The organism is Sphingopyxis panaciterrae (assembly GCF_011762125.1).
Taxonomy (GTDB): Bacteria; Pseudomonadota; Alphaproteobacteria; order Sphingomonadales; family Sphingomonadaceae; genus Sphingopyxis; species Sphingopyxis panaciterrae.
Window position 1 is genome coordinate 223406 of the sequence record NZ_JAASQN010000003.1, and the last position, 114382, is coordinate 337787.

The 114382-nt window shown below is 65.7% G+C and carries 103 protein-coding genes and 1 tRNA gene (2 of these 104 cut by a window edge); 67 read left to right on the plus strand and 37 right to left on the minus strand.

What is annotated here, in order from left to right; translation table 11 throughout:
- Positions 1-1113 carry the 3' portion of an efflux transporter outer membrane subunit gene (locus FHR22_RS13040; RefSeq protein ID WP_166943376.1) on the plus strand. Its footprint begins 297 nt before the window's first position, so the window shows 1113 of its 1410 coding nt (coding positions 298-1410); its start codon lies off the left edge, out of view; the stop codon is at positions 1111-1113.
- A gap of 4 nt (positions 1114-1117) precedes the next feature.
- On the opposite strand, the gene FHR22_RS13045 is transcribed toward FHR22_RS13040, so the two are convergent.
- Complete coding sequence (locus FHR22_RS13045) at positions 1118-2503, minus strand: aminotransferase-like domain-containing protein (protein WP_166943379.1); 1386 nt, start codon at positions 2501-2503, stop codon at positions 1118-1120.
- Positions 2493-2924 carry a DUF983 domain-containing protein gene (locus FHR22_RS13050; RefSeq protein WP_166943382.1) on the minus strand — a complete coding sequence of 144 codons (432 nt, stop codon included), beginning with the start codon at positions 2922-2924 and terminating at the stop codon, positions 2493-2495. Before FHR22_RS13050 ends, FHR22_RS13045 begins: the two co-directional genes overlap by 11 nt.
- Positions 2925-3229: 305 nt before the next feature.
- Here FHR22_RS13050 and FHR22_RS13055 point away from each other — a divergent pair, with 305 nt between their 5' ends.
- The 3 genes from FHR22_RS13055 to FHR22_RS13065 all read left to right on the plus strand — a co-directional run bounded on the left by FHR22_RS13055 (position 3230) and on the right by FHR22_RS13065 (position 10484).
- The gene (locus FHR22_RS13055) at positions 3230-4561 is read left to right on the plus strand and encodes a PAS domain-containing protein (RefSeq protein WP_166943930.1); all 1332 of its coding nucleotides are present in this window, start codon (positions 3230-3232) and stop codon (positions 4559-4561) included.
- Positions 4562-4721: 160 nt separating this feature from the next.
- The gene (locus FHR22_RS13060) at positions 4722-9434 is read left to right on the plus strand and encodes an NAD-glutamate dehydrogenase (protein ID WP_166943385.1); all 4713 of its coding nucleotides are present in this window, start codon (positions 4722-4724) and stop codon (positions 9432-9434) included.
- A gap of 192 nt (positions 9435-9626) precedes the next feature.
- Positions 9627-10484: an ATP-grasp domain-containing protein gene (locus FHR22_RS13065; RefSeq protein WP_166943388.1), complete on the plus strand. Its 858-nt coding sequence runs from the start codon at positions 9627-9629 to the stop codon at positions 10482-10484.
- Between the two features lie 9 nt (positions 10485-10493).
- On the opposite strand, the gene FHR22_RS13070 is transcribed toward FHR22_RS13065, so the two are convergent.
- The 3 genes from FHR22_RS13070 to FHR22_RS13080 form a co-directional block, all read right to left on the minus strand.
- The gene (locus FHR22_RS13070; RefSeq protein WP_166943391.1) at positions 10494-10730 is read right to left on the minus strand and encodes a ribbon-helix-helix domain-containing protein; all 237 of its coding nucleotides are present in this window, start codon (positions 10728-10730) and stop codon (positions 10494-10496) included.
- 257 nt (positions 10731-10987) lie between these two features.
- The gene (locus FHR22_RS13075) at positions 10988-11452 is read right to left on the minus strand and encodes a Fur family transcriptional regulator (protein ID WP_166943394.1); all 465 of its coding nucleotides are present in this window, start codon (positions 11450-11452) and stop codon (positions 10988-10990) included.
- Positions 11453-11564: 112 nt separating this feature from the next.
- Positions 11565-12014, minus strand: a complete 450-nt coding sequence (locus FHR22_RS13080) for a MerC domain-containing protein (protein WP_341786619.1) — start codon at positions 12012-12014, stop codon at positions 11565-11567.
- A 356-nt stretch (positions 12015-12370) separates the two neighbouring features.
- Between FHR22_RS13080 and FHR22_RS13085 the strand changes: the two genes are divergently transcribed.
- From FHR22_RS13085 to FHR22_RS13095, 3 genes are all read left to right on the plus strand, one after another.
- Complete coding sequence (locus FHR22_RS13085; protein ID WP_166943401.1) at positions 12371-15349, plus strand: TonB-dependent receptor; 2979 nt, start codon at positions 12371-12373, stop codon at positions 15347-15349.
- A 202-nt stretch (positions 15350-15551) separates the two neighbouring features.
- A complete protein-coding gene (locus tag FHR22_RS13090; RefSeq protein ID WP_166943404.1) occupies positions 15552-16058 on the plus strand; it encodes a hypothetical protein in 507 nt (168 codons plus the stop codon).
- Between the two features lie 382 nt (positions 16059-16440).
- Positions 16441-18843 (plus strand): porin family protein, encoded by a 2403-nt coding sequence (locus FHR22_RS13095; protein ID WP_166943407.1) that lies wholly within the window; start codon positions 16441-16443, stop codon positions 18841-18843.
- 11 nt (positions 18844-18854) lie between these two features.
- Here FHR22_RS13095 and FHR22_RS13100 read toward each other — a convergent pair whose 3' ends face one another.
- A complete protein-coding gene (locus tag FHR22_RS13100; RefSeq protein ID WP_166943410.1) occupies positions 18855-19481 on the minus strand; it encodes a TetR/AcrR family transcriptional regulator in 627 nt (208 codons plus the stop codon).
- 207 nt (positions 19482-19688) lie between these two features.
- On the opposite strand from FHR22_RS13100, the gene FHR22_RS13105 reads away from it, so the two are divergent.
- The gene (locus FHR22_RS13105) at positions 19689-20546 is read left to right on the plus strand and encodes a metal-dependent hydrolase (RefSeq protein ID WP_166943413.1); all 858 of its coding nucleotides are present in this window, start codon (positions 19689-19691) and stop codon (positions 20544-20546) included.
- A complete protein-coding gene (locus FHR22_RS13110) occupies positions 20543-20965 on the plus strand; it encodes a DUF2147 domain-containing protein (RefSeq protein WP_166943416.1) in 423 nt (140 codons plus the stop codon). The genes FHR22_RS13105 and FHR22_RS13110 overlap by 4 nt, the downstream gene beginning before the upstream one ends.
- Positions 20966-21177: 212 nt before the next feature.
- Here FHR22_RS13110 and FHR22_RS13115 read toward each other — a convergent pair whose 3' ends face one another.
- Complete coding sequence (locus tag FHR22_RS13115) at positions 21178-22848, minus strand: AMP-binding protein (RefSeq protein WP_166943419.1); 1671 nt, start codon at positions 22846-22848, stop codon at positions 21178-21180.
- A gap of 139 nt (positions 22849-22987) precedes the next feature.
- Between FHR22_RS13115 and FHR22_RS13120 the strand changes: the two genes are divergently transcribed.
- From FHR22_RS13120 to FHR22_RS13190, 15 genes are all read left to right on the plus strand, one after another.
- The gene (locus FHR22_RS13120) at positions 22988-23521 is read left to right on the plus strand and encodes a hypothetical protein (protein ID WP_166943422.1); all 534 of its coding nucleotides are present in this window, start codon (positions 22988-22990) and stop codon (positions 23519-23521) included.
- A 43-nt stretch (positions 23522-23564) separates the two neighbouring features.
- A complete protein-coding gene (gene pabB, locus FHR22_RS13125; RefSeq protein ID WP_208417687.1) occupies positions 23565-25400 on the plus strand; it encodes an aminodeoxychorismate synthase component I in 1836 nt (611 codons plus the stop codon).
- Positions 25401-25527: 127 nt separating this feature from the next.
- Positions 25528-26742 (plus strand): pyridoxal phosphate-dependent aminotransferase, encoded by a 1215-nt coding sequence (locus FHR22_RS13130; RefSeq protein WP_166943425.1) that lies wholly within the window; start codon positions 25528-25530, stop codon positions 26740-26742.
- Positions 26743-27343: 601 nt separating this feature from the next.
- Positions 27344-27973 (plus strand): peptide-methionine (S)-S-oxide reductase MsrA, encoded by a 630-nt coding sequence (gene msrA / locus FHR22_RS13135; protein ID WP_166943428.1) that lies wholly within the window; start codon positions 27344-27346, stop codon positions 27971-27973.
- Between the two features lie 143 nt (positions 27974-28116).
- Positions 28117-29283: a serine hydrolase gene (locus tag FHR22_RS13140; protein WP_166943431.1), complete on the plus strand. Its 1167-nt coding sequence runs from the start codon at positions 28117-28119 to the stop codon at positions 29281-29283.
- Between the two features lie 8 nt (positions 29284-29291).
- On the plus strand, positions 29292-29603 hold the full coding sequence (locus tag FHR22_RS13145; protein WP_166943434.1) for a hypothetical protein: 312 nt from the start codon (positions 29292-29294) through the stop codon (positions 29601-29603).
- Positions 29604-29728: 125 nt separating this feature from the next.
- Complete coding sequence (gene sucC / locus FHR22_RS13150) at positions 29729-30937, plus strand: ADP-forming succinate--CoA ligase subunit beta (protein WP_166943437.1); 1209 nt, start codon at positions 29729-29731, stop codon at positions 30935-30937.
- Between the two features lie 231 nt (positions 30938-31168).
- On the plus strand, positions 31169-31918 hold the full coding sequence (locus tag FHR22_RS13155) for an electron transfer flavoprotein subunit beta/FixA family protein (RefSeq protein WP_166943440.1): 750 nt from the start codon (positions 31169-31171) through the stop codon (positions 31916-31918).
- A complete protein-coding gene (locus tag FHR22_RS13160) occupies positions 31915-32844 on the plus strand; it encodes an electron transfer flavoprotein subunit alpha/FixB family protein (protein WP_166943443.1) in 930 nt (309 codons plus the stop codon). The genes FHR22_RS13155 and FHR22_RS13160 overlap by 4 nt, the downstream gene beginning before the upstream one ends.
- A gap of 9 nt (positions 32845-32853) precedes the next feature.
- Positions 32854-34179, plus strand: a complete 1326-nt coding sequence (locus FHR22_RS13165) for a DUF389 domain-containing protein (RefSeq protein ID WP_166943446.1) — start codon at positions 32854-32856, stop codon at positions 34177-34179.
- Positions 34180-34282: 103 nt separating this feature from the next.
- Positions 34283-35563: a serine hydrolase domain-containing protein gene (locus tag FHR22_RS13170; RefSeq protein ID WP_166943449.1), complete on the plus strand. Its 1281-nt coding sequence runs from the start codon at positions 34283-34285 to the stop codon at positions 35561-35563.
- 52 nt (positions 35564-35615) lie between these two features.
- A complete protein-coding gene (locus tag FHR22_RS13175; RefSeq protein ID WP_166943452.1) occupies positions 35616-36608 on the plus strand; it encodes a cupin-like domain-containing protein in 993 nt (330 codons plus the stop codon).
- 190 nt (positions 36609-36798) lie between these two features.
- Positions 36799-36873, plus strand: a tRNA-Gln gene (locus tag FHR22_RS13180).
- Positions 36874-37333: 460 nt separating this feature from the next.
- Positions 37334-38467, plus strand: a complete 1134-nt coding sequence (locus tag FHR22_RS13185; RefSeq protein WP_208417688.1) for a slipin family protein — start codon at positions 37334-37336, stop codon at positions 38465-38467.
- A gap of 97 nt (positions 38468-38564) precedes the next feature.
- A complete protein-coding gene (locus FHR22_RS13190; RefSeq protein ID WP_166943455.1) occupies positions 38565-39482 on the plus strand; it encodes an energy transducer TonB in 918 nt (305 codons plus the stop codon).
- Positions 39483-39519: 37 nt separating this feature from the next.
- Here FHR22_RS13190 and FHR22_RS13195 read toward each other — a convergent pair whose 3' ends face one another.
- Complete coding sequence (locus FHR22_RS13195; RefSeq protein WP_166943458.1) at positions 39520-40353, minus strand: energy transducer TonB; 834 nt, start codon at positions 40351-40353, stop codon at positions 39520-39522.
- A 101-nt stretch (positions 40354-40454) separates the two neighbouring features.
- On the opposite strand from FHR22_RS13195, the gene FHR22_RS13200 reads away from it, so the two are divergent.
- Genes FHR22_RS13200 through FHR22_RS13215 form a run of 4 tightly spaced genes read left to right on the plus strand, consistent with a single transcriptional unit; the run spans position 40455 to position 44514 of the window.
- Positions 40455-41798 (plus strand): phosphotransferase, encoded by a 1344-nt coding sequence (locus FHR22_RS13200; protein ID WP_166943461.1) that lies wholly within the window; start codon positions 40455-40457, stop codon positions 41796-41798.
- A complete protein-coding gene (locus tag FHR22_RS13205; protein ID WP_166943464.1) occupies positions 41795-42355 on the plus strand; it encodes a glycine-rich domain-containing protein in 561 nt (186 codons plus the stop codon). The genes FHR22_RS13200 and FHR22_RS13205 overlap by 4 nt, the downstream gene beginning before the upstream one ends.
- A gap of 8 nt (positions 42356-42363) precedes the next feature.
- Entirely contained in the window at positions 42364-43185 is an 822-nt protein-coding gene (locus FHR22_RS13210; protein ID WP_166943936.1) for a TIGR04222 domain-containing membrane protein, read from the plus strand.
- A gap of 39 nt (positions 43186-43224) precedes the next feature.
- The gene (locus FHR22_RS13215) at positions 43225-44514 is read left to right on the plus strand and encodes an acyl-CoA dehydrogenase family protein (RefSeq protein WP_166943467.1); all 1290 of its coding nucleotides are present in this window, start codon (positions 43225-43227) and stop codon (positions 44512-44514) included.
- 19 nt (positions 44515-44533) lie between these two features.
- On the opposite strand, the gene FHR22_RS13220 is transcribed toward FHR22_RS13215, so the two are convergent.
- From FHR22_RS13220 to FHR22_RS13230, 3 genes are read right to left on the minus strand one after another with little or no spacing between them, the layout of a single operon-like run.
- The gene (locus FHR22_RS13220; RefSeq protein ID WP_166943470.1) at positions 44534-44863 is read right to left on the minus strand and encodes a DMT family transporter; all 330 of its coding nucleotides are present in this window, start codon (positions 44861-44863) and stop codon (positions 44534-44536) included.
- A gap of 13 nt (positions 44864-44876) precedes the next feature.
- The gene (locus FHR22_RS13225; protein ID WP_166943473.1) at positions 44877-45188 is read right to left on the minus strand and encodes an alkylphosphonate utilization protein; all 312 of its coding nucleotides are present in this window, start codon (positions 45186-45188) and stop codon (positions 44877-44879) included.
- Positions 45189-45190: 2 nt separating this feature from the next.
- On the minus strand, positions 45191-45934 hold the full coding sequence (locus tag FHR22_RS13230; RefSeq protein ID WP_166943476.1) for a class I SAM-dependent methyltransferase: 744 nt from the start codon (positions 45932-45934) through the stop codon (positions 45191-45193).
- Between the two features lie 325 nt (positions 45935-46259).
- On the opposite strand from FHR22_RS13230, the gene FHR22_RS13235 reads away from it, so the two are divergent.
- Entirely contained in the window at positions 46260-47999 is a 1740-nt protein-coding gene (locus FHR22_RS13235; protein ID WP_166943479.1) for an N-acyl-D-amino-acid deacylase family protein, read from the plus strand.
- Between the two features lie 276 nt (positions 48000-48275).
- Here FHR22_RS13235 and FHR22_RS13240 read toward each other — a convergent pair whose 3' ends face one another.
- Positions 48276-49877: a hypothetical protein gene (locus tag FHR22_RS13240; protein WP_166943938.1), complete on the minus strand. Its 1602-nt coding sequence runs from the start codon at positions 49875-49877 to the stop codon at positions 48276-48278.
- Positions 49877-51163: a Na+/H+ antiporter NhaA gene (gene nhaA, locus FHR22_RS13245; protein ID WP_166943482.1), complete on the minus strand. Its 1287-nt coding sequence runs from the start codon at positions 51161-51163 to the stop codon at positions 49877-49879. The genes FHR22_RS13240 and nhaA overlap by 1 nt, the downstream gene beginning before the upstream one ends.
- 146 nt (positions 51164-51309) lie before the next feature.
- Between nhaA and FHR22_RS13250 the strand changes: the two genes are divergently transcribed.
- From FHR22_RS13250 to FHR22_RS13270, 5 genes are all read left to right on the plus strand, one after another.
- Positions 51310-52728 (plus strand): glycosyl transferase family protein, encoded by a 1419-nt coding sequence (locus tag FHR22_RS13250; RefSeq protein WP_166943486.1) that lies wholly within the window; start codon positions 51310-51312, stop codon positions 52726-52728.
- Positions 52725-53888, plus strand: a complete 1164-nt coding sequence (locus tag FHR22_RS13255) for a hypothetical protein (protein WP_166943489.1) — start codon at positions 52725-52727, stop codon at positions 53886-53888. The genes FHR22_RS13250 and FHR22_RS13255 overlap by 4 nt, the downstream gene beginning before the upstream one ends.
- A gap of 104 nt (positions 53889-53992) precedes the next feature.
- Entirely contained in the window at positions 53993-54901 is a 909-nt protein-coding gene (locus tag FHR22_RS13260; RefSeq protein ID WP_166943492.1) for a sulfite exporter TauE/SafE family protein, read from the plus strand.
- Positions 54898-55668: a TIGR02186 family protein gene (locus tag FHR22_RS13265; RefSeq protein WP_166943495.1), complete on the plus strand. Its 771-nt coding sequence runs from the start codon at positions 54898-54900 to the stop codon at positions 55666-55668. Before FHR22_RS13260 ends, FHR22_RS13265 begins: the two co-directional genes overlap by 4 nt.
- Positions 55669-55761: 93 nt before the next feature.
- Positions 55762-57474 carry an ATP-binding protein gene (locus tag FHR22_RS13270; protein WP_208417711.1) on the plus strand — a complete coding sequence of 571 codons (1713 nt, stop codon included), beginning with the start codon at positions 55762-55764 and terminating at the stop codon, positions 57472-57474.
- Between the two features lie 128 nt (positions 57475-57602).
- On the opposite strand, the gene FHR22_RS13275 is transcribed toward FHR22_RS13270, so the two are convergent.
- The 7 genes from FHR22_RS13275 to FHR22_RS13305 form a co-directional block, all read right to left on the minus strand.
- The gene (locus FHR22_RS13275) at positions 57603-57989 is read right to left on the minus strand and encodes a VOC family protein (protein WP_166943498.1); all 387 of its coding nucleotides are present in this window, start codon (positions 57987-57989) and stop codon (positions 57603-57605) included.
- 59 nt (positions 57990-58048) lie between these two features.
- Positions 58049-59188 carry a cell wall hydrolase gene (locus FHR22_RS13280; protein WP_166943501.1) on the minus strand — a complete coding sequence of 380 codons (1140 nt, stop codon included), beginning with the start codon at positions 59186-59188 and terminating at the stop codon, positions 58049-58051.
- 160 nt (positions 59189-59348) lie between these two features.
- On the minus strand, positions 59349-59834 hold the full coding sequence (locus tag FHR22_RS13285) for an anthrone oxygenase family protein (RefSeq protein WP_166943504.1): 486 nt from the start codon (positions 59832-59834) through the stop codon (positions 59349-59351).
- 83 nt (positions 59835-59917) lie between these two features.
- A complete protein-coding gene (locus FHR22_RS13290) occupies positions 59918-60388 on the minus strand; it encodes a hypothetical protein (protein WP_166943507.1) in 471 nt (156 codons plus the stop codon).
- Positions 60385-61392 carry a hypothetical protein gene (locus tag FHR22_RS13295; protein WP_166943510.1) on the minus strand — a complete coding sequence of 336 codons (1008 nt, stop codon included), beginning with the start codon at positions 61390-61392 and terminating at the stop codon, positions 60385-60387. Before FHR22_RS13295 ends, FHR22_RS13290 begins: the two co-directional genes overlap by 4 nt.
- 103 nt (positions 61393-61495) lie before the next feature.
- Entirely contained in the window at positions 61496-62473 is a 978-nt protein-coding gene (locus tag FHR22_RS13300; RefSeq protein ID WP_166943513.1) for a DUF4189 domain-containing protein, read from the minus strand.
- Between the two features lie 130 nt (positions 62474-62603).
- Positions 62604-63398 (minus strand): ABC transporter ATP-binding protein, encoded by a 795-nt coding sequence (locus tag FHR22_RS13305; RefSeq protein WP_166943516.1) that lies wholly within the window; start codon positions 63396-63398, stop codon positions 62604-62606.
- 552 nt (positions 63399-63950) lie between these two features.
- Here FHR22_RS13305 and rimP point away from each other — a divergent pair.
- Genes rimP through rbfA form a run of 6 tightly spaced genes read left to right on the plus strand, consistent with a single transcriptional unit; the run spans position 63951 to position 70482 of the window.
- On the plus strand, positions 63951-64496 hold the full coding sequence (gene rimP / locus FHR22_RS13310; protein ID WP_166943519.1) for a ribosome maturation protein RimP: 546 nt from the start codon (positions 63951-63953) through the stop codon (positions 64494-64496).
- Positions 64496-66154 (plus strand): transcription termination factor NusA, encoded by a 1659-nt coding sequence (gene nusA, locus FHR22_RS13315; RefSeq protein WP_166943522.1) that lies wholly within the window; start codon positions 64496-64498, stop codon positions 66152-66154. The genes rimP and nusA overlap by 1 nt, the downstream gene beginning before the upstream one ends.
- Positions 66135-66905 (plus strand): DUF448 domain-containing protein, encoded by a 771-nt coding sequence (locus tag FHR22_RS13320; RefSeq protein ID WP_166943525.1) that lies wholly within the window; start codon positions 66135-66137, stop codon positions 66903-66905. Before nusA ends, FHR22_RS13320 begins: the two co-directional genes overlap by 20 nt.
- A gap of 17 nt (positions 66906-66922) precedes the next feature.
- Positions 66923-69481 carry a translation initiation factor IF-2 gene (gene infB / locus FHR22_RS13325; RefSeq protein ID WP_166943528.1) on the plus strand — a complete coding sequence of 853 codons (2559 nt, stop codon included), beginning with the start codon at positions 66923-66925 and terminating at the stop codon, positions 69479-69481.
- Positions 69482-69517: 36 nt separating this feature from the next.
- Positions 69518-70075: a DUF1697 domain-containing protein gene (locus FHR22_RS13330; RefSeq protein ID WP_166943531.1), complete on the plus strand. Its 558-nt coding sequence runs from the start codon at positions 69518-69520 to the stop codon at positions 70073-70075.
- Positions 70072-70482: a 30S ribosome-binding factor RbfA gene (gene rbfA, locus FHR22_RS13335; protein WP_166943534.1), complete on the plus strand. Its 411-nt coding sequence runs from the start codon at positions 70072-70074 to the stop codon at positions 70480-70482. The genes FHR22_RS13330 and rbfA overlap by 4 nt, the downstream gene beginning before the upstream one ends.
- A gap of 25 nt (positions 70483-70507) precedes the next feature.
- Here the strand turns inward: rbfA and FHR22_RS13340 are convergent, their stop codons facing one another.
- The 3 genes from FHR22_RS13340 to FHR22_RS13350 all read right to left on the minus strand — a co-directional run bounded on the left by FHR22_RS13340 (position 70508) and on the right by FHR22_RS13350 (position 74106).
- Positions 70508-71446: a phosphatase PAP2 family protein gene (locus tag FHR22_RS13340; RefSeq protein ID WP_166943537.1), complete on the minus strand. Its 939-nt coding sequence runs from the start codon at positions 71444-71446 to the stop codon at positions 70508-70510.
- Between the two features lie 77 nt (positions 71447-71523).
- Positions 71524-72597: an acyltransferase family protein gene (locus tag FHR22_RS13345; protein ID WP_166943539.1), complete on the minus strand. Its 1074-nt coding sequence runs from the start codon at positions 72595-72597 to the stop codon at positions 71524-71526.
- Between the two features lie 90 nt (positions 72598-72687).
- Positions 72688-74106, minus strand: a complete 1419-nt coding sequence (locus tag FHR22_RS13350) for a WS/DGAT/MGAT family O-acyltransferase (RefSeq protein WP_166943541.1) — start codon at positions 74104-74106, stop codon at positions 72688-72690.
- A gap of 193 nt (positions 74107-74299) precedes the next feature.
- Here FHR22_RS13350 and FHR22_RS13355 point away from each other — a divergent pair, with 193 nt between their 5' ends.
- The 6 genes from FHR22_RS13355 to pnp all read left to right on the plus strand — a co-directional run bounded on the left by FHR22_RS13355 (position 74300) and on the right by pnp (position 79752).
- Positions 74300-74902 carry a thymidine kinase gene (locus tag FHR22_RS13355; RefSeq protein WP_166943543.1) on the plus strand — a complete coding sequence of 201 codons (603 nt, stop codon included), beginning with the start codon at positions 74300-74302 and terminating at the stop codon, positions 74900-74902.
- Positions 74895-75437 carry a GNAT family N-acetyltransferase gene (locus FHR22_RS13360; protein WP_166943545.1) on the plus strand — a complete coding sequence of 181 codons (543 nt, stop codon included), beginning with the start codon at positions 74895-74897 and terminating at the stop codon, positions 75435-75437. The genes FHR22_RS13355 and FHR22_RS13360 overlap by 8 nt, the downstream gene beginning before the upstream one ends.
- 65 nt (positions 75438-75502) lie before the next feature.
- The gene (locus tag FHR22_RS13365) at positions 75503-75913 is read left to right on the plus strand and encodes a DUF6491 family protein (protein WP_243853719.1); all 411 of its coding nucleotides are present in this window, start codon (positions 75503-75505) and stop codon (positions 75911-75913) included.
- Positions 75914-75960: 47 nt separating this feature from the next.
- Entirely contained in the window at positions 75961-76923 is a 963-nt protein-coding gene (gene truB, locus FHR22_RS13370) for a tRNA pseudouridine(55) synthase TruB (RefSeq protein ID WP_166943547.1), read from the plus strand.
- 26 nt (positions 76924-76949) lie between these two features.
- Positions 76950-77219, plus strand: coding sequence for a 30S ribosomal protein S15 (rpsO, locus tag FHR22_RS13375; RefSeq protein ID WP_166943549.1), 270 nt, complete (start codon positions 76950-76952; stop codon positions 77217-77219).
- 193 nt (positions 77220-77412) lie between these two features.
- Positions 77413-79752: a polyribonucleotide nucleotidyltransferase gene (gene pnp, locus FHR22_RS13380; protein ID WP_166943551.1), complete on the plus strand. Its 2340-nt coding sequence runs from the start codon at positions 77413-77415 to the stop codon at positions 79750-79752.
- Positions 79753-80166: 414 nt separating this feature from the next.
- On the opposite strand, the gene FHR22_RS13385 is transcribed toward pnp, so the two are convergent.
- A complete protein-coding gene (locus FHR22_RS13385; RefSeq protein WP_166943554.1) occupies positions 80167-81690 on the minus strand; it encodes a M28 family peptidase in 1524 nt (507 codons plus the stop codon).
- A gap of 149 nt (positions 81691-81839) precedes the next feature.
- Here FHR22_RS13385 and FHR22_RS13390 point away from each other — a divergent pair, with 149 nt between their 5' ends.
- The 15 genes from FHR22_RS13390 (at position 81840) to phhA (ending at position 97490) form a co-directional block, all read left to right on the plus strand.
- Positions 81840-82538 (plus strand): peptidylprolyl isomerase, encoded by a 699-nt coding sequence (locus FHR22_RS13390; RefSeq protein WP_166943557.1) that lies wholly within the window; start codon positions 81840-81842, stop codon positions 82536-82538.
- Positions 82539-82587: 49 nt separating this feature from the next.
- Complete coding sequence (locus FHR22_RS13395; protein ID WP_166943561.1) at positions 82588-82878, plus strand: GIY-YIG nuclease family protein; 291 nt, start codon at positions 82588-82590, stop codon at positions 82876-82878.
- 113 nt (positions 82879-82991) lie between these two features.
- Positions 82992-83783: an outer membrane protein assembly factor BamD gene (locus tag FHR22_RS13400; protein WP_166943564.1), complete on the plus strand. Its 792-nt coding sequence runs from the start codon at positions 82992-82994 to the stop codon at positions 83781-83783.
- Positions 83784-83865: 82 nt separating this feature from the next.
- Positions 83866-85548 carry a DNA repair protein RecN gene (gene recN / locus FHR22_RS13405; protein ID WP_166943567.1) on the plus strand — a complete coding sequence of 561 codons (1683 nt, stop codon included), beginning with the start codon at positions 83866-83868 and terminating at the stop codon, positions 85546-85548.
- Positions 85548-86231 carry a GNAT family N-acetyltransferase gene (locus FHR22_RS13410; protein WP_166943570.1) on the plus strand — a complete coding sequence of 228 codons (684 nt, stop codon included), beginning with the start codon at positions 85548-85550 and terminating at the stop codon, positions 86229-86231. The genes recN and FHR22_RS13410 overlap by 1 nt, the downstream gene beginning before the upstream one ends.
- Positions 86228-86626 carry a putative quinol monooxygenase gene (locus FHR22_RS13415; RefSeq protein WP_425057447.1) on the plus strand — a complete coding sequence of 133 codons (399 nt, stop codon included), beginning with the start codon at positions 86228-86230 and terminating at the stop codon, positions 86624-86626. The genes FHR22_RS13410 and FHR22_RS13415 overlap by 4 nt, the downstream gene beginning before the upstream one ends.
- On the plus strand, positions 86623-88860 hold the full coding sequence (gene ligA / locus FHR22_RS13420; protein ID WP_166943573.1) for an NAD-dependent DNA ligase LigA: 2238 nt from the start codon (positions 86623-86625) through the stop codon (positions 88858-88860). The genes FHR22_RS13415 and ligA overlap by 4 nt, the downstream gene beginning before the upstream one ends.
- Before the next feature lie 145 nt (positions 88861-89005).
- On the plus strand, positions 89006-90175 hold the full coding sequence (locus tag FHR22_RS13425) for a sterol desaturase family protein (RefSeq protein ID WP_166943576.1): 1170 nt from the start codon (positions 89006-89008) through the stop codon (positions 90173-90175).
- A 292-nt stretch (positions 90176-90467) separates the two neighbouring features.
- The gene (locus FHR22_RS13430) at positions 90468-90860 is read left to right on the plus strand and encodes a DUF2946 family protein (RefSeq protein WP_166943579.1); all 393 of its coding nucleotides are present in this window, start codon (positions 90468-90470) and stop codon (positions 90858-90860) included.
- Positions 90861-90931: 71 nt separating this feature from the next.
- Positions 90932-92923: a TonB-dependent receptor family protein gene (locus FHR22_RS13435; RefSeq protein ID WP_166943582.1), complete on the plus strand. Its 1992-nt coding sequence runs from the start codon at positions 90932-90934 to the stop codon at positions 92921-92923.
- 13 nt (positions 92924-92936) lie between these two features.
- Positions 92937-94286, plus strand: a complete 1350-nt coding sequence (locus FHR22_RS13440) for a PepSY-associated TM helix domain-containing protein (protein ID WP_166943585.1) — start codon at positions 92937-92939, stop codon at positions 94284-94286.
- A gap of 27 nt (positions 94287-94313) precedes the next feature.
- A complete protein-coding gene (gene modA / locus FHR22_RS13445) occupies positions 94314-95069 on the plus strand; it encodes a molybdate ABC transporter substrate-binding protein (protein ID WP_166943588.1) in 756 nt (251 codons plus the stop codon).
- 196 nt (positions 95070-95265) lie between these two features.
- Positions 95266-95961, plus strand: coding sequence for a molybdate ABC transporter permease subunit (gene modB, locus FHR22_RS13450; RefSeq protein ID WP_208417689.1), 696 nt, complete (start codon positions 95266-95268; stop codon positions 95959-95961).
- Positions 95951-96571 carry an ATP-binding cassette domain-containing protein gene (locus FHR22_RS13455; RefSeq protein WP_166943591.1) on the plus strand — a complete coding sequence of 207 codons (621 nt, stop codon included), beginning with the start codon at positions 95951-95953 and terminating at the stop codon, positions 96569-96571. The genes modB and FHR22_RS13455 overlap by 11 nt, the downstream gene beginning before the upstream one ends.
- Before the next feature lie 49 nt (positions 96572-96620).
- The gene (gene phhA / locus FHR22_RS13460) at positions 96621-97490 is read left to right on the plus strand and encodes a phenylalanine 4-monooxygenase (RefSeq protein WP_166943594.1); all 870 of its coding nucleotides are present in this window, start codon (positions 96621-96623) and stop codon (positions 97488-97490) included.
- A 56-nt stretch (positions 97491-97546) separates the two neighbouring features.
- On the opposite strand, the gene FHR22_RS13465 is transcribed toward phhA, so the two are convergent.
- The 4 genes from FHR22_RS13465 to FHR22_RS13480 form a co-directional block, all read right to left on the minus strand.
- Positions 97547-98518, minus strand: a complete 972-nt coding sequence (locus FHR22_RS13465) for a 50S ribosomal protein L11 methyltransferase (protein ID WP_166943597.1) — start codon at positions 98516-98518, stop codon at positions 97547-97549.
- The gene (locus tag FHR22_RS13470) at positions 98519-99211 is read right to left on the minus strand and encodes an SDR family NAD(P)-dependent oxidoreductase (RefSeq protein ID WP_166943601.1); all 693 of its coding nucleotides are present in this window, start codon (positions 99209-99211) and stop codon (positions 98519-98521) included.
- 189 nt (positions 99212-99400) lie between these two features.
- Positions 99401-100753: a methyl-accepting chemotaxis protein gene (locus FHR22_RS13475; protein WP_166943605.1), complete on the minus strand. Its 1353-nt coding sequence runs from the start codon at positions 100751-100753 to the stop codon at positions 99401-99403.
- A 124-nt stretch (positions 100754-100877) separates the two neighbouring features.
- The gene (locus tag FHR22_RS13480) at positions 100878-101354 is read right to left on the minus strand and encodes an Lrp/AsnC family transcriptional regulator (RefSeq protein ID WP_208417691.1); all 477 of its coding nucleotides are present in this window, start codon (positions 101352-101354) and stop codon (positions 100878-100880) included.
- A gap of 161 nt (positions 101355-101515) precedes the next feature.
- Between FHR22_RS13480 and ald the strand changes: the two genes are divergently transcribed.
- From ald to sdhA, 5 genes are all read left to right on the plus strand, one after another.
- Positions 101516-102631 (plus strand): alanine dehydrogenase, encoded by a 1116-nt coding sequence (gene ald, locus FHR22_RS13485; protein ID WP_166943608.1) that lies wholly within the window; start codon positions 101516-101518, stop codon positions 102629-102631.
- A gap of 21 nt (positions 102632-102652) precedes the next feature.
- Positions 102653-102892, plus strand: a complete 240-nt coding sequence (locus FHR22_RS13490; protein WP_166943611.1) for a hypothetical protein — start codon at positions 102653-102655, stop codon at positions 102890-102892.
- 453 nt (positions 102893-103345) lie between these two features.
- Positions 103346-103789, plus strand: coding sequence for a succinate dehydrogenase, cytochrome b556 subunit (gene sdhC / locus FHR22_RS13495; protein WP_166943614.1), 444 nt, complete (start codon positions 103346-103348; stop codon positions 103787-103789).
- Positions 103789-104193, plus strand: coding sequence for a succinate dehydrogenase, hydrophobic membrane anchor protein (gene sdhD / locus FHR22_RS13500; RefSeq protein ID WP_166943617.1), 405 nt, complete (start codon positions 103789-103791; stop codon positions 104191-104193). Before sdhC ends, sdhD begins: the two co-directional genes overlap by 1 nt.
- A gap of 1 nt (position 104194) precedes the next feature.
- Positions 104195-106009, plus strand: coding sequence for a succinate dehydrogenase flavoprotein subunit (gene sdhA, locus FHR22_RS13505; RefSeq protein WP_166943620.1), 1815 nt, complete (start codon positions 104195-104197; stop codon positions 106007-106009).
- Positions 106010-106192: 183 nt separating this feature from the next.
- Here sdhA and FHR22_RS13510 read toward each other — a convergent pair whose 3' ends face one another.
- The 5 genes from FHR22_RS13510 to leuC all read right to left on the minus strand — a co-directional run bounded on the left by FHR22_RS13510 (position 106193) and on the right by leuC (position 109888).
- Positions 106193-106486: a hypothetical protein gene (locus FHR22_RS13510; protein ID WP_166943623.1), complete on the minus strand. Its 294-nt coding sequence runs from the start codon at positions 106484-106486 to the stop codon at positions 106193-106195.
- A gap of 84 nt (positions 106487-106570) precedes the next feature.
- Positions 106571-106780: a DUF167 domain-containing protein gene (locus tag FHR22_RS13515; RefSeq protein ID WP_341786621.1), complete on the minus strand. Its 210-nt coding sequence runs from the start codon at positions 106778-106780 to the stop codon at positions 106571-106573.
- 65 nt (positions 106781-106845) lie between these two features.
- Positions 106846-107841 carry an NADPH:quinone oxidoreductase family protein gene (locus tag FHR22_RS13520; RefSeq protein ID WP_166943950.1) on the minus strand — a complete coding sequence of 332 codons (996 nt, stop codon included), beginning with the start codon at positions 107839-107841 and terminating at the stop codon, positions 106846-106848.
- Between the two features lie 29 nt (positions 107842-107870).
- Positions 107871-108461 carry a 3-isopropylmalate dehydratase small subunit gene (gene leuD, locus FHR22_RS13525; RefSeq protein WP_166943629.1) on the minus strand — a complete coding sequence of 197 codons (591 nt, stop codon included), beginning with the start codon at positions 108459-108461 and terminating at the stop codon, positions 107871-107873.
- Complete coding sequence (gene leuC, locus FHR22_RS13530; protein ID WP_166943632.1) at positions 108458-109888, minus strand: 3-isopropylmalate dehydratase large subunit; 1431 nt, start codon at positions 109886-109888, stop codon at positions 108458-108460. Before leuC ends, leuD begins: the two co-directional genes overlap by 4 nt.
- A 211-nt stretch (positions 109889-110099) precedes the next feature.
- Between leuC and FHR22_RS13535 the strand changes: the two genes are divergently transcribed.
- Positions 110100-110618 (plus strand): sterol desaturase family protein, encoded by a 519-nt coding sequence (locus tag FHR22_RS13535; RefSeq protein WP_166943635.1) that lies wholly within the window; start codon positions 110100-110102, stop codon positions 110616-110618.
- 212 nt (positions 110619-110830) lie between these two features.
- Here FHR22_RS13535 and FHR22_RS13540 read toward each other — a convergent pair whose 3' ends face one another.
- The 4 genes from FHR22_RS13540 to FHR22_RS13555 all read right to left on the minus strand — a co-directional run.
- The gene (locus tag FHR22_RS13540; protein WP_166943638.1) at positions 110831-111511 is read right to left on the minus strand and encodes a glutathione S-transferase family protein; all 681 of its coding nucleotides are present in this window, start codon (positions 111509-111511) and stop codon (positions 110831-110833) included.
- Entirely contained in the window at positions 111499-112476 is a 978-nt protein-coding gene (locus FHR22_RS13545) for an NAD-dependent epimerase/dehydratase family protein (RefSeq protein WP_166943641.1), read from the minus strand. Before FHR22_RS13545 ends, FHR22_RS13540 begins: the two co-directional genes overlap by 13 nt.
- 67 nt (positions 112477-112543) lie before the next feature.
- On the minus strand, positions 112544-113824 hold the full coding sequence (locus tag FHR22_RS13550) for a serine hydrolase (RefSeq protein WP_166943644.1): 1281 nt from the start codon (positions 113822-113824) through the stop codon (positions 112544-112546).
- A gap of 13 nt (positions 113825-113837) precedes the next feature.
- Positions 113838-114382 carry the 3' portion of a CoA transferase subunit B gene (locus FHR22_RS13555; RefSeq protein WP_166943646.1) on the minus strand. Its footprint extends 97 nt past the window's final position, so the window shows 545 of its 642 coding nt (coding positions 98-642); its start codon lies off the right edge, out of view; the stop codon is at positions 113838-113840.

Sequence of the window (114382 nt, forward strand, 5' to 3'; positions counted from 1 at the left end):
CGGCTGCCGCAGGGCGAGATCGGTGCCGGCGCCGATTACGGCCGCAGCCCCGAGGGGCAGCGCCTCCCCGGCGCGACCCGCGAAGACTGGAACGTCGATGTCGGATTGAACGTCGCCTATGAGGTCGACCTGTTCGGGCGCGTCGACCGCTCGGTCGAGGCGGCGCGCGGCGATAGCGAAGCCGCCGAGGCCGACGCCGATGCGGTGCGCGTGATGGTCGTCTCCGACACGACGCTCGCCTATGCCGATGCCGCGTCGGGCGCGGCGCGGCTGGACGTCGCGCGGCACATCGTCGAATTGCTCGACCAGCAGGTCAGGCTGACCGAGCGGCGCAAGGAAGCGGGGCTCGCAACCGGCCTCGATCTTGCCCGCATCACGACGCTGCGCGACCAGCGCGCCGCGGATATTCCCGACATCGAGGCCGACCGGCAGGCGGCATTATTTCGTCTCGCAACGCTTACCGGCCGCCCCCCCGCGGCGTTGCCGACGATCGCCGCCGACCGCAACATCAGCCTCGAGATCACCGACCCGATCCCGGTCGGTGACGGGGCGGCGCTGCTGAAGCGCCGCCCCGACGTCCGCGCCGCCGAACGGCGGCTGGCCGCCGATACGGCGCGCATCGGGGTCGCGACCGCCGACCTCTATCCGCGCATCACGCTCGGCGGCTCGGTCGGTTCGACGGGGTCGGGTTTCGGCGACGTCTTTGGCGGCGGGCCGCTGCGCTGGCTGCTCGGGCCGCTGCTCAACTGGGCTTTCCCGAACCAGGAGCCCGCGCGCGCGCGTATCGCGTCGGCCGAGGCCGAGACGCAGGCGTCGCTCGCGCGCTTCGACGGCACCGTGCTGCGCGCGATCGAGGAAACCGAGACGGCGCTGTCGTCCTACGCCCGCTCGCTCGACCGGCGGCAGGCGCTGCGCGCGGCGCGCGACCAGTCCGAACGCGCGGCGCGGATCGTGCGCGCGAAGCGGGCCGAGGGCGCCTCCGATTCGCTCGAATGGCTCGACGCCGAACGCACCTTCGCCGAGGCCGAGGGCGTGCTCGCGGCACAGGATGCACAAATCTCGCGCCGCCAGATCGCGCTGTTCCGCGCGCTTGCGGGCGGGTGGTCGAGCTGAATGCTCAGATCACCGGCTGCGCCTGTGCGGCCGGTGATCTGAGATGCCCATCGAGCGTGCGCAGTCCGCGCGCCAGAATGGAATGGTCGATCGCGCCGCCGAGCGAAACGCGGAGCGCCTTTGGCGCGCCCCCGGCCACCGCGAAACGGTCCGATGTCACCGCCGACAGCCCTTCAAGATTGAGGGCCGCGGCCAGCACTTCGGGCGCAAGGCCGGGGCCCAGCGGCAGCCAGAGGTGATAGCCCTCGGGATGCGCCGCGCAGGGCGCGTCGCCGAGCATCGTTCCCGCGAGCCGCTGGCGCCACGCCGCCTCCTTGCGGACCGCGCTGACCAGGCGGTCGAAGCTGCCGTCGGTGAGCCAGAGCGAGACCATCGCGGCGTTGACCGGCGGTGCCATCACCGCGCTTTCATGCTGGCACGCCGCGAGCTGCATCGCCTGCGTCACGCCGGGGGCGCGGACGAAAGCGACGCGCAGCGCGGGCGAAATTACCTTGGCCATGCTGGCGATATACCAGCCCATATCGGGGGCGAAGCTGGTGATCGCGGGCAGCGGCTTTTCGGGGAGCAGGCCATAGGCGTCGTCTTCGATGATCTGGACCCCGGCATCCCGCGCCCATGCCGCGATCGCCGCGCGATCACTGGCGCCGATCGTGTGTGCGGTCGGGTTGTCGTTGGTCGGGACGATATAGAGCGCGCGCAGCGGCGCCGCGTCATGCGCCGTCGCGAGCGCGGCGGGGGTCAGGTCGGCCAAGGGGATGAGGGTGAAGCCGATCCGCCGCGCCAGAGCCTGGAAACCCGGATAGAGATATTGCCCGCACGCCACGCGGTCGCCAGGGCGGAGCAGGCTCGACGCGATCGCGTGCAGGGCATTTTGCCCGCCCGCGGTCACGACCATTTGTTCGGAATCCGATGCCAAGCCAACCCGCGCGAGCAGGTCGGCGCCGGTCTCGCGGTCCGCCGCCGCGCCGCCGGGACGCTGATAATGAAGCCGCGCAAGATCGCCCGACCGCGTCAGCGCGGTCATCGCCGCCGCCATCGCTTCGGGCAGTCCTGCTTCGACCGGGATCGGCGGGCTGTTCATCATGACGTCGGTCTGCGCCGCGGTCGCTGCGGCGGCGCCCCGTGCCTGCGGCCCGATGAAACTTCCCGCGCGCCCGCGCGCGACGATCAGCCCGCGCTGGCGCGCGAGGTCATAACCCTTGGTGACGGTGGTCAGGTCGATGCCGAGTTGCGCCGCCAGTTCGCGCTGTGGCGGCAGGCGGTCGCCATGGTGCAGCCGGCCGCGCGCGATGTCGGCGGCGATGGCCGCCGCGACGGCGCGATATTTCGGCCCCGCGTCGGCCGACAGGTCGGGCAGCCAGCTCCCGCTTGCCCGCGCGTCACTTCCCATGCAGCTTGTCCGCCTCCTCGCGCGCGTGCAGCTTGGCCCACAAATGCTCGGTCCCCGATTCCTGCGCCTTGTTCACATATTGCGAAGCGACGAGCCAGCCCTTGATCGGGCGGAGCGGCAGGACGCAGCCGACGATCATCAGCGGGATCGAAAAGACGAGGTGAACCCACATCGGCGGATCGAAGGCGATCTCGAGCCAGAGGACGAGGAACGTCAGCGGAAAGGCGATGAAGCATTGCGAGAAAAAGGCCGGACCGTCGTCGGGTGCAGCAAAGCGATAATCGAGCCCGCAATGATCGCAGCGATCGGACAGTTTCAGCCACGACCGGAACATCCGACCCTCCCCGCATTCGGGACAGCGGCCGTGCCATCCCGTCTGCAATATCCAGCGCAGCTTCTCGTTGCCCATCTTGTCGAACATCGTCCTGCCTCTTCCATGGCATGCAATATGCCATACATAGAGTTGATTTCATGGAAGTCCAGAGGGTGATATTTCTGATAATATATGTTAAAAACAATGAATTAATAAATGGAAGGTGATATTGCATGGATATTTTCCGATATAAATACCATGCATTTATAGGAATGGATATCGACTCACTTGCCTGGTGAGGGAGGGGCGCGGCTCGCAATCTGCCGCCTCACCGGTCCGCGGCGCATCGTTTACGCCGCTTTTACCAGTCCTGTTGCATGGTGTTTACCAATGTTTGCGACTGGGGATGAATGATGGACAGCATGCGCGGACTGCTTTCGGGCAGTCACGATCAGGATGATGGCGCGATCGATGCCCCTGTCGCCGTCGGTGTCGACGAACGGCGGATGCAGGTGCGCGCCTATAATTACTGGGCGTCGCTGCTGGCCGACCGCGCCTATCCGTCGGTCGAGGATCTCGATCTCGCCAATGTAGGCGATTTCGGGCCGCATTCGGTGCTTCTCGATTTCACCACCGGGGTGGAAAACCCGGGCATCGCCTTCATCGGCGACCGGTTGCGCGAGGAATCGCAGATCGACGAGGACGTCCATTATATCAATCAGATACCCGGGCGCTCGCTGCTGTCGCGGCTGACCGACCATTATCTGCAGATCATCGCCAACCGCGCCCCGATCGGCTTCGAGGCCGAATTCGAAAGCGATCGCGGCGTGACGATCATGTACCGCGGCATCCTGCTGCCCTTTTCGTCCGACGGCGACATGATCGACTTCATCCTCGGCGTGATCAACTGGAAGGAAGCGGTCGCCGCCGGCGAGGCCGAAGAATTACAGCACTCGGTCGAGCAATCGCTGCGCAGCGCACCGCCGCTGACCGCGCCCGTCCCGGTGTGGGCCGATGGCCCCGACTCGGGACATATGGACGACGATGCGGCGCCGGGCTTTGCCGGGCTTGGCGACGGCAGCGAATTGCTGTCGGCGCGCGGCAGCGCGGTGCATGCCGACCTTTCGCCCGCCGGCCCGGACGAGGAAGCCGAACTCGCCGACTGGCTCGCGCTGGCGCGCGAAACCGCCGATCGCGCGAATGTCGCCGATAGCCGCAGCCGCAGCGCGCTCTATCAGGCGGTCGGGCAGGCGTGGGATTTCGCGCTCGTCGCGGAACGCCAGCCCGAAGCCTTTGCCGCGCTGCTCGAAGATGCTGGGCTGAAGGTGCAGAACCGCGCGCCGATGACGCCGCTGGTCAAGCTGGTCTTCGGCGCCGGTTACGACAAGACGCGGCTTGCCGAATACGCCTGCGTGCTCGGTCACGCCAAGGACGAAGGCGTCGGGCAGGGCGAGCTTGCGGCCTATCTCGATCGCTATTCCGGCGGGCTCAAGGGGCTGGTCAAGGATGTGCGCGCACGGGGGAGGCCCGATGCCGGCGCGGCCGGGAAGAGCGGGTCGACCATCGACACGCTACGCAGCGCGCGCCCCGCAGTCATCCTCGAGCATGATGCGGGGGAGGCGGAATTCGTCGTCCTGATCGCCCGGGCGCTGCCCGGCGGGCAGATCGGAATCGTCGCGCGAGCCGCCGACGATGCGGCGCTCGTCACGCGGCTGGCGCGAAAGGCGAGCCCGATTTCGTCTTGATGTGACGTTTATGTAACAGACGATCAATTTCTTGATATTTATTTTCGCGGGCCGCGGCACAGGGGGTTGAGCCGCGCGCGGCGCGGGCGCATAGGGGCCGGAGCGAACGGACCAGCCGATCGTCGGCAAGGGTTCGCCTCGGTTCAGGATGCCGCACCCCATGCCTAAAATATTGTCCGACGCCCCCCAAGCGGACGCAACGCCTTCGATCCCCAAAATTCCCGCAAAAATCGCCGCCGCCTATCTGGCCGCGCTCCGTGGCAGCGCGCTGCCCGGCGAAGGCGACGATCTCGACCAGGTCGCGCTTGCCGATGCCGCGCAGTTCGTCGCGCGCGCCTCGATTACGCGCACGCCGGGCAAGCCGTCGTTGCTGCTCGAACCCGTTGCCGCCGATGGCACCGACCGTCGCATGCGGCTCGCGATCGTCAACGACGACATGCCGTTCCTGGTCGATTCGACGTCGCAGATCGTTGGCGCGCAGGGCTTGGTCGTCCACCGCATCCTTCACCCCGTCGTTGCGGCAAAGCGTGATGCCAAGGGCCAGCTCGAGGAAGCCGGCGATGCGCAGCCCGGCAGCGCAGGGCGCGAATCGGTCATCTATATGGAGCTGGAGCGCGGCGACGCGCGCGCGCGCCGGCGGCTGCTCGACGCGCTCGAGGAAGCGCTCGGCGACGTTCGCGCGGCGGTTGCCGACTGGAAGGCGATGCGCGCCGCGATGCTCGCCGACGCCGCAATGCGCGCCGATGGCGAAGCCGCCGAACTGCTGCGCTGGTTCGAGGGCGGCGCGATGACGCAGCTCGGCCATGAATGGCGCGCGCGCTCGGGGCCGGCACAAAACCCGCTCGGTATCTCCGCCTCGGGTGCGGGCGACCTGTTGTCGGCCGCGGCACTGGAAGCGGCCTTCGCCTGGTTCGACAAGGGCAATCAGGGCCCGCTGCTCATCAAGTCGAACCGCCTGTCGGCGGTCCACCGCCGCGTGTTGCTCGACCTGGTCATCGTCCCCGAATATCAGGGCAGGAAGGCCGATCGCCTGTCGATCCATGCCGGGCTGTGGACCAGCGCCGCGCTGTCGGCGCGTCCCGACAAGGTGCCGATGCTGCGCGCGCAGCTCGGCGCGCTGATGGCCAAATTCGGCTTCGATCCGACGGGCCATGCGGGCAAGGCGCTGACCCACGCGCTGACCGCGTTGCCGCACGATCTGTTGATCGCCTTCGACGCCGCCTCGCTCGAGGAACTGGTACTGACGTCGATGTCGATCACCGACCGGCCGCGGCCGCGGATCGTGATGGTGCAGAGCGCGCTGGGCCGCCATCTCTTCGCCTTCGTCTGGCTGCCGCGCGACGAGGTGTCGACCGGCCGCCGCATCGCGGTCGAGGGCTTGCTGGTGCGCGAAGCGAAAGCAGGGGTGATCGGCTGGACGATGGTGCTGGAAGACGGCGGCGCCGCGCTGCTCCGCTACACGCTCGACCTGCGCAGTGGCGGGGTGGTGCCCGACACCGACCTGCTCAACGCGCAGCTCGAACAGATGGTGCGCGGCTGGCAGCCCGAGGTCGAGGCCGAACTGGCGAAGCGCGGCGATCCGGGGCGTGCGGCGGCGCTTGCCTCGCGTTTCGGCGGGCGCTTCCCTGCCAATTACCGCAATCTCTATTCGCCCGAGGAGGCGGCGCGCGACATATTGCGGCTGCGCGACCTCGACGCCGACAGCCCGCGCGGTGTGCGCCTCGCGCGCAAGAGCCTCGACGGCGACGACCGATTGCGACTGAAGGTCTATAGTTCGGCCGGCGCGCTTGCGCTGTCCGACGTCGTCCCCGCGCTCGAACATTTCGGTTTCGAGGTGCTCGAGGAAATTCCGACCGCGCTGGGGCAGGGCCGCGCGCCCGGTGCCGAGGGCGAAGAGCAGCCCGCCTTCATCCATGATTTCACCTTGCGCGTCCCCGCCAATGTCGATGAAACCGCGCTGATTCCCTATACCGATGTGATCGAAGGCGCGATCACCGCGGTGCTCGACGGCACCGCCGAAAACGACGCCTTCAACGAACTGGTCATCGCGACGCAGACCGACCCGCAGGCGATCGTCTGGCTGCGCGCCTGGTTCCGCTATATGCGCCAGGGCGGGTCGAGCTACGGCATGGACACCGTCGTCGCGGCGCTCCGCCACGCGCCCGAACTGACCGCGAAGCTGATCGAGCGTTTCTGCGCGCTCCACGACCCGAAGCGCGCCGATGCGGCGCGTGCGGCGGCGCTGGGCGAAGAGATTGTCGCAGGATTTGCCGACATCAAGTCGATCGATGACGATCGCATCCTGCGGCTCTTCCACGCGGTGATCGGCGCGACGCTGCGCACCAACGCCTTTGCGCCCGCAGCCGCCGAGGGGCTGGCGTTCAAGATCGACTCCAGCCTGATCCCGGGCCTCCCCAAGCCGCTGCCGTGGCGCGAAGTCTGGGTCTATTCGCCCCGCGTCGAGGGCATCCACCTGCGCGCCGGCCCGGTGGCGCGCGGCGGGCTGCGCTGGTCCGATCGCCGCGACGACTTCCGCACCGAAATCCTTGGCCTGATGAAGGCGCAGCGCGTCAAGAATGCGGTGATCGTGCCGACCGGCGCCAAGGGCGGCTTCTATCCCAAGGCGCTGCCCGATGTCGCGCTCGACCGTGATGCCTGGTTTGCCGAGGGCACCGAATGCTACCGGATCTTCATCCGCTCGCTGCTGTCGATCACCGACAATATCGTCGCCGGCAAGGTCGTCCATCCGAAGGGCGTCAAGATCCATGATGGCGAGGACCCCTATTTCGTCGTCGCCGCCGACAAGGGCACCGCGACCTTCTCCGACGTCGCCAACGGCCTCGCGATGGAGCGCGACTTCTGGCTCGGCGACGCCTTCGCGAGCGGCGGGTCGAAGGGCTATGACCATAAGGCGATGGGCATCACCGCCAAGGGCGCGTGGGTTTCGGTCCAGCGCCACTTCGCCGAAATGGGCGTCGATGTGCAGACCGACAGTATTCGCGTCGTCGGCTGCGGCGACATGTCGGGCGACGTGTTCGGTAACGGCATGCTGCTGTCGAAGGCGCTGAAACTCGTCGCGGCGTTCGATCACCGCCATATCTTCCTCGATCCCGATCCCGATCCGGCGAAAAGCTGGAAGGAACGTGACCGCATGTTCAGCCTGCCACGGTCGAGCTGGGAAGATTATGACAAGAAGCTGATCTCGAAGGGCGGCGGCGTCTTCCCGCGCAGCCAGAAGAGCATCCCGCTGACCGCCGAAGTGCAGGCGGCGCTCGGCCTGTCGGTGTCCGAAATCGATCCCGGTTCGCTGATCTCGGCGATCCTGAAGGCGCCCGCCGACCTGCTCTGGTTCGGCGGCATCGGCACCTATGTGAAGGCCGCCAGCCAGAATAATGCCGAGGTCGGCGATCCCGCGAACGACGGCTTGCGCGTCGATGCCGAGGATCTGCGCGTCAAGGCGGTGGGCGAAGGCGCGAACCTGGGCGTCACGCAGGCGGCGCGCATCGCCTTTTCGGCGAAGGGCGGGCGGATCAACACCGACTTCATCGACAACAGCGCCGGCGTCGATTGCTCGGATAACGAGGTCAACATCAAGATCGCGCTCAATCGCGAGATGGCCGAAGGGCGGCTGTCGCAGGACGACCGCGACGCGCTGCTCGTGCGGATGACCGACGATGTGTCGGCGCTGGTGCTCGAAGACAACCGGCTCCAGGCGCTCGCGCTGTCGATCGCCGAAAAGGGCGGCTCGGCAGCGGTGCCGTCGCTGGTACGGATCATGGAGACGTTCGAGGCGTCGGGCCGGCTCGACCGCAAGGTCGAAGGACTCGCCGCGAACGACGAACTGCTCCGCCGCTCGGCCGAAGGCCGCGGGCTGACGCGGCCCGAACTCGCGGTGCTGCTGTCGACCGCGAAGCTTGCGCTGCAGGACGCGATCGAAAATAGCGAACTGCCCGGCGATCCGGCGCTCGGCTCCGATCTTGCGGCCGCCTTTCCGACCGAAATGCAGCGCGACTTTGGGCAAGCGATCGCCGATCATCAACTGCGCCGCGAAATCATCGCGACCAAGCTCGCCAACCGGATGATCAACCGCATGGGCGTTGTCCATCCGTTCGAACTGGTTGAAGAGGAAGGCTGCGCGCTTGGTGACATTGCGGCGGCATTCGTCGCGGTCGAACGGCTGCTCGACATGCCGGCGATCTGGTCGGCGCTCGACGCGGCGAAGATCGACGAGGCGATCCGCCTGTCGCTCTTTGCGCAGGCGGCATCGGCGATGACCTCGCAAATGGCCGATCTGCTCCGCGTCAACCCGACGCTGACGCATCCGGGGCCAGTCGTTGCCCGCCTCGAACCGGGGGTCGACCGCCTGACGTCGGGTGTCGACGAACTGCTCAGCCCGTCGGTCAAGCGTCAGTGGGACATGCTGAGCCAGCAATTGCTCGACGCGGGCGCGCCCGAAGCGCTGGCGGCGTCGGTGGTGCGCCTGTTCAAGACCGACGGCGCGATCGGCATCGTCGATCTCGCCGAACGGCGCGGCGACGACGAGATTGCGGTGACGCGCGCCTTCACCCATCTGGGCGAGGCGCTGGGGCTTGACTGGGCGCAGACGCTGGCGGCGCATATGAGCCCCGCCGATCCATGGGAGCGCCTGCTCGTCAACAGCCTGGCGCGCGATTTCCAGCAGATGCGATTGAGCTTCCTCGGCCAATTGCCGAAGGGCGATCTCGATGCGGCGGTGACCAAATGGCTCGCCGACCACGCGCCGCGCGTCGGGCAATTCCGCACGACGGTCGACCGCGCGCGGATGATCCCGAACCCCAACGGCGCGATGCTGTCGCATATCGCCGGGCAGGCGCGCGGATTGCTGGGACGCTAGGACGGATCGACATTCAGGAGATGGCGGGCGGAAAAGGGTGGTTTTCCGAGACCCGGAGCGCAGCGTACTTCAGTAGGTGAGCACCGGAAGCTCGGGAAAGTGTCATTTGCAGGCCGCCAGAACTGAATGTCGATCCGTCCTAGTCAGACGCCTCCCCTATGAAGGGGAGGGCCCTTCAGGAAAGTCTCTTTCATGCCCTACCAGCCGCGGGTCGCGATCCTCGTGCCGACACCCGATTATCCCGAGAAATGGCAGTCCGCCTTCGCGCGCAAGGCGGCGGCGCTGTCCGCTGCCGGGCTGCTCGTCGAGCAGCGGGTGTGGACGGACCCCGGCGACCTTTCGGGTTTTGACCTTGTCCTGGCGCTTTTTTCATGGGGATATCAGCGCGACGTCGCGGCCTGGTATGCGCTGCTCGACCGGCTGGAGAGCGAAGGGCTGCCGGTGGCCAACCCGGTGGCCGTGCTGCGCTGGAACAGCGACAAGGCCTATCTGGCCGAGCTTGGTGCGGCGGGTGTCGCGGTCGTGCCGACGGTCGAGGTCGCCGCACTCGACCAGGCCAGCCTTGTCGCTGCGCGCGCCACGCTTGGCGCCGAAGAGGTCGTGGTCAAGCCGGCGATCTCGGCCGGTGCCGACGGGACGCATCGCATTGCGCCCGGCGCACCGATCCCCGCCGATGCGCTGGGTCAGCGGCGGCTGGTTCAGCCGCTGATGCCGGGGATTTTGACCGAGGGCGAATATTCGCTCTTCTTCTTTGGCGGCGAGTTCAGCCACGCGATCGTCAAGCGTCCCGCCTCGGGCGACTTCCGGGTGCAGGAGCAATTCGGCGGGCGCGAGGAGAGCTGGGAGGCAAATGAGGAGGCGCGGGAGCTTGCGGCGGCGGTGCTCGCCGCGACTCCGGCACCGCCGGTTTATGCGCGCGTCGACATGGTCGGCGATGCGGCGGCTACGCTGCATATCATCGAGGTCGAAATGATCGAGCCATCGCTGTTTCTGCATCATGCGCCTGACAAGGGAGCCGCATTCGGCAGGGCGGTCTACGCCGCGATCTAGGTCCCGACCCTAGTCGGCCGTCCGGCCGCGCCACAGCCACTGGCGGATCGCCGAGGTCAGGTTCGGCGGATCGTCGGCCTCCATGCGTTCGACGTCGATTCGTGCGACGAGCGCGTTCACCGGCAGTGACCGGCGTGCGGCTTCGGCCTCCAGCGCGTCCCAGAACATCGGTTCGAGGCTGATCGAGGTCGGGTGGCCGGCGATGGTCACCGATCGTTTGACCGGGGAGCGATAAGCGGGATTCATGTCGGCAGCTTACCGCCTCCACTGGAGTTGCAGGTACGATTATTTGGGGTGAATCGCAATTTTGGTGCCCCTTTAAACGGAGCAGCCGACCCTACGCCCGCCGGTCGGCGGCGATGACGCGAAAACGATGGCCCGGCATTTGCGGTTGTCGGTCCACATGATCAACGAACGGTTTCGCGCCAGCGCGATCAGCGCCCATGCGCTAAGCTTCAAAGCAGTGGGAAATGCGCGTTTCGTTTAACGCGCCGCCGCTCGATCTATTGGCACTCGGCGCATTTGCCGCGCACTTCGATCACCGGGCGCTCGGCGGCGAAACCGGTCGCCTCGGCCGCAGCGCGGACGCCGCCCGACAATTTGTCGTCGTCGACATGTACGGCAGACCCGCAGCTGTCGCAGATCAGGAAAATGCAGTCGTGCAGGCAGCCGGGATGGCTGTTGGCGACAAAGGCATTGGCGCTTTCGACGCGGCGGACCAGGTTGTTGGCGACGAACAGGTCGAGGATGCGATAGACGCTGTTCGGCGCGACGCGCTTGCCGCGCTTCTGCGAGACGATGTCGGCGATTTCATAAGCGCTCGCCGGCTTGCCGATTTCGGCGACCGCGTCGAAAATCTGCGCGCGCATGTCGGTCCACGCTTCGCCCGCTTCCTCGAGCGCGCCCTGCGCCGCCTTGGCAAGCGAAGCGCCGCTGGCCTCGACGTGCGGATGATCATGTTTGCCCATGGCGTTTCCTTTGCGGGACATTTCATCCCGCACCGATCATATCCCTAATGGGGACAATATAGGCTGTTCGGGGGGCGCCCGCAAGTTGCGGACCGTCCGTCCGGGCAGATGATCAGTGCCGCGCGCGGCGATTGAGGTCGTGACCCAGCGCAACGACGGCGACGCCGATCATCGTCGCCAGAATCTCGCTGCCATCATGCGGCCGCGACAGGGCGCCAGCCATCATGCCGAGCCCGAAACTGCCGACCGCAAACGGCATCATATAGCCGTGGCTGAGGACACCCGAAACGAGCGTCACCAGCGCGAAGCCGATCGCGACGATCAGGCCGATTTCGTGGAACAGATGGTTTTCGAGAAACACGCCGCCGACCGAAGCGATCGAGGCGAAGAAGATCGTCGTCGCGAGGCAGTGGACGAGACACAGGCCCGAAAGCCCCATCGCGAGCTGGTCGCCGTTGAGCGAGGTCAGCGGCCGCGAACCACGCGCAGCTCGAACCAGCGCGCCGAGGCGCGTCAGGCCAAGGCGCGTCAGGGTAGGGGCATGGCTGGCGACGTGCGTCACCCGATTCTCCATCGATTGGACCGGTTCTGGCGATATGGCATAACATGACAAAGGTTACAACATCACATTGCCATATTTCAGCTATGCCTATTCCGGCTATCGCTTGCGCACGCCGTCTTCCCTTGTGGAGTATCGGTCAACGCGGAATCGCGATCGGCAAACCGCGCGTGCCGCACGGACGCATTCATCCCCGATGCGCTAATGCTAAGCTAACTAAGCGATTGATAAGGTGGCGGGTTTATGTATCAAGTTTACATTGGTATCAATGTATATTGACATCGATGTGAACATGGATCAGCTTCACTGGCAGGAGAAAACTCCAGCCGGCGATCCGGCACAATATCAGGGGAGAGAATATGGGAGATTTTCGGTTCGCATCGTTTTCGCGTAAGGTCAGCCTTCTTGCCCTCGGGATCGCGCTGGCGACCCCCGCCGCGGCGCAGGATGGCGCGGGACAGGATGGCCGGGGGCAGGCCGACGATGGCGCCGGCGGCGATATCATCATCGTGACCGCGCAGAAGCGCGAGGAGGCGATCCAGGATGTGCCGATCGCGATATCGGCCTTTTCGGGCGAAACGCTCGATGCCTACAAGATCGAGAGCGGATCCGAACTGCTGCGCGCCGTGCCCAATGTGAACTTCTCCAAGAGCAATTTCAGCATGTATAATTTCTCGATCCGCGGGATCGGGACCAAGGCGATTTCGGCGGCGAGTGATCCCGCGGTGGCGGTGAGCTTCAACAATACGCCGCTGATCCGCAACCGCTTGTTCGAATCGGAACTGTTCGACATGCAGCGCGTCGAGGTGCTGCGCGGCCCGCAGGGGACGCTCTATGGCCGCAACGCGACCGGCGGCGTCGTCAACCTCATCCCCGCGCTTCCCGGCCCCGACTTCGGTCTGAATGCGAAGGTCGAGATCGGCAATTTCGACACGATGCGCGCGAACGCGATGATCAACGTTCCCATCACCGACACGCTGGGCATTCGCGTCGCGGGCGCGCTGACCAGCCGCGAAGGTTTCGATTACAACACATTCACCGAGCGCCGCGTCAACGGCCGCGACCTCTGGTCGACGCGCACGTCGATCCAATGGGAGCCGAGTGACCGGCTGAAGGTCAGCGCAATCTGGCAGCATTTCAAAGAGGATGACAATCGCTCGCGCACCGGCAAGCAGCTTTGCACCCGCGACCCCGGGCCGACGATGGTCGGTGATACGCCCGTCCCGGCCGACCTGCAGGGCCGGCTCAGCCAAGGCTGCCTCCCGGGTTCGCTCTATGACGATGCGGCGTTCGGGGCGCCCAATGCGAGCGGTCTCGCCTTCATCGTGGCCGGCAACACCACCATCCCGATGGGGAACCGCGCGGGAACCTTCGAGTCCATATATGGCATGCTGCCGGGCGACCCGTTCGCCAATGTGATCCAGTCGCGCAACCTGCGCGAGATCGCGACGAGCTACGACCCGGTGTTCCGCGCGAAGAACGATGTCTTCCAGCTCAATTTCGAATATGATGTCAGCGATGCGCTGAGCTTCGTGTCGCAAACCGCTTATGCGCGGGATCGCTACTATTCTTCGCAGGATTATAACCGCTTCGTTTCGGGACCGATCTTCAACGATTCCAGCGAAGCGGTCGACCCCTTCACCCAGCTTCCCATCAGCCAGGAGCACGCAGCGCCCGGGGGCATTTTTGTCGACCCGCAGCTTGGCGCGTCGAACCGGCTGCTGTCGGTCGACCTCAGCCGGTCGCGCAACCGCCAATGGTCGCAGGAGTTCCGGCTGCAATCCGCGTTCGATGGACCGTTCAATTTCAACATCGGCGCCAATTATCTGAACTTCAAATCGCAGGACGATTATTTCGTCTTCAACAACGCCTTCTCGTTTATCGCCTATAATCTGTATAACCGGCCGGCGGACGTCTATCCCAACTATCACCCCTGTCCGATCGGCACGACCGGTGTCGATTGCGTCTATGTCGATCCGAACCCGATCGGTTCGCTCGACGAACAGGGGCATAATTATTTCCTGAGCCGCAACATCGTCAAAACCAAATCCTGGGCGATTTTCGGCGAGGCCTATTGGAATGTTTCCGACAATGTGAAGATCACCGCCGGGCTGCGCTGGACAAAGGATATCAAGGTCGCGACGCCGGTTCCCAGCCAGCTGCTTCTGGGCGGCGCCGGGACCCTGGGCACCAGTGGCGGTTCAAACAGTTTCGGTTACCCGGCCGACCCGGACATCAAGCAGCGCTGGTCGAAACCGACCGGCCGGCTCGTGATCGACTGGGAACCCGACCTGTCCTTCACCGATCACAGCTTGATCTATGCCTCGGCCTCGCGCGGCTACAAGGGCGGCGGCACCAATCCGCCGCGCCCCAATCTGGATGAGCGGATCGTGCAGTTCCAGCCGCTGCCGGCCACGTTCAAGCCGGAATATATCAACGCGTTTGAAATCGGCACCAAGAACAGCTTCGACGGCGGTCGCTTCACCCTGAACGCCACGGCCTTCTATTATGACTATAAGGACTATCAGGTCTCGCAGATCGTCGATCGCATCTCGCTCAACGAGAATTTCGATGCGACGAGCTGGGGGCTGGAACTCGAAACCGCGTGGCGGCCATCGCGCGCTTTCCGCGTCGATGCCAATCTGGGCTATCTGCGGACGCGGCTCAAGGAAGGTTCGCAATCGATCGACGTGATGAACCGGACGCAGGGCAACGAAGACTGGGTGCTGTTGCGGCCGTGGATTCAGATCCCGTCGAACTGCATCGCGCCGCGCAAGCATGTCGAAACCATCTTGAACTCGCCGCTTGCGCCCTTCCTCGGGCTCAACGCGCTGGGTGCGCTGTGCGGCGGTTCCAAGGAGACCGGCACCTTCAATCCGGCGGTCGATGGCCTTCGCCTCGACCAGTTTTTCGGCTTCACCTATAATCCGCTCACCGATGCGCCGAATGGCGGGCGCGGCTTCTATGCCGATCTTGAGGGCAATGAACTGCCCAACGCGCCGCGCCTGACGTTCAACATCGGGGCGCAATATACCTTCTTCATCGATGGCGGCGATTGGGAACTGACGCTGCGCGGCGACTATTACCGCCAGTCCAAAAGCTATGCCCGCGTCTACAACACCGAATATGACCGGCTGAAGGGATGGGACAACGCCAACGTCGCGGTCACGCTTGAGCGGCCGGCGGATGCGCTCGCTTTCCAATTCTATGTGAAGAATCTGTTCAACAAGACCCCGATCACCGATTTCTTCACCAATAGTGATGATTCTGGATTGAGTTCCAATATTTTCACTCTCGATCCCCGGATTTATGGATTTAGCGTATCGAAGAAGTTCTGATCCCCCCAAATTAAAACTAATTAAATCGCAATTAATCCTGCCGAATTTTTGGCGGGAAGGGAATTGTACAACTTTAAATATATGATAAAAAACATAATTTTAGTTTTTACATTGACGTCCATGTTAAATCAAATACTATGATCGAGTACAGCTGAGTCGCAGTACAAATTATACAGAATCAATAACTGGAGAGGAGAGTATCATGAGAAAAGTCACGGCACTTCTTGCCGCCAGCGCCCTTGTATTCGGCGCCACCTCCGCAGCCGCGGCGACCTTCGGGCCGACATCCCCGCTCCCCAACACGCACCGCTATTCGGGGGCGGTTGCGGTGAAGAAGGACGGCCTGACCTATAACTGCACGCTCGCGATCGACATCAAGGTCAACAGTGCGTCCGACGTCGACGTGAATGTCGTCGGCGGCGCGCTGTCGGGCGGTTTCCCCTGCGCGCTGATCGCGATCACCGGCACGGGCAACGTCGATCATGACGGCACGAACTGGGGCCTCACCGGCCTCACCATCGATCCGCCGCTGAGCGCCGGCGTCTGCACCGGGCGGATCAAGTTCGTGTGGGGCGGCAACACTGCCAATCCGCGCACGATCGCACTGACCAACGGCTTCTCGGATTCGAGCGATCCGGGCGGCGGCAACCCCTGCAAGATGCAGGGCACGCTTTCGTCGGCGGGTGACACCCTCACGGCCACTCCCTGATCGAACGTCCGGTTCGGAGGGGCGTCGCACCGGCGCCCCTCCGCGACTTTGGAGATGCGAGCATCGGGCGCTCATCATCACCCATCCCTCGATTGTCGTCATTCCTTGCAATGGCGGCAATCTCCGCACCTTGAAGCGCGTGATGGTTCGCGCGCTTCTTTTTTTCCGGCAAGGAAACGGGATAGAGTCGATACGGACGGGCCGCGCTGACGAAATGCCATCGCCGCGCCCGATCGTCCTGTCTTGTTTGCGAGAGCGGCCTGGTTGCGAGAGCGGGTTGAGAGTTTCGGTTTCCCATGATGCCGCCCCGTCTGCCGGCCGGTCCCCGTCCCGGCCGCGACCATGGCATCTGTCGACGCCCCCCTTTCTGCTCCTGATATGCTTGGCCGTTACGGGGCCGTGCGAGGCCGGAATTTCGTCTGAAGCCGATGACGGCGGCGGCGCCGCCGCCGCGGACCAGCGCCCGTCCGCACCGCAGTCCGCCATCGTCGCCACGCCACAGGATGAAATCGTCGTCACCGGCAAGCGCTGGGGGCAGGCCGATATCGCATCCGAGACCGAGGTCGATGCCGACGAAATCGGTGTCTATGGCGCCGATGATATCGGCGAACTGCTCAAAGGCCTGGCGCCGCTGATCGACGGTACCGGCGGCACCCCCGCCATTCTCGTCAACGGACGGCGCATCGGCAACCCGTCGGAAATCACCGGCTACCCGCCCGAAGCGCTGAACCGCGTCGCGATCCTCCCGCCCGAGGCCGCCGCGCGATACGGCTATCCGGCGGGGCAGCGGGTGGTCAATCTCGAGCTCAAGCAAAAATATGCCAGTTGGAGCGCCGATGGCGGGATCACCGTTCCGACCGCGGGCGGGCGCCGCAGCGCGCAGACGTCGGTCGGGCGCACCGCGATCGACGGCAATACGCGCTGGAATGCCGAGGTCACGGTTGCGGACGACGGCGCGCTGCTGAAAAGCGCGCGCGATATCCCGGTTCGCGACGATGTGCTGGCGCTGCTCCCGACGCTTCAGGGCGGGGCGGCGGCGGACATCGACCCGAACCGGTTCGAATCGCTGTCGGGGACATTACGGTCGGTGGGCCTCAACGCGGGGGTCACGCGGCCGCTCGGCAGCTTTTCGGCGTCGCTCGGGCTCAACGCGGGGCTGAGCCGCAGCAAACAGCTGATCGGTATTCCGATCGGATCGATCATCCTGCCGCCCGGCAGCCCATGGGTGCCGCCGGGCGGGGAGGCGGTCACCACCAGCCGGCTGCTCGGCGATACGCCGCTGCAAAGCGGGCAGCGATCCGAAACCTTCGGTGTATCGGTGACCCTGTCGGGGCTGATCGCGGGATGGCAGACCAGCCTTTCCGCCTTCTACTCGCACAATCGCAACGCCAACATCTATGACCGGGGTTATGACACGAACGCGGCCCAGGCGCGCGTCGATGCCGGCGACCCGGACTTCGACCCTTTCGGCGCATGGCCGGCGACGCCGCTGCTTTCCGACCGGACCCGATTCCGCTCCGACATGCTGGGTGCGAACTTCAATGTGTCGAACAGCATCCTGAAGCTTCCCGCCGGCGATGTCGGCACCAGCCTCACCGTCAATGCGAACCGCACCCGCTCGCGCTTCACCGCGGCCGGAGCCGCGCAATCGGAGCCCTCGGGTAGCGACCAGCTCGACGGCCGCCTGTCATTCACCATCCCCGTTACCAGCCGCGCGCTGGGTGTCCTTGCCCCGCTCGGCGACATCGCGCTCGATTTCACGGCGGAGATCGGCATTGCGACACGCACCCCGACACGCCGCAAATGGAATGCCGGTGTCCGCTGGGTCCCCTTTTCCTTCGTCGACCTGCGCGCGAGCATCGAACGCGAAAATGCCGAACCCAATTTCGACCAGCTCCATGGCCCGCGGATCGAGGTCGTCACGCGCCTGTTCGACTTCGCACGGCAGGAATATGTCCAGCCGATCAGCATCTTCGGCGGAAACCCCGATCTTCGGGGGGGCAGCATCGACAATCTGTCGGTGAGCGCGATGATACGCCCGTTCGAAGGCGATCTTGCCACGCTCAACATCGGCTATCGCAGGCGCGTCGCGCAGGGCGGCATCGCATCGCTGCCGACCCTCACGCCCGATGTCGAAGCCGCCTTTCCCGAACGGATCACCCGCGATGCGAGCGGGCGGCTGATTTCGATCGATGCGCGCCCGATCAACATTTCGCACGACCGGACCGAAGCGATCACCACGGGCCTGACCCTACGCTATACCGCCAGGACGAAGGTGCCCCCCGGCGTCCCGCCCGCGCCGGATGGTGCGCGGCCGTGGACGTTCAGCCTGTCGATCATCCACAACTGGCAACTCGCCAGCGAAATGGTGATCCGCCCGGGACTTCCCGTGCTCGACCGGTTGCAGGGCAGCGGACAAGCGCAGCATAATGTCGCACTGAACCTTGTCGTCGGCCGGCGCGGGATGGGGGCGTCGCTGAACGGAAACTGGAACGGCGCCGCGCGCGTCCGTTCGATCGGCGAGGCAGGCGGCGGGTCCGAGTTTCGCTATGCGCCGTCAATTCTCTTCAATCTCGGGCTGTTCGCCGAACCCGAACATTGGGCAGGGGTACCGGGCGAACGCAACTGGGCATCCGATCTCAGGATTTCGCTCGATATCCAGAATATCCTGAACGGCTACCGGAAAGTCTCGGTGCTGGGCGGCGGCACCCCGCGGGGTTTCTCGCGCGACGAAATCGATCCGCTAGGCCGCACCGTCCGGCTCAGCATCCGCAAGCAATTCTAGCGACCGGCCGGTCAGGATATCGCGGGCGGTATCCCCGACGGGATCAGGAACAGTGGCAGGATGCGGGCGATCAGGTCGCGCATCGCATCGTCCTTCTGGTCGAGCATGCTGCGGATATGGGGGCCGATCACCGCGTCGCCGAATGCGCTCACCGCCATCATCAGCACCGCCGCGCGCACCCGTTCGGGCGCCGCATCGTCGCGCGACTGGCCGACGATCGCCTCGACCAGCGAACGCACCGCCTCGCGTACGGGCTCCAGATGCGCGACATCGCCCGACAGGATGATCCACGCCGCCAGCGGGCCCGCGCCGCCTTTGTCGAAAGCATCGAAAACATGGTCGGCGATCGTCCGCGGCGCCGCGGCGTCGGTCTTGAGAAGCTCGACGACATTGTCGAGCGCTGTCGTCAGATCCTCGATCATCGACCCCATCAGTGCCGATTGCAGGCTTGCAGCCGATCCGAAATGATGCAGCACATTGGCGTGCGACATGCCGATCTCGTCGCCGATATTGGCCAGCGTCACCGCGCCGGGTCCGCCCTCCAGCAACAGCCGCCGCGCGGCCGCCAGCCCTTCCTCGCGGACTTCGGGCCCCAGCCGCTTGCGCCGCTTCTGTCGCGGTGGCGCTTGCTTGTACATCGTCATCGTTCCTCGCGGCCTTCCCACCCCACATGGGCCGTACCGCTTAGGTCTTTAATGCAAAGCACGCGTTTGTCACTTGCAACCGTACGGCGTGGCCGCGCGGCGCCGCCATCCTGACCCACATGGAAACACCGCTTGCATGGGCGGCCCATGCATCATATATACATTGATGTTAATGTAATTTGAGTCGGTGAAAGGTGCAGCATGACCCACAACACCCCAACGCCCCAGGATTTGCGGATCGAAAAGCGCGACATGAAATTCGGGAGGGAGATATCCCCGCCGCGCTGGTGGCACAGCGGCGATCCCGGCCGCACCGCCTTCTTCAACGCCTTGTCCTCGACCTTTCCGGTGGGGGAGAAATTCTTCATGACCGCGGTGCGCCATTACCGCGACGGCGCGCCCGAACCGCTGCGCGGCCAGATCGACGATTTTCTCTATCAGGAATCGATGCATTCGCGCGAACATGTCGTGTTCAACCGCCAGGCCGAGGACGCAGGGTTCGATATCGCGCCGCTCGAGGACCGGGCGCGGCGCACGATCGCCTGGGTCAAGCGCCGCTCGCCGCTCCAGCAACTCGCCGCGACCTGTGCGCTCGAACATTTCACCGCGACGCTCGCGCACGACGCGCTGGCCGACCCCCGGCACCTCGACGGCGCGACTGAAGAGGCGAAGCGCCTGTGGCAATGGCATGCGATGGAAGAAATCGAGCATAAGGCGGTGGCGTTCGATACCTATCTTCACGCGACGCGAAACATGACGCCGTTCCGCCGCTGGCTGAAACGCAGCCTCGTCATGTGCGTGACGACGATGCGCTTTCATTATGTGATCTTCCGCAACACCGCCGATCTGCTGCGCCAGGATGAGCGTAATGATTTCGCGACATGGCGAAAACTGCTGTCCTATCTCTACGGCCGCCCCGGCACGCTGCGCTTGCTGCTGCTCGGCGTCTTCACCTATATGCGGCCGGGCTTCCATCCGTGGCAGATCGATGACCGGTCGCTGCTGACGAAAGCGCTCGCGATGCTCGAAACGGGCGAACCGAAAAGGACTGCGGCATGAAGAAACTGGCTCTCCCTCTGGCCGCCGCCGCACTATTTGCGGCGCCGGCGGCGGCATCGGCTGCCGACCTCACTGGAATCTGGGCGACCGGCAGCGAAGGCGGCCGCGTCCAAATCTATCGCTGCGGCGCTGCGCTGTGCGGCAAGGTCGTCGATGCGGCGCGGCTGCGCGGCAATCCCGACCTGCGCGATGTGCGTAATTCGGATGCGAAGCTGCGGGCGCGCCGGATCAAGGGGCTGGTGGTGCTGAACGGCTTCACCGGCGGGCCGGTCGAGTGGAAGGGCGGGCCGGTCTATGACCCCGAAACCGGCGATGGCGCCTCGCGCGGCTTTCTGAAACTGCTGGCGAACGGCAAGCTCGAACTCAAGGGCTGCGTGGCGTTTATCTGTCGCACGAAGATCTGGACGAAGGCAGGGTAGGCGGGGGCGACGGTTATGTCGCGGGCCGCAGACGCGTGACCGCTTTCGGCCGATTGCCGCCATTACCCTTATCGTCACCCCGGACTTGATCCGGGGTCCCGCTCGAAGTCAAAGACGGATTATGCGGTCAAAAAGCGGGATCCCGGGTCAAGCCCGGGATGACGAGAGTGGGTGGTGCCTGTGGCAGCTCTCCACCCCAAAGCGGAAACCTCCTACCCCGCCGTCTCTTCCGCCCGCAGCGCCTTGCGGTCGAGCTTGCCGATCATCGTCTTCGGCAGATTGAGCCGCACCTCGACCGTGCTCACCCGTTCATGCTTGCCGAGCTGCGGGTTGAGCCAGGCGGCGAGGGCGTCGCCCGAAATGTCGAACCCGTCCTCCAACGTGACGAACGCCTTGGGCACTTCGCCGCGATAGGAGTCGGGCACGCCGAGCACGATCGCTTCCTTCACCGCGGGATGCTCGTGAAGATGCGCCTCGATCACGCTGGGGTAGACCTTGAAGCCGCCAACCGCGATCATGTCCTTCAGCCGGTCGACGATGCGGACATAGCCTTCGTCGTCGATCGTCGCGACGTCGCCGGTGCGCAGCCAGCCGTCTTCGGTGAAGCTGTCCTTGTCGGCGTCGGGGCGGTTCCAATAGCCCTGCATGATCTGTGGCCCCTTGACCACCAGCTCGCCGGGCTCGCCCGCGGGAGCGGGCCGCATCGGGTCTTCCTTGTCGACGAGGCGGAGGTGCGTCGCCGGGATCGGCTGGCCGATCGTGCCGGGCTTGACCGGGCCTTCATAGGGGTTGGTCGCGACGACGCCCGAGCTTTCGGTCAGGCCATAGCCTTCGACCAGTGACGCGCCGGTCGCGGCGACGAATTTTTCGCGGAGTTCGGCCGGCATGGGCGCGCCGCCCGAGATGCAGACGCGCAAGGACGAGAAGTCGGTCGTGGCCAGATCGGGGTGGTCGAGCAGCGCCTGATACATCGTCGGCACGCCGGGAAGCGCGGTCGTTTTCGTCCGCGTGATGGCCTGCAGTGCCTGTTTGGCGTCGAAGCGCGGCAGCATCGTGATCGTCCCGCCATTGAGGATGGTGCGATTGAGCACGCAGGTGTTGGCAAAGACGTGGAAGAAGGGAAGCACGCCGAGGATGCGGTCCTCGGCGTCGTGATCGGGATCGATCGCATTCACTTGTCGCGCGTTGGCGGTCAGATTCTGGTGGGTCAGCTTCGCCCCCTTCGGCGTTCCGGTCGTGCCGCCGGTGTACTGGATCAGCGCGATGTCGGTGACGGGGGCGATCGCGACCGGATCGGGGCGCCCGTCATTGGCGACGAGGGCCGAAAAGCGCGTGATGCGCGGATCGTCGGGCAGCGCGGCAACCTCGCTGCGTTTCAGCAAGCGATACAGCATCGACTTGGCGGCGGGCAGTCCGCCCGCCACCGATCCGACGACGAGCTGGCGCAGGCTCGACCCGTCGAGCACCGCGAGCGCGGTGGGCAGCAGCGCTGCGGCGCTGATCGTGAACAGCGTGTCGGTGCCCGAATCCTCGACCTGCGCCTCCAGTTCGGCGAGGGTATAGAGCGGCGAGAAATTGACCACCGTCGCCCCGGCGGCGAGGGCGCCATAATAGGCGGCGACATAGTGCGGGACATTGGGCAGGAACAGACCGACGCGGCTGCCCTTGCCGATCCCGCGCTGCTGCAACCCGCGGGCGACGCGGGCGGCGGCGCTCGCGACCTCGGCATAGCTGAACCGCCGCCCGAGAAAATCGAGCATCGGCGCATCGCCCCGCTTCGCGACGCTCGCGGCGAGCATATCGGGAAGCGACAAGGGCATGAATTCCTGACCCCAGGGCGTCGGGTGGCGATAGTTCGTCGACCAGTCATAGGGGCTGTCCATTGCCGGGATTCGTCCTTTGCGCTGCGTTACTGACATCACTTAAAGCAGCGTTCTGCTCGTATCGCAATCGGGGTGCGGCGCTTGCGATGCGGCGGCGGCGCGGCTAGGCAGGGGCGGTCCGAAAATCTGGGGGATCGCCATGCCGCACCTGTCCATGCGCCTGATCGCGCCATTCGTCTTGCTTGCCGTGGCGGCGCCCGCCGCCGCGAAGGACAAGGAACCGCCGCCGCGCCCGGCGCAGATTCAGGAACTCTATAATTGCCGCACGATTGCGGAGCAGAGCGCACGGCTCGCCTGTTTCGATCGCGAAGTCGGCGAACTGGAAACCGCCGATACGCAGCGCGACATCACCTTTGCCGACCGCGAAACGGTGAAGAAGGCCCGGCGTGGGCTGTTCGGCTTCACCTTGCCCAGCCTCGGCCTGTTCGGCGGCGACGATGACGAGGACGAACTCAAGAGCGTCGATACGACCGTGGCGTCGGCGTCGCAGGTTGCGGACGGGCGCTATCGTATCGCGATGGCGGACGAGACGGTTTGGGTGCAGATCGACGACCGCCGGATGCCGCTGGCGCCCCGCCCGGGCCAGAAGGTCCAGATCAAGACCGCGGCGCTCGGCAGCTATTTTCTGAGCGTCGAAGGGCGGGCCTCCATTCGCGTGCGCCGCGAACGATAGGCCGGCCCGCGGTTTCGGTTCATTCTGCGGACGGACGTTTGCGATGCTGAAAGGCCTGCCGATCGGCGAGGGCGCCGCGCCCTTCGTGCTGCTCGATGACGCGCGGCAGAGCGGCGCGGCGCCGGCGCGGCTGTTCCGCAATCCCGTCGATATCATCGTCGCGGCCGGTGCGGCGGACATTCCCGCGCTGCTCGACGCGCTCGATGCGGCGAATGCGCGCGGCCTCCATGTCGCCGGCTATCTCGCTTATGAGGCGGGGAGGGGCCTCGCGCCGGCATGGCGCGGCGCGGTCGCGGGCGGGCCTGACGGCGCGGACGAGGATATGCCGCTTGGCTGGTTCGGATTGTTCGAGGGGGTCGAGCGGATCGACGCCGCTGCGGTGGCGGGGCTGCTCCCCGATCCGGCCGGCGCGTGGATCGGCCGGGTCGAACCGCGGATCGCCCGCCCCGATTATGAAGCGGCGGTCGAACGCGTGCTGGCCTACATTCGCGCGGGCGACATCTATCAGGCGAACCTGACCTTTCGCGCCGATGTGTCCGTCCTGGGCAATCCGCTCGCCATCCACGCCCGGCTGCGGCGGACTGCGTGCGCGGGCTATGGCGGGGTCATCTGGACCGGCGCGCAGGCGATCGTCTCGCATTCGCCCGAGCTGTTCTTTGCCTTGCGCGGGCGCGAGGTGATGGCGCGGCCGATGAAGGGGACCGCGACGCGGCTTGCCGATCCGGACGCCGATGCGCGCGCGGCGACCGGGCTCGCGAGTGATCCGAAGCAGCGCGCCGAAAATCTGATGATCGTCGACCTGATCCGCAACGACCTGTCGCGCGTCGCGGCGCCGGGGTCGGTCGCGGTGCCCGACCTGTTCCGCGTCGAAAGCTTTCCGACGATCCACCAGCTGGTGTCCGACGTCAGCGCGCGGCTTCCGGATGGCACGGGCGCCGTCGACGTGCTGCGTGCCGCCTTTCCGTGCGGATCGATCACCGGCGCGCCGAAGGTGCGCGCGATGGAGATCATCGACGAACTGGAAGGCGATGCGCGCGGGATCTACACGGGCTCGATCGGTTTCATCGAGCCCGGCGGCGATGCGGCGTTCAATGTCGCGATCCGCACATTGGTCTTTCCACACAGTGGCTTGCGGGACGGCGCAAATCAGGCCACGCTGGGATTGGGATCGGGAATTGTCGCCGACAGCGTGCCGGGCGAGGAATGGCGCGAATGTCTGGCCAAGGGGGAATTTGTGAGCAGAGCGGGCGAAAGCTTCGACCTATTGGAAACGATGCTTTTCGATCCGGTCGAGGGTGTCCAGCGGCTCGAGGGGCATCTGGCGCGGCTGAAGGCGAGCGCCGATGCGCTCGGTTTCGCCTTTGACCGCCACGGCGCTCGCAACAGCCTGCAGTCGGCGACCTTCCGTTTGCGCAGCGTGGCGCGGGTTCGGATGCGGCTTGCACCCTCGGGCGCGCTCGCGGTCGAGGTGTCGCCGCTGCCGCGCCTCGCCGAACTGCCGGTACCTGTCGCGGTACGGCCCTCGCCGATGACGGCCGACGATTTCCGCCTTGCGCATAAGACCAGTCTGCGCGGCGCCTATGATGCGGCGCGGCAGGACAGCGGCGCCGCTGAAGTGATTTTCGTCGACGAACCGGGCTTCATCACCGAGGGCAGCTGGAGCAATATCTTCGTCGAGCGCGACGGCCTCCTTCTCACCCCGCCGCTGGCGCTCGGGCTGCTTCCCGGCGTGCTGCGCGCCGAATTGATCGACAAGGGGCGAGCGGTCGAATCGCATCTGCGCCCGGCCGATCTCGCCGACGGATTTTTCATCGGCAATTCGCTGCGCGGGCTGATTCCGGCGCGGCTGCAGGACGGTACGGAAACCGCGATAGGCTGACCTGCCCGCCGCATAGGTAAATTATCAACCTGCGCGCTTGCGAATGTCATCGGGACGCTATAGGCGCGGCCGCGCGCAATTTTCTGCCAATTCATCGTCGCCCGCCCTCTCGCAAGGACGCTTTCCCATGTCGACTTTCCAGCCCCACGTTTCGGCCGCCCTCAAGCGCATCCAGCCCTCGGCCACGCTCGCGATGACCGCACGCGTGACCAAGCTGAAAGCCGAAGGTGTCGACGTCATCGGCCTCAGCGCCGGCGAGCCCGATTTCGATACCCCCGACTTCGTCAAGGAAGCGGCGATCGAGGCGATCCGCAATGGCCAGACCAAATATACGCTGGTTGACGGTACGGTGGCGTTGAAGGACGCGATCCGCGGCAAGTTCCGCCGCGACAACGGCCTCGAATACGGGCTCGACCAGATTTCGGTCAACGTCGGCGGCAAGCATACGCTGTTCAACGCGCTTGTCGCGACGGTCGACAAGGGCGACGAGGTGATCATCCCCGCGCCCTATTGGGTCAGCTATCCCGACATTGTCGCCTTCGCCGGCGGCACCCCGGTGATCATCGAGGGCACCGCCGCCCAGAATTACAAGATCACACCGGCGCAACTCGACGCCGCGATCACGCCGAAGACGCGCTGGGTCATGTTCAACTCGCCGTCGAACCCGTCGGGCGCCGCTTACTCGCCGGAAGAACTCGATGCGATCGGCGACGTGATCCGCCGCCATCCGCATGTGATGGTGATGACCGACGATATGTACGAGCATGTCTGGTACGCCGATTTCGCCTTCTCGACGATCGGTCAGCGCTGCCCCGACCTCATCGACCGGATCCTGACCGTCAACGGCTGTTCGAAGGCCTATGCGATGACCGGCTGGCGCATCGGCTATGCCGGCGGCCCGGCGTGGATCATCAAGGCGATGGGCAAGCTGCAGTCGCAGTCGACGTCGAATCCCTGCTCGATCGCCCAGGCGGCCGCCGCTGCCGCGCTCGGCGGGCCGCAGCAGTTCCTCGACGATCGCAATGCCGCTTTCAAGAAGCGCCGCGACATGGTCGTCGCGATGCTCAACGATGCGCCCGGTCTGAACTGTCCCGTCCCCGACGGCGCCTTCTACGTCTATCCCGACGCGTCGGGCTGCATCGGGAAGAAGACTCCCGACGGCAAGCTGATCGACAGCGACGAAGCGCTGATCGACTATTTCCTCGATTCGGCGAAGGTCGCCGCTGTGCATGGCGGGGCCTTCGGCCTGTCGCCGGCGTTCCGCGTCTCTTATGCGACATCGGAAGCGGTGCTCAAGGAAGCGTGCGTGCGCATCCAGCAGGCGTGCGCGGCGCTGAGCTGAAGGGCAGGCCGGCAAGGCGGTTCGGGCCGGTTGCGGCCGGGAGTTGCCGTCCCGTCCATCGTCACCCCGGACTTGATCCGGGGTCCCGCTGGACGTCGAAACCTGCGCCACCTTCAAAAAAGCGGGATCCCGGGTCAAGCCCGGGATGACGAAGGTGAGTAGAGCTCATGGCAGCTCTCCACCCCAAGGCAGCCATTCTGCCGCAGCGCGCGGTGCACATGGCACCCGCATATTTTTATACCGACCGGTCTTGAACTCGTGCGCGTGCATGCCCAATTGCAAGATGAACGGCGGTTAAGCGTCCGGTTCACCATCTGGTAAGCCCGTCTGGCTAAGGTGATCGCCATCACTGCGAGACTGGTCCGGGGGTGCCATATCGCTGGTTCAATCAAAGCGGTTCCGTCCGCGAAACAGAAGATAGAAAAAAGAGGCTCCCCATGATTGCCATGCTCCGCTCCGACTGGTTCCTGACGATGCTCGCCGGCTTTGCCATCGGCGCCACCTATATCATCGCCAATCAGCCCGCGGTCGCCCTGCCGCTGTGACGGCGCGGCGGCGAAATTTCCGTTCGAATATCGCCGCGGCACTGGCTGCCTGCGCCATGCTCGCCGGCTGCGCGCCCGCCCGGGCCGAAGCCGTCGTCAAACTCCCCGCCGCCGCGGTCGACCCCGCCGTCCAGGCGAAGCGCGCGACCGCGATCCTCGCCGGCGGCTGCTTCTGGGGCGTCGAAGGTGTTTTTTCCAACGTCAAGGGCGTGATCTCGGTCGAATCGGGCTATCATGGCGGCAGCGCCGCGACCGCAAAATATGAACTGACCCACGACGGCAGTTCGGGCCATGCCGAGGCGGTGCGCATCGTCTACGACCCGGCGCAGGTCAGTTACGGCACGCTGCTGCGGATCCTGTTTTCGGTCGTCGCCGACCCGACGTTGAAGAACCGGCAGGGCCCCGACAGCGGCAGCCAATATCGCGCCGCGATCGTCCCGATGGATGCGGTGCAGCGCCAGGTCGCGACCGCCTATCTGGCACAGATCGGCAAGGGCAAATATTTTGCGAAGCCGGTGATCGTGCCGGTCGAAAGCTACAAGCGCTTCTATCGCGCCGAGGCGAATCACCAGGATTTCATGCGCCGCAATCCGGCGAATAGCTATATCGTCCGCTGGGACGCGCCGAAGCTTGCGGCGCTGAAGCGGCTGTATCCGGCTCTGGTGCGCGCCACGCCGGCGCCCTGACAGGGGCGGCGTTCCGCCGCTTGTCGCGGCATAAGAATCATTCATCGCAAATCGCTGGCCCGCCCCGCGCCGCTGCGGGACGGATGGTCCGACCGATGGGGGTCGGGAAAGATAATGATAATGATTGCAGTCGCGGGGTTTGAATGAATTTTGAGTTTTCCGGCAAGCCGTTGCTCGCCGTAATGGCGAGCGCCGCGGTGCTGGCGGGTTGCGTCAGCAGCGCGATCGTCCCGTCGCCGCGTCAGCCCCAGCCCCAAAGCCAGTCACAAACCCCGTCCCAGCCGGTGCGCGGCCCCAGCGGATCGGTAACCGTGCCGATCGGCCAGCCGGTGCGGTCGCAGTTGCCGCCGCCGCGCGGCACCGCCGATCCCGGTTTCCGCCGCCCGCCCTCCGGGCTCAGCGATCGCATCGCCGGGCTGTGGCGCGCCTTCCCCGGCAAGACCGGGATCGCGGTCCAGCGCATCGACGGCGAATGGGCGTTTTCGGAGCGCGGCGACGAGTTGTTCCCGCAGCAGAGCGTGTCGAAGCTGTGGGTGACGATGACCGTGCTCGATGCGGTCGACCAGGGCCGGCTCAGGCTCGACCAGATGGTTCGCATCGGCCCCGATGACCTCGCGGTGTTCCATCAGCCGCTTGCCGGGCGTGTCCTGGCCGAAGGGTCGGTGACGATGAGCGTCCGCGATCTCATCGAAACCGCGATCACGCATAGCGACAACTTGGCGAACGACAGCCTGCTGCGCACCGTCGGCGGGCCCGACGCGGTGCGGCGTTTCGTCGCGAAGAAGGACCTCGGCTCGATCCGCTTCGGCCCCGGCGAGCGGCTGCTGCAAAGCGGGACCGCCGGGTTGGCGTGGCAACAAAGCTATTCGCGCGGCCGCAATTTCCAGACCGCGCGCGCCGCGCTTCCCGACGCGACGCGCAAGGCGGCGATGGACAATTATCTTGCCAACCCCGTCGACGGCGCCAGCCCGGCGGCGATCGCCAGCGCGCTCACCCGGCTCGCGCGCGGAACTTTGTTGTCGCCCGAATCGACCGAATATCTGCTGGGCGTGATGAGCCGGACCAAAAGCGGCCCGAAGCGTCTGAAGGCCGGGCTGCCGCCGGGCTGGCAGTTCCTGCACAAGACGGGGACCGGGCAGGATTACAAGGGCATGACCGCAGGCTATAATGATATCGGCATCGCGACCGCGCCCGATGGCACGCGCTATGCAATCGTCGTCATGCTCGGCAGCACGACCTCGCCGATTCCGGCGCGCATGTCGCTGATGCAGGCCGTATCGGGCGCAGTCGCCGAATTTCACGGAAGGTAAGAGAGACGATGAAGCGGGCTGTGCTTCCCCTGTTGTTGCTGCCGCTCGCGCTGTCGGCGTGCGCGACTCCCGAAACGCGGCTGCGCACCGGGCTCCAGAATGCCGGGCTGTCGAAGGCGATGTCGGCGTGCATGGCCGAACGGATGGTCGATCGGCTCTCGCTCCTCCAGCTCCGCCGCCTTTCGGCGCTCGGCAGCCTCAAGGACAAGCGGATCACCGACGTGACGCTCGATCAGTTTCTGCGCAAAGTCCGCGCCTTGAAGGATCCCGAAATATTGACGGTATCGACCAGTTCGGCGGCGATTTGCGCCTTGCGCTAGGATAAAGACGAAGGGCCCGCGCCGATAGAATCTCTTGTGCTGCAGGGGTGGCGTTGCCGCCAAACTTGTGCTTAGGCGGCGCGCGTATCTCCCGCTCCCCAGAGTCGAAAGGCCCGGCAGACCTCATGAACATCCACGAATATCAGGCGAAAGAACTGCTCGCGAAATTTGGCGTCGCCGTGCCCAAGGGCATTGCCGCGATGACCGTCGAGGAAGCCGTCGCTGCGGCGAAGCAGCTTCCCGGACCCCTTTATGTCGTGAAGTCGCAGATCCACGCGGGTGGTCGCGGCAAGGGCAAGTTCAAGGAACTCGGCCCCGACGCAAAGGGCGGCGTCCGCCTCGCCAAGACCATCGAGGAAGTCGAGGCGCATGCCAAGGATATGCTCGGCAACACGCTGGTGACGATCCAGACCGGCGAGCATGGCAAGCAGGTCAACCGCCTCTACATCACCGACGGCGCCGATATTCGCCAGGAATTCTACCTCGCTTTGCTCGTCGATCGCGCCACCAGCCGCATCGCGGTCGTCGCCTCGACCGAGGGCGGCATGGACATCGAAACCGTCGCGCACGATACGCCGGAAAAAATTCACACCATCACCATCGACCCCGCCACGGGGATTCAGCCGCACCATGGCCGCAGCGTCGCCGCGGCGCTCGGCCTGTCGGGCGACCTTGCCAAGCAAGCCGCCAAGGTTCTCGGCGGCCTTTATGCCGCCTTCCTCGGCACCGATGCCGAACAGATCGAAATCAACCCGCTCGCCGTGTGCGAAGGCGCGAATGGCGACGAACTGCTCGTCCTCGACGCCAAGGTGGCGTTCGACGGCAATGCGATGTTCCGCCACAAGGACCTCGCCGAACTGCGCGACCTGACCGAGGAAGATCCGGCCGAGGTCGAGGCGTCGGAATATGACCTCGCCTACATCAAGCTCGACGGCAACATCGGCTGCATGGTCAACGGTGCCGGCCTTGCGATGTCGACGATGGACATCATCAAGCTCAACGGCGAATTCCCCGCCAACTTCCTCGACGTCGGCGGCGGCGCTTCGAAGGAAAAGGTCACCGCGGCGTTCAAGATCATCCTCAAGGACCCCGCGGTGAAGGGCATCCTCGTCAACATCTTCGGCGGCATCATGAAGTGCGACATCATCGCCGACGGCATCGTCGCGGCGGCGAAGGAAGTGAACCTGTCGGTTCCGCTCGTCGTCCGCCTCGAAGGCACGAACGTCCAGGAAGGCAAGGACATCCTCGCCAATTCGGGCCTGCCGATCGTTGCGGCCAACGATCTCGGCGATGCGGCACAGAAAATCGTCGCCGAGGTTCGCGCGGTCGCGTGATAGCTAAATCCTCTCCCCTTGGGGGAGAGGATAGGGAGACTTGGTCCGTTAGGACCTAGTCGGACTTGGTGAGGGCCAGCACCGTTTCATACCCTCACCCAGCTACGACTAGGCAGCAAGCTGCCAAGTCTGCGCATCCCTCTCCCCCAAGGGGAGAGGGTCAAGGTTGACGTTTACGTAAAGCGCAATTATGGCGCAGTGCACAATTTTTCGAGAGGAGCTTTAAAAGCCATGAAAATCCTCGTCCCCGTCAAGCGGGTGCTCGATTACAACGTCAAGCCGCGGGTCAAATCCGACGGTACCGGCGTTGACCTCGCCAATGTGAAGATGTCGATGAACCCGTTCGACGAGATCGGCGTCGAAGAAGCGATCCGCCTGAAGGAAAAGGGCGTCGCGACCGAAATCATCGCCGTCAGCGTCGGCCCGGCCAAGGCGCAGGAAACGCTCCGCACCGCGCTGGCGATGGGCGCCGACCGCGCCATTCTCGTCCAGACCGACGACGACGTCGAACCGCTTGCGCTCGCCAAGATTTTCAAGGCGATCGCCGACGCCGAACAGCCCGGCCTTGTCATCCTTGGCAAGCAGGCGATCGACGGCGACAACAACCAGACCGGCCAGATGCTGGCTGCCCTCACTGGTTGGGCGCAGGGCACGTTCGCCAGCGCGGTCAATGTCGAGGGTGATAGCGTCAATGTGACGCGCGAAGTCGACGGCGGTCTCGAAACGGTGAAGCTGAAGCTTCCCGCGATCGTCACCACCGACCTTCGCCTGAACGAACCGCGCTATGCGTCGCTGCCGAACATCATGAAGGCGAAGTCGAAGCCGCTCGATACCAAGACCCCCGCCGATTACGGCGTCGACACGGCGCCGCGCGTCAAGACGGTCAAGGTTTCCGAACCCCCCGTCCGCTCGGCCGGCGTCAAGGTCGCCGATGTCGATGAACTGGTTGCCAAGCTGAAAGCGCTGGGAGTGCACTCATGAAAACTCTGGTTTGGGTCGAACATGACGGCAGCGCCGTCAAGGACGCCACGCTCGCGGTGGTCACTGCCGCATCGAAGCTCGGCGAAGTCCATCTGCTCGTCGCTGGTTCGGGCGTCGATGCGGTTGCCAAGGAAGCCGCGCAGATCGCCGGCGTCGGCAAGGTCCATGTCGCCGACAACGCCGCTTTCGGTCATAATCTGCCCGAAAATATTGCGCCGCTCGTTGCCGAACTGATGGCCTCGCACGACGCCTTCCTCGCGCCCGCGACGACCACCGGCAAGAATGTCGCGCCGCGTGTCGCCGCTTTGCTCGACGTGATGCAGATCAGCGAAATCCTGTCGGTCGAGGGTCCGAAGAGCTTCACGCGCCCGATCTACGCCGGCAACGCGATCGCGACCGTCGAGAGCAGCGACGCGAAGCTGGTCCTCACGGTCCGCGGCACCGCGTTCGACAAGGCCGCGACCTCGGGCGGTTCGGGCAGCATCGAAGCGGTTTCGGCCGACGGTGACGCGGGCATTTCCAGCTTTGTCGGCGCCGAAATCGCCAAGCAGGATCGTCCCGAACTCACCTCGGCAAAGATCATCGTGTCGGGTGGCCGTGCGCTGGGATCGAGCGAGAAGTATGAAGAAGTCATCGTCCCGCTCGCCGACAAGCTCGGCGCCGCGCTCGGTGCTTCGCGCGCCGCGGTCGATGCGGGCTATGTCCCCAATGACTATCAGGTCGGCCAGACCGGCAAGATCGTCGCGCCGCAGGTCTATTTCGCCATCGGCATCTCGGGCGCGATCCAGCATCTCGCGGGCATGAAGGATTCGAAGACGATCGTCGCGATCAACAAGGACGAAGACGCCCCGATCTTCCAGGTCGCCGACTTCGGCCTCGTCGCCGATCTGTTCAATGCGGTTCCCGAACTGACCGGGAAGATCTAAGCGCCTTCCATGGCGGCTGATCATCCCGGGGTGCCCGGACTGGGCGACGCGCCGTTCAACGCCGGCGGTCGCCGGGCGACCCGGAACGATGACCGTGACGAAGCGGCCGAGGGTGACGACACTCTCGGCCGCTCGTTGATTCTGGCGAGCGTCGCGCGCGATGCGCGGCTCGACCGGAAGTTCCTGCTCCTCATCATATTGGCGGCAGCGATCGCGACACTCGGCCTGCTGCAAGGTTCGACCGCGGTGGTCATCGGCGCGATGCTCGTGTCGCCGCTGATGGGCCCGATCATGGGCATCGGCTTTGGCCTCGCGACGATCGAAAGCAATCTGATCCGCCGTTCGCTGGTGACGCTTGCTGCCGGGATGGCGGTCGCGATCCTCGTCGCGATGCTGATCATCTGGCTGTCGCCGGTCAAGGACGTCACCCCCGAACTGCGCGCGCGAACGCAGCCGACTTTGCTCGACCTCGGCGTCGCGGTGGTCGGCGGGATCGCGGGCGTCTATGCGATCATGCGCAAGCTGTCGGGGGTGATGGTCGGCGTTGCGATCGCGACGGCGCTGGTGCCGCCGCTCTCTACCGTCGCTTTCGGTCTGGTCACCGGCCGGATGGATTTCGCGCTTGGCGCTGCGCTCCTGTTTCTCACCAACACGCTCGCGATCGCCTTTGCCGCGACGATCGTCGCGCGGCTCAACCATTTCGGCCCTTCGTTGACCCGCCAGCACACCGCGATGCAGGTCGCGGGGATCGTCGCCGCGCTGGGCATATTGTCGATCCCGCTTGCGCTGTCGCTCAACGGCATCGCGCGCGAGGTGCGCGCGCGCAGCATCGTGCAGTCCGAACTGAACCGGTTGCTCGGCGACGGCGACCGCATCGACAGCCTGAACGTGCGGATCGAGAATGACGAGGTGGCGGTCGATGGCGTCGTGCTCGTCGACCAATATGCGGCGCGGCTCAACGACGAGCTCGCGGCCAGGATGCGCCGCGAACTCGACCGCGCGAGCCGCGTCAGCATCGTCCAGCTCAGACAACAGACCAACGCCGCGGTGCAGGTCGAGGAACAGCTCAACCGCCGCCTCGCGACGCTCGAACAGCGCGAGGAAGATAGCGCCGCGATCCTGTCGGGTCTGACCGTCGGCGAATTGCTGCCGCGCGACCGCGTATTGATCGACGCGCAGGCGCGCCGCATCGTCGTCCAGCGCGACCGCGAAGCCGAAGGCGAGCAGGTCGCGGCGGCGATCGACCGGATCATGGCGTCGGTGCAGGCCGGCTATCCGCGATGGCTGATCCAGCATGGTGAGCTGACCGCCGCGGAATCCCCCGCCCGCGAATAAGCGGCGTTGCAGACCTATTCAGCACCGGCGCGGTTGACGGAATGCTTCCGATCCCATGTGATGCGGGTTGAACCACGGCGACAGCGGGGCAGGGGAGAGCGATATGCGGGGCATGCAATGGGTATTGGCGCTGATATCGGCGGCCCCCGGCCTGCTTGTGATCGCTCCCTTGGCCTATGCGCAAACCGCGCCCGCCGAAACGCTGACGATCGACAGGACACGGATCGACGCCGCGCTCGCGGCGATGGTCGCCGACGGCCGCGCCGCGGGCACGTCGGCGCTGATCTGGCAGGACGGGCGCGAGGTCTATTTCGGCACCGCGGGCATGGCCGACCGCGACGCGAAGCGGCCGATGCGTCGTGATACGATCGCGCAAATCTATTCGATGACCAAGCCGGTGACCGGCGCCGCGCTGATGCAGCTTTGGGAGGCGGGCAAGCTCCGACTCGACGACCCGCTGTCCCGATATCTTCCCGAATATCGTGACATGCGCGTTTATGCGGGAAAGGACGCGGTGGGCCAGCCACGCTATGTCCCCGCCGCGCGGCCGATCACCGTGCGCGATATCATGCGCCATACGGCGGGTTTCGCCTATGGCGCGGGGCCGACGCCCGTGCATGACGCCTATGTTGCCGCTGACCCGCTTGCGCTCACGAACACGCTTGCCGAGGCAAGCCGTCGTCTCGCTGCCCTGCCGTTGCTGTTCCAGCCGGGGTCGCAATGGGAATATAGCAGCGCGGTCGATGTGCAGGCGGCGCTGATCGAGAAACTCTCGGGCCAACCGTTCGCGACCTATGTCCGCGACCATATTTTCGAACCGCTGGGGATGCATGAGACCGCGTGGCGCCAGCCCGCCGCGCGGTTGCCGCGCTTCGCGGCGATGAATGTGAAGACGGACGGCAAGCTGGTCCAGCAACCCGCGGCCGCCGCGCAAAAGCTCAATTTTGAGGACCATGCACTGACCCCCGGTGGCTTCGGCCTCGCCTCGACGCTCGACGACTACCAGCGTTTCGCGCGCATGCTCCTGAACGAAGGCGAATTGGGCGGCGTCCGCATCCTCAAATCCTCGACCGTGCGGCTGATGGCGACCGACCAGCTCGACCCCGCTATCACCCAGCGCGCGTGGCTGCCGGGCAAGGGCGCCGTCGGATTCGGTCTCGACTTTGCGGTCCGCAAGGCGCCGCCACAAACGCCGCAGGAAAATCGCGGCGCGACCGGCGAATTCTTCTGGGACGGCATGGCGTCGACCTTGTTCTGGGTCGATCCCGCCAACCGGCTGACGGCGGTTTTCTTCGTCCAGACGATTCCCTATGACGGCACGCTCCACCACGATTTACGCGCGGCGGTCTATGGGCCGGACTATAAAGAACCGCCGGGCGACTAAGGCGTCATTCACCTGTCATAATCATGTTCTTGGGCGGTCGGGGAGGTCCTTGATGTCGCAGTCCGATAAACGCACCCTGATCGCCGAAGGCCTCGCGGCCGGCGACGACGATGCGGGGCTGCACGCGCGGCTGGTCGCTGCGGGCGTGTCGGCGGCGGCGGCGAAATATGAGGTCGACCGGCTGGCGAAGGATCCGATGGCGGCGACGCTGCGCCGGCAGGCGGCGCGGATGGCGAAGCAAAGCTGGCTGCTCGCCAATCAGGAACGGCTGGCGCGCGAGGCCGATGGCGGCTTCGCACTCGACACCCTCGATGCGCCGGGTCGCGATTCGTTCTACCGTCATTATTACGAAGCGAACCGGCCGGCGAAGCTGACCGGCATCGCCGACCATTGGCCCGCACTGACGCGCTGGTCGCTCGATCATTTCGCGCGCGTTGCGGGCGATGCCATCGTCGAAGCGCAGGTCGAGCGTGAACGCGATCCCGATTACGAAGTCGCGAAAGACGACCACCGCCGCTCGGTCCGCTTCGGTGAACTCATCGACTGGCTGCGCGTCGATGCGGCGAGCAACGACGTCTATCTCACCGCCTATAACAGCAGCGCCAATGCCGCGCCGCTGGCGCCGCTGTGGGACGATCTGGCGCCGATCGCGTTGCTCGACGGCACGCGGGTACGCGACGGTTTCTTCTGGCTGGGACCGCGCGGGACGCTGACCCCCTGGCATCACGACCTCACCAACAATCTGCTGGTGCAGGTGATCGGCCGCAAGCGGGTGCGGATGGCGCCGCCCTGGGCGTTTGCGCGGATGCGCAACAGCCGCCACTGCTTCTCCGACTGGGGCAATGAGGCACTGGCGGCCGGCCATGGTGATTCGGCCGTACCGCCGGTACTCGAAACAGTCATCGGCCCCGGCGAGGCGATATTTCTGCCCGTCGGCTGGTGGCATCAGATCGAAGCGCTCGACCTGTCGGCAAGCATGAGCTTCACCAGCTTTTGCCGGCCCAATGCCCATGTCGAGGATTATGCATCCTGGGGCGCATTATAGGCGGCATCCCATATAAAATCTTCTTTATATGTCACTTTTTACTTGCGCGATATTTTGACCGGGCCTAACGGCGCCCTCCCCCGGCCAGTCGGCGGGGCGGACATCGACGGATCGGGGTTTCGCGAAGCCCGCCCGCATCGACCGGCTCTGCCGGTTCGCTGTACGGATGCCGCCACGTTTGGCCAGGTTTGCGGATGTAGCTCAGCGGGAGAGCGCCGGTCTTTGGGACCGGAGGTCGCAGGTTCGAATCCTGTCGTCTGCTCCATTGGTTAGCTCAGTGGGAGAGCACAAGGTTTAGGTCCTTGGTGTCGCGGGTTCGAATCCTGCACCAAACCGGTCCTTTGCACGACCAGCAGCCTGATAAGCTGTAACAGTCTCGAAACTGTCTTTGCAATTAATGGGTTCGGGGACTGGCTTGCCGAAGAGAAGGCGCCACTGTCCGGCCAATGCCTTAGGGCTGCGGTCAGGCGCTGGCGCCCATCCAACGCGGTGCTGGAAAGCCAGACAGGCGATGAAGGCCGCGCTGCGTTGGCACCGGGTACCGGGTTTTTCGAACCCCACCGCCCCGTGTCGGCGCGGCAACGTCCCCTCGCGCCCTGTCCGCTTGCCATCATGCCGCCAGTCCCCGCGCCTTTGGGTTCGGGGGAATAAGCAACTGCAACAACGAAAGGAAATCGGCGTGCCGTAACGCAGGTTTGAGAATGGTGAATGAAATGATGAAGCAAATGATCGATAGCCTGATGGGCCGCAAGCGCGTGCTCATCGATGAAACCGAACGGGCGGTCTGGCTCTACAAGGGTGAGGTCCGCGGCATCCTGGGCGCCGGCGAACATGTGCTGAAGAACCGCGACGGTTCGCTGCGCATCGAACGCCAGGCGCTCGCCCGGATGATGTTCGTGTCGGCCTATGAGCAAGCGGTGCTCGACAAGCTGCCGGCCGATGTGGCGACGCATCTGACGGTGGTTCGCACGGCCGAGAATGAGATTGCTGTCATCGAACGCGATGGAATCATCAACACCATTCTTGGTCCGGACGCCAAGCTGATCATGTGGAGCGATGCGGGTCCGTGGAAGGCGCGCATCGTCGATATCGTCGATCAGCTACGGGTCGAACCGAAGCTGCTTCAGCGTCTGCAAAAGACGGACCGGATGCAGTTTGTTTCGGTGATCGAGGTCGGCGAGGGCAAGACCGCGCTCGTCAGCATCGATGGCCGCCTGACCGATCGGCTCGAACCGGGCGTCTATGGTTACTGGAACCCGGGTCGCAAGATCAGCGCGAAGCTGGTTGATCTGACCCGCCAGGCGCTCGACGTCACGGGGCAGGAAGTCCTGACCCGCGACCGGGTGACGCTGCGGATCAACATCAGCGCGGACTACCGTGTTGCCGATCCGCTGCTCGCGGTCACGAGCGTGAAGGACTTCGCCGATGCGCTCTACCGGGCGCTTCAGCTGGCCTTCCGCAAGACGATCGGCGCGCTGACGCTCGACCAGATCCTCGAAAAGAAGGGATTGGTCGATGCCGAGGCGGCGGACAAGGTCCGCGCCGATATGGCGATGATCGGGGTCGAGGTTTCGGACATTTCGCTCAAGGATGTGATCCTGCCGGGCGAGATGCGCGAAATCCTGAACCAGGTCGTTGCGGTGCAGAAGGAGGCGGAGGCGAATGTCATCCGCCGGCGTGAGGAAACGAACGCGACGCGCTCGCTGCTCAACACGGCGAAGGTCATGGCCGAAAACCCGGTCATGCTCCGCCTGAAGGAGCTCGAGGCGCTGGAAAGCATCGCGGGCAAGGTCGAGCGGCTGACGGTGACCAACGGTACCGAAGGCCTGCTCAACGACCTCGTGCGCCTGCGCGACTGAGCCTCGCGCCAGAGACGGGAAGGGGCCGGTGCAAGCCGGCCCCTTTTTTGCCCGGCGATGCGCTGGACAAAGCGGAATGCCGCGATAATCTAAACATATGAAAATGGGGGCAGGGCTGCGCCGTTTCGTGATTATGCTGGGGCTGGCGTCATGCGCTGCCGCTCCGGCCGCCGTTCTGGCGAAGGAGCCGCTGCGGCTGGCGCCTTCGTCCAAATGGCACGTCAACTATGGCAAGGACAGTTGCCGGCTGGCGCGATCGTTCGGAACGGAAGACGACCAGATCCTGCTGACGCTCGACCGGTTCCAGCCGGGGCCGATGGTCTATCTGACCCTGATCGGCAGGCCGGTCAGCGTTCGCTGTGCGGCACGCGAGGTGACGCTTCAGTTCGGCCCCGTGGAGCCGAAGCAGGAGCGATCCTTCTCGGTCGGCAGTCTGAGCGGCGGAAAGCCCGCGGTGATCGTCGATCGTTCATTGCTGCTGGTCGACGGCGGCCCCGAATGGGAGGCCACCGACACGGCCAAGCCGCCCGAGGAGCGCGGCCGCAAGCTCCCCTTTATCGATCCGGCGCGCTATGCGAGCGTGACCTATCTGGCGGTGGACATCCGCGGCAAGCGCCCGCTGATACTCGAGACGGGATCGATCGTCGCGGCGGAAACCGCGCTGGCGGCGTGCACCGACGATCTGCTCAGCGGCTGGGGTATCGACGTCGCGGCGCACCGGGGACTTTCTCGCATCGCGACCCCCAAAGACAGTCCGGGCGACTGGCTGACGAGCAATGATTATCCCATGGCGATGCTCCACGGCGGCAATCAGGCGAATGTCGATTTCCGGCTGATCGTCGATGAAATGGGAAAGCCCAAAAGCTGTCACATCCAGCAGTCGACCCGCCCCGAGGCGTTCGATAGCGCGGTGTGCAAGGGAATCATGCGCCGCGCCACGTTCGAACCGGCGCTCGATGCCGGCGGAAAACCGGTCGCATCCTATTATCTGAACCGGGTGCGATTCCGGATGTGACCGCTCGGCAATGGTCGAGGTCGCGACCTCCGGCCGGCTATCGCGGCACTCGCCAGCGTACCCGGTTCGAATAGGAACTGGCGACCGGCTCCCCGTTGGCATCGAGCGCCGGAGCGAAGCGGGCCCGCATCTTGACCAGTTGGCAGGTCGTTTCGTCGAGGATCGCGAAGCCGGAGCTCGATATGATCTCGCAGTTCGTTACCGACCCCATTCGGTCGACCGCGAGACGAAATCCGGCGTCGCCTTCGAACATCCTTTTGCGTGCGCTGGGAGGATAGTCGTCGTCTGTTACCCAGCGGCCCGGATTGCCGAGCGGCTCGAGCTCACGCTTGTAGGCGCGTCGCGCGGCGGCATCCTCGCCTTTCGCCTGCGCGACCTGATCCTGGCAGGTGCGCAACGCGGTAAAGGCCCTTTTGGCGCCTTGCCAAATCATCCTCCCGTCGAAACCGGCCTCGCCGCCGATCTGGACAATCTGATCGTCGACCAGAATATCGGGGAAGGAAAGGGCCTTCTCGGTCGTCCAGCGCAGGACGCGCTGGCGCCCGTCGATCGTGGCTTCGAGCATCGCATGATATTTATGCGGCATCCCATCGCCGAGAGCGAAGGCGATGGCCCCGTTCCTGCCCGCCGCGAGCGCGGTCTCGCTGCCGAGCTTGAAGCTGTGCAACGTCGAATAGAGATTGGGCTGGACCTGCAGCACCAGCCGCTGGCCATTCGCTTCGAAGGGACGAAGCAAGGTGCATTGATCGGGCTGCTGGTCGAGCTGCCAAGGCCCCGCCGGCTGCCAGGCGGCGGGTTCCGCCGCGATCGCAAGCGAGGCGAGGCCGCCGCTCGCGAGCATCAACGCGGACCGGAAACAAGAACGTATCATCGCTGTGTCTTTCTGTTGCGCCGCAGTGCTATCATGGCTGCGGAGGGGACAGAAGGCGATTGGGTCTTGCGGCGCAGAAAAATACTTAGCAAGGTTAAGTAATGACCGATCTGACCGAACCGCTTTCCGCCTTCATGACCCGCGTTGCCGGCCCCGGTGCGCTTATCGGCCTCGCCCGGCTGTCGGGCGGGGCGAATATGGAAAGCTGGGCGTTCGACTGGGCGGGCGCAGGGGGGAGCGACGCCTATGTCCTGCGCCGTGCGCCGTCGGCGGAATTCATGGAAGGGCGGCCGTACGGCCATGCCGACGAAGCCGCGCTGGTGATGGCGGCGCATGGCGCGGGGGTGAAGGCGCCCGAGGTCGTCGGCGTGCTCGCCGATGGCGACGGCATGGGGACCGGCTACGTGATGCGGCGCGTGATCGCAGAGGTGAACCCGGCGAAGATTCTTGCCGCACCGCCGCCGTCGCTGATCGCCGATCTTGGCCGCGAACTCGCACATATTCACGCGGTCCCCGCCGAAACCATCCCGGCGGCGATCCCGCAGATGGACACCGCCGCCGCTCTTGCCGAATTGAAAGCGCGCTTCCTTTCCTACGGCGGCGACCGGCCCGCCATCGCGCTTGCGATCAAATGGTGCGAGGATCATCTGCCGGTGCCCGCCGACCCGGTGCTCGTCCATGGCGATTATCGCATGGGCAATATCATGGCCGATGGCGATGGATTGGCCGTCGTGCTCGATTGGGAACTCGCGCATCGCGGCGACGCGCATGAGGATCTCGCTTTCGGCTGCATGACCGTGTGGCGCTTCGGGCAGCTCGACAAGCCCGCCTTCGGGGTCGGCAGTCTCGAGGATTATTTCGCCGCCTATGAAGCGGCGGGCGGCGCCCCGGTCGACCGGACGCGCTTTCACTTCTGGCTCGTCTATCGCACCTTGTGGTGGGCGCTTGGTTGCCTGCAGATGGGGCAGGCGTGGCGCAGCGGCGCCGATACGACGGTCGAGCGCGTCGTCATCGGGCGGCGTACTGCCGAACAGGAACTCGACCTCTTGCTGCTGCTCGAGGCCCAAGCACCCGAGGCCGAGCGGATGCGCGCGCTGCCACCGTCGCCGCCCGCCTTGCCGCAAGCCGTCGGCGAGCCGGCAACGCGCGAAATGGTGCAGGCGGTGCGCGACTGGCTGAACGATGCGATCAAGCCCGCCGCCGAGGGCCATCACAAGTTCCAGGTCGCGGTCGCGATGAACGCGCTCGGTATCGCGATGCGCGACCTTGATGCGAATGTGCGTGCCGAAGACAAGACGCTTGCCGGCGCCTTGCTGTCGGGCACGAAAACGCTCGCCGACCCGGGGCTCCTCGCGGCGCTGCGCCGCGCCGCGCTCGCCAAGCTCGCGGTCGACAGCCCCAAATATGCGGCGCTCGCCCATGCGCGCGCCCTTTGGGGCGGATGACCGCCGATGATCATCCGCTGTGGCAGAGGCTCGCCGGCTATCGTGTCGGTCCCGATGATGCCGCCTTTTCCTTCGCGGCGCGGCTCGCGCGCGAAAATGGCTGGAGCGCGGCGCAGGCGGAACGGGTGATGGACGAATATCGCCGCTTCCTTTTCCTGGCCGCGGTTACGGGCCACCCGGTCACGCCGTCCGATGCGGTCGACCAGGCATGGCATCTCCACCTGACCTACAGCCGCGATTATTGGGACCGGCTGTGCGCGAGCGTGCTCGGCAAGCCGCTGCACCACGGGCCGACCGCGGGCGGCAGCGACGAACAGCACCGCTATTTCGCGCAATATGCCGATACGCTCGCCAGCTACGAACGCTGGTTTGGCGCCGTCCCGCCCGCCGACATCTGGCCCGGCGCGCATCGGCGGCTGGTCGTCGACCCGCGCGCGGTGCGCGTCGGGCTCGCCGACCATTGGGTGGTGCGCAAAGCCACGCTGCGGCGTGGCGCCCTCGCGGCCGTTGTGATAGCTATAGCATTGATCTCGCTTTGGTTCTTTACCGGACGATAGGAGGGGTGATGGAAAATCCGCTGAACTGGCATGGCCCGGCGTTCCTGTTTCTCTATGCCGCGCTGTTCGTCGCCGCGCTGTTCGTATCGGCGATCCTGTCGCGGCGGTTCCGCCCGTCGGGGCGGCCGGGCGCGGCATCCGACGACGACACGCTGGCCTTTCTCGCGGGGCAAAGGCCGCGGCTGGTCGAGACGGCCGTGGCGCGGCTACTCGCGTCGGGCGCGCTGGTGATCCAGGGTGGCGAGCGTTTTCTGCGCGGCGCCGGGACGGGCGGCGGTGGGCTCGATCGCGCTCTGCTGGCGGTGCCGATGCCGGCGAGCTGGGACGATTTCGCGACGGCAGCCAAGCCGCATGCCGAGGCGGTCGAACGCCGGCTGATCGCCAGCGGGCTGCTGATGGATCGCGGCGCGGCGCGGCGTCTGGGGTTGATTGCCGCCTTGCCGTTCATCGGCCTGTTCCTGTTCGGGATCGCCAAGCTGCTGATCGGCCTGTCGCGCGACAAACCTGTCGGCATATTGATCGTCTTTTTGGTCATTACCTTCGTCGTCATCCTGATCCGGACCTTCGCCGTCGACCGGCGCACCGACGGCGCGGTGGAGGCGATCGCGTCGGCGCGGGTGCGCCACGAACGGCTGCGCCGCGCACCGACGGTCGATGAGACGGGGCGCGCGGTCGCGCTGTTCGGAACGACGGTGCTCGCGGGATCAGCCTTCGCCGCGCTCCACCAGATGCGCGCGCAAAGCGACAGCGGCTCGGGCGGTAGCGATGGGGGTGGATGCGGCGGCGGCGGTGGAGGAGGCTGCGGTGGCTGTGGAGGCAGCGGCGGCTGACGGGCGCCCGGAACGATATTTCATGATGGAGAGAGATTGATGGATTTTGCGATGCCCGCCGACCTGCAGGCGTATCTGGATGAACTCGACGCGTTCATCGAAGCCGAGATCAAGCCGCTCGAACTGGCCGACGACAATATCCGCTTCTTCGACCATCGCCGCGAGCATGCGCGCACCGACTGGGACAATCAGGGGCTGCCGCGCCACGACTGGGAGCAGTTGCTGAAGCAGGCGACGCGCAAGGCCGATGCGGCCGGGCACTGGCGTTTTTCGGCGCCGAAGAAATATGGCGGCAAGGACGGCAGCAACCTGTGGATGGCGGTGATCCGCGAACATTTCGCCGCGAAAGGCCTCGGGCTCCACAACGACCTGCAGAACGAACATAGCATCGTCGGCAATTTCCCTTTCGTCGAGATGTTCGAACAGTTCGCGACGAGCGAGGAGCAGAAGCAGGAGTTCATCCTCGGCGGCTTCGAGGGCAAGCGCCGCACCGCCTTCGGACTGACCGAGCCCGACCATGGATCGGATGCCACCCACATGGAAACGCGCGCGGTGCGTGAAACGCGGGACGGCGTCGATGGCTGGCTGATCAACGGACGCAAGATGTGGATCACCGGCATGCATGTCGCCAGCCACTGCGCGACTTTCTGCCGGACCAGCGGCAACGACGGCGACGCGAAGGGCATTTCGTGCCTGCTCGTGCCCACCGGCACCCCGGGGATGACGGTCGACGAATATATGTGGACCTTCAACATGCCGACCGATCATCCGCGCATGACCTTCACCGACGTCTGGGTGCCCGACAGCGCGCGGCTCGGCCCGGTCGACGGCGGGCTGTCGATCGCGCAAAGCTTCGTCCACCAGAACCGCATCCGGCAGGCGGCGTCATCCTTGGGCGCCGCGGTCTTCTGCATCGAGGAAAGCGTGAAATATGCGCGCGAGCGCAAGCCGTTCGGCGAGGCGCTGGCGAAGAACCAGGCGATCCAGTTCCCGCTCGTCGAACTGGCGACACAGGCCGAAATGCTGCGCCTGTTGATCCGCAAGACCGCGTGGGAAATGGACAATATGCCGCATAAGGAGGTCGAGCATCGTCTGTCCGACCGCGTCAGCATGTGCAATTACTGGGCGAACCGCCTGTGCTGCGAAGCCGCCGACCGCGCGATGCAGGTGCATGGCGGCATCGGCTATTCACGCCACAAACCGTTCGAGCATATCTATCGCCACCACCGCCGCTACCGCATCACCGAAGGCGCGGAAGAGATACAGATGCGCAAGGTGGGGGCGTATCTGTTCGGCTATCTGGGGCCACGCAAGGGCCTGTTCAGCTGACGATCGCGGCGGCCGCTCGTCAATGAGCGGCCGTCTTCGACCAGATGTTCATCACCGCAACCCCCGCGACGATCAGCGCCATGCCGATCATCGCGGGCGCGTCGAGACGCTGGCCCTGAAAGACCCACGCGACGGTGGCGATCAGCACGATCCCGACCCCCGACCAGATCGCATAGGCGATGCCGGTGGGGATATCGCGCAGCGCCAGCGACAGGAAATAAAAGGCGACAATATAGCCCGCCGCCATGATCAGCGAGGGGCCGATATTGCGGAAGCCTTCCGACTGCTTGAGGAACGAGGTCGCGATCACTTCGGCGACGATCGCAATGCCGAGGTAGAGATAGTGCAAGGCGGCCTCCCCTCTAACGCTTGCGCACGAATTCGGCGCGCAGCACCAGCCCCTTGATGCCGTCGTGGCGGCAGTCGATCTCCTGATCGTCGCCGGTCAGGCGGATCGACTTGATCACGGTGCCGACCTTCAGCGTCTGCCCGGCGCCCTTGACGGTCAGGTCCTTGACCAGCACCACCGAATCGCCATCGGTCAGCAGGTTGCCGACGGCGTCGCGAACCTCCGGCCCTGCCGCGGCAACTGCCGCCCGCTCGCGCGCATCGACGGCGGACAGCCATTCGCCGCTCGCCTCGTCATAGATATAATCCTCGTCGTCGCTGGTCATGGTCACGGCTTCCGGAAACGCAGCGCGAACTGGTCGGTCTTGCCGCGAATGGCGGCGTCGAAGACGTTGGCGGTGCGCGGGTCGTCGGTATGTTTGTAGAGGTCGCTTTCCCCGTCGAGCGTGAAGCCCGCCTTGGTCAGCGCCGCGACCACCGCCGCCTTGTCGATGCGGTGCAGGCTGTCGGACAGCGTCGTGCCCGTGCCGTCGGCGGCGCTATGATCGACGACGACCAGCGTGCCGCCCGGCTTCAGCGCCGCGAACAGCGCCGCGCTGGCCTTGTCGCCGGTCCCGGCGGGGAAGGGCTTCAGATACAGGTCGTGGAAATTCTGTACCGTGATGATCGTGTCGAGCGGCACCGGAAAGGCGGGTGCGGCGAACGGCCCGGCGACTGCATCGACATTGGCATAGGCGGCGTCGACCGCGGCCTGATCGTCGCCATATTGTTTCTTGAACGCGATGAATTCGGTGGGCTGGAAAGCATAGACGCGCCCCGCGGGTCCGACCGCGGCAGCGAGCAGGCGGGTGACATAGCCGCCGCCCATGACGAAATCGCCGACCTGTTGGCCGGGCGCCACCCGCGCAAAGGCGAGCAGCTCGGCGGGCCTCCGCGTTGCATCGCGTTCGCGGTCGGCGGCGGGACGCGCCGGATCGGCGAGCGCGGCGCTATAGTCGGGCGTGGTCGTCGGCGCTGCGGCGAGCGGGCCGGCGATGGCAAGGAGGATGGCAAGGCTGAGCGAGCGGATCATGGCGGCGACTCCCGTTGATGGTCCGGTCACCATAGCCTGTTGCCGGATTGCAGGCGCGCTTATTTGCTCCGCGTAATTTTGCTTTCTTCGTCACCCCGGACCTGATCCGGGGTCCCGCTTTCCCATAGTGTTTAGAGACGGAAGTACGCCTGCCCAATCCAGCCTGCGTCAATATCATCTCTTCATGCTCTTAAGCCGCAAAGGACACAAAAAAGATGCGCACATGCGGGTCTTTTGTGGCTTTAAGGCCTTCGGTCCAAAGGCCTTGGCATATCCCGAATCCATGATAGGTTTCTTCGTGAAACTAAAAATCGGGAGAGCGGACATGCATGATCTGGTGATTCGCGGCGGCACGGTCGTCGATGGTTCGGGCGGAACGCCCTTTGTCGCAGACGTCGCGGTCGACGGGGACCGCATCGTCGCGGTCGGCGAAAATCTCGGCGCCGGGCGCGAGGAGATTGACGCCAGCGGCAAGATCGTCACCCCCGGCTTCGTCGACGTCCACACCCATTATGACGGCCAGGCGACGTGGGATGCCGAAATGGCGCCGTCGAGCTGGCACGGCGTCACCACCGTCGTGATGGGCAATTGCGGCGTCGGCTTTGCGCCTGCCAAGCCCGACCGCCATGAATGGCTGATCAGCCTCATGGAAGGTGTCGAGGATATTCCCGGCACCGCGCTGGCCGAGGGCATGTCATGGGATTGGGAGACTTTTCCCGAATATATGGATGCGCTGGAGCAATTGCCGCGCACCGTCGATGTCGCCTGCCATGTCCCCCACGGCGCGGTGCGCGCCTATGTGCTCGGCGACCGTGAAAAGCCTGGCGCAATCCCGACCGACGCCGACATCGCCGAAATGTCGCGCATCGTCGAGGAAGGCGTGCGCGCTGGGGCCCTCGGTTTCTCGACCAGCCGCACCGTGCTCCACAAATCGATCGACGGCGAACTTGTCCCCGGCACCACCGCTACGCCTGAGGAACTGATCGCGATCGGTCGCGCGATGGGGCGTGTCGGCTATGGCGTGTTCGAAATGGCGAGCGACATGAAGCGCGAATGGAACGAGTTCCAGTGGATGGGCGATTTGAGCCGCGAAACTGGGCTGCCAGTGACCTTCGCCGCGCTTCAGTCGATCGCCAAGGAACTGCCGCTCGAAGAACAGATTGCCGAAATGCGCAAGCAGAATAGGGCCGGCGCGAACATCGTGGCGCAGATCGCGCTGCGCGGCAACGGCGTCATCATGGCGTGGCAGGGCACGGTGCATCCGTTCCGTTTCAAGCCGGCGTGGAGCGAGATCATCGACCTGCCCTGGGCCGGGCAGCTCGCGAAATTGAAGGACCCTGCATTCAAAAAGCGCATGGTCGAAGAAGCCAATATCTGGCCCGAAAGCGACATCCTCGATTTTCTCAAGATCGTCGCCGAAGGCTGGCCGGTTCATTTCGAAATGGACCCCGACTTCAACTATGAGCCCAGGATGGATGAAAGTATCATGGCGCGCGCGGTTGCCGCCGGGATGAGCCCGGCCGAATATGCCTATGACCTGCTGATGAAGGACGACGGCAAGGGTTTCATCTATTTCCCGATCCTCAACTACCGCGACGGCAACCTCAATTTCCTCGAGGATCTCCAGGCGTCGGACGACACCGTGAACAGCCTGTCCGACGGCGGCGCGCATTGCGGGACGATCTGCGACGCCGCCTCGCCGACTTTCATGCTCCAGCATTGGGTCCGCGACCGCGCGGGAGCCCGCGTCGCGCTCGAACATGCGATCAAGCGTCAGTGCCGCGATACCGCGATCCTCTATGGGCTCGAGGATCGCGGCGTGCTTGCGCCGGGCTATCTCGCCGATCTCAACGTCATCGACATGGAGGCGATCAAGCTTGGCAAGCCGTGGCTCGCCTTCGACCTGCCCGCGGGTGGCAAGCGGCTGCTTCAAAAGGCCGATGGCTATATCGCGACGGTGAAGTCGGGCGAGGTCACCTTCCGCGATGGCGCGATGCAGGGTCCGACACCGGGCGGCGTCATCCGCGGGCCGCAGCGCGTCGAAATGGCGATGGCGGCGGAGTAAGCCGAACCTCCATTTCGTTTGTGCGGAGCTTGTCGAAGTACCGTTCTTTTCTTTGGAAGGAAAAGGTGATCATCGACTGTTTTCGGCGGTTAGTTGCCGTCCCGTCCATCGTCACCCCGGACTTGATCCGGGGGCCCGCTTAACCTCGAAAACCGTCGGCGCCCTCAAAAAAAAGCGGGATCCCGGGTCAAGCCCGGGATGACGAAGGTGAGTGGAGCTCATGGCAGTTTCCCACCCCAAGGCAGACATCCTGCTTTTGGGTTCGGTCGCGCCGCCTCACGGGGCGAGCAGGTCGGCCGGCAAGGTCGGCTCGCCGAGGATCAGTGCCATGCGCCGCCAGATTTCGTCGCGGTCGGGATTGCCGCGCTCGATGAAGGCGCGCACCATCTCCTCGCCGATGCCATAGTTGATCACATAGCTGCGATACTGGTCGGTAAAGGCGACCGACTGTTCGGCGCGCTGGGGTGAGAAGAGCAGATATTTCTGCGTCAGCGCGACCGCGGCCGGCCGGTCGATCTGCCCGTCGAGATATTGCTGCGCGATCGTCAGCCGCGCGCCCTGCAACGCCTTCATCGCATCGGTGAGCTGCCAGTAACGGTCGTCGGCCGGCGGGGTGATTTCGGCGAGCGGCATCAGCACGTCGCGCTCGGTGTCGGGGCGCGTGCGGTCGGGGAAGGCCAGGTCGATGCCGTAATTGGCCGTGCCCTCGGCGATCAGGCTCTGCGGGCTGTAGAGCGGATAGACGCTGAACTCCTTCCAGCCGCGGCCCTTCACCAACTGCTCCTCAAGCTTCATGTTGAGCAGGTGATGGCCGGGATACCCCTCGTGACAGCCGAGGTCGAGCGCGCGCGACAGGCGGATCGGCAGGTCGGTGTTGACCTGGATGATGCTGTGATAGCCGCCTTGGTAATAATTATAGCCGCTCCAGCTCTTGCCGGTGACGAACTGCAGTTTGAAGCTTTCCTCCTGCGGCATTGCGACATGCGTCGCGGTGCGCCCGCGGCAGCGAGCGATCGCGGCGTCGAACACTTTCTGCAATCGCTCCTTCGGAATGGTGAAGCGGTCGAGATAGGCCTCGACGCGGGTGGCGAGATCGCCGGGTCCGGGAACCAATGCATCGATCGCGGCGAGTTGCGCATCATAACTCGCCAGCGGCTTGAGTTCGGGGCGAACGCCGAACAGCCGCTCGGCCTCTTCGGCAAAGGGAAAGCGCGTGCCGTCCATCATCATCAGCCGCGTTTCGGCGGCGCGCAGCTGGGCCAGCAGAAAGGCGGCGCGGCGCTTTTCGATCGGGTCCGCAAGATCGGGTACGACGCCATCGAGCTTCGCCGTCAGCTGCCGCGCCGCCGCCAGCAGCGCGGCCTTGTCGCGCGGCGCCTTGATCGCAGCGTCGAGCAGGCTCGGCGGACCGTAATAGGCGTCGATATAGCCCTTCTCGTGCGTCCCGATCTCCAGGCTCAGCAGCACATAGGCGGTGGCGGCGGCATCGATCGTCTGCGCCGCGAACAGCGCGGCGGCGGGATCGGCCGTCTCTGCCGGGGCGGGCCAGGCTCCCGCGCCCGTTGTATCTGCCAGCCCCGAAGCGGGAGCGGCGGGCATCGAATCCGGCGCCGGCATCGCGCTCGCACCCGATACCACTTCGAGCCGCCGCACGTCGATTGCAGGGATATCCTTCGCGGCCTTCGTCGTCAGCGCGGGGGGCGGCGAAGCATCGGGTTCTGCCGGTGACGCTGCTGGCGGCGGCGCATGGTCCGTTCCGCGCTGCTGCGTCTTGCGTTGCTCGACGATGCGCTTCATTTCGGGATCGAGCGAATAGCAGCCCGCAAGCGTGACGCCGGCCATCAGCGACATCGTGATTGTTCGTTGCCACCGGGTCATCATGCTCGTTCCATCTCGCTCGCTTCGGACGTATCGCCGACGTCGCCGTCGCTCAGGATCTCGGCCGCGAACCGGTTTTCGACCCGGTCGTAATCGCGGTGGCGCGGTGCGAAGCGCAGCACGGCAAAGCCCATCAGCGCGGCGACCAGCGATCCCGCGAGAATGCCGATCTTCGCTTCCTCGACGCGCAGTGCGTCACCCGGGAAAGCGAGCCCGCCGATGAACAGGCTCATCGTGAAGCCGATCCCGCACAGGAGCGCCACGCCATAGATTTGCGGCCAGGTCGCGCCGGCCGGCTTGCCCGCAATGCCCAGCTTGACGCTCAGCCACACGCTGCCGAAAATGCCCAACTGCTTGCCGATGAACAGCCCCGCCGCGATGCCGAGCGGCAAGGGCGCAAAGACCTCTGCGGCGGTCAGGCCGCCGACATCGACCCCGGCGTTGGCGAAACCGAACAGCGGCACGATCGCAAAGGCGACCCACGGGTGCAGCCCATGTTCGAGGCGGTGGAGCGGCGAGGTGGCGCTGTCGGGCGCTCCGGGCGTGCGATCGAACGGGATCGTCATCGCCGCAAGCACCCCGGCGATCGTCGCATGCACCCCCGACAAGAGCATCGCATACCAGAGCAGGGCGAACATCAGCAGATAGACGGCCAGGCTGCGCACGCCGAGCCGGTTGATTGCGAACATCGCGCCGACGATCGCGGCGGCGGCGGCGAGCGCGAGCAGGTTCAGCTTCGCGGTATAGAAAAGCGCGATGATCGCGACCGCTCCCATGTCGTCGACGATCGCGACGGTGACGAGGAAAAGCTTCAGCGACGTCGGCGCGCGCTTGCCGAGCAGCGCGAGCACCCCCATTGCAAAGGCGATGTCGGTCGCGGCCGGTATCGCCCAACCCTGCGCGAGGCCGGGCGTTGTGCCGGCCAGCGCCAGGTAGAGCGCGGCGGGGACGGCCATGCCCGCGGCCGCAGCGATGAAGGGCAGCCGCCGCTGGTCCGGCCTCGCGAGCCGCCCGTCGACGAACTCGCGCCTGATTTCGAGCCCGACGAGCAGGAAAAAGACCGCCATCAGCCCGTCGTTGATCCACAGATGGACGGTCATCGGCCCGAGCTTGTCGGTCAATACCGGCCCGGTCACGGCATGAAGGAAATGAAGATAGGTTTCGCCATAGGCCGAATTCGCAACAATCATCGCCAATATGGCTGCAAAAATCAGCAGCATGCCGCCGGCGCTCTCGCTTTCAAGAAAGTCGCGGAGGGCCGATCGGGGGCCGGAATCGCTGGACATAGGGCTGGGCGGACCTGCTCGCTCTGGAAAAATCGCAGGCTCTAGTAGCGCGACGCCGCGCGAGCGTCACCCTTTACAAAAGGCTTTGCATCATTAACCAAGATCGCCCGATGGCGGGGGCCACTGGATGGGGTGGGGCGAGCGGGATGGACCTGTGGACCGCATGGCTGGAATGGCTGGTGCGCAGCGCCGGTCACGAACTGATGCTGTTCGCGTCGGTCGGTATCCTGCTGATCGGGCTCGACGACCTGCTTTTCGATGCGCTGTGGCTCGCGACGCGGGGCGAGCGGCTTGCCGACCGGCCCGCGGTATCGCGGCTCGACGGGGCCATCGCCATCTTCTTGCCGGCGTGGAAGGAAGCCGAGGTTCTGCCGTCGACGCTGCGGCGCGCGCTGACCGCGTGGGGCGGCGAGGATTTCCGGCTTTATGTCGGATGCTATCCCAATGATGCGGCGACGCTGTTCGCGTTATCGCCGCTGATCGCCCGCGACCCGCGGCTTCGCCTGGTGATCGGCGAGAGCGATGGACCGACGACCAAAGGCGATAATCTCAACCGGCTGTGGACAGCGCTTTGCGAGGACGAGCGCGCGGAGGGGCGGCGCTTTGCCGCAATCGTGCTGCACGACGCCGAGGATCATGTCCACCCCGAGGAACTCGATCTCTATCGCCGCCATCTCGGCGCTTATGCGATGGTGCAAATTCCGGTGGTGCCGATCTTGGGGCACGGGGGGCAATGGGTTTCCGGCCATTATGGCGACGAATTTGCCGAAGCGCATGGCAAGGAACTCGTGCTCCGCTCGCGGCTCGGCCTGCCGATCCCCTCGGCGGGGGTCGGCTGTGCACTCACCCGGAACGCATTGGCGCTGCTGGCGCTGGACCGGGGCGGCGAGCCCTTTCGCGCCGACAGCCTGACCGAGGATTATGAGATTGGCATGCTGATGGCGCATCATGGCCTCGCCGCGCGCTTCGTCGATGCGACGGGCATGGCGGGCGGGCGCATCGTGTCGCGCGGCAGCTTCCCGCATCAGGTCGACGCCGCGGTAAAGCAAAAATCGCGCTGGATCACGGGCATCGCGCTGGCGGGATGGGATCATCTCGGCTGGCTCGGTCGCGCCCGGCGCGATGCGCCCGCGATGCGCATCTGGCTGATGCGCTGGATGCTGTGGCGCGACCGGCGCGCGCCGCTGACCGCGATCATCCTGCTCGCCGCCTATGCCGCGCTGATGCTGGCGGCTTTCGGTTCGGCGAGCGAACTGCTGCTCGGCTGGCCCCCCGCTGCCGACGATCCGGCGATGGCGTTGCTGCTCGGTCTCAACGCGATGCTGCTTTTCTGGCGGCTCGGGATGCGCGGATATTTCACCGCACGTTGCTACGGCTGGCGGCAGGGCGTGTTCGCATTTCCGCGCGCCTTCATGGCCAATATCATCGCGATGCTCGCGGCACGCCGCGCCGTCATGCTTTATTGCCGGATGCTCCGGTCGGGCAGGGTCGAGTGGGAAAAGACCGAGCATCGCGAAGATGATTTCGCGCTCGAAAGCGAGGCGTCGCCGGTGACCGCGCGGTGACGATCGCCCGACATGCCAAGCCGCGGTCGCTCCACGCCGCGCCGGCCCTCCGCTTCCTGGCGCTGTTTCTGGGCGCGTGGGTGGCGGTTCGTGTCGCGGCGGTCTGGAATCCGGTAGTTCCGCCGCCGCCGACCATCGAAGCGCCATGGGTCATCGCGTCGCCCTTCGCGGCTGCGCCGATGGCGCCCGCCAGCGAGAGACGCACCGGCAGCGCAGGTGCCGCGCAAGGCGCGGCGCTCGCGGCGGCGCCGTCCCCATCACCGGCGGCGACTTCGGCCCGGCCGCCCGATGATCCGTCGCCGGTCGGGGGCCCTGCCGCGAATATGGCGCCTGACAGCCGCGCCGCCGCCGATCGCCACAGCCTTCGCCTCGCGCTGATGGCGCGGCTCTTGCCTGCGCCGCTCGCCGGACAGGCGCGAACCGCGCTCCCCGCGGGCGGTGCCGCCTGGTGGCCGGTCCCCGCCGCGGCACGCGCCGAGCCCGGCCACGCCAAACCCTTCTGGATGCAGCGGCAGCTTGCAGGCTGGTCGCTCGGCGGCTGGCTTTACCTGCGCCGGGGCGACGGGGCGCCCGGCGGGATCGCCTCGCCGGGGCAGCTCGGCGGCAGCCAGGCGGGGCTGCGGCTCGCTTACGGCCTCGACGAAAGCGGCCGGATGCGCGCCTATGGCCGCGCGACGATGGCGGTACAGCAACCGCGCCAGCGCGAACTCGCGCTGGGCCTCACCTACGCCCCGGTCGCGCGCTGGCCGGTCGATGTCTCGATCGAACGGCGGATTGCCGCCGGTCCCGAGGGGCGCAGCGCGATGGCGGCGATGGTCAGCGGCGGGGTGAGCAGCGTCGCGTTGCCCGGTGGGTTCCGGCTCGACGCCTATGGCCAGGCCGGCGTTGTCGGCCTGCGCCGCCGCGATGGCTTCGTCGATGGTGCGATGGTGGTCGATCGCCGGCTGGGCGATGATGAAGCCGCGCCGCTGCGGCTCGGCGCGCTCGCGGCGGGGGCGGCGCAGCCGGGCGCGGCGCGGGTCGACATCGGCCCGCGGTTGACTCTCCGCCTCCCTGACGTTGGCGAAGGCGGCCGGATCGCGCTCGACTGGCGGCAACGCGTGGCGGGCGACGCGGCACCCGAAAGCGGTGTCGCTCTGACGCTGGCCGCCGACTTCTGAATTTCGCCGAAATATCGCGACGCTGCCGATTCCCCGGCCCATAAAAATGATCTAGGATGCTGGAATCGGCGCCGCTCGGGCGTCGCAATCATGTTTCGGGGCCCATGGACCTTTACCTTCCCGTCGCCAATCTGTCGGTCAATGCCCTGGTCATCGTCCTGCTGGGTGGCGGGGTCGGTTTCCTGTCGGGCATGTTCGGCGTCGGCGGCGGCTTCCTGACCACCCCGCTGCTGATTTTCTATGGCATTCCACCGACCGTCGCCGCGGCGTCGGCGGCGACGCAGGTAACCGGCGCCAGCGTGTCGGGGGTGATGGCGCATCTCGAACGCGACGGCGTCGACCTGCGCATGGGCGCGGTGCTCGTCGCGGGCGGTCTTATCGGTTCGCTGATCGGCGCCGGATTGTTCGAACTGCTCACCGCCTGGGGCCAGATCGATACGACGATCAACATCCTCTATGTCGTGATGCTCGGGTCGGTCGGCGCGATCATGGGGCGCGAGTCCCTGGGGGCGCTCCGCGCGGCCAAGTCGGGCCTGCCCGCGCCGGCGCGCAAGCGGCGCCACCATCCGATGGTCGCCAATCTGCCGCTGCGCTGGCGCTTCTATCGCTCGGGCCTCTACATCTCGCCGCTCGCGCCGCTGCTGCTCGGCATGGCGGTCGGCATCCTGACCATGCTGCTCGGCGTCGGCGGCGGCTTCATCATGGTCCCAGCGATGCTCTATCTGCTCGGCATGGGGACGCAGGTCGTCGTCGGCACCTCGCTGTTCCAGATCCTGTTCGTGACGATCGCGACGACGATGGTCCACGCGATGACGACGGGCGCGGTCGATATCGTCCTTGCCGGGCTGCTCCTCCTCGGCAGCGTCACCGGCGCGCAGTTCGGCGCGCGCTTTGCGCAAAAGGTCCGGCCCGAATATCTGCGGCTCGCGCTGGCCGCAATCGTGCTGCTCGTCGCCCTCCGCATGGGCATCGACCTCTTCATCCGTCCCGAAGAAATCTACACTGTGCAATGAGGCGGCTGGGCGCCCTGATCCTGGCGCTCGCCGCGCTGGCGCTACCGGCGGCGGCGCAGGCGGCCGATCCGCGGCTCGTCCCCGACGTGTCGAACCGCACGATCGACATCCAGTACAGCTTCACCGGCGAGGAATTGCTGCTCTTCGGTGCGATCCTCTATCCCGGCCAACGGCTTCCCGACGACCGCGCCGACATCGTCGTCGTGCTGAAGGGGCCGGTGCGGCCGATCGTGCTGCGCGAGAAGCAGCGTGTCGCGGGCATCTGGGTCAATGCCAGCAGCATTCGCCTTCGCACCTCGCCCGGCTTTTACGCGATCGGATCGTCGCGGCCGATCGACAAGCTGGTCGACGAACGGACCGCCGCGATCTTCGAACTCGGGCTCAACAATCTGTCGATGTCGCCGAGCGGTTTTTCGGAAGCCAGGAAACTTGAGCGCTTCGAGACCGGGCTCATCGACCTCTATCGCCGCATCGGGCTGTTCTACGAAAATTCCGCGGCGGTCGAGATCAGCGAAGGCGTGCTCTACCGCGCGCGCATTCCCGTTCCCGCGCGCGTGCCGGTCGGCACCTATCGCGCCGAAACCTATCTGATCAGCCGGGGCCGCGTGCTCGCGGTGGCATCACGTGACGTCCAGATCCGCAAGGCGGGTTTCGAACGTTTCGTCGCCCTCGCCGCGCAGCGCCACGGCTTTCTTTATGGCCTCACCGCGGTGCTGCTCTCGCTCGTTCTCGGCTGGGGCGCATCCGCGATTTTCCGCCGCCGCTGAGCCACCCCTGGCTGGCCTGTGAACGATCATAAGCGCTTTGTTTACCAACTGATGCGATAGTGTCGCCGGGACCAATGAAGGCGGGGCGATTTGATGGATAGCCATGGCGGCGCGTTCGGCGCCGGGGATATGACGGCGGCGCAGCACGTCCGGCTTGCCGGCGGCGGCACCGTTGCCCCTGCCGCACCCGCATCGGTCCATCATCGCGACGACCTGCTGATCGGTGAAGTCATCGACATCTCGGGCTCGGCGTCGCGGATCCTGATCGATTCGGCGACGATCGGCCAATTGGCGTCGTCGACCGACATGGCGGTCGCGATGGCGGGCCAGGTCGGCGCGCAGGTCAAGGTCCGCGTCGGCAATGTCTGGCTCGTCGCCAGCATCCGCGACCAGCAGCTCCACGAAAAAGGGCAGGGCGTGATCGTCGCGTCGATCGACTTCCTCGGCGAGGGCGACGAGGAAAAGATTACCGGCCGCATCCACAATTTCCGCCGCGGCGTCACCCGTTATCCGGTGCCGGGCGGCAAGGTCTATGCCGCGACCAGCGCTGACCTCAAGCAAATCTATGCCGCCGACGATCGCGCGCATGTCGAAATCGGTACCGTCTATCCGACCAAGGATATTCGCGGTTCGCTCTATGTCGACGCAATGCTTGGCAAGCATTTCGCGCTTCTGGGCTCGACCGGGACCGGCAAGTCGACCAGCGCCGCGCTGATCCTCCACAAGATCTGCGAACTCGCGCCGCAGGGTCATATCGTGATGATCGATCCGCACGGCGAATATTCGGCGGCGTTCAAGGGTACCGGCGCCCTGTTCGACGTCGACAATCTTGCGATGCCCTATTGGCTGATGAACTTCGAGGAACATTGCGAAGTCTTCGTCACCAGCGATGGCCGCGACCGGCAGAGCGACTGCGACGTGCTCGCCAAATGCCTGCTCCAGGCGCGGCAGAAGAACCGGCTGGCCGAGGGGATGAGCAAGATCACGGTCGATTCGCCGATCCCCTATCTGCTCTCCGATCTGCTGAATATTCTCCAGAACGAGATGGGCCGGCTCGACAAGGCGACGTCGAGCGCGCCCTTCATGCGGATCAAGGGCAAGATCGAGGAAATGCGCGCCGACCCGCGCTATAATTTCATGTTTTCGGGGATGCTCGTTGCCGACACGATGGCGGGCTTCATCGGCAAGATTTTCCGCCTGCCGTCCGATGGCCGCCCGATTTCGATCATTGATGTCTCGGGCGTGCCGTCCGACATCACCAGCGTCGTCGTCGCGGTGCTGTCGCGCCTCACCTTCGATTATGCGATCTGGTCGCGCGGCGAACCGCAACGGCCGATCCTGCTCGTCTGCGAAGAGGCGCATCGCTATATCCCCGCAAAGGACGTCGGCCAGGGGCAGGCGGTCCGCAAGATCCTCGAGCGCATCGCCAAGGAAGGCCGCAAATATGGCGTATCGCTGGGCCTGATCACCCAGCGTCCGTCCGATCTGGCGGAGGGCGTGCTGTCGCAGTGCGGCACGATCATCTCGATGCGTCTCAACAACGAACGCGACCAGCATTTCGTGAAGGCCGCAATGCCCGAAGGCGCGCGCGGCTTCATCGATTCGATCCCGGCGCTCAGAAACCGGGAGTGCATCGTCTGCGGCGAAGGCGTATCGATCCCGATCCGCGTCTATCTCGACACGCTGGAAGAGGACAAGCGCCCGGCGTCGAGCGATCCGCTCTTCTCCAAATTGTGGCGCGAGAGCGGCGGCGAGGCGGAGATTCTCGAACGCGTCGTCAAGCGCTGGCGCAGCCAGGGGCGCTGATTTTCGCCGACTGACGTCGGCGGCGGCACCGGCCCGCTCCCCCTCCCAGCCTCCCGACATGGTATGCTATGGGAGGCTGGGAGGGGGAGCGGGCCGGTGCCGCGTCCGGCGTTAGCTGGACAAATTTATCAACCCTTCGGCGGCTCCCAAAGCTCGATCGGATTGCCCTCGGGATCATGCACCCGCGCAAACCGTCCGGTCGCGGGGTCGTCCCATTCGGGCTTGGTTATGATCGCTTCGCCCGCCTCGCGAAACGGCGCCAGTACGGCATCGAGATCGTCGACACGCAGGTTCAGCATATATTGCCGATCGGCCGGAAAATAGTCGCTGTCGGCCTTGAACGGCGCAAAGACGAGCGGGCCCGCGGTGACGTTCCACACCCATTCGTTCGGCGGCACGCTGTCGTCGGCGCTGCATCCGCCGCCGACGCTCAATCGCTCGCGATACCAGGCGGTCAATTTTTGGGGGTCGCGGGCGCGAAAGAACAGCCCGCCGATGCCTTTGACATGTCCCATCACAGCCTCCCTATTCCAACACGGGGTGACGAAAGGGAGGATAGGCTAGGCCGATCAGCTCAGCGAATCCACTCCCCGCTCTTGCTGAATTCTTCCTTGATCTGCCCCGACTGGTTGAGCCGCGGATCGCTGTAGGTCACGGGCGGCGTGACCGGTGCCTGCGCGGTCGGCGTGCCGGTCTCGCGGCCCTGCTGCGCCATCGCGCTCGGCGTCGGGGCGGGCGCGACATCGGGAAGCGGCACGGCCGCGCCAGCGACGGCCGGCAGCGGCCCCGCACCCGGCGCGATGCCCTGACCCTTGAGGATCGCCAGCTGCTGCGCGACGGGCAGATAGGGACCCGGCACCGGCTCGCGGCCCAGATAGGGCGCGCGGAACGCGTCGGGCATGCCCCAGCGGCCGCGCCAGCGATGGAAGATATGCGCACCGACGATGTTGGTCATGACCAGGCTCTTCCCCCACCGCGGCCATATCGCTTGCGTATGATAATGGGTGGCCAGCCCGACCTTCGGAAAAACATAGCCGCCGAGCGCCGCCGACGCGATGCGGCTCGCACGCAGCCAATTGGGCTTCGATGGCGCGCGTGCCATCGCACCGTCGCAACTGAAGGTGAACTGACACACGCCGGCGCGCTGCGATCCCTGGAAGACCACCCCGCATATCGTGTTGGGAAAACTCGGATGGCGCGCCCGGTTGATGATGACCTGCGCGACGCCGCGCATGCCGTCGTCGGTTTCGGACGCGGCTTCATAATAGATGGCGGCGGTCAGGCAATAATGCGCGCGTTCGCGATCGAGCGGGGTGACGCCGCGAAAGACATAGCTTTTGGCTGGCGGCCCGACAAAGGCTTCATCGCGTAGCGCAGCGGGATCGACGGGCGGCAGCGCGGTCGCGTCGGCATAGCCGACGCTGTTGGGATCGGGCAGCGTCGGATCGATCTTCAGCGCGTCCTCATAATCCCCGGCATTCATGATCGCCCAGCGCGCCGGGTCATAGGGTTTGAAGGTCAGCGGCACGCTGACGCTATACGGGCCGAAAGGCGCATAATCGCGCAGCCGGCCGCTCGCGAGCGCGAGCCCCAGGCTGGCGACGATCACCGCGGCGGCGAGCGCCGTCCAGAAACTGCGATCGGGTCCGGCACGCTTCGGCGGCGGTGGATCGAGCCACGCCGAGCGGGCGGTAAGATGCAATTCGGGCTTCATCCGCGTGTCGAAATTCCCATTCGGCCACCGCGCGACCGATTCGCGTCGAGGGGCGTCAGCCTGCATTATGCCCTGAAACGCCAACAAAATGTTTCTTTATGGACAGCATGTCCCGCAGGGGCACATTCGCGCGGATCGCGGTTAAGCCGTCGGGGCGCCACTAACCCGCGATCAATGCTATGACAAACAGCACCAGCGCGGCGGTCGAGGCGAGGGTGCGGACATGGTTCCAGAAGGTCCATTCGCGAAGATAAAGCGCCCAGAGCGCTGCATCCGCCGCGCTCGCCGGATTGCTCTTTGCCAGCGCGCTGTTGCGCGGGACGTTGCAGACCATCGTGACGACGAACATGCCGGCGAAATAGATGAGCCCGCCGGCCATGGCGGCGGCCGCGCCCGGGACGCCCCAGCGGAGCAGGCCGATGACGGCGAGCGCGAGGCTCGACAGGCTGCTGCCGACGAACAGCGGCATGAACAGCGATCGCTGGATCTCGACGTTGATGCTGTTCATCGCCGCGATCCCCGCGGGCACGTCGATCCGTGCAAGCGCCCGCATCGCGAACGCCGAAAAGGTGAAATAGAGCCCGGCGACGAGCCCGCAGGCGACGATCGAAAACCAGAGCAGGACCATGGTGACGCTATCGGCCAAGACATGCCTCCATCGCAGAGGGGCGGTGCGCCGATCTACGCCCGAATCGCCGCAACGCCAAGCCGCACGATCGATGGCGCCCGTCAGGCCACCGGCGTCGAATCTTCGGCCGCATCGGGGTCGTCGGCGGGTTCGCCGTCCGATGTCGCCAGGAAAACGACCAGCCGCCCGTCGCTCGGCCGGCGCATCACCGTCACGAACAGCGATGGCGTGCCGCCCGCCATATCGGCCCGCGCCTTGTCATCCTGAAAGCGGATGTCGGCGTCCGCGATTTCCGCGCGATGCGCCTTGTCGGCGAAATATTCGTCGGTGCTGTCGCCGGGCTGGAGGACGCCGCCGACGTCGACGTTGAACCGGTCCTGCCGCAGGATGGCGGCGGGATCGGTCAGTGCCGCGCCGCTGCTGCTGACGCGGTCGGTATCGGCGATCGTCGCGCCATATTCGACGACATAATCGAGTTGCTCTTCGTCATCCTGCGCCTGCACCGCGAGCGGCAGGGAAAGCGCTGCGGCGGCGAGCAGGGTGCGGAACATCGTCGTCGAAAAACCCATCATCGTGGTCCCCATAAAATCTGGCAGCGATCACCGCTGGTGACATAATCGGCAAGCATGCCGCGCTGGAATTCGAGCGTCAAATCGCAATGGAACTGGTTCTCGCGTTTCTCATAATAAGCCTCCTTGCCAACCTGCCCGACCTGCGCATCATAGGTTTCGCTGTGGGTCCGGCGATAGACGAGCAGGCGGACCGGGCCGCGGTCGCTCACCGTCATGGGACGGCCCCACGCCGCGGTGATTTCGCCTTCGCTGCGGCCGATCCATTCCTCGAGCGCGGGGGCGACCTCCTTTTCGCGCTTCATTCGGTCCTTGCGGCTCTTTTGCGACGCGGCGATCGCGTCGGCATCGCGTTGGCTCTGGTCGGCGATCGCGCCCGCCTGCGCGACGAGCGCCTGCTTGTCCTTCATGATCTTTTCGACCTGCGCATTCTGGTCCGCCACCGACACATTGCTGGTGTATGTGGGCCGCTTGCCATCGGTCCACAATTTCTCCCACGCCGTATCGACGACCCGCGGCAGGCTCATCGGCCCCATATAGATGAAATTGCGTGGATCATTATTGGCGTCGCGCTCCTGCGCGCGTTGCGCCGCTTTCTTCGGGCCCTTGTCGCAGGCAAAAGTCAGGATCTGGTGCTCGGTGACGTTGGCGGGTGCATGATCGCCGACGTCGGGGCCGCGGCGCAGCGCGCCGTCGCGCGGGCTGATCTGCACCAGGTCGATGCGCAGCGATTTGCGCTGGCAGTCGACATGATAATTGGCGCTTGACCAGTCGGGCTGCGACGGCGCTTCGAAAACGGTCGTCGCCTCGACCTTGAAGCTGGTATCGCTGTTGAATTCGGGGCTGATATAATCTTCGTCGATCACGGTGAAGGTACGGTTCGGCCGGTCGCCGCCGGTGTAGACGAGCCACTGGTTGGCCTGTGCGGGCGCCGCGATCCCTGCGGACAGGACCGCAAGGGCGAGTGCGGTGCGTTTCGGAGCGTTGAGCGATGCTTTTGCGGCCATGATGATCCCCATTGTTGCGGCGAAACCCGGCGGTGCTCGATCGCCCGCGCGGGCCGGGCCATGCCCGTCGCCATATGTTCGACGTCGCAGTAGCGCGCGCGCCTTATTTCTTCTCGGCCAGCGCCTGATAGGCGTCCTGGACGAAGGCGCCCTTCTGCGCTGCGTCGAAGCTCGCGGTGACGGTGCATTTGGTGTCGGCATCCTTGCACCGCTGCTCGGCATGTTTGCGGGCGTCCTTGTAATCGGGGCTCGATCCGACGCGGATTGCGCGCGTGGCGTCGACGGCGATGGTCAGGACGGCATCGGAAACCGTGCGGACCACCTTGCATTTCGCGCCGCTGTCGCGCTCGCACTGCGTCACCGCGGCGGTTTCGGCGTCCTTGCCGCTCGCATAGCCCGTGTTCACCCAGACCTTCGCACCCCAGTCGCCGGCGGTGTCGCCGTCGACCCATGCGGTCGATCCATAGATGCGATGGAAATTGCCCTTCGGCGGAAAGACGATCGCCTGGCTGATCGGATTGCCGATCTCCTCGACCCATGCCGGCGAATTCGTCGTGTTGAACACCTCGCAAATCGCCTGTTCCTTCACGCAGACCTTCTCGACTTCCTTCTTGGCCTTGCCGTCGCTCGCCCCCGTTGCTGCCCATAATGTGCCGAGCCCGTCGCGCGCGATGGCGATCGATCCATTGGCGGCGCCGGGGGTCAGCGTGCACCCCGACCCCATCGCCGCGGTGCAGGCGGCGAGCGCGGCGTTGCCCGCCGCATCGGCGCTGCGATAGCCTGCGGCGGTCCAGACGTCGGAGGCCTCGGGATGCCAGGCGGCGACATAATAGCTGTTCACCCATTGGGTTGGCGGTCCCTGCGGCACCGGCTCCGCCGCCTCGTCGCGCACGCAGAGCGGAACCCCGGCGACGCCGTTGCCGCCCTGCGTCATTCCGACCATCCGTTCGCCGGGGCCCGGGCCGTTGCACGGATATTGCGCCCTTGCGGGCTGGGACGGCATCAGCGCGGCAAACAGCGCCGCGGCGAGCAAGGCGAAGGCGAAAATCCCCGATCGGGGCCGGACGGAAAAAATGGACATGACGAACGTCTGTTCCTTGACTGGCTGATGGCTGCCATGTCGCATGGCAAAGGCCGGCGGGCTGTGATCCTTCGCACAGCCCACGCCTTTTTCCGTTTGTCTTCAAGTCCTTTTGTGTCCGGACAGCCGTTCAGCCCAGAATGTCGGCGTGATACCAGGCGCCGCGCCGGCCGGCCGCGATCGGCAGCCCGAACAGGCGTGTCAGCGCCTCGCTGGTCAGCAGCGCGTCCTTGCTGCCGTCGTCGGCGATCCGGCCGCCGTTCAGCATCACGATGCGCGATATTTCGGGCAATATCTCCTCGATATGATGCGTGATGAGCAGCAAGGCCGTGCCGCCGCGCGCGACCGCGCGCAGCATGTCGAGGAAATGATGCCGCGCGGCGGGGTCGAGCCCCGCGCATGGTTCGTCGAGCAACAGCGCGCACGGGCGATGGGCGAGCGCGCGGGCGATCAGCACGCGGCGGGCTTCGCCGGTCGACAGGCTCGCCATGCTGCGCCCGATCAGGTGCGTCGCTCCGACCTCCTCGATCGCGGCGCGCGAGGCGTCGACCATCTCCTGCGTATAGACTTGATGCGCCCACAGCCCGCGCGACGCAAAAAAGCCCGAGACGACGCAGTCGAGCACCTCCAGCGGGGGTTCGGCATCGAAGTCGAGCTGCATCGTCGACGATACGATGCCGAGCAGTTGGCGAAGCTCGAAGACATTCCAGCTATCCTGCCCGAAAATCCGCACCTGTCCGCCATAGCGCGGATAGATCTGGCGCGTGATCAGCTTGACCAGCGTCGACTTGCCCGATCCGTTGGCGCCGAGAATCGCGATATTCTCGCCCGACCTCAGCGTCAGCGCGGGCAGGTCGAGGATGCAGGCATCATCCGCCATGACCTGAACGTCGGTGAGGGCGAGGAGGGGGGCTGTGTCGGTCATGGCGGCGCCTTGAGCATGGCGAGGCATGATTGGGAAGGGGAAATAGGGGGTGGCAGCTTTGGGGGTGGGGAGGGGACGTTCGCTAACCATCCATAACCGTCGCCCCCGCGAAGGAGTGAAGGGTCGAATGGTCCCCCGGACCATTCTTGGACATGCCGGGGGCATGTCCAACCCTTAACTGGCCGCAATCGGCCGAGCGCAAGGTTGCCAGCGGCCCCCGCCTTCGCGGGGGCGACGGTTATTTAGCTAGCGTCCGCTACCGGCCGCTTCCTGCCTTTTTTCGTCATCCCGGGCTTGACCCGGGATCCCGCTTTTTGACCGCATAATCCGTCTCGGACTTCAAGCGGGACCCCGGATCAAGTCCGGGGTGACGATGAATGCGTACGGCAGCAACCGGCCGGAAGCGGACATCCATTCTCCCCTTGCCGACTCAGGCGGCGAAGCCTATATGCGGCGTACTTCTTGACATGGTTAGCCAGTTGGGACGTCGGGGCCGCGGGCCGCGGCGGCTATACCCGCATGGTTTTCCGGTCATTCGAATGGGAAAGACACTTGGCCGACCTCGACGTCCTCAATGCGATCATCGCGCCCGAAGCCGAGGCGATGGGCCTCGCGCTCGTGCGCGTTGCTTTCTTTGGCGGCGAGAGCGACCCGACGCTGCAGGTGATGGCCGAGCGCCCCGAGACGCGCCAGCTGACGATCGACGATTGCGCCGACCTGTCGCGCCGCATCTCGGACCGGCTCGATGCGCTCGAGGAGGCCGGCAAGGACCCGATCGACGTCGCTTACCGGCTGGAAGTGTCATCGCCCGGCATCGACCGGCCGCTGACGCGCCCTGCCGACTTCGCCGATTGGGCGGGGCATGAGGCAAAGCTTACGCTGAAAGAGAAGCGCGACGGGCGTCAGCGTTTCAACGGCGAACTGGTCGGCATCGACGGCGATATCGTCACGATTTCGGATAAAGAGGGTGTGGAGCATCCGCTGCCGTTCGATGCGATCGACACGGCGAAGCTCGTTCTCACCGATAAATTAATTGCCGCAACCGTCCCGCTCTCGATCGAGGGCGCCGACGAAATGGAAGAAGAAGGACAGGACTGATGGCCACTGCCATTTCCGCCAACAAGGCCGAGCTGCTGGCGATTGCCAATTCGGTTGCCAGCGAGAAGATGATCGACAAGGCGATCGTCATCGAGGCGATCGAGGAAGCGATCCAGCGCGCCGCGCGCGCCCGCTACGGCGCCGAAAATGATATTCGCGCCAAGCTCGACGCCCAGACCGGCGACCTGCGCTTGTGGCGCGTCGTCGAAGTGGTCGAACAGGTCGAGGATTATTTCAAGCAGGTCGATCTGGCTGCCGGCCAGAAGCTCCAGAAGGATGCCCAGCTTGGCGACTTCATCGTCGATCCGCTGCCCGCGGTCGACCTCGGCCGCATCGACGCCCAGTCGGCGAAGCAGGTGATCTTCCAGAAGGTCCGCGAAGCCGATCGCGAACGCCAATATGCCGAGTTCAAGGATCGCGCGGGTGAAATCATCACCGGCGTCGTGAAATCGGTCGAATTCGGCCACATCGTCGTCAACCTCGGCCGCGCCGAAGGCGTGATCCGCCGCGACCAGCAGATCCCGCGTGAACTGATGCGCGTCGGCGACCGCGTCCGCGCGCTGATCCTGTCGGTGCGCAGCGAAACCCGCGGGCCGCAGATCTTTTTGAGCCGCGCGCACCCCGACTTCATGAAGAAGCTGTTCGCGCAGGAAGTGCCCGAAATCTACGACGGCATCATCGAGATCAAGGCCGCCGCGCGCGACCCGGGCTCGCGCGCCAAGATCGGCGTCATCAGCTATGATGGCTCGATCGACCCCGTCGGCGCGTGCGTCGGCATGAAGGGCAGCCGCGTCCAGGCGGTCGTCCAGGAAATGCAGGGCGAAAAGATCGACATCATCCCTTGGTCCGAAGACACCGCGACCTTCGTCGTCAACGCGCTCCAGCCCGCAACGGTCCAGCGCGTCGTGATCGACGAGGATGACAGCCGCATCGAAGTCGTCGTTCCCGACGACCAGCTGTCGCTCGCCATCGGCCGCCGCGGCCAGAATGTCCGTCTCGCCAGCCAGCTGACCGGCAGCCAGATCGACATCATGACCGAGGCCGACGCGAGCGAAAAGCGCCAGCGCGAATTCGTCGAGCGTTCGACGATGTTCCAGGAAGAGCTCGATGTCGACGAAACGCTCGCGCAGCTGCTCGTCGCCGAAGGCTTCAGCGAGCTCGAAGAAGTCGCCTATGTCGGCATCGACGAACTCGCGAGCATCGAAGGATTCGACGAGGAACTGGCGCAGGAGCTGCAGAGCCGCGCGACCGAAGGTCTCGAGCGCCGCGAAGAAGCGTCGCGCGCGCAGCGCCGCGAACTGGGCGTTGAAGATGCTCTGGCCGACATTCCGCACCTGACCGAAGCGATGCTCGTCGTGCTTGGCAAGGCCGGGATCAAGACGCTCGACGACCTCGCCGACCTGGCGACCGACGAACTGATCGCCAAGAAGCGCACCGACAACCGCCGCGGCCCGCCGCGCAGCGAACGCGCCGAGCGCGCAGAGGATCGGGGCGGTGTGCTCGGCGAATATGGCCTGAGCGAAGAACAGGGTAACGAGATCATCATGGCGGCGCGTGCGCACTGGTTCGAAGACGAACCGGCTGCGGACGCGCCGCAAGCTGGGCCCGCGGCAGAGCCGCAAACCGGGGAGGCCGCTGATGCGGACCCCGCACAATGATCAGCTGAGCGAACCAGACCGCGCTGGTCGGCGCGGCCAGCATGTGCCCGAGCGGCGCTGCGTCATCACCGGCGAGGTTTCGCCGGCGCAGCGGCTCGTGCGCCTTGCGCTCGCGCCCGACGGCAGTATTGCGCCCGACGTCCATGGCAAGGCGCCGGGGCGCGGCGCCTGGGTCGGCGTCGACCGCGCCACGCTTGAAGCCGCGCAGGCAAAAGGCAAGCTGAGGGGCGGGCTCGCGCGCGCGCTTCACGAAGGCAATATCACGATCCCCGACGACCTCGGCGCGCGCATCGAGGCGCAGCTTCAGCGCGCGACGCTCGACCGGCTGGGACTGGAATCGCGCTCGGGTACGTTGCTCAGCGGCAATGAAAAGATCGAGACCGCGGCGCGCAAGGGGCAGGTGCGCCTGCTCCTCCATGCCAGCGATGCGGGCGAGGACGGCCGCAAGAAACTGGCGCAGGCGTGGCGCGTTGGCGAGGACGATGAAGGGTCGGGCCGCGAGGGCCGGGTCTTGCCCGTGGACCGCGGCACCCTATCTATGGCATTAGGCCGCGAGAATGCGGTGCATCTGGCGTTGACTGACGCCCGCGCCGCCGACCGCGTGCTGGCGCATTTGAGCCGCTGGCAGTTTTTCACAGGATGGAGTAGGGACGCGGCCAACCGCGATTCCGATCCGCATGCCGCGCCGGCTTCTGGCGAGGAAAATATGGGGGCGTTGCCGACCAGCGACGCCGCTTCGGACGCGTTTTGAAGGAATGATGGTTTTCGATGAGTGACGAACAGGACAAACCGACCCTTACCCGCAAGCCCTTGGGGCTGAAGCGGACGGTCGAGGCCGGGCAGGTGCAGCAGCAATTCAGCCACGGGCGCCGGAATACGGTGGTGGTCGAGGTGAAGCGTCGCCGCGTGCTTGGCCGTCCGGGCGAAGCCGCCCCGGCACAGGAGGTCGAAGAGGTCGAGGCCGCTCCGGCGCCCGCACCGGTCGCCGCTCCCGCACCTGCGCCCGCTCCGAAGCCGGTCGCCCCCCGGGTCAGCGAGAATGACAGCCTGATGTCGCGTCAGGAACGCCAGGCACAGCTGCTGCGCGAGGCCGAAGAGTCGCGCATGAATGCGCTCGAGGACAATCGCCGCCGCGACGAAGCCGCGCGCGCACGCGCCGCCGAGGAAGAAAAGGCGCGCGCCGAAGCGCGTGTCGAAGAGGCCGCGGCAAAGGCCGCCGAGCCGGCGCCGGCCGCGCCTGCAGCCGTTGAACCCGCCGCCGAGGCGCCCGCCGCCGCTGCCGAACCGCAGGGCGAGGCCGCACCCGCGGCTCCGCGTCCGGCGACGGCCAGCGCCGCGCCCGCGCCGCGCCGCTTCACTCCGGTCGAGGCGCCGAAGCGTCCCGAACCGAAGCGTCCCGAGCCCAAGGCGACCCGGGGCGGCGACAGCCGCCGCCAGTCGGGCAAACTGACCGTTACGCGCGCGCTGAACGACGACGAGGGCGCGCGGGCGCGCAGCCTCGCGGCGCTGAAGCGCGCCCGCGAAAAGGAAAAACGCTCGCACATGACTTCGTCGGGCCCGCGTGAGAAGCAGGTCCGCGAAGTCGTCGTGCCCGAAAGCATCACGGTTCAAGATCTCGCCAATCGTATGGCCGAAAAGACCAGCGATCTGGTCAAGGCGCTGTTCAAGATGGGCAGCCCGTCGGCCAGCACCGACACGATCGATCAGGACACCGCCGAACTGCTCGTCACCGAATTCGGGCACGAGATCATTCGCGTCAGCGAAGGCGATATCGATATCCGTCATGACGAAGATATCGACGATGCCGAGCATCTGAAGCCGCGCGCCCCGGTCGTCACGATCATGGGCCATGTCGACCACGGCAAGACCAGCCTGCTCGACGCGCTGCGCGGGGCCAATGTGGTCGCGGGCGAAGCCGGCGGCATCACCCAGCACATCGGCGCCTATCAGGTGAAGACCCCCGACGGCAGCCTGGTGACTTTCCTCGATACGCCGGGCCACGAAGCCTTCACCGAGATGCGCCAGCGCGGTGCCAACGTCACCGACATCGTCATCCTGGTGGTCGCCGCCGACGACGGGCTCAAGCCGCAGTCGATCGAGGCGATTGCGCATGCGAAGGCGGCGGGCGTGCCGATCATCGTCGCGATCAACAAGGTCGACAAGGAAGGCGCCAATCCGCAGCGCGTCCGCGAACGCCTGCTCGAACATGAGCTGGTGGTCGAGGAAATGGGCGGCGACGTCCAGAATGTCGAAGTGTCGGCGCTCAAGAAAACCGGTCTCGACAAGCTGCTCGAAGCGATTGCGGTGCAGGCCGAGATCATGGAACTGAAAGCCAACCCCGATCGCGCAGCCGAAGGCACGGTGGTCGAGGCGAAGCTCGACAAGGGCCGCGGCCCGGTGGCGACGATCCTCGTCCGCCGCGGTACGCTGAAAGTCGGCGACATCTTCGTTTGCGGCGCCGAAAGCGGTCGCGTCCGCGCGCTGATCGACGATCAGGGCAAGCAGATCAAGGCCGCCGGGCCGTCGATGCCGGTGGAAGTGCTTGGTCTGGGCGGAGTCCCGATGGCGGGCGACACGCTCACCGTCGTCGAGAATGAAGCGCGTGCCCGCGAAGTCGCGACCTATCGTCAGGAACAGGCGACGCGCAAGCGCACCGTCCAGGCGCCGGTCAGCCTCGAAGGCATGTTCGAAGCGCTCGCCGACAAGGCGAACATCATCCAGTTCCCGGTCATCATCAAGGGCGATGTGCAGGGGTCGGTCGAAGCGATCGTCAACGCCCTGAACAAGCTGTCGACCGACGAGATCCGCGTCCGCGTGCTCCAGTCGGGTGCCGGCGCGATCACCGAGAGCGACGTGACGCTGGCGGCGGCGACCAAGGCGCCGATCATCGGCTTCAACGTCCGTCCGAACGCCAAGGCGCGCGACATTGCGAAGCGCGAAAATGTCCGGTTCATGTATTATGACGTCATCTATCACCTGACCGACGAAATCCGCAAAGAGATGGCGGGTGAGCTCGGTCCCGAACGCGTCGAAACCGTCGTCGGCCGCGCCGAGGTCAAGGACGTCTTCCCCGCCGGCAAGCGCGACAAGGCCGCGGGCCTGCTCGTGCTCGAAGGCTCGATCCGCAAGGGGCTGCATGCACGCCTCACGCGCGCCGATGTCATCGTGTCGGCAACGACGATCTCGTCGCTCCGCCGCTTCAAGGACGACGTCGCCGAAGTGCGCGCCGGCCTGGAATGCGGTGTCGTCCTCGCCGACACCAACGACATCAAGGCGGGCGACCACCTCGAAGTCTTCGAAGTCGAACTGCGCGAACGGACGCTGTAACGGGCGTCCGCTCCGCGCGGATCAGGAGGCGCCGGCATGGCTCGCTACGTCGCCCTATTCGGCAGCATCAATGTCGGCGGCAACCGGCTGACGATGGCCGATCTGCGCGCGGCGTTCGAGGCCGAGGGGTTCAGCGACGTCGAAACCGTCGTCGCCAGCGGCAATGTCATCTTCTCGCACCCCGCGCGGCCAACGCGCGGGCTGGAGGAAAAGCTGACGCTGATGGTTGACGACCGGTTCGACATGCGCTGTGCCGCCCTCGTTCGCAGCCGTGACGAACTCGCTGCCGCGATCGCCGGAAATCCGTTCGCGGGGACCAACGAGGACAAGTTCGTCCACACGATGTTCCTCGATGGACAGCCGACCGCAGCGCAGTTCGAAGCTCTGGCCGCCGACAAGTGGATCAAGGCAAACGAGCGTCTCGCACTCGGTGACCGCGCGCTTTATATCGATTATGGGGACGGCGTGGCCGACAGCAAATTGACCGCGCGGCTGATCGAACGCCGGTTGGAGCATAAGGGCACGGCGCGCAACATGCGATCGATCGCCCGGATTGTCGCCAAGCTCGACCAGTTGGAGAAAACCGAGTCATGAAACCCGACAAGGACCGGAAAAAGGACAACGGCCCCTCGGTCCGTGTGCTGCGTGTTGGCGAACAGGTGCGCCATATCCTGTCCGAAATCCTCGCGCGCGGCGACGTCCATGACGATTTGCTGACCAAGCATCCGGTCAGCATCACCGAAGTGCGCATGTCGCCCGATCTCCGTCACGCGACGGTGTTCGTGAAGCCGCTGCTCGGCAAGGACGAGGAGGCGGTGCTGAAGGCCCTGCGCACGAACACCGCCTATCTGCAAAAGAGCGTCGCGGCGAAAGTGCGGATGAAATATGCCGCGAAGCTGAAATTCCTCGCCGACGAAAGCTTCGACGAGGCGAGCCATATCGACAAATTGCTGCGCGATCCGAAGGTCGTGCGTGATCTGGAGAGCGGCGAGGGCGAATAAGGCGCATCGATCACCGATTTTGACCCTAGGACAGGCTCTGAATATCGCTCGCCGCTTGCGTGCTCGCTGAAACGATTTTGCGCCGTGGCTGGGGTGGCGTCACGATTTTCGTTCGTTTACCAAACCGATTGTAGAGAATGATGGTTCCTGTAGCGGTGGCGACGCCCGCGATAACATCGACCAGATAATGCCCGCCGAACAACGGCGTCGATGCGATCATGATCAGGTTGATCGCGAGGGCGGGGCCGAAAATGAACGGCACGCGACGGCTGACATAGATCAGGATCACACCCATGACGGTGTGAAAGGAAGGGAAGGCCACGAGCCCCGGGAGATGCGCGAGGACAAGCTCGAGTTCGGAACGTCCCCTGATCGCCTCCAGCGGCGCCCAGAAATAGGTGCCCATGGCGGAATTCACGACGGCAAATTGTCCCGGATCGGGCGCATAAAAGATCATCGCTCCTTGTGCCGGGGCGAGCGGACCGACCAATATGGTGAAGACGGCCGACATCACGAACAGGCAGACAAGTTCCATCGCCCGTTCATGTCCCTTCAAGAGCAGGAGGAGGAGGAAGGTGATGGCGCAATAGTCTGAGAGAAGGCCGTAGGTGAGGGACATCAACCTTATCAACGACGGATATTGATCGAGCCACAGCATATAGGACAGCCAGTCGAAACCCAGGATCGCATCCGCCCGCGCCAGATTGGTATCGGCGAGCGGCAGGGGCACCGACATGGTAATGTGGTTCAACATCTTCAGCGCAGGCCAGAGCGACAGGCTGATCGCAAACCCCGTTATCAGCGTATAGATTCGCGGTGGCAGCGGCGCCAAATGCGCAAGCGTCGATAGCCCGATGGCCGACAGCAGGATCAGCGCCAGCCTTGGCCAGCTATCGTCGCTCAGCGAAACAAAGGGTGTCGCAAGCCAGGCAAGGTCCGCCACGATGACCGCGGCGACGGCCATCCAGACCCATGCGGGCCAGAGCGAAGTGCGGAGCGACCGACGGAATATCCCGTGCCGGACCGGGGGGAGGGGCACGATCACGACGCTTCAGGCAATATGGCCGGAGCGAACTGGTTCCCGGGTACCCGGGCCTTCAGCCGGGACTTCATCGTTCGTCCCCATTTCTCCACGGTATAATAGGACAGCACCGAACCGGCCAGCGCGCAGGCGAAGGTGGCGCTGGCGGAAACGGAAAAGCTGAATTTTTGCCCGAAATAATAGGAAAAGGGAAAATGCCAAAGATAGAGTCCATAGGACAGTCTGCCGATTCCGATCAACGGCCGTGCGGCGAGAAGTCTCACGAAAGCGGGCCTGGCGCCCGACACGATGCAGCCAACGAGGATGATCGACAGCAACTCGGCCATGGTGATTGCCACGGCGGATGAGGCTATGTTGGCCGTCAGCGCCATGATGGCGAACAGGAGAAAAGCATAGGTGCCCATCGGTGCGCTGATGGTGAATGGCCGTTCACGCCGCGCAAGCGCCAGGAGCGCGCCGGCGATCAGTCCGCTCGAATGCGTATGAAGCGCGAAATAATGGTGCATCCATCCGCTGTCCGCGATCGAGTAGCGGACGAATGACATCGTAACCCAGGCCGCAGCGAGCATCGCGATCGCCTGTCTTTTTCTAACCATGAGCGGGATCAGGAGGGGCCAGAGCAAATAAAATTGCTCCTCGACGGCCAGTGACCAGCTATGCCGGATATAGTGCGGGCTGCCGAACAGCGGATAGCTGTAGTCGCTCAAATAGAGAGCCGCGAGACCGGCATCGCGAAAATGTGGCTGGCCCGGCCAGACGAAGGGGGCGATCGTCACATAGGTGGCGAGAAAGAGCAGCAGCGCCGGCACCAGCCGCAGCGCACGTTGCAGGTAGAAGCGGCCAACGGTGATTTTTCCTTGCGCTTCCTGTTCCGCTACCAGCAGGTCGGTAATGAGATAGCCGCTGAGAACGAAGAACAGATCGACGCCGAGGAACCCGCCCGGAACAGGGGTATCAGGCGCTGCGTGAAAGAAGATCACCAATAGGCACGCAATCGCGCGCAATCCGTCGATCTCGGGGATATGGACCAGACGCGGAGCGTTGGCACCCCTCGATATGCCGGATTCGTCCAATGTTCGCGTCCCCCGTTTTGATTGCGAGAGAGTGGCAAGACGAGGTTAATGTCCCGTAAACACTGTTGCCGCGGCGTTGCCGCAGCGGCCCTATTTCCCCTTGATCCCCGCCGCCGCCTCCAGCTCGACCAGCGCTTCTTCCAGATAGTCGATCATCCGCTGGGCATGCGGAACGCTGCGGCGGCAGGCGGTGATGCCGAAGTCGATATTCTTGAAATTCGACACCTGGGTGATGTTCATCGCCATGCCGTCGACCGGGATGCTCGCGGGATACATGCCGTCGAGCCGCGCGCCGTTCCAGTACATCTGCTCGCGCGGCCCCGGCACGTTCGATATCGTCACGCTATAGGCGGGGAATTTATCGGCGGTGCGGGTCAGCGCGGTCAGCATCATCGGGAAGCTGGTGATCGCGGTATAAAGCTGGATTTGACCCGCGGTCATCGCGCGCAACTGCGTCTTCGCCGAATTCATCGATTCCTGGATGGCGGCCATGCGTTCGGCGGGGTCGTCGATATGCGTCGCCAGATTGGCGGTGACCGACGCGACCGAGTTCCCCGAATCGACGTCGTCCTTGGGCCGGATCGACACCGGCGCCATGGCTTTCAGCGGTTTGTCGGGCAGCTCGTTGAGCGATTGCAGATATTTCCGCATCGCGCCGGCACACATGCCGAGCACCGCGTCGTTGATCGTCCCGTCATACGCCTTGCCGAGCGCACGCACACGTTCGAGCGACCAGCTCTGCGCCACAAAGCGACGTGCGCCGGTGATGTTGCGGTTGAAGCTGGTACGCGGCACGCCGGCAAAGGGGGTGATCAACCCGTCGCCGCCGATGCCGAACATCGCCGCGACATACTGGTTGAGCGCCTTCGTCACCCCGACGCTGTTCCCCCATTGCTCTTTCAGGAAATCGCCGATCGCCTTGATATCGGTCAGATTGGGGCGCGGCGGCTTTTTGGGCGTCGGGAACTGGCGCTTATAGGCTTCATAGGCCTCGACCGACAGCGGCGAGTAAGCGCGCCGTTCCGCCGGATCGGGCGACAGCATCGAATTATAGAAATGGATGCTCGCCGCGCCGTCCATCAGCGCATGATGCACCTTCTTGAAGGTCGCGATCTGCCGGTTCGGCAGGCCCGAGATCAATGTGATTTCCCACAAGGGCCGGGTGCGGTCGAGCAGCCCCGAATGAAGGCGCGAGGCGAGTTCGAACATTTCGCGATAGCGCCCCGGCTTGGGCAGCGCGGCGGCGCGGACGTGGTAATGCATGTCGATGTCGCGGTCGGGTTCCAGCCGGATCGGGCCATATTGGCCGAATGGCGTCAGCTTCAATACTTCGCTGAACGGCCGGCGCAGTCCTTGCGACTGCCGGAGCAGCGCGAGCTGTTCGTTCAGCCAGTCGGTTTCATCGATTCCGTCGGGCAACGTGTAAAGGTTGATACCGCCGATATGCATCGGCATCTCGCGGCTCTCGCCCACCAGGAACATCGCATCGCTGATCGGCATCAGGCGCATCGGCAGCTCTCCCCACTGATTGTGCTGCGTTAATTGTGCGCAGCATGGCAGGGGGACGGGGGGAGTCAAGCGATGCGCCCCCACTATCGTCACCCCGGGCTTGACCCGGGGTCCCGCTCGTCGATGGTGAAAAGCGGGACCCCGGATCAAGTCCGGGGTGACGGGGAGGGTCTGGCGCGGTATCGCCGCACCCATGGCCAAGCTCTATTTCTACTATGCCAGCATGAACGCCGGCAAATCGACGACATTGCTCCAGGCGGACTTCAATTATCGCGAGCGCGGCATGGAAACGATGCTGTGGACCGCGGCGCTCGACGATCGTTACGGAGCGGGTCAGGTGACCAGCCGCATCGGGCTGATCGCCGAAGCGCATAAATTCGATCCCGGCAGCAATTTATGGGCGGCGGTGAATGCGGAGAATGCCGAACGGCCGCTGGCCTGCATTCTCGTCGACGAGGCACAATTCCTGTCGCGTGAGCAGGTGCTCCAACTCGCTCGGCTTGCCGACGAAGTGAATATTCCCGTGCTTTGCTATGGCCTGCGCACCGATTTTTCGGCCGAACTGTTTCCCGGCTCGGCGGCGCTGCTCGGCTTGGCCGACGCGCTCGTCGAACTGAAGGCGGTGTGCGAATGCGGGCGCAAGGCGACGATGAACCTGCGCGTCGACGAAAATGGCCGCGCGGTGGTCGCGGGCGCGCAGACCGAAATCGGCGGCAATGATCGCTATGTCGCGATGTGCCGGCGGCATTTCATGGCGAAACGCCGCGAAGCCAAGGAAGCCGCAGCCGATGCTTGACCGCCTCTATCTCGAACTCGCCGACGGCGACCTTCGCCTCGCCAAGCTGGCCGAAAGCCACCGCGCGGCACTCCGCGCCGCTTGCGCCGCCGATGCCGACATCTGGCCGATCTATTCGTCGAGTTTCGACCCCGATCATTTCGACGCGGCGTTCGATGCGTTGGTCGGTCACGGCAATCGCATGCCCTATGCGATCATCGACCGCGACCGGCTCGTCGGCATGACGGCGTATCTTCGCCCCGACTGGACCGCGCAGACGGTCGAGATCGGCAACAGCTATATCCACCCCGGCGCGCGCGGCACCGGCTTCAACGGCCGGGTCAAGCGGCTGATGCTGGACCATGCGTTCGCCGCCGGTATTCGGCGCATCGAATTCCGCATCGACGAACGCAACAAGCGAAGCCAGGCTGCGGTGGCAAAGCTCGGCTGTACCAAGGAAGGCGTGCTCCGCTCCGAACGCATCACCTGGACCGGTTATGTCCGCGATACCGGGCTCTGGTCGCTGCTCGCGGATGAGTGGGCAGCGCGATCATAGCCTTGCTGCGGTAACGATTTCAGGTCAGCACGGGTTCAGACTCGCTGTGCTAGCTCGTCGCCATTATGAAACAGAAACTCGCACTCTCCCTGGCCGCCTTGCTGCTTCCCCTTTCTGCAGCGGCGGCCATCGAGCCCGCGGCCCCGGATGCGGGCGAACCGCGCGCGCTCGGCGTCGAATCGAGCATCGTGTTCCCGAACGACAGCACGATCCGCAACTGGCAGGCCGACCGCGAACGCGGCATCTGGATCGAGGGGGCGCGCGGCGAATGGTATTATGGCAGTTTCGCCGGCACCTGCCGCGACCTGAATTTCGCAGAGGCGATCGGCGTCGAGACGCGCGGCATTTCGCGGCTCGACAAATTCGGCACGCTGATCGTTCGCGGCGAGCGTTGCCAGCTGACCAGCTTCGTCACCTCGGCGCCGCCGCCCTCGAAGAAGGACAGGAAGCCAGCTGATAAGGCCGCGCAAAATTGACAAGCCCAAATTGACAAGGGAGGCCGCGGCGCCGTAGCGGCGCTGCGATGAACGGCTGGATCATATTGGACAAGCCCGTGGGGCTCGGCTCGACGCAGGCGGTCGGCGCGGTGAAGCGCGTGTGCCGCGAGGCGGGGCTGGGCAAGGTCAAGGTCGGTCACGGCGGCACGCTCGACCCGCTCGCGTCGGGGGTGCTGCCGATTGCGCTGGGCGAGGCGACGAAGCTGTGCGGGCGAATGCTCGACGCGAGTAAAATCTATGACTTCACCGTGCAGTTTGGCACCGCGACTGCGGGGCTCGACGCCGAAGGCGAGGTGGTCGCGACCAGCGACATACGCCCGACGCTGGCCGATGTAGAGGCGGTCCTGCCGCAATTCACCGGCCCGATCGAGCAGGTTCCGCCGGCTTATTCGGCGATCAAGATCGACGGCGAGCGCGCCTATGACCGCGCGCGCAAGGGCGAAGCGGTCGAGATGAAGGCGCGTGGTGTGACGATCCATTCTCTTTCCATTCGTCACCCCGGACTTGATCCGGGGTCCCGCTCGGCGACGTTGAAAAGCGGGACCCCGGATCAAGTCCGGGGTGACGAAGGAGGGGAGGGGCTCAACGAGATCACCCTCACCGCCCACGTCTCCAAAGGCACCTATATCCGCAGCCTCGCGCGCGACATCGCGCAGGCCGCCGGCAGCGTCGGCCATGTCACGATGCTGCGCCGCACCAGGGCCGGGCCGTTCGACCTCAGCCAGGCGATTTCGCTGGACAAATTAAACGCATTCGGCCAAGGGGCCGCCCAATCAGAAATATTTCTGCCGCTCGAGGCAGGGCTGGTCGACATCCCGGCTCTGAACCTTTCCCCGGAAGCGGCAGGGGCGATCCGTCAGGGTCGTGTCTGGACCGGGGTAGCTACGGATGACGGGCTCTATTGGGGAAGGGACAGCGAAATGCGTCCCGTCGCCCTGATCGAGGCTTTGGCGGGAACGCTGAAGGTCGTCCGCGGCTTCAATCTGTAAGCAAGGATGTTCGAGGAAAAACGAATATGTCGATTACCGCCGAGCGCAAGACCGAAGTCATCAACGACAATGCCCGCGCCAAGGGCGATACCGGTTCGCCGGAAGTGCAGGTCGCAATCCTGACCGACCGCATCAACACGCTGACCGCCCACTTCAAGGCGCACCACAAGGACAACCACAGCCGCCGCGGCCTCCTCATGATGGTCAACAAGCGTCGCAGCCTCCTCGACTATCTGAAGAAGAAGGACGAGGCCCGCTATTCGGCGCTGATCGCGAAGCTGGGTCTTCGTAAATAAGAATTTCTGGCGGCCCCGGATTTCCGGGGCCGCTGTCATATTGGTCCCGTGCAATTGTGCCGGACCGCAGGGCCGCTCCCGCATCCGGCGGGACCGCCACAGGGGCATCAAGGCGCCCCGTACCGCCCCGGGCCGGATTGCCCGGATCTAGAGGCCCCGCCCGGCATAGGGCCCGGCGGGCGAAGGAAATCCCATGTTTGACGTGAAAAAAGTATCGATCGAGTGGGGCGGTGAAACGCTGACTCTCGAAACGGGCAAGGTTGCCCGCCAGGCCGACGGCGCCGTCATCGCGACGCTGGGCGAAACGGTCGTCCTGTGCGCCGTCACCGCCGCGAAGAAGGTCAAGGAAGGGCAGGATTTCTTCCCGCTCACCGTCCACTATCAGGAAAAATATTCGGCCGCCGGACGCATTCCGGGCGGCTTCTTCAAGCGCGAACGCGGCGCGACCGAAAAGGAAACGCTGGTTTCCCGCCTGATCGATCGCCCGATCCGCCCGCTGTTCCCCGAAGGTTTCTACAACGAAATCAACGCCATTGCTCAGGTTCTGAGCTATGACGGCCATAATGAGCCCGACATATTGGCGCTCGTCGCCGCGTCGGCCGCGATGACGATTTCGGGCGTTCCCTTCATGGGCCCGATCGGCGCCGCGCGCGTCGGCTACATCGACGGCGAATATATCCTGAACCCGACCGACGCACAGGTTGCCGAGGGCGATCTCGACCTGGTCGTCGCCGCCACCTACGACGCGGTGATGATGGTCGAATCCGAAGCGAATGAGCTGTCGGAAGAGGTCATGCTCGGCGCCGTCCTGTTCGCGCACGACGCGTGCAAGGAAGTCGTCAAGGCGATCGTGAAGCTCGCCGAACAGGCTGCCAAGGATCCCTGGGCGATGGCCGAACAGGCTGATTTGACCGCCGCCAAGGACAAGCTGAAGAAGCTGATCGGCAAGGATATTGCCGCGGCTTACAAGCTGACCGACAAATCGGCCCGCTCGAACGCGCTGAACGAAGCGCGCGGCAAGGCCAAGGACGCCTTCGCCGATGCTGCTCCGCAGGATCAGCTCGCCGCATCCAAGCTGGTGAAGAAGCTGGAAGCCGAAATCGTTCGCGGCGCCATCCTCAAGGACGGCAAGCGCATCGACGGTCGCAAGACGACGGAAATCCGCCAGATCGTCGCCGAAACGCACTTCCTGCCGCGCGCACACGGCTCGGCGCTGTTCACCCGCGGCGAAACGCAGACGATTGCCACGGCAACGCTCGGCACCAAGGAAAGCGAACAGATGGTCGATGGCCTGAACGGCCTGTCGTACCAGAATTTCATGCTGCACTATAACTTCCCGCCCTATTCGGTCGGCGAAGTCGGCCGCTTCGGCGCGCCGGGCCGCCGCGAAGTCGGCCATGGCAAGCTGGCATGGCGTGCGCTGCATCCCGTGCTGCCGACGAAGGACGAGTTCCCCTACACGATCCGCCTCACCAGCGACATCACCGAGTCGAACGGCTCGTCGTCGATGGCGTCGGTGTGCGGCGGTTCGCTCGCGATGATGGACGCCGGCGTGCCGATCAAGCGCCCGGTTTCGGGCATTGCGATGGGCCTGATCCTCGAAGGCAAGGATTATGCGATCCTGTCGGACATCCTGGGTGATGAAGATCACCTCGGCGACATGGACTTCAAGGTCGCGGGCACGTCCGAAGGCATCACCACGATGCAGATGGACATCAAGATCGCGGGCATCACGCGCGAGATCTTCGAAGCCGCGCTGAACCAGGCGAAGGAAGGCCGCGCGCACATCCTCGGCGAAATGGCCAAGGCGCTGGGCGAAGCCCGCACCGAATTGTCGGCGCATGCGCCGCGTATCGAGACGATGCAGATCGACAAGTCGAAGATCCGCGACATCATCGGCACCGGCGGTAAGGTGATCCGCGAGATCGTCGCGACCACCGGCGCCAAGGTCGACATCGACGACGAAGGCCTGATCAAGATCTCGTCGAGCGACCTCGACCAGATCGAGGCGGCGCGCAAGTGGATCAGCGGCATCGTTGAGGAAGCCGAAGTCGGCAAGATCTACGACGGCAAGGTCGTCAACCTCGTCGATTTCGGTGCGTTCGTGAATTTCATGGGCGGCAAGGACGGTCTCGTCCACGTCAGCGAAATCGCCAATGAGCGCGTCGAGAAGGTCTCGGACGTCCTGAGCGAAGGTCAGGACGTCAAGGTCAAGGTCCTCGAGATCGATCAGCGCGGCAAGGTCCGCCTGTCGATGCGCGTCGTCGATCAGGAAACCGGCGCCGAACTGGAAGACACGCGCCCGCCGCGTGAGCCCCGCGAACCGCGCGGCGATCGTGGTCCCAGAGGCGATCGGGGCCGTGACGGCGGCGACCGCGGTGATCGCGGCCCGCGTGGCGGCGGCGGTCGTGATCGCGACCGTGGTCCGCGCCGCGATGGCGGCGGCGACCGCGGCCCCCGCGGCGAAGGGCGCCGCGAACGCAGCGAAGGTCCGGAAGATCAGGGCCATGTGCCCGACTTCCTGAAGGACTAAGCCTTCGATTATCGAACAGGAAAGGGGTCGCGAAAGCGGCCCCTTTTTCATTGGCGGCGATGCGTCTGGAGGTTCGGCCTCGGGGTAGGACGTTTCCGTTGCTCGACCTGCCTTCGTCACGCCGGCTATCGCTTTCAGACCGAAAGCGAACGGCCGGAATGGCGTGGTGAGCGGAGGTTTGTCTAATCAAGCCCCTCCCCTTCAGGGGAGGGGCTAAAGACTGTGCGTCCGCACCGGCCGCTTTCTGCCCTTTTTCGTCATCCCGGGCTTGACCCGGGATCCCGCTTTTCTTGGTACCAGCAGTTTTCGAGGTCAAGCGGAACCCCGGATCAAGTCCGGGGTGACGACGAAAGGAAGGGCAGCAACCGGTCGTTTGCGGTCCTTCCCACGTCTCTACCGTCCCGTGACTATTTCCTATGGCTTGGGTTTCAGCGCACTATCCGCATTCCAGCCCGGCGCGCTGTCCTTGTTCGCCACCCGGTCGACCAGCGCATAGAAAAAGCGATTGAAATCGCCCGCCGCCCGCCAGTCGATCGGCTGGTCGGGATCGTCCTGCGGGGTGTGATAGCCGGTGCGATACCAATGCCGGTATATCTCCTCGCTCTTCGTTCCCGGGCGATATCCGAAGACGAAACCCGTCGCCGGGATGCCCGCCTTGATGAACACCCAATGCTCGGACCGCTTCAGCATGTTCCGCTCGGGCTCGGGATCCCGCTGGACCGCGATGCCCAGCCCTTCGGCAACGGCACGGGCATCGGCGCCAAGGCTGTTGTCGTCCAGCGCGTGTACGGTGAGCAGGTCGAGCGGGAAGATCGGGCGGAGCTGGTCGAGGTTGATGTTGCCCGCGAGGTCGGCCTTCGGGATCGTCGGATGCGCGACGAAATATTCGCCGCCGAGCAGGCCCTTCTCCTCGCCCGCAAAGGCGGCGAAGAGCAGCGGGCGGGCATAGCCCTTGCCCTGCCGCTGCTGCGCGAGGCGGATCAGCAGCGCGACATAGGCGGCATCGTCGAGCGTGCCGTTATAAAGCCCGTCGCCATCGATCGGCTCGCCATGGCCATAGCCGTCGAGATGCGCAGATACGGCGATCGTCTCGCCTGCCTTGGCGGGATCGGTCCCCGGCAGCAGCCCCAGCACGTTCGAAGAGCGGATTCGCCGCGCTCGGGTCTCGAAGCGCGCATCGAGCCGCTCGGCGACGTCGAATGCCGGCAACGGGTCGCCGCGGCTGCCCTTGGCGATCAGGTCGGCCGCTTCGGCCTCGCTCTTGCCGGTCAACTTGCCGAGCGCGCCGGCGTTGACGATGATCCGTACGAAGCGGTCGGTGTCGGCGGGCGCTCCGGCGAGCTTGACCTGCCGCGCATAGGCGGCGGGCCAGCGCGGTGGCTCGACGGTGAAGCCGGGATCGGCGATACTCAATATACCGATGCCGCCCGCCGCCTTGACCGCCGTCTCGCGGCCGGCGTCGCCGGGTAGTCCGGCGCGCCGTGTCGCGTGGCAGATGACGATCTTGCCCGCGACCGCACCCAGAACCGACGCATCGCAATAGCCGCGATAGGCCAGCGGCGCCGCGAAGTGCGCCGGCATCGCCGCCGTCGGCGTCAGGCGATAGTCGTGGAGGAAGGCCAGCGTGCGATCACCGACGCGCAGCGCGGCGCGCGTGATCGCGATTTCGTCCATGTCCACCGGCTGGAACCAGCCGCCATCGCTACCCGCCGGTTTCAGCCCCGCCGCCGCGAAGGCACGCGCGACGACCTCTGCTGCGCGGTCATAGCCCGCCGAACCGGTGTCGCGGCCTTCCATCGCATCGCTCGACAGCTCTTCGGTGATCGCCCACCAGGCCCTGGTGTCGGGATCGGCCGTTTCGGGAGGCGCCGCCAGCGCGGCGGATGCCAGAGCAAGCGCCGCCAGACCTGCCGCGCCCCGAAGCGTTGGAAAACGCATGCCAATCCCCTTGTTCAATCGTCCGGTCCCATCGGGCCGTCTTACCGAAGAGCCGCCGCCCGACAAATATTTATCGGTGCCGGGTCCTGTGGCGACGGGCTCGCCAAAAGGGGTCGCCACCGCCGCACCGCTTGGTTATGCCTTGCTCCATGCTGACCATCATCCTCTCCGCGCTCGCGCTCGCCGCCCAGGCCCCCGCCGTTCCGCCATCCGCGACGCAGTTGCCGCCCGCGCCGCAACCGGTGCCCGCGCCGGTTGCGCCGTTGGTGCAGGCCGACACGCGGCCTTATGTCGCGCTCGCGACCGATCTCGGCACGATCACCGTCCGCCTCGAGGATAAACGCGCGCCGGTCACGGCGGCCAATTTCCTCCGCTATGTCGATACGAAGCGGATGGACGGGTTCAAATTCTATCGCTCGACGCGCAGCTGGGGGCCGGCGAGCCAGCTGATCCAAGCGGGCAACCGCGGCGATGCGCGCAAGAACTTCCCCGTCATCGCGCATGAGGCGACGAACGTCACCGGCCTGACCAATTGCAAGGGCGCGCTGGTGATGGCGCGGCTCGCGCCCGGCGACGCGATGACCGATTTCTTCCTGCTCTTGAGCGATATCCCGGGTTTCGACGCCGATCCGGCGCAAAGCGGTGACAATGCGGGCTTCGCGGTGTTCGGTGAAATCGTCGGCGGCACCGATGTCGCCGAAAGGATATTCGCCGCGCCCGTCTCGCCCACCGCGGGCGAAGGCGTGATGCAGGGCCAGATGCTCGAACCGATGGTGACGATCAAAACTGCCCGCCGCGTTCCCGCCCCCGCCGACGCGCCGAAGGGCTGTGTCGTCAAGGGCGGATGAGAAGGGCCTCTTTCTTCGTCACCCCCGCGCAGGCGGGGGTCCCGCTTTTGTGAAGGGCGGCCATGTCTATATCATCGCGGATCGCTATCGCGGAACCATCTACATTGGCGTAACCGCTCAGCTAGCCGCTCGAATATACCAGCACCGAACCGGCGACGGTTCCGATTTTTGCAAGCGCTACGCCCTCGATCGTCTCGTCTATGCCGAATCCCATGCCAATATCAGCGATGCCATCGTGCGCGAGAAGGCCATGAAGAAATGGAATCGCGGATGGAAGCTGCGTCTGATCGAGGAACAGAACCCCGAATGGCTGGACTTGTTCGACGCACTCAACGCCTGAAAAGCGGGACCCCCGCCTGCGCGGGGGTGACGAGGGGATAGAGGGACAAGAAGTCGCGCTGTGGCGACTATCATTTATTTTGCGTTCATGCGCGCTGTGGCTATACCGCCCGCATGACTCAGCGTCCCTCCTCACGCGCCATGATGCGCCTGCTCGCCGCCGCCCTGTTGATTTCGCCGCTGGCGGCCTGTGCGGGGGGTGGCGGGGTCAAGAAAGACACGCGCTATGTCGCGCGCGACGTCAACACCCTCTATCGCGCCGCGCAGGAACGCCTCGACCGCCGCCAGTACCGCATCGCGGCGGCGCTGTTCGACGAGGTCGAGCGCCAGCACCCCTATTCGCCGTGGGCGCGCCGCGCGCAGCTGATGAGCAGCTTTTCCTATTATATGGACCGCGAATATGCCCCGGCGATTGACGCCGCGCAGCGCTTCCTCGCCATCCATCCGGGCAACAAGGACGCAGCCTACGCTTATTATCTGATCGGCATTAGCTATTATGAGCAGATCAGCGACGTGACCCGCGACCAGAAGATCACCCAACAAGCGTCGAACGCGCTGGGCGAGATCATCCGCCGCTATCCCGACAGCCGCTACGCCGCCGACGCGCGGCTGAAGGTCGACCTGGTGCAGGATCACCTTGCGGGCAAGGAAATGGAAATCGGCCGTTTCTACCAGCGCAGCTCGAACTGGCTCGCCGCGTCGATCCGCTTCCGCGAGGTCGTCGACAAATATCAGACGACCAGCCACGCGCCCGAGGCGCTTTTCCGCCTGACCGAATGCTATCTGGCGCTCGGCATTCCGGAGGAAGCGAAGAAGTCGGCGGCCGTGCTCGGCGCCAACTATCCGGGCAATGAATGGTATGAGCGCGCGTACAAGCTGATGCAGCGGCACGCGCCGAGCAGCTGATGCCGGGCCGCCGCCCGCGCGAAGGGCGGCGCGGTTGAACTCGCGAATAGATTCGCATTTTGTTCTGCGGTAAGGACGCGCTGTGCTGACCGCCCTGTCCATCGCCAATATCGTGCTGATCGAACGGCTCGACCTTGATTTCGAGGCCGGGCTCGGCGTGCTGACGGGCGAGACGGGGGCGGGCAAATCGATCCTGCTCGACGCGCTCGGCCTCGCGCTCGGGATGCGCGCCGACAGCGCGCTGGTCCGCCAGGGCACGGCGCAGGCGCAGGTCACCGCCAGCTTCGTCGCGCCCGCGCCGGGCACCCCGCTCGCGGCGCTGATCGCCGAAAACGAGATCGCGCTCGAACCGGGCGAACCGCTGCTGATCCGCCGCACGCTGAAAGCCGACGGCGGCAGCCGCGCCTTCCTCAACGACCAGCCCTGCTCGGCGGCGCTGCTGCGCGAGATCGGCGGGCACCTCGTCGAAATCCACGGCCAGCATGACGACCGCGGCCTGCTCGCCCCCGCGGGGCACCGCGCGCTGCTCGACGCCTATGGACGTGCCGACGTCGGCGCCGTTGCCGCCGCGCATGCGGCATGGCGCGCCGCGGAGGAGAAGCTCGCCGCCGCGCGCGCCGCGCTCGATGCCGCGACGCGCGACCGCGAATGGCTCGAACATTGCGTCGCCGAACTGCACGCGCTGGCGCCGCAACCGGGCGAGGACGGCGAATTGTCCGAGGCACGCGCCGCGATGCAGAAGGGCGAAAAGGTCGCGGGCGACCTTTCGGCGATCATGGCGGCGTTCGAAGGCAGCGACAGCGGACCCGCGCAACTGCGCGGGGCGGCGCGGCGGCTCGACCGGCTCGCGGGCGACCACCCGCTGCTCGCCGAGGCGCTCGCCGGGCTCGACCGCGCGATCATCGAGGCCGACGAGGCCGAAACCAAGCTCCACGAAGCCGCGCGCGCGATGGAATATGACCCCGCACGGCTCGAAGCGACCGAAACGCGGCTGTTCGAACTACGCGCGATGGCGCGCAAGCATGGGTGTCAGCCCGACGATCTTGCGGCGCTCGCGGGTGATCTTGCGGCGCGGCTCGACGCGATCGAGGGCGGCAGCGCGGGCCTCGCAAAGCTCGAGGCGGCCGTAGCCGAAACCGCAGCGGCCTATACCCATGCCGCGACCGCCTTGTCCGACCTGCGCACGAAGGCCGCCGCCCGTCTCGACGCCGCGGTGGCGGGCGAGCTGGTGCCGCTGAAGCTCGACGCGGCCCGCTTCCGGACGCTCGTCGAACGCCTGCCCGCCGAACGCTGGGGCGAGGGCGGCATGGACCGCGTCGAATATCTCATCTCGACCAACCCCGGCGCGCCGTTCGCACCGCTCGCCAAGATCGCGTCGGGGGGCGAATTGTCGCGCTTCATCCTCGCATTGAAGGTGGCGCTCGCCGAAGAGGGCGGCGCCGACACGATCATCTTCGACGAAATCGACCGCGGCGTCGGCGGCGCCGTCGCCGCGGCGATCGGCGAACGGCTGGCAAGACTCGCCAAAGGGACGGGGGATGGCGCCGCCAAGCAACTGCTCGCAGTCACCCACAGCCCGCAGGTTGCCGCCAAGGGCGCGGCGCATTTCGTCATCGCCAAATCGAGCGAGGGAACGGTGACGCGCACCAGCGTCCATCAGCTCGACGAGCCCGGCCGCCGCGAAGAAATCGCGCGCATGCTGTCGGGCGCCGAAGTGACCGAAGAGGCGCGAGCGCAGGCGGAGCGGCTGCTGGAGGCGGCGTGATGGCATTCGAAGCCCTCGACCGCCCCGTCTGGAACATGCTCACCGGCCGCCAGGCGCACCTGGCCGAGGGTGATGCGCGCGCGGTGCGGATCGACCGCGGTTATGGCGTGTTCGGCGCCGCCGCCGACCCCGGTATCGATGCGCAGGCAGGGCTGGCGGCGCTCGTCCCCGACGACGGTGAGCTCTGGATCGTCGAAGGCGAGCCCTGGCCGGTCCCCCCGGGCGTGCGCGAGGTCAAGCGCGCGGTGCTGACGCAAATGGTCGCCGAAGGCGTCCCGTCCGAGCCCGGCCCCGGCGCTCCCCGCATCATCGCGCTCGGCGAGGAGGACGCGCCCGAAATGGCGGCGCTCGCCGAGCATGCGAAACCCGGGCCGTGGGGGCCGAAAACGCATCGCTACGGCCCTTTCTTCGGCATCAGGGAAAACGGCCGCCTGCTCGCGATGGCGGGGCAGCGCATGCTGGTTCCCGGCATGGCCGAGCTCAGCGGCGTGTCGGCATGGGCCGACTGCCGCGGCCGCGGGCTGGCCCGCGCGCTGATCGGTCATGTCATGCGCGAAATGATGGGGCGCGGCGAAACGCCGTTCCTCCACAGCTATGCCGACAATGCGGGCGCGATCGCGCTCTATGAAACGCTCGGCTTTCGTATCCGCCGCGCGGTGCATATGCTGGCGCTGGCGCGATGATGAACCGACGCGAGCATATGGCGGCACTCCTCGCGCTCGCCGCGGCGGTCCTGCCCGCGCGCCAGCTCAGGGCTTTGGAGAAGAGTATGGAAGAGGCCGTCCCCACCTATGGTCTGATCGGCCAGATGATCGCGCTGCCCGGCCAGCGTGCAGCGTTGATCGCGATCCTGTCCGAAGGCACCGGATCGATGCCCGGTAACCTCGGCTATCTGGTCGGCGAGGACAGCGCCAACCCCGACGCGATCTGGATCGTCGAATTGTGGACCGGCAAGGACGCGCACGCCGCATCGCTGAAGCTTCCCGAAGTGCAGGACGCGATCGCCAAAGGGCGCCCGCTGATCGCGGGATTTGGTACTCGCGCCGAGTTCAAGCCGGTGGCAAAGACCGGTGCATGACCGAAATCAAATCTCTTTCCGAAGCCGATGCCGCCAACGAACTGATGCGTCTGGCAAAGACGATCGCCTATCACGGCAAGCGCTATCATGCCGACGACGCGCCCGAGATTCCGGACGCCGATTATGACGCGCTCGTGCGGCGCAACAACGAACTCGAGGCGGCCTTTCCGCACCTGATCCGCGCCGACAGCCCGAACAACCAGGTCGGCGCGGCGGTCGAGGCGTCGCCGCTGGCGAAGATCACCCATGCGCAGCGGATGATGAGCCTCGACAACGCCTTCGCGGGCGAGGACGTCGAGGAATTCGCCGCGCGCGTACGCCGTTTCCTCAACCTCGAGGGCTCCGAACCCGTCGCGCTGACTGCCGAGGACAAGATCGACGGCCTGTCCTGCTCGCTGCGTTACGAAAAGGGCGCGCTCGTCCAGGCCGCGACGCGCGGCGACGGCAGCGTCGGCGAGGATGTGACGCCCAATGTCGCGACGATCGCCGACATCCCGCAAACATTGTGCCCCTGCGAAGGCAGGGGCCCATCTCCTGCCGCAGGAGATGGGCCCCTGCCTTCGCAGGGGCACGGGATTCCCGACGTCTTCGAGATTCGCGGTGAGGTCTATATGGCGAAAGCGGACTTCACGGCGCTTAACGATCGACTGATGGAAGAGGGCAGGGCACTCGCCGCGCAGCGCGAGGTCGATTTCGATCCCGCCACCGTCCGCCAGTTCGCCAATCCGCGCAACGCCGCCGCCGGCTCGCTGCGCCAGAAGGACGCCAGCGTCACCGCCTCGCGCCCCTTGCGCTTCCTCGCGCACGGCTGGGGCGAGGTGAGCGGCGTGCCCGAGGCGACGCAGTTCGCGATGATGAAACGGATCGAAAGCTGGGGCGTGCCGGTGTCGCCGCTGCTCGCACGGTTCGAATCGGTCGAGGGCGTGCTCGCCCATTATGCCGCGATCGAGAAACAGCGCGCCGAACTGCCCTATGACATCGACGGCGTCGTCTACAAGGTCGACCGGCTCGACTGGCAGCAAAGGCTGGGCTTCGTCGCCAAGGCGCCGAGATGGGCGATAGCGCATAAATTCCCCGCCGAACGCGCGCAGACGACGCTGGAAGCGATCGACATCCAGGTCGGGCGTACGGGCAAGCTGACCCCCGTCGGGCGTCTCGTTCCGGTGACCGTCGGCGGCGTCGTGGTGTCGAACGTCACGCTGCACAACCGCGACGAGATCGGCCGCCTCGGCGTCCGCCCCGGCGACCGCGTCGTCGTCCAGCGCGCCGGCGACGTGATCCCGCAAGTCGTCGAAAACCTCACCCGCGACGAGCCACGCGCGCCCTATCTCTTCCCCGGTCATTGCCCCGTCTGCGGCAGCGAAGCGGTCGCGGAGGAGGGCGAGGTCGATGTTCGCTGCACCGGCGGGCTCATCTGCAACGCGCAGAAGTTCGAACGCCTCCGGCATTTCGTCAGCCGCGGCGCGCTCGATATCGAGGGGCTGGGCGAAAAAAGCATCGCCGAATTTCTCGAACTCGGCTGGCTCGACAAGGGCCCGGCGGACATCTTCCGCCTCCGGAAACACCGCGCCGAACTGCTCGGACGCGAGGGATGGAAAGAGACGTCGGTCGACAAGCTTTTCGCCGCGATCGAGGCAAAGCGCGCGCCCGATGCGGCGCGCCTGCTCTTCGGACTCGGCATCCGTCACGTCGGCGCGGTGACCGCGCGCGACCTGCTGAAAGGCCTTGGCGATATCGCGCGGCTTCCTGAAAAAGCGGCCGAAATTCACGCCTATCTCGAAGCCAATCCGCAAGCCGAGGGCGAATCCGACGGCAAATATATGACGCGCAAGGTCGACGCGTTCAAAGCGATCCTCGAAGTGCGCGCCGACGGCATCGGCCCCGCCGTCGCCGAGGCGCTCGCCGACTTCTTCCACGAACCGCACAACCGCGAGCTGTGGGACGACCTCCTCTCCGAAGCGTCGCCGCCGCTCTACGTCGTCGAAACGCGGGCAAGCGAGGTGTCGGGGATGACGGTGGTATTCACCGGCAAGCTCGAAACGATGAGCCGCGACGAGGCGAAGTCGCAGGCAGAGGCGCTCGGCGCCAAGGCGGCGGGCAGCGTCAGCGCCAAGACCGACCTCGTCGTCGCCGGGCCGGGCGCGGGGTCGAAGCTCAAGCAGGCGAGCGCGCTCGGCATCCGCGTGATCGACGAAGCCGAATGGGCGGCGATCGTCGCGGCGGCCGGAGGATAGTATGGACGGTGCGCGCCATCACAGACGGTGCGGTAAAATGAGCCATATCGCGTCGTCACCCCGGACTCGATCCGGGGTCCATGACGACGGCGCTGCAATGGTTGCCGGATCAGGTCCGGCATGACGAATGAGAGGGTGGGGCCCGATGGCCAAGCGTGACTATCTGCAAAATCTGATGCGCGATCTCGAATCGCACACCGAAGTGCGGCGTTTCGGCAGCGGCTGGCTTTCGGGCTTTTTCGCGCTGCTTTTCGCCGTCGTCGGCTTCGGGCTGGTGATCGCGCTGCGCTTCCCCGACTGGTTCGCAACCCCCGAACTCGCGATCGTCAAGGACTGGGGCGGGTTTCGCGGTGTCGTCCACCTCGTATTGCTGGCGAGTTACGGGCTTGCGCTGCTCAGCCTCCTGCTGCGCCCGCGCAAGGTGTTGGGGGCGACGGCGCTGATGATCGCGCTCGCGGCGACGCTGATCGGCGGGGCGAACGTCCAGCCGGCGGAAACGCGCGACTGGGGCATTTTCTTCGGGCTCGATTTCTTCGTCGTCAACCTGCTGATCACCGGCTTCATGTTCGCACCGCTCGAACGGCTGTTTCCGCACCGCCGGGCGCAGCGCCTGTTCCGCACCGAATGGCGCGAGGATCTCTTCTATTATCTCGTCAGCACGATGTTCGTGCAGGTCCTCGGTTTCCTTGCGCTCGCGCCGTCGACGATCATCAACGAACATACCAGCAACTGGCAGGCATTCCGTGCCGGCGTCGCCGGCCTGCCGTGGATCGTCCAGTTCGCGATCGTCCTCGCCCTGTCGGACATGGCGCAATATTGGTTCCATCGCACCTTCCACCGCTACCCCTTCCTCTGGGGCTTCCACGCGGTGCATCACAGCGCCAAGTCGATGGACTGGCTTGCGGGTTCGCGGATGCACTTCGCCGAGATCATCCTCCTGCGCTCGATCACCTCGCTGCCGCTGTTCACCCTGGGGTTCAGCCCGTCGGTGATGCAGGCCTACATCGGTTTCGTCTACGTCTGGTCGTCGCTGCTCCACGCCAATGTCGGCGGCAATTTCAACCGCCTCGGCCACTGGATCGCGACCCCGCGGTTCCACCACTGGCACCATGGGCTCGAACGCGAGGCGTTCGACGTCAATTTCGCGATCCACTTTCCGTGGATCGACAAGATGTTCGGCACCTTCCATTTGCCGAAAGACCGCTGGCCCGAAAATTACGGCATTCCAGAGGATGTGCCGAAAAACTATTGGGGGCAGTTCCTCTATCCGTGGACGCGCACCGGCAAGAAGACCGACGAGACGGCGGCGGAATGAGAAAGCCCTTATTCGGTGTGGACGAATTCGAAGGCAGAAAACGGTCGAAAGTGGACGTTTGGGAGGCTTGCTCTCTCCCCTTTAGGGGAGAGATACGGAGGCTTGCCGGTTTACCGGCTAGCCGCAGTTGAGAGGGGCTTTTACGCGTCCCCCTCTCCCAACCCTCTCCCCTGAAGGGGAGAGGGCTATATGTCCGCTCCCCACCCCAAAGCCGACATTCCGCCACATCCCAAATTTGACCAGATGAAGCGACGACTTGCCAGCGTGACGGCGCGGGCATAGGAGCCGTGTCGTGAGCCTGCTCGCCGCCTTTCGCCGTCCCGGCATCCTGCTGCTGTTGCCGCTGCTCCTCGCGCTCGCCGCGCGAGTGTTCGTGGCGCCGGGCTGGATGATCGAAAGCGATGCGGCGGGATCGATCACCGTCCGCGTCTGCTCGGACCCCGCCAACCCCGGTGCGACGATGACGATCGCACTCGAACGGGCGGATGATCACCAGGCCGACAAGGGCCAGCAACATTGCCCGTGGGGGGCGCTCGCCGCGACCCCGATCGTTCCCGGTGTGCCCGCGCTGCCTGTCGCGCCGATCGTGGCCGAATCCGCGCCCATTGCGCTCACCTTGCTCGGTTTCGCGCCGGGCATCGCTTCGCCGCTGCCACCGAGCACCGGACCGCCCGCCTTCGCCTGATTCAGCCTGACACGCCGCCCGCGCGGGGAGCGCGGCGCGGTTCAATGCCTGTATCCGGGGAAGATTTTCCAATGAACCATCACGCTTATCGCGCCGCGCCCTTGCTCGCGCTCGCCACCTGCCTTGCCGCCATGCCCGTCCACGCGGCCGAAGCCGACGCGACGATCATCGTCACAGCCCCGACTGCGACCGATGCCGCCGAAGCGCGCGCCGCGCGCACGCCGGGCGGCACCGACGTCGTCTCTTACGAAGATTATGCCGACAAGTCGGTCGTCAGCTTGCGCGACGCGCTCGCCTTTTCGCCCGGCGTCTATCTCCAGCCGCGCTTCGGGCAGGAGGTGCGGATTTCGATCCGCGGCTCGGGGCTCTCGCGCGGTTATCATATGCGCGGGCTGACGCTGCTTCAGGACGGCATCCCGATCAACCTTGCCGACGACAATGGCGATTTCCAGGAACTCGAACCGATCTTCTTCGACCATCTCGAAGTCTATCGCGGCGCCAATGCGCTGCGCTTCGGGTCGGGCACGCTCGGCGGGGCCATCAACGGCGTGACCCCGACCGGACGCAGCGCGAAAGGGATTTACCTGCGCGGCGACGTCGGCAGTTTCGACAGCGTGCGCGGGCTCGTCGCGGCGGGCGTCGCGGGCGAACAGGTGGATGCGTGGGGCGCGGTAAGCGCCGACACGTCCGACGGCGACCGCGCGCATGCGAAGCGGCAGAGCGTCCGCTTCCACGGCAATGTCGGGATGAAGTTCAGCGACACGGTCGCGACGCGCTTCTACGCCAGCTTCAACCATATCGACCAGCGGCTTCCCGGCGCACTCATCTATGACGAGGCGCTAACCACGCCGCGCAAGGCCAACGCCAGCGCGATCACGGGTGATCAGGCGCGTGATATCGAATCGCTGCGCCTCCAGAATCGCACCAGCTTCGATTTCGGCGCGGTAAGGCTCGACGTCGGTGCCTTCGTCAACGCAAAGACGCTGCATCACCCGATCTATCAGCTCATCGATCAGAAAAGCGTCGATCGCGGCACTTTCTTCCGCCTCGATTATGCGGGCGGACCGGTCGAAGCGACGTTCGGCGGCGAGCTTCGCGTCGGCGACGTAAATTCGCGGCGCTTCCTCAACCTCGCCGGCAAACGCGGTGCGAAGACCTTCGACGCCAGACAGGACGCGCGCACCGCGACGCTCTATGGCGAAATACGGCTGCGGCCGGTAGAGACGCTGTCGCTGATCGCGGGCGGCATCTACGCCGACGGCATGCGGCGGCAGCGCGAGACGTTCAACAACGGCCCGGTCGACAATCTCGGCCGCGCCGATTTCGATGCCTTTTCGCCCAAGCTGGGCGTGCTGTTCGAACCGGCGCAAGGGATGCAATTCTACGCCAATTACAGCCGCTCGGTCGAATTCCCCGGCTTCATCGAACTCGCCCAGCAATCCAGCTTCGTTGCGCTCGATCCGCAGCGCGCCTGGACGGCCGAGATCGGCACGCGCGGCCGGTCGGGCATCGCGAGTTGGGACCTGTCCCTCTACCGCGCCGACATCAAGGGGGAATTGCTGCAATATAGGGTCGGCGCCGACATTCCCGCCTCGACCTTCAACGCGCAGCGGACGCGGCATGAGGGGGTCGAGGCGGCGCTCGAACTCGAACCGCTGCGCTGGCTGCGGCTGCGGCAGGTCTATACCTACAGCAATTTCCGCTTCCGCCGCGACGTCCAGTACGGCGATAACCGCCTGCCCGTCGTGCCGCGTCACGTCTATCGCGCCGAATTGCGGCTCGGCAGCGACGCGCTGCATATCGCGCCCAATTTCGAATGGGTGCCGCAGGGCCCGCTCGCCGACTATGCCAACAATGTCCGCACCCCGGGCTACGCGCTGATCGGCATCACCGGCGGCGCGCGCGTCGCTGCGGGGATCGACGCCTTCGTCGATATCCGCAATGTCACCGGCAAAAAGGCGATCGGCGATATCAGCGCGGCGATCGCGGCGACCGGTACCTCGGCGATCTATTATCCGGTCGAGCGCCGCGCCGTCTCGGCGGGCCTCCGCGCGCGCTTTTAAGGGAGGGCAGGGGATGACCGACCTCAACCGGATGCCGCTCTATCGCACGATCTGGCGCTGGCATTTCTACGCCGGGCTGTTCGTCATCCCCTTCATCCTGATGCTGTCGCTGACCGGCGCGGCCTATCTGTTCAAGCCGCAGCTCGACCATTGGCAAGAGCGCGCGTGGCGCGGGCTGCCGGCGGCCGAACGCGTCGACCCCGACGCGCAGGTCGCGGCGGCGCTGGCGGCGTTTAAGGGAGCAAGCTTCCACTATTACCGCATTCCCGAAGCGGCGGGCGACGCTGCGGTCGTCCACCTTGGTCTCGCGGACGGCGGCATGCGCGACGTCGCGGTGTCGCCGCGCGGGCAGGTGATCGGGTCGGCCGATCCCGACGCGCGCATCTCGGCGTGGCTGGCGCGTATCCACGGCAGCCTGCTTATCGGCCGCCCCGGCGGCCTCCTCGTCGAGCTCGCGGCAAGCTGGGCGATCGTGATGATCCTGACCGGCCTCTGTCTCTGGTGGCCGCGCGGGCGCGGGCTCGCCGGTGTCGTCTGGCCGCGGCTGTCGCTCGGCGGGCGCGCGGCCTTGCGCGACCTCCACGCGGTCACCGGCTTCTGGGTCTCGGGCTTCGCGCTGATCCTCCTCACCACCGCGCTGCCGTGGACCGACATCTGGGCGAGCGGCTTTCGCACTGTCCGCGCCGAAATGGGCTGGGTGTCAGGGGCGCAGGACTGGAAGGGCGGCGGCGCCGACCCGCACGCCGCGCACGACCACCGCGCGATGGCGATGGCGCCGCCCGTGGCGACGGCGCCGGCGCGGCGCGTGCCGCTCGACACCATCATCCTGCGCGCGCAGAGCGAGGCGCTGCCGCCGCCGGTGATCATCCAGCCGCCCGGCGCGCCCAACATGTTCGGACCGCCGAACGGCAATGTCTGGACGCTGACGACGCAGACGCAGAACCGTCCGCTCGTTCGCAAGGTCGGCTACGACCCCGAAACGGGGATCGAGGTGTCGCGCGAGGGCTTTGCCGGCAAACATGTCATCGACCGCATCGTCGGCATCGGTATCGCGTGGCACGAGGGCGCGCTGTTCGGGATCGTCAGCCAGCTGATCGGCGTGGCCACCGCGCTCGGCCTCTTCACCCTCGCGCTGTCGGGCTTCCTGCTCTGGCGCCGCCGCAAGCCGGGGGATGCGCTTGGTGCGCCGCCGTTGCCGCGCGATCCGGCGCGCCTCAGGAGCGTGGCGGTGATCATCCTGCTGCTTGCCGCCCTGCTGCCTTTGCTTGCGGTGTCGCTGATCCTGCTCTGGATCGTCGACCGGCTGCTCCTCCCGCGGCTGCCGCGCGTCGCGCGCTGGCTCGGCGTTCGTGCCTTGGCGTGATCTATCTGGCCGTATATAGCGGCGCTTATGATCCGCTATTTCCTGGGCCTGTTCGCACTGCTCCTCGCTCCCGCCGCGCTGGCGGCCGAGCGCGGACCGGTGGTGCTCGCGGCGGCAAGCCTCCAGGAATCGCTGACCGAAGCCGCCGATGCCTGGGCGGCGCGCGGTCACCCCAAGCCGGTACTATCTTTCGCCGCCTCGTCGGCGCTCGCGCGGCAGGTCATCGCGGGCGCCCCCGCCGACCTGTTCCTCTCGGCTGACGAGGAATGGATGGACGCGGTCGCGAAGGCCGGGTTGCTGCGCGCGGGTACGCGCACGACCTTGCTTGGCAACCGGCTGGTGCTCATCGCACCGGCTGCGAGCAAGCTGCGGCTTACCCCCGCGCGTGGCTTCCCGATCGGCCGCGCGCTCGGCGCCGGCCGCCTCGCGCTCGCCGACCCCGCCGCGGTGCCCGCGGGCAAATATGCAAAGGCGGCGCTGACCCATCTCGGCGTCTGGCAAGCCGTCGCGTCGAAGGTCGCCCCGGCCGAGAATGTCCGCGCCGCGATGGCGCTGGTCGAGCGCGGCGCCGCGCCGCTCGGCATCGTCTATGCGACCGATGCGAAAGCTTCGCGCGCCGTCCGTATCGTCGGCACCTTCCCGGCAGCGAGCCACCCGCCGATCCGCTATCCGGTCGCGGTGCTGAAGGCATCGCGGCACCGCGACGCCGCGGGCTTCCGCGCCTTCCTGCTGTCGAAACCGGGCCGCGCCATCTTCGCACGCCATGGCTTTTCGGCGCCTTGAGGGCATCGCTCTATCATGGCCCTCTCCCCTTCAGGGGAGAGGATATGAAGGCTTGGTGCGAAGCACCTAGCCGGAGTTGGAGAGGGGGCGACCGCAGCACGCATCTTCCCCCTCTCCAAGCTCCGCTAGCTCCTACGGAGCAAGCTTTGCTATCCTCTCCCCTGAAGGGGAGAGGGCTATTGAGCGCCAAACTCTGATGCTGTCGGCGGAGGAATGGGGCATCGTCGCGCTGTCGCTGAAGGTCGGCGGTATCGCGGTGCTCGCGACGCTGCCGCTCGCCTTCGCGCTCGCGTGGTTGCTCGCGCGCCGGTCGTTCCCGGGGCGGGTGCTGCTCGACGGGCTCGTCCATCTGCCGCTCGTGCTGCCGCCGGTGGTGACCGGCTGGCTGCTGCTCATCGCCTTCGGCCCGTTCGGTCCGGCGGGGCGCTGGCTGGAAAGCTGGTTCGGGGTCAGCCTGATGTTCCGCTGGACCGGCGCTGCGCTCGCGGCGGCAATCATGGCGCTGCCGCTGATGGTGCGCGCCATGCGGCTGTCGATCGAGGGCATCGACCGGCGGCTCGAGGGTGCGGCGCGCACGCTCGGCGCCGGCCGCTGGCACTGTTTCTGGACGATCAGCCTGCCGCTCGCGCTCCCCGGCGTGCTCGCGGCGCTTGTCCTCGGCTTTGCGCGCTCGATCGGCGAATTCGGCGCGACGATCACTTTCGTGTCGAACATTCCCGGCGAAACGCGCACGCTGCCGCTCGCCATCTATTCGGCGCTGCAGGTGCCGGGGGCAGAGGCGATGGTGACGCGGCTTGCCTTGCTATCGGTCGCGCTGTCGCTTGGTGCGCTGGTCCTGTCCGAATGGCTGGTGCGGCGAACGCATGGCGGAAGGCGGCTGCGTGGCGATTGATATCGACGTCGAAAAACGGCTCGGCGACCGGCTGATCGCGGCGCGCTTCAGCGCCGGACCGGGGCTGACCGCGCTGTTCGGCCCGTCGGGGGTGGGCAAGACGAGCATCCTCAACATGGTCGCGGGGCTGCTGCGGCCCGATCGCGGCCATATCCGCATCGGCGCCCGCGCCTTGTTCGGCGACGGCATCGATCTGCCGCCCGAGGCGCGGCGCATCGGCTATGTCTTCCAGGATGGCCGCCTCTTCCCGCACCGCCGGGTGCGCGCCAACCTCGTCTACGGCCACGACCTGACCGATCCCGCGAAGCGCTGGATGAGCCTCGACGAAGCCGTCGACTTCCTCGGCATCGGCGACCTGCTCGGCCGCTGGCCCGCCAGCCTGTCGGGCGGCGAGGCGCAGCGCGTCGCGATCGGCCGCGCCTTGCTCCGCGGTCCCGACTGCTTGCTCATGGACGAACCGCTGTCGTCGCTCGACGCGGCGCGGCGCGGCGATATCATGGCGGTGATCGAACGCATCCGCGACGAGCTCAAACTGCCGATCCTCTACGTCAGCCACGACCGCGCCGAGGTCGACCGGCTGGCGACATCGGTGATCGCGCTCGACACCTGATCGACGCGACCGGTTTCACATGAAACCATTTCTATGATAAGGCTCGGGCATGGAGAGCCGATTTACCCACGTCCATGACACCCCGCCGCCGGGCGCCGCGGCCGACTGGACGATTTCGCAAAATTGGGATGCCTTCACCGCCGGTGAACATGCGATGTGGGACCGCCTGTTCGCGCGCCAGTCGGACATGCTGCCCGGCCGCGCGGCCGACGCCTTCCTGCGCGGCATCGACGTGCTGCGGCTCGAAAAGCCGGGCATCCCCGATTATCGCGAGCTCAACGCGCGGCTGATGGCCGCGACGGGGTGGCAGGTGATCGCGGTGCCGGGGCTGGTCCCGGACGATGTCTTTTTCGATCATCTGGCGAACCGGCGTTTTCCCGCGGGAAACTTCATTCGCACGCCCGAACAGCTCGATTATCTGGAGGAACCCGACGTCTTCCACGACGTCTTTGGCCACGTTCCGATGCTCGCCGACCCGGTATTCGCCGACTATATGGTCGCTTATGGGATGGGCGGGCTGCGCAGCTTGAAGTTCGACGCGCTGAAGCAGCTCGCGCGACTCTATTGGTACACCGTCGAATTCGGACTGATCCGCGAGGCGGAGGGCCTGCGCATTTACGGCGCCGGCATCGTCTCCTCCTATGCCGAAAGCGTCTTCGCGCTCGACAGCGACAGCCCGAACCGCATCGGTTTCGATCTCGCGCGCGTGATGCGCACCGATTACCGGATCGACGATTTCCAGCAGAATTATTTCGTCATCGACAGCCTCGACCAGTTGCTGAGCACGACGGTGAACACCGATTTCGCCCCGCTTTATGCTGCGAACGCCGCGCTGTCGTCGATCCCGATCGCCGACATCTTGCCGGGCGATGCGGTGATCACGCGCGGCACGCAGGATTATGCGGCGGCGAAAGCCTAGTATCTCTCCAGGACAGACTCTAGCCGCCCTCCCGCTTGTCGGGAGGGCCAAGAACATCACCAGCTCCCGAAACTTGCATCCGACGGGCTCGCGCGGTGCCGCGCGCGTTCCTTGCGCCGCCAGCCGTAACGGCGGCGCTTGATCAGCAGCAGGCACGGCCACTCGGCGCTGCCGCCGCGCGCGGTCAGGCGGAACCCTTGCGCGCGATAGGCGGCGAGCACCGGCTCCATCTGGCGCGCGATGAGTCCCGCAAGGATGGCGTGACCGCCCGGCGCGGTCGCTGCCGCAATATCGGGGGCCAGCGTGATCAGCGGACCCGCGAGGATGTTGGCGATGACGAGGTCATAGGGCGCGCGATGGCGGATCGACGGATGGTCGGTCCCAGGTGCCACCGCGAGCGCGAGCCGGCCGCCGCCGCGGCCCAGCGGCACGCCGTTGATCGCGGCATTGTCGCGGGTGACGAAGATGCTCGCGGGGTCGATGTCCGACGCGATCGTCCGCGCCCGCGGCCACAAGGCCATCGCGGCAAAGGCGAGCAGACCGGTCCCGGTGCCGATGTCGGCCATATTGCGCGGCACGGCGCCGGCGCGCGCCAGCCGGTCGAGCATCGCCAGACAGCCCGCGGTCGTGTCATGCCCGCCGGTTCCGAACGCCTGGCTCGCGTCGATCAGGAACGATGTCGTGCCCGGGGGTATGCGATCGGCATGGCTGCTCGTGTGGACGAAGAAGCGCCCTGCCTGCACGGGTTCGAGTCCCTGCTGCGACAATGTCACCCAATCTTCGTCGGGCAGTTCTTCGACGACGGGCTTCTTGCCCTTGGCGCTGGGCACGAAAGACTGGAGCAGTTTGAGCAGCGCCGCGCCGGGGCGCTCGTCCATATAGGCATCGAGCTGCCACAGCCCGGCATCCTCGTCGATCTCGCGCGTCACGACGACGGGCGCTTCGGGCATGACATCGAGTTCGGGAATCTCGCCCGACAGCGCCTCGGCCTCGGCGCGGGTGCAGGGGAGGGAGACGATCCAGCTCATCTAGCGCACATAGCTCGCGCCATTCACGTCGAGCACGGCGCCGGTCATCGCCGCCGGGGCCTCAAGCGCGCACCAGCGTGCCATTTCGCCGACCTCGCCGGGCATCGCGACGCGGCCGAGCGGAATCTCGGCGAGCAAGGCTTCGCCGCCGCGGCTCGCCAGATAGTCCTCGGCCATCCCGGTCATCGTGAAGCCGGGGCAGATGGCAAAGGCAAGGATGCCGTCGCGGGCATAGGCGCGTGCGATTGTCTTGGTCATCGCGACCATGCCCGCCTTTGATGCCGCATAATGCCAGTGCGCCGGGCTGTCGCCGCGATGCGCGGCGCGGCTCGCGATATTGACGATGCGGCCTTCCGCCTTGCGGTCCCGCCAGTGCAGCACGGCGCGGCGGCAGAGCAGCGCGCTCGCGGTCAGGTTGACCTGCATCGTGCGGTCCCAGTTCGCGAGCCAGTCGGCATCGCTCGCGTCCAGCGCATTATCCTCGAACACCCCGGCGTTGTTGATCAGCACGTCGATGCGCCCGTCCAGCCGGTCGAGGCTGGCCTGCCACAGCCGTTCGGGCGCCGCCGGATCGGACAAGTCGCCGTCGGCGCTTGACAGCGCGACGACGCGCGTCGTGTCGCCAGTCAGGGCTTCGGCGATCGCGGCGCCGATCCCGCGGCTCGCGCCGGTGATCAGGATGTTCGTTGTCATGCGGCGGCTTTAGCGGCGCGTGCGGCGCCGTGCAAAGAGCGGAATCGCCAAAAAAAACCCCTCCTCTTCAGAGGAGGGGCAGCGAGACTTGCCAGCTTGCTGGTTAGGGGTGGTGTCTCGGGCTGGGTCCGGCGTGACTGCCACCACCCCAACCCCTCCTCTAAAGAGGAGGGGCTTTGCCCCGAACGCTCACGCCACCCGCCGGCTGAATTCGCTCGCTGCCTGTTCGAGTGACTGGAGCCGGTCGCCCATCTTGGCGAATTCGTGGCTCAGCACGCTGATCTCGCTCGCGACCATTCCCGAATCGTTGCGGATGCTCGCGATCGTCGACGACATCGAATCGGCGGCGAGCGCGGTTTCGTCGACCGCGGCGGTGATCGATGTGACCGTCTGCGCCTGCGCGTCCATCGCGTCGCGGATGCGCTGCGCCGACTGCTGGACTTCGACGATCGTCGCCTGGATCGACTGGTTGGCGCTCACCGATCCGCGCGTCGCCTGCTGGATCGCGGTGATCTTGCCCGCGATATCGTCGGTCGCGCGCGCGGTTTCATTGGCGAGGCTCTTCACTTCCTGCGCGACGACGGCAAAGCCGCGCCCCGACTCGCCCGCGCGCGCCGCCTCGATCGTGGCGTTGAGGGCGAGGAGGTTGGTCTGGCCCGCGATCTCGCGGATCAGGCCCAGAATCGATTCGATCGACTGCGCATGGTGCGACAGCGTGTCCGACATCGCGACGGCTTCGCCCGCCTGTTCGGAGGCGCGCGTCGCGACGCTTGCCGAGGCTTCGACTTCGCTCCGCGCATCCTCGATCGCGCGGATCAGCCCGGCGGCGGTCGACGCGGCCTCGCGCATCGCCATCGCCGATTGTTCGGACGCGGCGGCGACTTCGCTTGTCTTTGCGATCATGTCCTTCGCGGCATGGTCGGCCGACGCCGCCTGCTTGGCAAGCTGCTGGCGCACGCCGTCGGTTTCCTGCACCAGCGACGCGATCGAGCGGTCGAAATCGCCCGCCAGCGCCTGCCGTTCGCTCGAAAAGACGGCGCGGTCGAGCTTCATGGCATAGCGTTGCATGATGTCGAATTCGAGCAGGCCGAGCCGGTTGATCGCGCCGAGCAGCCGCGTCAGGCGTGCCGCGTCGCCGATGCACGCCTCGACGACATATTCGATGGTGAGCCGCTGGCTTTCGGCGATGCACGACATCACCGACGCGAGCGTCAGCTTCACGCGCCGCGCCATATGGGTGTTCTGGCACGCGATCGTCGCGACCTCCTGGCTCGCGGCATCGGAATATTTGACCAGTGTATGGCGCGCGCTGCCGCTGACATAGGAATCGAGGAGATCGCCGTCGACCCGGCGATCGACCGTCGGCAAGGCGTTGAACGTGTCCCAATAAGCCGCCGCGATCGCCTGTTCGCGGCCGGCGATGATGGCGTGAATTTCCGCAGCGTCGGCGGCGAGGCGTCCGTCGAGGTCGTAGAGGGGAAAGCGATCGGCCATCGGCACCGGGTCGATCTGCTGTTTATGAATCGGATTTTCCTTCACCATGACCCCATTTCCTCGTGGTTCCGGGCGCGCGGGTGCCGTTCGCCTGCGTCCCATGAAACTGGTGAACGGAATATGCGGTAAAAGCGGTAAAGGCGGTGTTAACCGGATGGGGCGCTTTTTTGCCTCAGCGGCGCTCGTCGATGCCCGACACCGGATAGCCTTCGAACGCCTTGATCGTCCGCAGCGTGAAGGCGCTGTGCATCGCCGCGACTCCGGGCAGCCGCGACAGGCAGTGGCGGTGCAGCCGGTCGAAATCGGCGACATTGCGCGCCGCGACGCGCAGCCGGTAATCCGACGCCCCCGAAAGCAGCTGGCATTCGAGGATCTCGTCATAGCTTTTGACCGCGCTTTCGAACGCGGTCAGCGCTTCCTCGCTCTGCGACGTCAGGCTGATGTCGACAAACACGTCGAGCCCCAGCCCGATCCGTTCGGGCACCAGCCGCGCGGTATAGCCGGCGATGATCCCGCCCGCTTCGAGCGCGCGGATGCGGCGATGGCACGCCGACGCCGACAATCCGACCTTTTCGCCCAGTTCGGCGGCGGGTCGCGGCCCGTGTCGCTGCAGCAAGTCGAGTAGCTTGATGTCGATTCGATCAATCATTGTGCGTCCAATGGTATTTCAACGCAAAAATTGTGCGCTCTTGTCGCGAAACTGACGATGATATGCAAGCACCTCGCACGACCCTTCTGCTATAGGCACTGCATAGATCGTCGGCACCGCGAACAGCGCGCGAGCGGCGGCTTGGCAATGGAGAGCGAAGCATGATCATCGGCACCCCCAAGGAAATCAAGAACCACGAATATCGTGTCGGGCTGACCCCCGAAAGCGCGCGCGAACTCACCGTCCACGGCCATCGCGTGCTGGTCCAGACCGGCGCCGGCGAAGGCATCGGCGCGCACGACCGCTTCTATGTCGAAGCCGGCGCCGAAATCGTTCAGACCGCCGAGGAAATCTTCGCGCAATGCGAGATGGTGGTGAAGGTCAAGGAACCGCAGCCGGTCGAGCGCGCGATGCTGCGCCCCGGGCAGATCCTTTACACCTATCTCCACCTCGCGCCCGATCCCGACCAGACGCGCGACCTGATGGCGTCGGGGGCGATCTGCATCGCCTATGAAACCGTGACCTCCCCCCATGGCGGCCTGCCGCTGTTGAAGCCGATGAGCCAGGTCGCGGGGCGCATGTCGATCCAGGCCGGCGCGACCGCGCTCGAAAAGGCGCATGGCGGCCGCGGCGTGCTGCTCGGCGGCGTGCCGGGTGTGGCGCCGGGCAAGGTGTGCGTGATCGGCGGCGGCGTGGTCGGCTTCAACGCGGCGCAGATGGCGGCGGGGCTCGGCGCCGACGTCACCATCCTCGACCGCGATCCCGAAGTGCTCGAACGCGTCGGCACCTTCTTCGAAGCGCGCGCCAAGACGCGCTTCTCGAACCGCGCCAATCTGGCCGAATGCGTCGCGGAGGCCGATCTCGTCATCGGCGCGGTGCTGATCCCCGGGGCCGAGGCGCCCAAGCTCGTCACCCGCGACATGCTGGGCACGATGCAGGCGGGCTCGGTGCTCGTCGACGTCGCGATCGATCAGGGCGGCTGTTTTGAAACCAGCCATGCGACGACGCATGCCGAGCCGACCTATGTGGTCGACGGCATCGTTCATTATGCGGTCGCCAATATGCCCGGCGGGGTGGCGCGCACCAGCACCTATGCGCTCAACAACGTCACCCTGCCGCACGCGCTGCGCATCGCCGACCTCGGCTGGAAAGATGCTTTGCGACGGGACGTGCATCTTGCGCAGGGTTTGAACGTTTGGAATGGCAAGGTGACGTTCGAAGCCGTAGCGGAAGCGATCGGAACCGATTATGTGCCTGTTGAACAGGCACTCGCCTGACAACAAGGACGCACGAGAGATATGACCGAGCAGAGTGATCCGATCCCCGGGCAGGACGACGAGCAGGAAGAAAATGAAGTGCTGCGCGCCGCCCGCGAGCGGCGGCAGCAGCAGGACGCAGCCGAGGCGGCCGAGGCCGCCGACAAGGATGCAAAGGCGGGCAAGCGCGGCTGGAAAACCGCCGCGGCCGCCGGTCTCGGCATCGGATCGGCCGCGGTCATCGCGGCGCTGCTTTATGTGAACCGCGACAAGATCAAGTGACGCGTCAGCCCGTCCGGCGATGCCGGACGGGTTCGCTGCATGTTGTGCCGGCGCTGATCCGGCACCCGAAAGGGCGGCCGCGTGCCGCCCTTTTTTGCAAGCGGCGGTTTTGGGGTGGGGAGCGGACGTCGCTTTCTACAGCTTCGTCATCCGCGGAGGAGACCCGTGGCTCTTCCGCCTTGACCCGGGATCCCGCTTTTTTTGAGGGCGCCGACGGTTTTCGAGGTCAAGCGGGACCCCGGATCAAGTCCGGGGTGACGATGGACGGAACGGCAGCAATCGGCCGGAAGCAGCCGTCCCAATCCCTCTCCCGCTCGCCCGTAGACGTCAGGAAACCCCCGACAGCACCGCCAAGCAGATTCTTCGTCCCTGCATCCCCTAAGCAATTGCATATCTTGGCGGGAGGGCTTAACCGGCACCCCATCGACCGTTTAGAGTCAAGACAGGGCTGATATGGCTGGCAACGAACCGAGTGCGCGTCCGCGCGCCCCGCATCTGCAGGTGTATAAATGGGGGCCGCATATGACGGCTTCGATCCTCCACCGCGTCAGCGGCGACGGTCTCGCGATCGTCGGGGCGCTGATGTTCCTCTGGTGGCTTGGCGCGCTCGCGAGCGGGCCCGATGCCTATGCCGCCTTCATCGCATGCGTCTGGCGCGATCCCAGCCCCGAAATCACCCTGTTTCACCAGGTCACCAATATCCTCGGCAAGCTGGTGCTGGTCGGCCTGACCTGGGCTTTCTTTCAGCACCTCTTTTCGGGCCTGCGCCATCTCCTGCTCGACACCGGCGCGGGGTATGAACTCAAGACCAACAAACTGTGGGCAAGCGTCGTCGTCGCCGCCGGTGTGCTTGCGACCGCCGCGACCTGGATCCATATTCTCGCGGGGACTTTCTGATGGGCAACGGAACACAGCTCGGCAAGGTCCGCGGGCTCGGCGCCTCGCACCACGGTTCGCATCACTGGCTGCAACAGCGCCTGACCGCGCTCGGCAATGTGCTGCTCGTCGGCTTCCTTGTCGTCTCGCTCCTCCGCCTGCCGCTTGGCGACCATGGCGCGGTGCACCGCTGGGCCGCGAACCCGACCGTCGCGCTCGCGCTGGTCCTGCTGCTCGTCAGCGTCTTCTGGCACCTGCGCCTCGGGCTGCAGGTGCTGATCGAGGATTATGTCCACGGGGCGGCGCGGCTGGTCGCGATCGTCCTGCTCAATTTCTACGCGATCGGCGGCGCGGCCTTCGGCATCTTCGCAGTCGTCCGCATCGTGCTTGCGCCCGCCGCCGGGCTCGCTCCGGGGGGCATGTAAGATGACCGAAGCCTATAAGATCATCGACCATATCTATGACACCGTCGTCGTCGGCGCCGGCGGCTCGGGCCTCCGCGCCACGATGGGCAGCGCCGAAGCCGGCCTGAAGACCGCCTGCATCACCAAGGTGTTCCCGACGCGCAGCCACACCGTCGCGGCGCAAGGCGGCATCGCCGCCAGCCTGGGCAACAATTCGCCCGACCATTGGCAATGGCACATGTACGACACCGTCAAGGGCTCCGACTGGCTCGGCGACCAGGACGCGATCGAATATATGGTGCGCGAGGCGCCCGCCGCGGTCTATGAACTCGAACATGCCGGCGTGCCGTTCAGCCGCAATGCCGACGGCACCATCTATCAGCGCCCCTTCGGCGGCCATATGCAGAATATGGGCGAAGGCCCGCCGGTCCAGCGCACCTGTGCCGCGGCCGACCGCACCGGCCATGCGATGCTGCACGCGCTCTATCAGCAGTCGCTGAAATATGACGCCGACTTCTTCGTCGAATATTTCGCGCTCGACCTGATTATGGAAGACGGCCCCGACGGCAAGGTTTGCCGCGGTGTGATCGCGCTGTGCATGGAGGATGGCAGCATCCATCGTTTCCGCAGCCAGGCGGTGGTGCTCGCGACCGGCGGTTACGGCCGCTGCTATTTCACCGCCACCTCGGCGCACACCTGCACCGGCGATGGCGGCGGCATGGTGCTGCGCGCCGGCCTGCCGCTGCAGGACATGGAATTCGTCCAGTTCCACCCAACCGGCATCTATGGTGCGGGCGTGCTGATCACCGAAGGCGCGCGCGGCGAGGGCGGGTATCTCACCAACTCCGAAGGCGAGCGGTTCATGGAACGCTATGCGCCGTCGGCGAAGGATCTCGCGTCGCGCGACGTCGTGTCGCGCTCGATGGCGCTCGAGATCCGCGAAGGCCGCGGCGTCGGCCCGCACAAGGACCATATCTATCTGCACCTCGATCACATCGATCCCGCGGTGCTGGCGGAACGGCTGCCTGGTATTACCGAAAGCGGCAAGATTTTCGCAGGCGTCGATCTGACGCGCCAGCCGCTGCCGGTCGTGCCGACGGTCCATTATAATATGGGCGGCATTCCGTGTAACTATCATGGCGAAGTCGTGACGCTGGGCAAGGACGGTCCAGACACCGTCGTCCCCGGCCTGTTCGCGGTCGGTGAAGCCGCCTGCGTGTCGGTCCATGGCGCGAACCGCCTCGGCTCGAACAGCCTGATCGACCTTGTCGTCTTCGGCCGCGCGACCGGGCACCGGCTCAGGGAAATCATCACCCCCGGCGCGGCGCAGCAGCCGTTGCCGAAGGACAGCGCCGACCTGGCGCTCGGCCGTCTCGACCATTTCCGGGGTGCCAGCGGCGGTTCGCCGACCGCGGAAATCCGCCTCGAGATGCAGCGCGCGATGTCGCAGCATGCGGCGGTGTTCCGCACCGACGAACTGATGGCGGAGGGCAAGGAAAAGCTGGCGAAAACCTACGCCCGCATGACCGACGTCCATGTCACCGACCGCAGCCTGATCTGGAACACCGACCTGATCGAGACGCTCGAACTCGACAATCTGATCGCGCAGGCGACGGTGACGATGCATTCGGCGTACAACCGCAAGGAAAGCCGCGGCGCCCACGCGCACGAGGATTTCCCGAACCGCGACGATCCGAACTGGATGAAGCACACGATCAGCTGGTTCGACGGCTGGGGCGGCAAGGGGGGTGGCGTGAAGCTCGATTACCGCCCGGTCCACGAATATACGCTGTCCGACGACGTCGAATATATCAAACCAAAGGCACGCGTTTACTAAGGCGTTGCTTGGAAGGTCCGCTTTCGGCCGGAAGCCGACACTAGCCAAATAACCGTCGCCCCCGCGAAGGCGGGGGCCGCTGGCAACCTTGCCTAAGGCCGATAGCGGCCCCCGCCTTCGCGGGGGCGACGGTTTTTAGTCGACGCGGGAGCGACCGCTCCCCACCCCAATTCCGACCTCTACCTATTCCCCGAACAGGCTCTTGACCGGATTGATGTCCGAAAAGGGCTGGTCGACGTCGATCCCCATCAGCCATAATTTCTGGCATGCGATGGCAAAGAACATCAGCGCGATCGTCCAGACGATGAAGGTTTTGCGGGCGATCCAGCGGCGTTCGGCCTCGGCTTCCTTCTCCCGTGCCTTGTGGTCGATGCCCAGCTCGCCTTCGAATTCGGCGGTGAGCTGCGCGCGGCGGGTACGCGAAATATTCGCGAGGCTCGCGGCATATTCATCACCCGTCGGACGGCGAGTCGCCATGGAAGACACTTTCGGTCCAGCTGATCGAGCCTCCCAGAATAAGGCAAAGCCCCTGACAAAGGGTTAATTGCGCCCGCCCGCCGGTCAATCGGGCGCGATCCCGATCAGTTTGATCCGCGAGGCCGCACCGCGCAGCAAGGTCAGGTTGCGCGGCGCGGTGCCGAGCGCCGCGGCGAGCAGGCGCAGCACCGCCTCGTTCGCCGCGCCGCCCTCGGGGGCGGCGGTGACGCGCAGCTGCACCTCCTCGCCGGCAATCGTCACCGCGTCGCGGCGGGCGCCCGGCGTCACGCGCACCGCAATCCGGCCGCGCGCCGCCAGCGTGCGCAGCGCCGCGGTCAGCGCCGGATCGGGACGGTATTTCAGATGGTGACGACCAGCTTGCCGACCGCGCTGCGGTTGCCGAGCTTGGCGATCGCCTGGCCGCCATCGGCGAGGGCGAAGCTTTCGGTGACCCGCGGCTTGATCTTGCCCTGTTCCCACAGCTGGAACAGCCGCGCGATATTGGCGCGGTTGCGTTCGGGTTCGCGCGCCACGAATGCCCCCCAGAAGACCCCCGCGACGTCGCAGCTCTTGAGCAGGGTCAGGTTGAGCGGCAGGCGCGGGATGCCGGCGGGGAAGCCGACGACCAGATAGCGCCCCTCCCACGCGATTGAACGCAGCGCGGGCTCGGCATAATCGCCGCCAACCGCATCGTAGACGACGTTTGCGCCATTCGCGCCGACGGCCTCCTTGAACTTGTTGGCGAGCTCTTTTGACTGGTCCTTGTCGAACGGCTGGCGGCCATAGACGACGACTTCGTCGGCGCCCGCCTGGCGCGCGACATCGGCTTTCTCTTCGCTTGACACGCCCGCGACGACCCGGGCGCCGAACGCCTTGCCCAGCTCGACCGCGGCGATGCCGACGCCGCCCGATGCGCCGAGGACGAGCAAGGTGTCGCCTTCCTGGATATGGCCGCGGTCGACGAGCGCGTGGATGCTGGTGCCATAGGTCATCAGCAGCGACGCGCCTGCGGCGAAATCATGCGCCTCGGGCAGATGATAGACATTGTGCACCGACACCGCGACCGCTTCGGACATGCCGCCGTTGCCGCAGCCGGCGATAACGCGGTCGCCGACCTTGAATTCGCTGACGCCCTCGCCGACCTCGGCGACCAGCCCCGCGACCTCGCCGCCGGGGGCAAAGGGGCGTTCGGGGCGGAACTGATATTTATCCTCGATGATCAGCACGTCGGGAAAATTCACCGCGCAGGCCTTCACGTCGATCACGATCTGGCCCTTGCCCGCGACCGGACGCGGCAGCTCGCCCAAGGTGAGCGTTTCGGGGCCACCGGTTGCGGTCGACAAAAGCGCCTTCATCATCTTCTCCTCTATAAAGTCGGTCAGCCTTATGCCGCGGGGCGCAGCCATGGGTGATCGGCGTCGAGCTTCTGCTCATAGGCCGCGATCGCCGCGTCGCTCTTTTCGGTCAGCGAAATCTCGTCGAGCCCTTCGAGCAGGCACATCTTGCGGAACGGGTCGATCTCGAAAGTGAAGCGGTCCTGAAATGGCGTCGTCACCGTCTGCGTGTCGAGGTCGACGTGGACCGGATCGGTCTTGGCGACCTCCATCAGCCGGTCGATCGCCGCCTGCGGCAGCACGACGGGCAGGATGCCGTTCTTGACTGCGTTGCCCGAGAAAATGTCGGAGTAGGACGGCGCGATGACGACGCGGATGCCAAGGTCGCCGATCGCCCAGGCGGCATGCTCGCGGCTCGACCCGCACCCGAAATTGTCGCCGGCGATCAGGATCGGCGCGCCCTTATATTCGGCGCTGTCGAACAGATTGTCCGGATCGGCGCGCAGCGTCTCGAACGCGCCGCGGCCCATGCCCTCGCGGCTCGTCGTCTTCAGCCAGTGCGCCGGGATGATGACGTCGGTGTCGACATTCTTGAGCCCCAGCGGAATCGCGCGGCCTTCGACGTTCTCGAGTCGTTTCATGCCAGCAGCTCCCGGACATCGGTGAGCTTGCCGGTCACCGCCGCCGCCGCCGCCATTGCGGGGCTGACGAGGTGGGTGCGGCTGCCCGGGCCCTGACGGCCGACGAAGTTGCGGTTGCTGGTGCTGGCGCAGCGTTCGCCCGCGGGCACCTTGTCGGGATTCATCGCGAGGCACGCCGAACAGCCCGGCTCGCGCCATTCGAGCCCGGCGTCGGTGAAGATGCGGTCGAGCCCTTCGGCCTCGGCCTGTGCCTTCACGAGACCCGACCCCGGGACGACGATCGCCCAGCGGACATTGGCGGCCTTGCGGCGGCCCTTGATCACCGCCGCGGCGGCGCGCAGATCCTCGATGCGGCTGTTGGTGCAGCTGCCGATGAAGATATTTTCGACCGGCACGTCCTGCATCCGCATGCCGGGCTCCAACCCCATATAGGCGAGCGATTTTGCGGCCGCGGCCTGTTTCGACGGGTCGGTGAAGCTTTCGGGATCGGGGACGAGCCCGGTGATCGGCACGACATCTTCGGGGCTGGTGCCCCACGTCACGCTCGGCGCGATATCGGCGGCGTCGATGATCACCACCTTGTCGTAGGTCGCGCCCGGATCGGTCGCGAGGCTCTTCCACCACGCGACCGCGGCATCCCAATCGGCGCCCTTCGGCGCATAGGGACGCCCCCTGATATAGGCGAACGTCGTCTCGTCGGGCGCGATCAGCCCGGCGCGCGCGCCGCCCTCGATCGCCATGTTGCTGACGGTCAGGCGGCCCTCGACCGACAGGGCGCGGATCGCGCTGCCGGTATATTCGATGACATGGCCGGTGCCGCCCGCGGCGCCGATGACGCCGGTGATGTGGAGGATGATGTCCTTTGCCGACACGCCCGGGCCGACGTCGCCTTCGACGCGCACTTCCATCGTCTTCGCCGGCTGGAGCAGCAAGGTCTGCGTCGCGAGCACATGTTCGACCTCGCTCGTCCCGATGCCGAAGGCCAAGGCGCCGATGCCGCCATGGCACGCGGTGTGGCTGTCGCCGCAGACGATCGTCGTGCCGGGCAGCGAAAAGCCCTGCTCGGGCCCGACGACATGGACGATGCCCTGCTCGGGCGCGACCGCGTCGATGTAGCGGATGCCATATTCGGGGGCATTTTTTTCGAGCGCTGCCAATTGTGCCGCGCTTTCGGGATCGGCGATCGGCAGCTTGTTGCCGGCTGCGTCGAGCCGCGCCGTCGTCTGCACATTATGGTCGGGCACCGCGAGCGTGAGGTCGGGGCGGCGCACCGTGCGCCCGCTCGCGCGTAGCCCCGCGAACGCCTGCGGGCTGGTGACTTCATGGACCAGGTGGCGGTCGATGAAGATCAAAGCGGTACCATCGGGGCGCTGTTCGACGACATGCGCGTCCCAGATTTTCTCATAAAGGGTGCGGGGCCGAGTCATGCCGGACCACTTACGCCTACCGCATAACAATGCAAGCGAGTGGCACAGGAAAACGCAATTTTCGGTCGTGCCCTCGCTCCCTTCATTCGCCATGCCGGACTTGATCCGGCATCCCGCTTTGCGACGGTGAAGCAGCGGGACCCCGGATCGGTCCGGGGTCGCGAGGGCGCGGTAGTGGCGTTGCTTCTGCAACAAGCCTATACTCACGGCCATGTCGACGCTCGCCATCACCCTGCTCATCCTCGCCACCGTCGTGGCGATGGAGTTTGTCGCCTGGGCGAGCCACAAATATATCATGCACGGTTTCGGCTGGGCGTGGCACCGCGACCATCATGAGCCGCACGGCAGGCGGCTGGAGAAGAACGACCTGTTCGCGATTTTCGGCGCCGCGATGAGCATTTCGATGTTCATAACCGGCAGCCCGATGATCATGGGCGTGCGGGCGTGGGAGCCGGGGACGTGGATCGGGCTCGGCATCCTCTTCTATGGCATCATCTACACGCTCGTGCACGACGGGCTGGTCCATCAGCGCTATTTCCGCTGGGTGCCGCGGCGCGGCTATGCGAAGCGGCTGGTGCAGGCGCACAAGCTCCACCATGCGACGACATCGAAGGAAGGCGGGGTCAGCTTCGGCTTCGTTTTTGCGCGCGATCCGGCGAAGCTGAAGGCCGAGTTGAAAGCGCAGCGCGAGGCGGGGGTTGCGGTGGTGCGGGAAGCGCTGGCGGAGTGATTTGCGCTATTGCGGGCGGCGGCTTTGGGGTGGGGAGCGGGCCATAGGCATCACCCATTTTCGTCATCCCGGGCTTGACCCGGGATCCCGCTTTTTTGAAGGTGGCGCAGGTTTCGACGTCCAGCGGGACCCCGGGTCAAGTCCGGGGTGACGAAAAAGGAAACGTCCACTTTCGGCCGTTAGAAGACATCATCGCGGGCGTCCCGATGCGATCAAGCCGTCCGGTAATCCGCCGTAATCGCTCCCGCTGCCGTCAGTTCCGCCTCATGGCTTTCCTCGCGCCAGCTTTCGGCCAGCGCCTGCCGCTCCCATTCGACCATCGCCGGGTGCGCGAGCATATGGTCGACCCATGCCTGTCCGGCCCCGACATCAAGGCCATAGGTGCGGATGCGGAACGCGACGGGGGCGAAGAAGGCATCGACGGCGGTAAAGCGGTCGCCGGCCAGGAAGGGGCCGCCGAACCGCGACAGGCCTTCCTCGAACAATTCGCCGACGCGCGCGACATCGCCGCGCAGCGCGTCGGATGCCGGTTTCGGAGCAACGCGAACGCCGACATTCATGGTGCAATCGCCGCGCAGCGCCGCAAAGCCGCTATGCATTTCCGCCGCCGCGCACTGCGCCCAGGCGCGCGCGTCGGGATCCGCGGGCCATACGCCCGCGTGGCGGTCGGCGAGATAGAGCGCAATCCCGAGCGAGTCGTGAACGGTCCGCCCCTCGTCGAGCAGCACCGGCACCTGCCCGGTCGGCGAAAAGCTGCGGAATTCGTCATAATTGACCGGATTGGTAAAGGGCTCGATATGGTCTTCGAACGCTATGCCGAGCGCGCGCATCAGCACCCATGGGCGCAGCGACCAGCTCGAATAATTGCGGTTCGCGGTGATCAGCACATACATGAATCGCGCTCCTGACGGGCGATGGGGGATATATAGCCGGGGTCGTGCGCAAAGGGCTGCGCAGTGCGGTTGCGGAGCGCGGCGAGTACGCTGCCGAAGTCGCTTCGGGCGCGCCAGCCGAAACGGCGCTCGGCGCGCGACGGGTCGTAGACGCGGTCGATGGTTTCGGGCAGCACCCAGCCTGCGGCGGCATAGAGTGCGGCCGCGTCGGGATGGTGGCGCGCGATCACCGCACGCGCGTCGCGCGCGAGCTCTTCGGCCTCCGCGCGCGCGAAGGGCGGCGGCGCCGACAGGATGAAGGTGTCGCAGCCGATCGCCGGTGCGGCCTCCAGCGCGGCGAGATGCGCCGCGGCGGCATCCTCGACCGTCAGGCGGCGGTTCAGCAGCTCGTTCGCCTTCAGGTTCGGGCCGCTCGGGCTGGCATGCGTGTCGTCATCCTCGGGGAAGAAGCGGCCGGTGCGCAGGATCAGGGCGGCGATGCCATGCTCGCGGTGCACAAGCTTCACCGCCTGTTCGGCGGCAAGCTTGGTGATGCCATAGATGTTGCGCGGTTCGATCGGACCGAAATCCTCATCCATCCACCACGCGCCGGCCTCGCCCGCGCCGGCGCGCACGTCGCTGCGGATCATCAGCGAGGTGGTCGAGGTGAAGAGGAAGCGGTCGTTCCCCGCCGCGACCGCCGCCTCGATCAGGTTCAGCGTGCTCGTGACATTGACGTCGATGAAGGCTTGCCTCGGATAACGGACGATGTCGGGCTTGTGCAGCGCGCCGCCGTGGATGATCGCCTCTATGCCATACTCGCCCATCGTCCGCTCGATCAGCGCGCGGTCGGCGACGGTGCCGACGACCTGCGTGTGCGTGCCGGGCGCGACGTCGAGCCCGGTGACCTTATGGCCGCTATCGGCAAGAAGCGGTGCCAGATAACGCCCCAGCCAGCCAGACGAACCGGTCAGCAGCACGCGCATCGATGATTCTCCTCTCAGCTCTCGCCGCGCGCCTGATACACAAGCGGCGGACAGGGGAGCAAGCCCGCTACCCCTTCGGCACCGCAACGATCGGTCCGGCGCGGACGGGTTCGCGTTTTGCCGGCGGCAATTCGCTGAGGTCGAGCCAGCGCGCATCGGGGCGCTTGTGATAGCTGTCGATCGCCGCGAAGGGGATCCGGAACGGGAAGCCCCAATTGCTGTTCCACAGGGCCACGACCCCCGTCCGCGTCGCGGGTTCGAAAATCATCGTCGCGCGATAACCTGCCACCGCGCCCGAATGGCCTTCGAGCCGGTGGCCGCCGTAGATAAAGCTCCGCCAGCCGAGACCATAGGCCGCGTCCTTGTTGGCCTGGCGCAGCGCGCCGCCGTACAGATGCGCCGTCCCCACCCGGGGGCGATGGGCGATCTGCAACACCGCCTCGGGCAGCACATCGGGCCGGGTTCCCATCATCGCCCGCATCCAGGTGGCAAAATCGACGATATCGCTTTCGACTCCGGCCGCCGCGGGAACGCGCCAATAGGCCTCCTTGACCGGACTGACCTGCGCGCCATTGTGCGGCCTGGCCCAGTCCTTGGCGCCGGTCAGCCGCTTCATCCCATAGCCTGCGCTGACCATGCCGAGCGGCAGGAAGAAACGATCCTCGACCGCATCGGCGAACGGCTTGTCCGCCGCCTGGGCCAGTATCTCGCTCGCCGTGTCGAAGGCGATATTCTGATAGGTGTGGCACGTGCCGGGCTCGCATTGCAGCGGCGCCGCGGCGAGGCCCTGACGGAGCAGGACGGGATCCTGCCCTTCCTCCAGCTTTTCGTCATAGGCGTTTTTGGTGAGCCCGGTGCGCTGAGCCAGCAGGTCGGCCAAGCTGATCCGTTGCTCGGCGCCGCCAGGCAGGCGCAGCGATGTGTGCCAGGCGGCGACCGGGCGGTCGAGGTCGACCGTGCCGTTCGCGGCCAGCGCGGCGGCTAGCGTCCCCGTCGCGGTTTTCGACACCGACGCCCAGCGGAACAGCGTGTGCAGGGTGACCGGCGCACCGGTCGATCTGTCGGCGACGCCATAGGCGCGGACGAAACGCAGTTCGCCGTCTTCGACCACCGCGACCGCCAGCCCGGCCATCTCGGGCCGCTGCGCCAGCGCCGCAAGTTCGCGGTCGAACCCGGCATAGTCGATCCGCCCGCGCCATTCGGCGGGCGTGTCGGGCAGGTTTTCCGCGGCCCTGATCGGGATCGCGACGCTGACCAGCGGATGGCCGCCGCCAAAGGCCTGGAGCCCGAACCAGCCGGTGAAGCCCAGCGCTACGACGGCACCCAGGCCGAGCAGAACGCGCGGCACGGACGATTTGCGATTAGATGGCGACCTCATAATTGGCCGTCGTCTTAGACGCGACTTCCTCCGCCGTCACCCCCGGTGCGAGCTCGATCAGTTTGAACGGGCTCGAATGATCGTCGCGCTTGAACACCGCAAGGTCGGTGATGATCATGTCGACGACATTCTTGCCGGTCAGCGGCAGCGTGCATTCGGGAATGAACTTCGGGCTGCCGTCCTTGGCATTATGTTCCATCACGACGATGATCTTCTTGACCCCGGCGACCAGGTCCATCGCACCGCCCATGCCCTTGATCATCTTGCCCGGGATCATCCAGTTGGCGATGTCGCCGTTCTCGGCGATCTCCATCGCGCCGAGCACGGTGAGGTCGATATGCCCCCCGCGGATCATCGCGAAGCTGTCCGATGAGCTGAAATAGGCCGATTGCGGCAGTTCGCTGATCGTCTGCTTGCCCGCGTTGATCAGGTCGGGATCCTCGTCGCCCTCAAAGGGAAAGGGGCCGATACCGAGCATGCCGTTCTCCGACTGCAGCGTCACCGTCATCCCCGCCGGAATATGGTTCG

What these genes read in the sequence shown, in the direction of transcription:
- FHR22_RS13045 (WP_166943379.1), bottom strand. Translation starts at nt 2,503, where the DNA reads ATGGGAAGTGACGCGCGGGCAAGCGGGAGCTGGCTGCCCGACCTGTCG.
- FHR22_RS13050 (WP_166943382.1), bottom strand. Translation starts at nt 2,924, where the DNA reads ATGTTCGACAAGATGGGCAACGAGAAGCTGCGCTGGATATTGCAGACG.
- FHR22_RS13055 (WP_166943930.1), top strand. Translation starts at nt 3,230, where the DNA reads ATGGACAGCATGCGCGGACTGCTTTCGGGCAGTCACGATCAGGATGAT.
- FHR22_RS13060 (WP_166943385.1), top strand. Translation starts at nt 4,722, where the DNA reads ATGCCTAAAATATTGTCCGACGCCCCCCAAGCGGACGCAACGCCTTCG.
- FHR22_RS13065 (WP_166943388.1), top strand. Translation starts at nt 9,627, where the DNA reads ATGCCCTACCAGCCGCGGGTCGCGATCCTCGTGCCGACACCCGATTAT.
- FHR22_RS13070 (WP_166943391.1), bottom strand. Translation starts at nt 10,730, where the DNA reads ATGAATCCCGCTTATCGCTCCCCGGTCAAACGATCGGTGACCATCGCC.
- FHR22_RS13075 (WP_166943394.1), bottom strand. Translation starts at nt 11,452, where the DNA reads ATGGGCAAACATGATCATCCGCACGTCGAGGCCAGCGGCGCTTCGCTT.
- FHR22_RS13085 (WP_166943401.1), top strand. Translation starts at nt 12,371, where the DNA reads ATGGGAGATTTTCGGTTCGCATCGTTTTCGCGTAAGGTCAGCCTTCTT.
- FHR22_RS13090 (WP_166943404.1), top strand. Translation starts at nt 15,552, where the DNA reads ATGAGAAAAGTCACGGCACTTCTTGCCGCCAGCGCCCTTGTATTCGGC.
- FHR22_RS13100 (WP_166943410.1), bottom strand. Translation starts at nt 19,481, where the DNA reads ATGTACAAGCAAGCGCCACCGCGACAGAAGCGGCGCAAGCGGCTGGGG.
- FHR22_RS13105 (WP_166943413.1), top strand. Translation starts at nt 19,689, where the DNA reads ATGACCCACAACACCCCAACGCCCCAGGATTTGCGGATCGAAAAGCGC.
- FHR22_RS13110 (WP_166943416.1), top strand. Translation starts at nt 20,543, where the DNA reads ATGAAGAAACTGGCTCTCCCTCTGGCCGCCGCCGCACTATTTGCGGCG.
- FHR22_RS13115 (WP_166943419.1), bottom strand. Translation starts at nt 22,848, where the DNA reads ATGGACAGCCCCTATGACTGGTCGACGAACTATCGCCACCCGACGCCC.
- FHR22_RS13120 (WP_166943422.1), top strand. Translation starts at nt 22,988, where the DNA reads ATGCCGCACCTGTCCATGCGCCTGATCGCGCCATTCGTCTTGCTTGCC.
- pabB (WP_208417687.1), top strand. Translation starts at nt 23,565, where the DNA reads ATGCTGAAAGGCCTGCCGATCGGCGAGGGCGCCGCGCCCTTCGTGCTG.
- FHR22_RS13130 (WP_166943425.1), top strand. Translation starts at nt 25,528, where the DNA reads ATGTCGACTTTCCAGCCCCACGTTTCGGCCGCCCTCAAGCGCATCCAG.
- msrA (WP_166943428.1), top strand. Translation starts at nt 27,344, where the DNA reads ATGCTCGCCGGCTGCGCGCCCGCCCGGGCCGAAGCCGTCGTCAAACTC.
- FHR22_RS13140 (WP_166943431.1), top strand. Translation starts at nt 28,117, where the DNA reads ATGAATTTTGAGTTTTCCGGCAAGCCGTTGCTCGCCGTAATGGCGAGC.
- FHR22_RS13145 (WP_166943434.1), top strand. Translation starts at nt 29,292, where the DNA reads ATGAAGCGGGCTGTGCTTCCCCTGTTGTTGCTGCCGCTCGCGCTGTCG.
- sucC (WP_166943437.1), top strand. Translation starts at nt 29,729, where the DNA reads ATGAACATCCACGAATATCAGGCGAAAGAACTGCTCGCGAAATTTGGC.
- FHR22_RS13155 (WP_166943440.1), top strand. Translation starts at nt 31,169, where the DNA reads ATGAAAATCCTCGTCCCCGTCAAGCGGGTGCTCGATTACAACGTCAAG.
- FHR22_RS13160 (WP_166943443.1), top strand. Translation starts at nt 31,915, where the DNA reads ATGAAAACTCTGGTTTGGGTCGAACATGACGGCAGCGCCGTCAAGGAC.
- FHR22_RS13165 (WP_166943446.1), top strand. Translation starts at nt 32,854, where the DNA reads ATGGCGGCTGATCATCCCGGGGTGCCCGGACTGGGCGACGCGCCGTTC.
- FHR22_RS13170 (WP_166943449.1), top strand. Translation starts at nt 34,283, where the DNA reads ATGCGGGGCATGCAATGGGTATTGGCGCTGATATCGGCGGCCCCCGGC.
- FHR22_RS13175 (WP_166943452.1), top strand. Translation starts at nt 35,616, where the DNA reads ATGTCGCAGTCCGATAAACGCACCCTGATCGCCGAAGGCCTCGCGGCC.
- FHR22_RS13185 (WP_208417688.1), top strand. Translation starts at nt 37,334, where the DNA reads ATGATCGATAGCCTGATGGGCCGCAAGCGCGTGCTCATCGATGAAACC.
- FHR22_RS13190 (WP_166943455.1), top strand. Translation starts at nt 38,565, where the DNA reads ATGAAAATGGGGGCAGGGCTGCGCCGTTTCGTGATTATGCTGGGGCTG.
- FHR22_RS13195 (WP_166943458.1), bottom strand. Translation starts at nt 40,353, where the DNA reads ATGATACGTTCTTGTTTCCGGTCCGCGTTGATGCTCGCGAGCGGCGGC.
- FHR22_RS13200 (WP_166943461.1), top strand. Translation starts at nt 40,455, where the DNA reads ATGACCGATCTGACCGAACCGCTTTCCGCCTTCATGACCCGCGTTGCC.
- FHR22_RS13205 (WP_166943464.1), top strand. Translation starts at nt 41,795, where the DNA reads ATGACCGCCGATGATCATCCGCTGTGGCAGAGGCTCGCCGGCTATCGT.
- FHR22_RS13210 (WP_166943936.1), top strand. Translation starts at nt 42,364, where the DNA reads ATGGAAAATCCGCTGAACTGGCATGGCCCGGCGTTCCTGTTTCTCTAT.
- FHR22_RS13215 (WP_166943467.1), top strand. Translation starts at nt 43,225, where the DNA reads ATGGATTTTGCGATGCCCGCCGACCTGCAGGCGTATCTGGATGAACTC.
- FHR22_RS13225 (WP_166943473.1), bottom strand. Translation starts at nt 45,188, where the DNA reads ATGACCAGCGACGACGAGGATTATATCTATGACGAGGCGAGCGGCGAA.
- FHR22_RS13230 (WP_166943476.1), bottom strand. Translation starts at nt 45,934, where the DNA reads ATGATCCGCTCGCTCAGCCTTGCCATCCTCCTTGCCATCGCCGGCCCG.
- FHR22_RS13235 (WP_166943479.1), top strand. Translation starts at nt 46,260, where the DNA reads ATGCATGATCTGGTGATTCGCGGCGGCACGGTCGTCGATGGTTCGGGC.
- FHR22_RS13240 (WP_166943938.1), bottom strand. Translation starts at nt 49,877, where the DNA reads ATGACCCGGTGGCAACGAACAATCACGATGTCGCTGATGGCCGGCGTC.
- nhaA (WP_166943482.1), bottom strand. Translation starts at nt 51,163, where the DNA reads ATGTCCAGCGATTCCGGCCCCCGATCGGCCCTCCGCGACTTTCTTGAA.
- FHR22_RS13250 (WP_166943486.1), top strand. Translation starts at nt 51,310, where the DNA reads ATGGACCTGTGGACCGCATGGCTGGAATGGCTGGTGCGCAGCGCCGGT.
- FHR22_RS13260 (WP_166943492.1), top strand. Translation starts at nt 53,993, where the DNA reads ATGGACCTTTACCTTCCCGTCGCCAATCTGTCGGTCAATGCCCTGGTC.
- FHR22_RS13265 (WP_166943495.1), top strand. Translation starts at nt 54,898, where the DNA reads ATGAGGCGGCTGGGCGCCCTGATCCTGGCGCTCGCCGCGCTGGCGCTA.
- FHR22_RS13270 (WP_208417711.1), top strand. Translation starts at nt 55,762, where the DNA reads ATGGATAGCCATGGCGGCGCGTTCGGCGCCGGGGATATGACGGCGGCG.
- FHR22_RS13275 (WP_166943498.1), bottom strand. Translation starts at nt 57,989, where the DNA reads ATGGGACATGTCAAAGGCATCGGCGGGCTGTTCTTTCGCGCCCGCGAC.
- FHR22_RS13280 (WP_166943501.1), bottom strand. Translation starts at nt 59,188, where the DNA reads ATGAAGCCCGAATTGCATCTTACCGCCCGCTCGGCGTGGCTCGATCCA.
- FHR22_RS13290 (WP_166943507.1), bottom strand. Translation starts at nt 60,388, where the DNA reads ATGATGGGTTTTTCGACGACGATGTTCCGCACCCTGCTCGCCGCCGCA.
- FHR22_RS13295 (WP_166943510.1), bottom strand. Translation starts at nt 61,392, where the DNA reads ATGGCCGCAAAAGCATCGCTCAACGCTCCGAAACGCACCGCACTCGCC.
- FHR22_RS13300 (WP_166943513.1), bottom strand. Translation starts at nt 62,473, where the DNA reads ATGTCCATTTTTTCCGTCCGGCCCCGATCGGGGATTTTCGCCTTCGCC.
- FHR22_RS13305 (WP_166943516.1), bottom strand. Translation starts at nt 63,398, where the DNA reads ATGACCGACACAGCCCCCCTCCTCGCCCTCACCGACGTTCAGGTCATG.
- nusA (WP_166943522.1), top strand. Translation starts at nt 64,496, where the DNA reads ATGGCCACTGCCATTTCCGCCAACAAGGCCGAGCTGCTGGCGATTGCC.
- FHR22_RS13320 (WP_166943525.1), top strand. Translation starts at nt 66,135, where the DNA reads ATGCGGACCCCGCACAATGATCAGCTGAGCGAACCAGACCGCGCTGGT.
- infB (WP_166943528.1), top strand. Translation starts at nt 66,923, where the DNA reads ATGAGTGACGAACAGGACAAACCGACCCTTACCCGCAAGCCCTTGGGG.
- FHR22_RS13330 (WP_166943531.1), top strand. Translation starts at nt 69,518, where the DNA reads ATGGCTCGCTACGTCGCCCTATTCGGCAGCATCAATGTCGGCGGCAAC.
- rbfA (WP_166943534.1), top strand. Translation starts at nt 70,072, where the DNA reads ATGAAACCCGACAAGGACCGGAAAAAGGACAACGGCCCCTCGGTCCGT.
- FHR22_RS13340 (WP_166943537.1), bottom strand. Translation starts at nt 71,446, where the DNA reads ATGGCCGTCGCCGCGGTCATCGTGGCGGACCTTGCCTGGCTTGCGACA.
- FHR22_RS13350 (WP_166943541.1), bottom strand. Translation starts at nt 74,106, where the DNA reads ATGCGCCTGATGCCGATCAGCGATGCGATGTTCCTGGTGGGCGAGAGC.
- FHR22_RS13355 (WP_166943543.1), top strand. Translation starts at nt 74,300, where the DNA reads ATGGCCAAGCTCTATTTCTACTATGCCAGCATGAACGCCGGCAAATCG.
- FHR22_RS13360 (WP_166943545.1), top strand. Translation starts at nt 74,895, where the DNA reads ATGCTTGACCGCCTCTATCTCGAACTCGCCGACGGCGACCTTCGCCTC.
- FHR22_RS13365 (WP_243853719.1), top strand. Translation starts at nt 75,503, where the DNA reads ATGAAACAGAAACTCGCACTCTCCCTGGCCGCCTTGCTGCTTCCCCTT.
- truB (WP_166943547.1), top strand. Translation starts at nt 75,961, where the DNA reads ATGAACGGCTGGATCATATTGGACAAGCCCGTGGGGCTCGGCTCGACG.
- rpsO (WP_166943549.1), top strand. Translation starts at nt 76,950, where the DNA reads ATGTCGATTACCGCCGAGCGCAAGACCGAAGTCATCAACGACAATGCC.
- pnp (WP_166943551.1), top strand. Translation starts at nt 77,413, where the DNA reads ATGTTTGACGTGAAAAAAGTATCGATCGAGTGGGGCGGTGAAACGCTG.
- FHR22_RS13385 (WP_166943554.1), bottom strand. Translation starts at nt 81,690, where the DNA reads ATGCGTTTTCCAACGCTTCGGGGCGCGGCAGGTCTGGCGGCGCTTGCT.
- FHR22_RS13390 (WP_166943557.1), top strand. Translation starts at nt 81,840, where the DNA reads ATGCTGACCATCATCCTCTCCGCGCTCGCGCTCGCCGCCCAGGCCCCC.
- FHR22_RS13400 (WP_166943564.1), top strand. Translation starts at nt 82,992, where the DNA reads ATGACTCAGCGTCCCTCCTCACGCGCCATGATGCGCCTGCTCGCCGCC.
- FHR22_RS13410 (WP_166943570.1), top strand. Translation starts at nt 85,548, where the DNA reads ATGGCATTCGAAGCCCTCGACCGCCCCGTCTGGAACATGCTCACCGGC.
- FHR22_RS13415 (WP_425057447.1), top strand. Translation starts at nt 86,228, where the DNA reads ATGATGAACCGACGCGAGCATATGGCGGCACTCCTCGCGCTCGCCGCG.
- ligA (WP_166943573.1), top strand. Translation starts at nt 86,623, where the DNA reads ATGACCGAAATCAAATCTCTTTCCGAAGCCGATGCCGCCAACGAACTG.
- FHR22_RS13425 (WP_166943576.1), top strand. Translation starts at nt 89,006, where the DNA reads ATGGCCAAGCGTGACTATCTGCAAAATCTGATGCGCGATCTCGAATCG.
- FHR22_RS13435 (WP_166943582.1), top strand. Translation starts at nt 90,932, where the DNA reads ATGAACCATCACGCTTATCGCGCCGCGCCCTTGCTCGCGCTCGCCACC.
- FHR22_RS13440 (WP_166943585.1), top strand. Translation starts at nt 92,937, where the DNA reads ATGACCGACCTCAACCGGATGCCGCTCTATCGCACGATCTGGCGCTGG.
- modA (WP_166943588.1), top strand. Translation starts at nt 94,314, where the DNA reads ATGATCCGCTATTTCCTGGGCCTGTTCGCACTGCTCCTCGCTCCCGCC.
- modB (WP_208417689.1), top strand. Translation starts at nt 95,266, where the DNA reads ATGCTGTCGGCGGAGGAATGGGGCATCGTCGCGCTGTCGCTGAAGGTC.
- phhA (WP_166943594.1), top strand. Translation starts at nt 96,621, where the DNA reads ATGGAGAGCCGATTTACCCACGTCCATGACACCCCGCCGCCGGGCGCC.
- FHR22_RS13465 (WP_166943597.1), bottom strand. Translation starts at nt 98,518, where the DNA reads ATGAGCTGGATCGTCTCCCTCCCCTGCACCCGCGCCGAGGCCGAGGCG.
- FHR22_RS13470 (WP_166943601.1), bottom strand. Translation starts at nt 99,211, where the DNA reads ATGACAACGAACATCCTGATCACCGGCGCGAGCCGCGGGATCGGCGCC.
- FHR22_RS13475 (WP_166943605.1), bottom strand. Translation starts at nt 100,753, where the DNA reads ATGGTGAAGGAAAATCCGATTCATAAACAGCAGATCGACCCGGTGCCG.
- FHR22_RS13480 (WP_208417691.1), bottom strand. Translation starts at nt 101,354, where the DNA reads ATGATTGATCGAATCGACATCAAGCTACTCGACTTGCTGCAGCGACAC.
- ald (WP_166943608.1), top strand. Translation starts at nt 101,516, where the DNA reads ATGATCATCGGCACCCCCAAGGAAATCAAGAACCACGAATATCGTGTC.
- FHR22_RS13490 (WP_166943611.1), top strand. Translation starts at nt 102,653, where the DNA reads ATGACCGAGCAGAGTGATCCGATCCCCGGGCAGGACGACGAGCAGGAA.
- sdhC (WP_166943614.1), top strand. Translation starts at nt 103,346, where the DNA reads ATGGCTGGCAACGAACCGAGTGCGCGTCCGCGCGCCCCGCATCTGCAG.
- sdhD (WP_166943617.1), top strand. Translation starts at nt 103,789, where the DNA reads ATGGGCAACGGAACACAGCTCGGCAAGGTCCGCGGGCTCGGCGCCTCG.
- sdhA (WP_166943620.1), top strand. Translation starts at nt 104,195, where the DNA reads ATGACCGAAGCCTATAAGATCATCGACCATATCTATGACACCGTCGTC.
- FHR22_RS13510 (WP_166943623.1), bottom strand. Translation starts at nt 106,486, where the DNA reads ATGGCGACTCGCCGTCCGACGGGTGATGAATATGCCGCGAGCCTCGCG.
- FHR22_RS13520 (WP_166943950.1), bottom strand. Translation starts at nt 107,841, where the DNA reads ATGAAGGCGCTTTTGTCGACCGCAACCGGTGGCCCCGAAACGCTCACC.
- leuD (WP_166943629.1), bottom strand. Translation starts at nt 108,461, where the DNA reads ATGAAACGACTCGAGAACGTCGAAGGCCGCGCGATTCCGCTGGGGCTC.
- leuC (WP_166943632.1), bottom strand. Translation starts at nt 109,888, where the DNA reads ATGACTCGGCCCCGCACCCTTTATGAGAAAATCTGGGACGCGCATGTC.
- FHR22_RS13535 (WP_166943635.1), top strand. Translation starts at nt 110,100, where the DNA reads ATGTCGACGCTCGCCATCACCCTGCTCATCCTCGCCACCGTCGTGGCG.
- FHR22_RS13540 (WP_166943638.1), bottom strand. Translation starts at nt 111,511, where the DNA reads ATGTATGTGCTGATCACCGCGAACCGCAATTATTCGAGCTGGTCGCTG.
- FHR22_RS13545 (WP_166943641.1), bottom strand. Translation starts at nt 112,476, where the DNA reads ATGCGCGTGCTGCTGACCGGTTCGTCTGGCTGGCTGGGGCGTTATCTG.